The sequence below is a fragment of the Gordonia alkaliphila genome, assembly GCF_023017165.1.
Lineage (GTDB): Bacteria > Actinomycetota > Actinomycetes > Mycobacteriales > Mycobacteriaceae > Gordonia > Gordonia alkaliphila.
The window spans coordinates 3,493,118-3,607,423 of the sequence record NZ_JALKBW010000001.1 but is presented as its reverse complement, the minus strand read 5'-3'; the positions used below and the strand labels follow the sequence as shown (position 1 = coordinate 3,607,423).

At 69.8% G+C, this 114,306-nt stretch carries 108 protein-coding genes, 5 pseudogenes and 1 riboswitch (2 of these 114 only partly in view); of the genes and pseudogenes, 76 read left to right on the top strand and 37 right to left on the bottom strand.

Features of this window, described 5'->3' with window-relative positions:
• Together MUG78_RS16540 and MUG78_RS16535 are read left to right on the top strand one after the other, a co-directional pair.
• Positions 1-134: pseudogene (locus MUG78_RS16540) on the top strand (flavin-containing monooxygenase) (its annotated part extends 1,055 nt beyond the left edge of the window); the annotation flags it as partial.
• 75 nt (positions 135-209) lie between these two features.
• Complete coding sequence (locus MUG78_RS16535; protein WP_246997153.1) at positions 210-476, top strand: DUF2277 domain-containing protein; 267 nt, start codon at positions 210-212, stop codon at positions 474-476.
• A gap of 35 nt (positions 477-511) precedes the next feature.
• Here the strand turns inward: MUG78_RS16535 and MUG78_RS16530 are convergent, their stop codons facing one another.
• The 6 genes and pseudogenes from MUG78_RS16530 to MUG78_RS16505 form a co-directional block, all read right to left on the bottom strand.
• On the bottom strand, positions 512-1,270 hold the full coding sequence (locus MUG78_RS16530; protein ID WP_246996659.1) for a DUF4191 domain-containing protein: 759 nt from the start codon (positions 1,268-1,270) through the stop codon (positions 512-514).
• A gap of 10 nt (positions 1,271-1,280) precedes the next feature.
• On the bottom strand, positions 1,281-2,309 hold the full coding sequence (gene lipA, locus MUG78_RS16525; protein ID WP_372493295.1) for a lipoyl synthase: 1,029 nt from the start codon (positions 2,307-2,309) through the stop codon (positions 1,281-1,283).
• On the bottom strand, positions 2,297-2,965 hold the full coding sequence (gene lipB, locus MUG78_RS16520) for a lipoyl(octanoyl) transferase LipB (RefSeq protein WP_246996656.1): 669 nt from the start codon (positions 2,963-2,965) through the stop codon (positions 2,297-2,299). Before lipB ends, lipA begins: the two co-directional genes overlap by 13 nt.
• Entirely contained in the window at positions 2,958-3,839 is an 882-nt protein-coding gene (locus MUG78_RS16515; RefSeq protein WP_246996654.1) for a TIGR01777 family oxidoreductase, read from the bottom strand. Before MUG78_RS16515 ends, lipB begins: the two co-directional genes overlap by 8 nt.
• Positions 3,840-5,544: pseudogene (gene sucB, locus MUG78_RS16510) on the bottom strand (2-oxoglutarate dehydrogenase, E2 component, dihydrolipoamide succinyltransferase).
• 118 nt (positions 5,545-5,662) lie between these two features.
• A complete protein-coding gene (locus tag MUG78_RS16505) occupies positions 5,663-7,192 on the bottom strand; it encodes a leucyl aminopeptidase (RefSeq protein ID WP_246996652.1) in 1,530 nt (509 codons plus the stop codon).
• 25 nt (positions 7,193-7,217) lie between these two features.
• Between MUG78_RS16505 and gcvT the strand changes: the two genes are divergently transcribed.
• Both gcvT and MUG78_RS16495 read left to right on the top strand, forming a co-directional pair.
• On the top strand, positions 7,218-8,327 hold the full coding sequence (gcvT, locus tag MUG78_RS16500) for a glycine cleavage system aminomethyltransferase GcvT (RefSeq protein ID WP_246996650.1): 1,110 nt from the start codon (positions 7,218-7,220) through the stop codon (positions 8,325-8,327).
• Positions 8,328-8,385: 58 nt separating this feature from the next.
• On the top strand, positions 8,386-9,486 hold the full coding sequence (locus MUG78_RS16495) for a branched-chain amino acid aminotransferase (protein WP_246996648.1): 1,101 nt from the start codon (positions 8,386-8,388) through the stop codon (positions 9,484-9,486).
• A gap of 46 nt (positions 9,487-9,532) precedes the next feature.
• Here the strand turns inward: MUG78_RS16495 and MUG78_RS16490 are convergent, their stop codons facing one another.
• Genes MUG78_RS16490 through MUG78_RS16480 form a run of 4 tightly spaced genes read right to left on the bottom strand, consistent with a single transcriptional unit; the run spans position 9,533 to position 12,505 of the window.
• On the bottom strand, positions 9,533-10,279 hold the full coding sequence (locus MUG78_RS16490; RefSeq protein ID WP_308221385.1) for an adenosylcobinamide-GDP ribazoletransferase: 747 nt from the start codon (positions 10,277-10,279) through the stop codon (positions 9,533-9,535).
• A gap of 7 nt (positions 10,280-10,286) precedes the next feature.
• Positions 10,287-11,462: a nicotinate-nucleotide--dimethylbenzimidazole phosphoribosyltransferase gene (gene cobT / locus MUG78_RS16485; RefSeq protein ID WP_308221384.1), complete on the bottom strand. Its 1,176-nt coding sequence runs from the start codon at positions 11,460-11,462 to the stop codon at positions 10,287-10,289.
• Positions 11,459-11,824 (bottom strand): P-loop NTPase family protein, encoded by a 366-nt coding sequence (locus tag MUG78_RS18370; RefSeq protein WP_308221383.1) that lies wholly within the window; start codon positions 11,822-11,824, stop codon positions 11,459-11,461. The genes cobT and MUG78_RS18370 overlap by 4 nt, the downstream gene beginning before the upstream one ends.
• A gap of 6 nt (positions 11,825-11,830) precedes the next feature.
• Positions 11,831-12,505 (bottom strand): DUF3043 domain-containing protein, encoded by a 675-nt coding sequence (locus tag MUG78_RS16480; RefSeq protein WP_246996646.1) that lies wholly within the window; start codon positions 12,503-12,505, stop codon positions 11,831-11,833.
• 85 nt (positions 12,506-12,590) lie between these two features.
• Between MUG78_RS16480 and MUG78_RS16475 the strand changes: the two genes are divergently transcribed.
• From MUG78_RS16475 to MUG78_RS16465, 3 genes are all read left to right on the top strand, one after another.
• A complete protein-coding gene (locus MUG78_RS16475; RefSeq protein ID WP_246996644.1) occupies positions 12,591-13,724 on the top strand; it encodes a glycerate kinase family protein in 1,134 nt (377 codons plus the stop codon).
• 88 nt (positions 13,725-13,812) lie between these two features.
• On the top strand, positions 13,813-14,163 hold the full coding sequence (locus MUG78_RS16470; RefSeq protein ID WP_246996642.1) for a HesB/IscA family protein: 351 nt from the start codon (positions 13,813-13,815) through the stop codon (positions 14,161-14,163).
• 78 nt (positions 14,164-14,241) lie between these two features.
• Positions 14,242-15,213: a carbohydrate kinase family protein gene (locus tag MUG78_RS16465; protein WP_246996640.1), complete on the top strand. Its 972-nt coding sequence runs from the start codon at positions 14,242-14,244 to the stop codon at positions 15,211-15,213.
• Positions 15,214-15,265: 52 nt separating this feature from the next.
• Here the strand turns inward: MUG78_RS16465 and asnB are convergent, their stop codons facing one another.
• Positions 15,266-17,191, bottom strand: coding sequence for an asparagine synthase (glutamine-hydrolyzing) (asnB, locus tag MUG78_RS16460; protein WP_246996638.1), 1,926 nt, complete (start codon positions 17,189-17,191; stop codon positions 15,266-15,268).
• 266 nt (positions 17,192-17,457) lie between these two features.
• Between asnB and ctaC the strand changes: the two genes are divergently transcribed.
• From ctaC to MUG78_RS16445, 3 genes and pseudogenes are all read left to right on the top strand, one after another.
• A complete protein-coding gene (ctaC, locus tag MUG78_RS16455; RefSeq protein ID WP_246996636.1) occupies positions 17,458-18,636 on the top strand; it encodes an aa3-type cytochrome oxidase subunit II in 1,179 nt (392 codons plus the stop codon).
• Entirely contained in the window at positions 18,633-19,049 is a 417-nt protein-coding gene (gene ctaF / locus MUG78_RS16450) for an aa3-type cytochrome oxidase subunit IV (RefSeq protein WP_246996634.1), read from the top strand. Before ctaC ends, ctaF begins: the two co-directional genes overlap by 4 nt.
• 220 nt (positions 19,050-19,269) lie before the next feature.
• A pseudogene (locus MUG78_RS16445) lies at positions 19,270-19,758 on the top strand (helix-turn-helix domain-containing protein); the annotation flags it as partial.
• Positions 19,759-19,835: 77 nt separating this feature from the next.
• Here MUG78_RS16445 and MUG78_RS16440 read toward each other — a convergent pair.
• Positions 19,836-21,086 (bottom strand): IS256 family transposase, encoded by a 1,251-nt coding sequence (locus MUG78_RS16440; protein WP_246996632.1) that lies wholly within the window; start codon positions 21,084-21,086, stop codon positions 19,836-19,838.
• Between the two features lie 139 nt (positions 21,087-21,225).
• On the opposite strand from MUG78_RS16440, the pseudogene MUG78_RS16435 reads away from it, so the two are divergent.
• Positions 21,226-21,498, top strand: a pseudogene (locus MUG78_RS16435) (ATP-binding protein); the annotation flags it as partial.
• Here the strand turns inward: MUG78_RS16435 and MUG78_RS16430 are convergent.
• The 5 genes from MUG78_RS16430 to ctaE all read right to left on the bottom strand — a co-directional run bounded on the left by MUG78_RS16430 (position 21,482) and on the right by ctaE (position 26,426).
• The gene (locus tag MUG78_RS16430; RefSeq protein ID WP_246996630.1) at positions 21,482-21,937 is read right to left on the bottom strand and encodes a nuclear transport factor 2 family protein; all 456 of its coding nucleotides are present in this window, start codon (positions 21,935-21,937) and stop codon (positions 21,482-21,484) included. The pseudogene MUG78_RS16435 and the gene MUG78_RS16430 overlap by 17 nt on opposite strands.
• Before the next feature lie 117 nt (positions 21,938-22,054).
• On the bottom strand, positions 22,055-23,683 hold the full coding sequence (gene qcrB / locus MUG78_RS16425) for a cytochrome bc1 complex cytochrome b subunit (RefSeq protein ID WP_246996628.1): 1,629 nt from the start codon (positions 23,681-23,683) through the stop codon (positions 22,055-22,057).
• Positions 23,680-24,834 (bottom strand): cytochrome bc1 complex Rieske iron-sulfur subunit, encoded by a 1,155-nt coding sequence (qcrA, locus tag MUG78_RS16420; RefSeq protein WP_246996626.1) that lies wholly within the window; start codon positions 24,832-24,834, stop codon positions 23,680-23,682. Before qcrA ends, qcrB begins: the two co-directional genes overlap by 4 nt.
• Positions 24,831-25,769, bottom strand: coding sequence for a cytochrome bc1 complex diheme cytochrome c subunit (qcrC, locus tag MUG78_RS16415; protein ID WP_246996624.1), 939 nt, complete (start codon positions 25,767-25,769; stop codon positions 24,831-24,833). The genes qcrA and qcrC overlap by 4 nt, the downstream gene beginning before the upstream one ends.
• Positions 25,770-25,817: 48 nt before the next feature.
• On the bottom strand, positions 25,818-26,426 hold the full coding sequence (gene ctaE, locus MUG78_RS16410) for an aa3-type cytochrome oxidase subunit III (protein WP_246996622.1): 609 nt from the start codon (positions 26,424-26,426) through the stop codon (positions 25,818-25,820).
• Positions 26,427-26,655: 229 nt separating this feature from the next.
• On the opposite strand from ctaE, the gene MUG78_RS16405 reads away from it, so the two are divergent.
• On the top strand, positions 26,656-27,081 hold the full coding sequence (locus MUG78_RS16405) for a hypothetical protein (protein ID WP_246996620.1): 426 nt from the start codon (positions 26,656-26,658) through the stop codon (positions 27,079-27,081).
• On the top strand, positions 27,078-28,172 hold the full coding sequence (trpD, locus tag MUG78_RS16400) for an anthranilate phosphoribosyltransferase (protein ID WP_246996618.1): 1,095 nt from the start codon (positions 27,078-27,080) through the stop codon (positions 28,170-28,172). The genes MUG78_RS16405 and trpD overlap by 4 nt, the downstream gene beginning before the upstream one ends.
• Positions 28,173-28,175: 3 nt before the next feature.
• Here the strand turns inward: trpD and MUG78_RS16395 are convergent, their stop codons facing one another.
• Entirely contained in the window at positions 28,176-28,454 is a 279-nt protein-coding gene (locus MUG78_RS16395; RefSeq protein ID WP_246996616.1) for an Lrp/AsnC family transcriptional regulator, read from the bottom strand.
• Positions 28,366-30,069, bottom strand: coding sequence for a DEDD exonuclease domain-containing protein (locus MUG78_RS16390; RefSeq protein WP_246996615.1), 1,704 nt, complete (start codon positions 30,067-30,069; stop codon positions 28,366-28,368). Before MUG78_RS16390 ends, MUG78_RS16395 begins: the two co-directional genes overlap by 89 nt.
• Positions 30,070-30,244: 175 nt before the next feature.
• On the opposite strand from MUG78_RS16390, the gene MUG78_RS16385 reads away from it, so the two are divergent.
• From MUG78_RS16385 to MUG78_RS16365, 5 genes are all read left to right on the top strand, one after another.
• Positions 30,245-30,508, top strand: a complete 264-nt coding sequence (locus MUG78_RS16385; RefSeq protein WP_246996613.1) for a hypothetical protein — start codon at positions 30,245-30,247, stop codon at positions 30,506-30,508.
• A gap of 112 nt (positions 30,509-30,620) precedes the next feature.
• Positions 30,621-30,805: riboswitch (cyclic di-AMP (ydaO/yuaA leader) on the top strand.
• Positions 30,806-30,824: 19 nt separating this feature from the next.
• Complete coding sequence (locus MUG78_RS16380) at positions 30,825-31,403, top strand: C40 family peptidase (protein WP_246996611.1); 579 nt, start codon at positions 30,825-30,827, stop codon at positions 31,401-31,403.
• 88 nt (positions 31,404-31,491) lie between these two features.
• Positions 31,492-32,523 (top strand): C40 family peptidase, encoded by a 1,032-nt coding sequence (locus tag MUG78_RS16375; protein WP_372493273.1) that lies wholly within the window; start codon positions 31,492-31,494, stop codon positions 32,521-32,523.
• 1 nt (position 32,524) lies between these two features.
• Positions 32,525-34,042: a hypothetical protein gene (locus MUG78_RS16370; RefSeq protein ID WP_246996609.1), complete on the top strand. Its 1,518-nt coding sequence runs from the start codon at positions 32,525-32,527 to the stop codon at positions 34,040-34,042.
• Positions 34,042-35,160 (top strand): glycosyltransferase family 4 protein, encoded by a 1,119-nt coding sequence (locus MUG78_RS16365; protein WP_246996607.1) that lies wholly within the window; start codon positions 34,042-34,044, stop codon positions 35,158-35,160. The genes MUG78_RS16370 and MUG78_RS16365 overlap by 1 nt, the downstream gene beginning before the upstream one ends.
• An 87-nt stretch (positions 35,161-35,247) precedes the next feature.
• Here MUG78_RS16365 and MUG78_RS16360 read toward each other — a convergent pair whose 3' ends face one another.
• The gene (locus MUG78_RS16360) at positions 35,248-37,056 is read right to left on the bottom strand and encodes an AMP-dependent synthetase/ligase (protein WP_246996605.1); all 1,809 of its coding nucleotides are present in this window, start codon (positions 37,054-37,056) and stop codon (positions 35,248-35,250) included.
• Between the two features lie 160 nt (positions 37,057-37,216).
• On the opposite strand from MUG78_RS16360, the gene MUG78_RS16355 reads away from it, so the two are divergent.
• The 7 genes from MUG78_RS16355 to MUG78_RS16330 all read left to right on the top strand — a co-directional run bounded on the left by MUG78_RS16355 (position 37,217) and on the right by MUG78_RS16330 (position 41,526).
• The gene (locus tag MUG78_RS16355) at positions 37,217-37,636 is read left to right on the top strand and encodes a hypothetical protein (protein ID WP_246996603.1); all 420 of its coding nucleotides are present in this window, start codon (positions 37,217-37,219) and stop codon (positions 37,634-37,636) included.
• On the top strand, positions 37,629-38,066 hold the full coding sequence (locus tag MUG78_RS16350; protein ID WP_246996601.1) for an SRPBCC family protein: 438 nt from the start codon (positions 37,629-37,631) through the stop codon (positions 38,064-38,066). The genes MUG78_RS16355 and MUG78_RS16350 overlap by 8 nt, the downstream gene beginning before the upstream one ends.
• Positions 38,067-38,089: 23 nt before the next feature.
• The gene (locus MUG78_RS16345; protein WP_308221382.1) at positions 38,090-39,214 is read left to right on the top strand and encodes an ArsA family ATPase; all 1,125 of its coding nucleotides are present in this window, start codon (positions 38,090-38,092) and stop codon (positions 39,212-39,214) included.
• Positions 39,148-39,288, top strand: coding sequence for a hypothetical protein (locus tag MUG78_RS18365; protein ID WP_308221381.1), 141 nt, complete (start codon positions 39,148-39,150; stop codon positions 39,286-39,288). Before MUG78_RS16345 ends, MUG78_RS18365 begins: the two co-directional genes overlap by 67 nt.
• Before the next feature lie 85 nt (positions 39,289-39,373).
• Positions 39,374-39,730 (top strand): hypothetical protein, encoded by a 357-nt coding sequence (locus MUG78_RS16340; RefSeq protein ID WP_246996600.1) that lies wholly within the window; start codon positions 39,374-39,376, stop codon positions 39,728-39,730.
• Positions 39,731-39,743: 13 nt separating this feature from the next.
• Positions 39,744-40,748 carry an ROK family protein gene (locus MUG78_RS16335; RefSeq protein WP_246996597.1) on the top strand — a complete coding sequence of 335 codons (1,005 nt, stop codon included), beginning with the start codon at positions 39,744-39,746 and terminating at the stop codon, positions 40,746-40,748.
• Positions 40,749-40,821: 73 nt separating this feature from the next.
• The gene (locus MUG78_RS16330; RefSeq protein ID WP_246996596.1) at positions 40,822-41,526 is read left to right on the top strand and encodes a lysophospholipid acyltransferase family protein; all 705 of its coding nucleotides are present in this window, start codon (positions 40,822-40,824) and stop codon (positions 41,524-41,526) included.
• 67 nt (positions 41,527-41,593) lie between these two features.
• Here MUG78_RS16330 and MUG78_RS16325 read toward each other — a convergent pair whose 3' ends face one another.
• The gene (locus MUG78_RS16325) at positions 41,594-42,922 is read right to left on the bottom strand and encodes a glycosyltransferase 87 family protein (RefSeq protein ID WP_246996594.1); all 1,329 of its coding nucleotides are present in this window, start codon (positions 42,920-42,922) and stop codon (positions 41,594-41,596) included.
• An 80-nt stretch (positions 42,923-43,002) separates the two neighbouring features.
• Between MUG78_RS16325 and MUG78_RS16320 the strand changes: the two genes are divergently transcribed.
• Together MUG78_RS16320 and MUG78_RS16315 are read left to right on the top strand one after the other, a co-directional pair.
• On the top strand, positions 43,003-43,485 hold the full coding sequence (locus MUG78_RS16320) for a polyadenylate-specific 3'-exoribonuclease AS (RefSeq protein WP_246997147.1): 483 nt from the start codon (positions 43,003-43,005) through the stop codon (positions 43,483-43,485).
• A gap of 61 nt (positions 43,486-43,546) precedes the next feature.
• The gene (locus MUG78_RS16315) at positions 43,547-44,938 is read left to right on the top strand and encodes a class II 3-deoxy-7-phosphoheptulonate synthase (RefSeq protein ID WP_246996592.1); all 1,392 of its coding nucleotides are present in this window, start codon (positions 43,547-43,549) and stop codon (positions 44,936-44,938) included.
• A gap of 26 nt (positions 44,939-44,964) precedes the next feature.
• Here MUG78_RS16315 and MUG78_RS16310 read toward each other — a convergent pair whose 3' ends face one another.
• Positions 44,965-46,233, bottom strand: coding sequence for a protein kinase domain-containing protein (locus tag MUG78_RS16310; RefSeq protein ID WP_246996590.1), 1,269 nt, complete (start codon positions 46,231-46,233; stop codon positions 44,965-44,967).
• A gap of 85 nt (positions 46,234-46,318) precedes the next feature.
• Between MUG78_RS16310 and MUG78_RS16305 the strand changes: the two genes are divergently transcribed.
• Positions 46,319-46,687 carry an Rv2175c family DNA-binding protein gene (locus MUG78_RS16305; protein ID WP_246996588.1) on the top strand — a complete coding sequence of 123 codons (369 nt, stop codon included), beginning with the start codon at positions 46,319-46,321 and terminating at the stop codon, positions 46,685-46,687.
• 14 nt (positions 46,688-46,701) lie between these two features.
• On the opposite strand, the gene MUG78_RS16300 is transcribed toward MUG78_RS16305, so the two are convergent.
• The 5 genes from MUG78_RS16300 to MUG78_RS18170 are packed head-to-tail and all read right to left on the bottom strand — an operon-like array spanning position 46,702 to position 51,741.
• Positions 46,702-47,583: a phytoene/squalene synthase family protein gene (locus MUG78_RS16300; protein ID WP_246996586.1), complete on the bottom strand. Its 882-nt coding sequence runs from the start codon at positions 47,581-47,583 to the stop codon at positions 46,702-46,704.
• Positions 47,576-49,102: a polyprenol phosphomannose-dependent alpha 1,6 mannosyltransferase MptB gene (gene mptB, locus MUG78_RS16295; protein WP_246996584.1), complete on the bottom strand. Its 1,527-nt coding sequence runs from the start codon at positions 49,100-49,102 to the stop codon at positions 47,576-47,578. Before mptB ends, MUG78_RS16300 begins: the two co-directional genes overlap by 8 nt.
• Positions 49,099-50,634 carry a phytoene desaturase family protein gene (gene crtI, locus MUG78_RS16290; RefSeq protein WP_246996582.1) on the bottom strand — a complete coding sequence of 512 codons (1,536 nt, stop codon included), beginning with the start codon at positions 50,632-50,634 and terminating at the stop codon, positions 49,099-49,101. Before crtI ends, mptB begins: the two co-directional genes overlap by 4 nt.
• A gap of 10 nt (positions 50,635-50,644) precedes the next feature.
• Positions 50,645-51,211 (bottom strand): polyprenyl synthetase family protein, encoded by a 567-nt coding sequence (locus MUG78_RS18175; protein ID WP_281499850.1) that lies wholly within the window; start codon positions 51,209-51,211, stop codon positions 50,645-50,647.
• Positions 51,124-51,741 (bottom strand): polyprenyl synthetase family protein, encoded by a 618-nt coding sequence (locus tag MUG78_RS18170; protein WP_308221380.1) that lies wholly within the window; start codon positions 51,739-51,741, stop codon positions 51,124-51,126. Before MUG78_RS18170 ends, MUG78_RS18175 begins: the two co-directional genes overlap by 88 nt.
• 151 nt (positions 51,742-51,892) lie before the next feature.
• Between MUG78_RS18170 and MUG78_RS16280 the strand changes: the two genes are divergently transcribed.
• On the top strand, positions 51,893-52,852 hold the full coding sequence (locus MUG78_RS16280; protein WP_308221379.1) for a methylenetetrahydrofolate reductase: 960 nt from the start codon (positions 51,893-51,895) through the stop codon (positions 52,850-52,852).
• A gap of 27 nt (positions 52,853-52,879) precedes the next feature.
• Here MUG78_RS16280 and MUG78_RS16275 read toward each other — a convergent pair whose 3' ends face one another.
• Together MUG78_RS16275 and MUG78_RS16270 are read right to left on the bottom strand one after the other, a co-directional pair.
• On the bottom strand, positions 52,880-53,731 hold the full coding sequence (locus MUG78_RS16275) for an LppM family (lipo)protein (RefSeq protein WP_246996580.1): 852 nt from the start codon (positions 53,729-53,731) through the stop codon (positions 52,880-52,882).
• A 55-nt stretch (positions 53,732-53,786) separates the two neighbouring features.
• Positions 53,787-54,440, bottom strand: coding sequence for a GNAT family N-acetyltransferase (locus MUG78_RS16270; protein ID WP_246996578.1), 654 nt, complete (start codon positions 54,438-54,440; stop codon positions 53,787-53,789).
• A 265-nt stretch (positions 54,441-54,705) separates the two neighbouring features.
• On the opposite strand from MUG78_RS16270, the gene MUG78_RS16265 reads away from it, so the two are divergent.
• From MUG78_RS16265 to MUG78_RS16165, 21 genes and pseudogenes are all read left to right on the top strand, one after another.
• Positions 54,706-55,161, top strand: coding sequence for an SAV_6107 family HEPN domain-containing protein (locus MUG78_RS16265; RefSeq protein WP_246996576.1), 456 nt, complete (start codon positions 54,706-54,708; stop codon positions 55,159-55,161).
• 113 nt (positions 55,162-55,274) lie between these two features.
• On the top strand, positions 55,275-55,670 hold the full coding sequence (locus MUG78_RS16260; protein WP_246996574.1) for an SCO2097 family morphological protein: 396 nt from the start codon (positions 55,275-55,277) through the stop codon (positions 55,668-55,670).
• Between the two features lie 461 nt (positions 55,671-56,131).
• Positions 56,132-56,569, top strand: coding sequence for a division/cell wall cluster transcriptional repressor MraZ (mraZ, locus tag MUG78_RS16255; protein WP_246996572.1), 438 nt, complete (start codon positions 56,132-56,134; stop codon positions 56,567-56,569).
• Positions 56,570-56,741: 172 nt separating this feature from the next.
• Positions 56,742-57,794 carry a 16S rRNA (cytosine(1402)-N(4))-methyltransferase RsmH gene (gene rsmH / locus MUG78_RS16250; protein ID WP_372493272.1) on the top strand — a complete coding sequence of 351 codons (1,053 nt, stop codon included), beginning with the start codon at positions 56,742-56,744 and terminating at the stop codon, positions 57,792-57,794.
• An 83-nt stretch (positions 57,795-57,877) separates the two neighbouring features.
• Positions 57,878-58,513: a cell division protein FtsL gene (gene ftsL / locus MUG78_RS16245; protein ID WP_246996570.1), complete on the top strand. Its 636-nt coding sequence runs from the start codon at positions 57,878-57,880 to the stop codon at positions 58,511-58,513.
• Between the two features lie 117 nt (positions 58,514-58,630).
• Entirely contained in the window at positions 58,631-60,466 is a 1,836-nt protein-coding gene (locus MUG78_RS16240; RefSeq protein ID WP_246996568.1) for a peptidoglycan D,D-transpeptidase FtsI family protein, read from the top strand.
• Between the two features lie 75 nt (positions 60,467-60,541).
• Entirely contained in the window at positions 60,542-62,653 is a 2,112-nt protein-coding gene (locus tag MUG78_RS16235; RefSeq protein ID WP_246996566.1) for a UDP-N-acetylmuramoyl-L-alanyl-D-glutamate--2,6-diaminopimelate ligase, read from the top strand.
• A 61-nt stretch (positions 62,654-62,714) separates the two neighbouring features.
• A complete protein-coding gene (mraY, locus tag MUG78_RS16230; RefSeq protein WP_246996564.1) occupies positions 62,715-63,797 on the top strand; it encodes a phospho-N-acetylmuramoyl-pentapeptide-transferase in 1,083 nt (360 codons plus the stop codon).
• A gap of 97 nt (positions 63,798-63,894) precedes the next feature.
• Complete coding sequence (gene ftsW / locus MUG78_RS16225; RefSeq protein ID WP_246996562.1) at positions 63,895-65,670, top strand: putative lipid II flippase FtsW; 1,776 nt, start codon at positions 63,895-63,897, stop codon at positions 65,668-65,670.
• Positions 65,667-66,827, top strand: a complete 1,161-nt coding sequence (gene murG, locus MUG78_RS16220) for an undecaprenyldiphospho-muramoylpentapeptide beta-N-acetylglucosaminyltransferase (RefSeq protein ID WP_246996560.1) — start codon at positions 65,667-65,669, stop codon at positions 66,825-66,827. Before ftsW ends, murG begins: the two co-directional genes overlap by 4 nt.
• Positions 66,824-68,292 (top strand): annotated as a pseudogene (gene murC, locus MUG78_RS16215) (UDP-N-acetylmuramate--L-alanine ligase). The gene murG and the pseudogene murC overlap by 4 nt, the downstream one beginning before the upstream one ends.
• The gene (locus MUG78_RS16210; RefSeq protein ID WP_246996558.1) at positions 68,289-69,077 is read left to right on the top strand and encodes a cell division protein FtsQ/DivIB; all 789 of its coding nucleotides are present in this window, start codon (positions 68,289-68,291) and stop codon (positions 69,075-69,077) included. Before murC ends, MUG78_RS16210 begins: the two are co-directional and overlap by 4 nt.
• Before the next feature lie 165 nt (positions 69,078-69,242).
• A complete protein-coding gene (gene ftsZ, locus MUG78_RS16205) occupies positions 69,243-70,412 on the top strand; it encodes a cell division protein FtsZ (RefSeq protein WP_246996556.1) in 1,170 nt (389 codons plus the stop codon).
• Between the two features lie 11 nt (positions 70,413-70,423).
• Positions 70,424-71,152, top strand: a complete 729-nt coding sequence (gene pgeF / locus MUG78_RS16200; protein ID WP_246996554.1) for a peptidoglycan editing factor PgeF — start codon at positions 70,424-70,426, stop codon at positions 71,150-71,152.
• Positions 71,149-71,886 (top strand): YggS family pyridoxal phosphate-dependent enzyme, encoded by a 738-nt coding sequence (locus MUG78_RS16195; RefSeq protein ID WP_246996552.1) that lies wholly within the window; start codon positions 71,149-71,151, stop codon positions 71,884-71,886. Before pgeF ends, MUG78_RS16195 begins: the two co-directional genes overlap by 4 nt.
• Before the next feature lie 65 nt (positions 71,887-71,951).
• Positions 71,952-72,740, top strand: coding sequence for a cell division protein SepF (locus tag MUG78_RS16190; protein WP_246996549.1), 789 nt, complete (start codon positions 71,952-71,954; stop codon positions 72,738-72,740).
• Between the two features lie 58 nt (positions 72,741-72,798).
• The gene (locus MUG78_RS16185) at positions 72,799-73,119 is read left to right on the top strand and encodes a YggT family protein (RefSeq protein ID WP_246996547.1); all 321 of its coding nucleotides are present in this window, start codon (positions 72,799-72,801) and stop codon (positions 73,117-73,119) included.
• A 259-nt stretch (positions 73,120-73,378) separates the two neighbouring features.
• Positions 73,379-74,173: a DivIVA-like cell division protein Wag31 gene (wag31, locus tag MUG78_RS16180; RefSeq protein WP_246996545.1), complete on the top strand. Its 795-nt coding sequence runs from the start codon at positions 73,379-73,381 to the stop codon at positions 74,171-74,173.
• Between the two features lie 48 nt (positions 74,174-74,221).
• The gene (locus MUG78_RS16175; protein ID WP_246996543.1) at positions 74,222-75,085 is read left to right on the top strand and encodes a hypothetical protein; all 864 of its coding nucleotides are present in this window, start codon (positions 74,222-74,224) and stop codon (positions 75,083-75,085) included.
• A gap of 279 nt (positions 75,086-75,364) precedes the next feature.
• Positions 75,365-78,562 carry an isoleucine--tRNA ligase gene (gene ileS / locus MUG78_RS16170; protein ID WP_246996541.1) on the top strand — a complete coding sequence of 1,066 codons (3,198 nt, stop codon included), beginning with the start codon at positions 75,365-75,367 and terminating at the stop codon, positions 78,560-78,562.
• The gene (locus tag MUG78_RS16165) at positions 78,559-79,431 is read left to right on the top strand and encodes a phosphatase PAP2 family protein (RefSeq protein ID WP_246996539.1); all 873 of its coding nucleotides are present in this window, start codon (positions 78,559-78,561) and stop codon (positions 79,429-79,431) included. The genes ileS and MUG78_RS16165 overlap by 4 nt, the downstream gene beginning before the upstream one ends.
• Here the strand turns inward: MUG78_RS16165 and MUG78_RS16160 are convergent.
• Positions 79,320-80,180, bottom strand: a complete 861-nt coding sequence (locus tag MUG78_RS16160; protein ID WP_246996536.1) for an SGNH/GDSL hydrolase family protein — start codon at positions 80,178-80,180, stop codon at positions 79,320-79,322. The two genes, MUG78_RS16165 and MUG78_RS16160, sit on opposite strands and share 112 nt — an antisense overlap.
• 62 nt (positions 80,181-80,242) lie before the next feature.
• On the opposite strand from MUG78_RS16160, the gene MUG78_RS16155 reads away from it, so the two are divergent.
• From MUG78_RS16155 to MUG78_RS16145, 3 genes are read left to right on the top strand one after another with little or no spacing between them, the layout of a single operon-like run.
• Positions 80,243-80,443 (top strand): hypothetical protein, encoded by a 201-nt coding sequence (locus MUG78_RS16155; RefSeq protein ID WP_246996534.1) that lies wholly within the window; start codon positions 80,243-80,245, stop codon positions 80,441-80,443.
• Positions 80,444-80,488: 45 nt separating this feature from the next.
• A complete protein-coding gene (locus tag MUG78_RS16150; RefSeq protein ID WP_372493270.1) occupies positions 80,489-80,737 on the top strand; it encodes a hypothetical protein in 249 nt (82 codons plus the stop codon).
• 60 nt (positions 80,738-80,797) lie between these two features.
• On the top strand, positions 80,798-82,156 hold the full coding sequence (locus MUG78_RS16145; RefSeq protein WP_246997141.1) for a DNA polymerase IV: 1,359 nt from the start codon (positions 80,798-80,800) through the stop codon (positions 82,154-82,156).
• Between the two features lie 10 nt (positions 82,157-82,166).
• Here the strand turns inward: MUG78_RS16145 and MUG78_RS16140 are convergent, their stop codons facing one another.
• Positions 82,167-83,105, bottom strand: coding sequence for an asparaginase (locus tag MUG78_RS16140; RefSeq protein WP_246996530.1), 939 nt, complete (start codon positions 83,103-83,105; stop codon positions 82,167-82,169).
• A 181-nt stretch (positions 83,106-83,286) separates the two neighbouring features.
• Here MUG78_RS16140 and MUG78_RS16135 point away from each other — a divergent pair, with 181 nt between their 5' ends.
• A complete protein-coding gene (locus tag MUG78_RS16135; RefSeq protein WP_246996528.1) occupies positions 83,287-83,871 on the top strand; it encodes a WKL family lipoprotein in 585 nt (194 codons plus the stop codon).
• A gap of 109 nt (positions 83,872-83,980) precedes the next feature.
• Here MUG78_RS16135 and MUG78_RS16130 read toward each other — a convergent pair whose 3' ends face one another.
• Complete coding sequence (locus tag MUG78_RS16130) at positions 83,981-84,940, bottom strand: hypothetical protein (protein WP_246996526.1); 960 nt, start codon at positions 84,938-84,940, stop codon at positions 83,981-83,983.
• A gap of 80 nt (positions 84,941-85,020) precedes the next feature.
• Here MUG78_RS16130 and lspA point away from each other — a divergent pair, with 80 nt between their 5' ends.
• The 6 genes from lspA to ilvA all read left to right on the top strand — a co-directional run bounded on the left by lspA (position 85,021) and on the right by ilvA (position 92,563).
• Positions 85,021-85,626: a signal peptidase II gene (gene lspA, locus MUG78_RS16125; protein ID WP_372493268.1), complete on the top strand. Its 606-nt coding sequence runs from the start codon at positions 85,021-85,023 to the stop codon at positions 85,624-85,626.
• Positions 85,619-86,545, top strand: a complete 927-nt coding sequence (locus MUG78_RS16120; RefSeq protein WP_246996524.1) for an RluA family pseudouridine synthase — start codon at positions 85,619-85,621, stop codon at positions 86,543-86,545. The genes lspA and MUG78_RS16120 overlap by 8 nt, the downstream gene beginning before the upstream one ends.
• Positions 86,546-86,693: 148 nt before the next feature.
• A complete protein-coding gene (gene dnaE, locus MUG78_RS16115) occupies positions 86,694-90,233 on the top strand; it encodes a DNA polymerase III subunit alpha (protein WP_246996522.1) in 3,540 nt (1,179 codons plus the stop codon).
• 30 nt (positions 90,234-90,263) lie between these two features.
• Positions 90,264-90,833, top strand: coding sequence for an IMPACT family protein (locus tag MUG78_RS16110; RefSeq protein ID WP_246996520.1), 570 nt, complete (start codon positions 90,264-90,266; stop codon positions 90,831-90,833).
• A 103-nt stretch (positions 90,834-90,936) separates the two neighbouring features.
• Complete coding sequence (locus tag MUG78_RS16105; RefSeq protein ID WP_246996517.1) at positions 90,937-91,212, top strand: hypothetical protein; 276 nt, start codon at positions 90,937-90,939, stop codon at positions 91,210-91,212.
• On the top strand, positions 91,190-92,563 hold the full coding sequence (ilvA, locus tag MUG78_RS16100; RefSeq protein WP_372493266.1) for a threonine ammonia-lyase IlvA: 1,374 nt from the start codon (positions 91,190-91,192) through the stop codon (positions 92,561-92,563). The genes MUG78_RS16105 and ilvA overlap by 23 nt, the downstream gene beginning before the upstream one ends.
• 40 nt (positions 92,564-92,603) lie before the next feature.
• Here the strand turns inward: ilvA and MUG78_RS16095 are convergent, their stop codons facing one another.
• Positions 92,604-93,317 carry an 8-oxoguanine DNA glycosylase OGG fold protein gene (locus tag MUG78_RS16095; RefSeq protein WP_246996515.1) on the bottom strand — a complete coding sequence of 238 codons (714 nt, stop codon included), beginning with the start codon at positions 93,315-93,317 and terminating at the stop codon, positions 92,604-92,606.
• A gap of 129 nt (positions 93,318-93,446) precedes the next feature.
• Between MUG78_RS16095 and MUG78_RS16090 the strand changes: the two genes are divergently transcribed.
• The 10 genes from MUG78_RS16090 (at position 93,447) to MUG78_RS16045 (ending at position 103,915) form a co-directional block, all read left to right on the top strand.
• Positions 93,447-94,328, top strand: coding sequence for a DnaB-like helicase C-terminal domain-containing protein (locus MUG78_RS16090; RefSeq protein WP_246996513.1), 882 nt, complete (start codon positions 93,447-93,449; stop codon positions 94,326-94,328).
• A 337-nt stretch (positions 94,329-94,665) separates the two neighbouring features.
• A complete protein-coding gene (locus tag MUG78_RS16085; protein ID WP_246997135.1) occupies positions 94,666-95,502 on the top strand; it encodes an MlaE family ABC transporter permease in 837 nt (278 codons plus the stop codon).
• Position 95,503: 1 nt separating this feature from the next.
• Positions 95,504-96,370, top strand: coding sequence for an ABC transporter permease (locus tag MUG78_RS16080; protein WP_246996511.1), 867 nt, complete (start codon positions 95,504-95,506; stop codon positions 96,368-96,370).
• A gap of 6 nt (positions 96,371-96,376) precedes the next feature.
• The gene (locus MUG78_RS16075) at positions 96,377-97,708 is read left to right on the top strand and encodes an MlaD family protein (protein WP_246996509.1); all 1,332 of its coding nucleotides are present in this window, start codon (positions 96,377-96,379) and stop codon (positions 97,706-97,708) included.
• On the top strand, positions 97,705-98,742 hold the full coding sequence (locus MUG78_RS16070) for an MlaD family protein (protein WP_246996507.1): 1,038 nt from the start codon (positions 97,705-97,707) through the stop codon (positions 98,740-98,742). The genes MUG78_RS16075 and MUG78_RS16070 overlap by 4 nt, the downstream gene beginning before the upstream one ends.
• Positions 98,742-99,734 carry an MCE family protein gene (locus MUG78_RS16065; protein WP_246996505.1) on the top strand — a complete coding sequence of 331 codons (993 nt, stop codon included), beginning with the start codon at positions 98,742-98,744 and terminating at the stop codon, positions 99,732-99,734. The genes MUG78_RS16070 and MUG78_RS16065 overlap by 1 nt, the downstream gene beginning before the upstream one ends.
• On the top strand, positions 99,728-100,852 hold the full coding sequence (locus MUG78_RS16060; RefSeq protein ID WP_372493265.1) for an MCE family protein: 1,125 nt from the start codon (positions 99,728-99,730) through the stop codon (positions 100,850-100,852). The genes MUG78_RS16065 and MUG78_RS16060 overlap by 7 nt, the downstream gene beginning before the upstream one ends.
• Entirely contained in the window at positions 100,849-101,955 is a 1,107-nt protein-coding gene (locus MUG78_RS16055; RefSeq protein ID WP_246996502.1) for an MlaD family protein, read from the top strand. The genes MUG78_RS16060 and MUG78_RS16055 overlap by 4 nt, the downstream gene beginning before the upstream one ends.
• Positions 101,955-103,112: an MlaD family protein gene (locus MUG78_RS16050; protein ID WP_246996499.1), complete on the top strand. Its 1,158-nt coding sequence runs from the start codon at positions 101,955-101,957 to the stop codon at positions 103,110-103,112. Before MUG78_RS16055 ends, MUG78_RS16050 begins: the two co-directional genes overlap by 1 nt.
• A gap of 47 nt (positions 103,113-103,159) precedes the next feature.
• Positions 103,160-103,915, top strand: coding sequence for a hypothetical protein (locus MUG78_RS16045; protein WP_246996497.1), 756 nt, complete (start codon positions 103,160-103,162; stop codon positions 103,913-103,915).
• 15 nt (positions 103,916-103,930) lie between these two features.
• Here MUG78_RS16045 and treY read toward each other — a convergent pair whose 3' ends face one another.
• A complete protein-coding gene (gene treY / locus MUG78_RS16040; protein ID WP_246996495.1) occupies positions 103,931-106,270 on the bottom strand; it encodes a malto-oligosyltrehalose synthase in 2,340 nt (779 codons plus the stop codon).
• Entirely contained in the window at positions 106,267-106,842 is a 576-nt protein-coding gene (locus tag MUG78_RS16035) for a helix-turn-helix domain-containing protein (protein ID WP_246996493.1), read from the bottom strand. Before MUG78_RS16035 ends, treY begins: the two co-directional genes overlap by 4 nt.
• Positions 106,843-106,955: 113 nt before the next feature.
• On the opposite strand from MUG78_RS16035, the gene MUG78_RS16030 reads away from it, so the two are divergent.
• Genes MUG78_RS16030 through MUG78_RS16005 form a run of 6 tightly spaced genes read left to right on the top strand, consistent with a single transcriptional unit; the run spans position 106,956 to position 112,066 of the window.
• Positions 106,956-108,260 carry an adenosylmethionine--8-amino-7-oxononanoate transaminase gene (locus MUG78_RS16030; RefSeq protein WP_246996491.1) on the top strand — a complete coding sequence of 435 codons (1,305 nt, stop codon included), beginning with the start codon at positions 106,956-106,958 and terminating at the stop codon, positions 108,258-108,260.
• Positions 108,257-109,405 (top strand): 8-amino-7-oxononanoate synthase, encoded by a 1,149-nt coding sequence (locus MUG78_RS16025; RefSeq protein ID WP_246996489.1) that lies wholly within the window; start codon positions 108,257-108,259, stop codon positions 109,403-109,405. The genes MUG78_RS16030 and MUG78_RS16025 overlap by 4 nt, the downstream gene beginning before the upstream one ends.
• The gene (gene bioD / locus MUG78_RS16020) at positions 109,402-110,118 is read left to right on the top strand and encodes a dethiobiotin synthase (RefSeq protein ID WP_246996487.1); all 717 of its coding nucleotides are present in this window, start codon (positions 109,402-109,404) and stop codon (positions 110,116-110,118) included. The genes MUG78_RS16025 and bioD overlap by 4 nt, the downstream gene beginning before the upstream one ends.
• The gene (bioB, locus tag MUG78_RS16015) at positions 110,115-111,155 is read left to right on the top strand and encodes a biotin synthase BioB (protein ID WP_246996485.1); all 1,041 of its coding nucleotides are present in this window, start codon (positions 110,115-110,117) and stop codon (positions 111,153-111,155) included. Before bioD ends, bioB begins: the two co-directional genes overlap by 4 nt.
• Positions 111,156-111,200: 45 nt before the next feature.
• A complete protein-coding gene (bsaP, locus tag MUG78_RS16010; protein ID WP_246996483.1) occupies positions 111,201-111,437 on the top strand; it encodes a biotin synthase auxiliary protein BsaP in 237 nt (78 codons plus the stop codon).
• Positions 111,434-112,066 carry a DUF2567 domain-containing protein gene (locus tag MUG78_RS16005; protein ID WP_246996481.1) on the top strand — a complete coding sequence of 211 codons (633 nt, stop codon included), beginning with the start codon at positions 111,434-111,436 and terminating at the stop codon, positions 112,064-112,066. Before bsaP ends, MUG78_RS16005 begins: the two co-directional genes overlap by 4 nt.
• A 29-nt stretch (positions 112,067-112,095) precedes the next feature.
• On the opposite strand, the gene MUG78_RS16000 is transcribed toward MUG78_RS16005, so the two are convergent.
• Complete coding sequence (locus MUG78_RS16000) at positions 112,096-113,619, bottom strand: HNH endonuclease signature motif containing protein (RefSeq protein WP_246997133.1); 1,524 nt, start codon at positions 113,617-113,619, stop codon at positions 112,096-112,098.
• Between the two features lie 96 nt (positions 113,620-113,715).
• Positions 113,716-114,306: the 3' portion of an NUDIX hydrolase gene (locus MUG78_RS15995; RefSeq protein WP_246996479.1), read on the bottom strand. The gene runs 111 nt beyond the window's last position; the window shows 591 of its 702 coding nt (coding positions 112-702); the start codon falls outside the window, past its right edge; its stop codon occupies positions 113,716-113,718.

Below are 114,306 nucleotides of genomic sequence, written 5' to 3'. Positions count from 1 at the left end.
CGATCACCGGCCGCGACGGCCGCACCCTCGATCAGGAATGAGTCGACGGCCCCCGCGCCTACCGGATGACGGCGATCCCCGGTTTCCCGAATCTGTTCACCGTGCTGGGTCCCAACTCGCCGACCGGTTCCATCCCGGACCGGAACCGGCGCACTTCCGCGGAGCGCAGCCGCGACCGTCGTCGCCGGATCGGCCGTAAAATCAACGGCATGTGCCGAAACATTCGAACCCTGCATAACTTCGAGCCCCCGGCGACCACCGACGAGGTGCACGCGGCGGCGCTGCAATACGTGCGCAAGGTGGCGGGCACCACCAAACCGTCGCAGGCCAACGTCGCCGCCTTCGACGAGGCGGTGGAAGCGGTGGCCGCGGCGACCCAGCACCTGCTGGATCATCTGGTGACCAGCGCCGCGCCCAAGGACCGCGAGGTGGAGGCCGCAAAGGCCAAGGCCCGCTCGGCCGCCCGCTACGCGTAACGCGTCGTCAGCGGGCCCCGGCCGGGGTCAGTCGCTCAGGCGCCGCCGCGGCGACGGGCGGTGCGGGCGACGTTGCGCATCTTGGCGCCCTGCGGCATCGGACCCTTGGGCATGGCGGGACCGGACGCGCCCTTGCTCTTGAGGGCGGCTAGGCGGCCGTCGAGCGACTCCATGCGCTTGCGGTCGATGTTGCCGGGCAGCTTCTTGATGTGCTTCTCGAGCTTGGCGAGCTTGATCTCACCCTCGCCGTTGCCGACCACGATCTCGTAGATCGGGGTGTTGCCCACCACGCGGGCGGCCTTCTTCTTCTCTTGCGACATCAGCGGGCGCACGCGCGAGGCGGAGCCCTCGGCCACCAGGATGATGCCCGGCTTGCCGATCACGCGGTGCACGGCATCGAGCTGGCTGGTGCCGGCGACGGCCTGCTGCACGCGCCACTGGCCGCGCATGTTGCTCAACGCCCAGCCTGCCGCGCCCGGCTGGCCTTCGGCCTTCTTGAAGACGGTCGCCGACACGCGACGACCGAACAGAATGAACGCCAGGAGCACACCGACGGCGATGCCGAGCGGCAGCATCAGCCAGAGGCCGCCGAAGGCGTACTTGCCGATCAGGGCGAAGACGGTGGTCGACACGGCCACCACGCCGAGCATGAGCGGGATGAGCGCCTTGTCTTCCTTGCGCTGCATGTTGAAGGCCTGCCAGATCTGCTGGCGCTGCTCCTTCGAAGCCGCCTTGCGGGCGGTCTTCGCGGCCTTCTTGGCCTCTTTGCTCGCGGTGTCTTTCGCCTTTGCCATGCTGCCCAGTCTACGGTGCCATGCGCGCCAGGACCGACGAGGCCTCTTGCGCGGTGGTGCCCTCGTCGGCCAGGTGCGCCATGGCCGGGGCCAGTGCGCGGCCGTGGCGGGCCATGGCCTGTGCGTAGAGTCGTCCGGCCCGGTACGAGGAACGCACCAACGGCCCGGCCAGCACGCCGGCGAAGCCGAGTTCGGTGGCGAAGTCGGAGTGCTCGACGAACTCCTCCGGCTTCACCCAGCGCTCCACCGGATGGTGGCGGGGCGTGGGCCGCAGGTACTGGGTGATGGTGACGATGTCGCAGCCGGCCTCATGCAGGTCGCGCAGCGCGTCGCGCACCTCCTCGGGCGTCTCGCCCAGGCCCAGGATCAGGTTCGACTTGGTGACCAGCCCGAAGTCGCGGGCCTGAGTCAGCACGTCGAGCGAGCGCTCGTAGCGGAACGCCGGGCGGATCCGCTTGAAGATGCGCGGCACCGTCTCCAGGTTGTGCGCCAGCACCTCCGGACGGGACTCGAAGACCTCGGCGAGCAGGTCGGGCTTGGCGTGGAAGTCGGGGATCAGATTCTCGACGCCGGTGCCCGGGTTGTACTCGTGGATCTTGCGGACCGTCTCGGCGTACAGCCAGGCGCCCTCGTCGGGCAGGTCGTCGCGGGCGACACCGGTGATCGTCGAGTAGCGCAGACCCATGGCCCGCACCGATTCGGCGACGCGGCGCGGCTCGTCGCGGTCGAGCGCGCTCGGCTTGCCGGTGTCGATCTGGCAGAAGTCGCAGCGCCGGGTGCACTGCTCGCCGCCGATCAGGAAGGTGGCCTCGCGGTCTTCCCAGCACTCGTAGATGTTCGGGCAGCCGGCTTCCTCGCAGACGGTGTTCAAGCCTTCGCTGCGCACCAGGTTCTTGAGCTCGGAGTACTCCGGACCCATCGTCGCGCGAGTCTTGATCCACTTCGGCTTGCGCTCGATGGGAGTCTGCGAGTTGCGCACCTCCAACCGGAGGAGCTTGCGGTCGGCGGGCGAGGCGGGCTGGGCGGTCACTGCACCGATCCTACGCGGTCCAGGCACTCCTGCACGTGCGCGGCGACGGCGTCGAGCGTCTGGGCGACGGTGAGCGCCGTTCCGGTCTCGGCGGCCAACGACGTGACCCCCGCATCCGGGATGCCGCACGGGACGATCGCCGAGAACACCGACAGGTCCGGGTCCACGTTGAGCGCGAAGCCGTGCAGGGTGACGCCGCGCGCCACCCGGATGCCGATCTGCCCGAGTTTGCGTTCACCGGCGTCGTCGATCACCCAGACACCGGATCGGCCCTCGACCCGGCCGGTGGTCAGCCCGCGGTCGGCGCAATAGCCGATCAGCGCCTCCTCGATGCGGCGGACGTAGTCGACCACGTCGAGCGGTTCGGCGAGCTTCACGATCGGATAGCCGACCAGCTGGCCGGGTCCGTGCCAGGTGATGCGGCCGCCGCGGTCGACGTCGATCACGCGGGCGCCGTTCACCGGACGGTCGCTGTCCTCGGTGCGCCGACCCGCGGTGTAGATCGACGGATGCTCGAGGAGCAGGAGCAGGTCGTGGTCCAGTTCGCCGGATGCCCGCTGCTCGGCCAGCTCGTGCTGCATCGCGTAGGCGGCCTCGTAGTCGACGGTGCCGAGCTTGCGGACTTCGAGAGGCGCGCTGCTGGCGCGCAGCAGACGATCAGGCACGGGTGTACTCCAGGGCTGCCGACAGGGTGGGGTGGGCGAAGCCGAAACCGTGCTCGCTCAGCACGGCGGGTTCCACCCGGGACGAGGTGAGGATCAGGTCGCCGACCATCTCGCCGCCGACGGCCTGCGCCAGGCGGGCGGGCACCGGAAGCACGGCCCGCCGACGGACGAGGCGGGCGAGCTCGTCGCTGAAGTCGCCGTACCGCACCGCGTGCGGCGCCGCCAGATTCACCGGTCCGGCGATCTCGGCGGCGTCGAGCAGGTAGGTGATGGCGCGGACCTCGTCGGACAGTGAGATCCACGAGAAGAACTGGTCGCCGTCGCCGATGCGACCGCCGAGCCCGAGCCGGTAGAGCGGCCGCAGACGACCGAGCAGGCCGCCGGACCGGGAGAGCACCGGCGCGGTCCGCAGGTGGACCACGCGCGCATCGACCGCGGGTGCGGTGGCCGCCTCCCAATCGGCGGTGAGTGCCGCCAGGAAGCCGACGCCCACCGGCGCCGCCTCGGTGGCCGCCTCCTCGCCGGTGTCACCGTAGAAACCGGTGGCGCTGGCGCTGAGGAAGACCGGCACCCCGGCCTGCTGCACGGCTTCGGCGAGCACCCCGGTGGGGGTGATGCGCGAATCCCGGAGCTGCTGTTTGAACCAGCCGCTCCAGCGTCGTGAGCCCAGGCCCACGCCGCCGAGGCCGACCACGGCGTCGACCCCGTCGAGCGCACCCGGCGGAACCCCGAAGGTCTCCGGGTCCCACCGGATCTGGCGGTCTCCGGTCACCGGTCCGCGCACCAGGCGCAAGACCTCGTGACCGGAGCCCGTCAGCGACTCGACGAGTGCCGAGCCGATCAGTCCGTGGCTGCCGGCGACGGCGATACGCAACTACAGGCCCAGATCAGCGGCGAATTCGCCGGCCTCCAGGCGCTGACGCACCGTGGTGAGGAAGCGACCGGCGTCGGCACCGTCGATCAGGCGGTGATCGTAGGTCAGCGGCAGGTACGCCATCGACCGGGCCGCGATCGACTCGGTGCCGTCCTCGGCGGTGAGTACCACCGGGCGCTTCACGATGGCACCGGTGCCGAGCATGGCGGCCTGCGGCGGCACCAGGATCGGGGTGTCGAACAGGGCGCCCTGGCTGCCGATGTTGGTGAGGGTGAAGGTGCCGCCGGACAGCTCGTCGGGCTTCAGGTCGCCCGAGCGGGCCCGCGCGGCGATGTCGGCGATCGCGCGTGCCAGACCGGCCAGCGACAGATCGTCGGCGTTGTGGATCACCGGCGACAGCAGACCCTGCGGGGTGTCCACGGCGATACCCAGGTTCACCTGACCGTGGTAGGTGATCTCCTTCTTGGCCTCGTCGATGGAGGCGTTGATGTTCGGATGCACCTTGAGGGCCTCGACCACCGCCTTCGCGAAGAACGGCAGGAAGGTCAGGTTGACCCCCTCGGCGGCGCTGAACGAGGCCTTGGCCTGTGCGCGCAGCGTCGCGATCCGGGTCATGTCGGCCTCGTGGACCTGCGTGAGCTGGGCGCTGGAGGCCAGCGACTCGCGGGTCTTCGCGGCGGTGATCTGGCGGATCCGGTTGATCGGCTGGGTGGTGCCGATCAGTGCCGCCAGGGCCGAGCTGGCCGCGGCGGGCGCGGGAGCCGCCGCGGCGGGAGCCGGTGCGGCCGGAGCAGCGGCCGGGGCCTTGGCGGCCTCGGCGGCGGCGAGCACGTCCTGCTTGCGGATACGGCCGCCGACACCGGTGCCGGTCAGAGCGTTCAGGTCGACGTTGTGCTCCGCGGCGAGCTTGCGCACCAGCGGGGTGACGTACGGGGTGGACTCCAGATCCTTGGGCGCGCTCGCGGCCGGGGCCGGAGCGGCCGCAGCGGGAGCCGGGTGGGCTTCGGTGCGGGCTCGGGTTCCGGTTCCGGTTCGGGAGCGGGCTCGGGCTCAGGGGAGGGCTCCGGTGCGGCCGCGGCGGGTGCCGCAGCCGGTGCGCCGGCCTCGCCGATCACGGCGAGGCGGCCGCCCACCTCGACAACGTCGTCTTCGTTGGCGACGATCTCCAGCAGCACGCCCGCGTACGGCGACGGGATCTCGGTGTCGACCTTGTCGGTGGAGATCTCCAGCAGCGGCTCGTCGAGGGCCACCTCGTCACCGACCTGCTTGAGCCACTGGGTCACGGTGCCTCGGTGACCGACTCGCCGAGCTCCGGCATGGTCACGTCGTTACCGGACGCCGGTGCGGCGGGGGCGGCCGGTGCCGCGGGGCCGCGGCGGACTCCGATGCAGCGGCGGGTGCGGGGCGGCAGCGGGCTCGGGCTCGGGCTCGGCGGCGGGCGTGGGGCCGCCTCGTCGGCGGCTTCGCCGGCCTCGCCGATCAGAGCGAGCTGGCCGCCCACCTCCACGACGTCGTCCTCGTGCGCCACGATCTTGACCAGGACGCCGGCGAAGGGCGACGGGATCTCGGTGTCGACCTTGTCCGTGGAGATCTCCAGCAACGGTTCATCCACCTCGACGGTGTCACCCTCGCTCTTCAGCCATTGGGTGACGGTCCCTTCGGTGACGCTTTCACCCAGTTCGGGCATCTCGACGGAGAAGGCCATTGCGTGTTGCTCCCTAGCTCAAATATGTACGTGTGCCGGTCGACGGTCCTGCCGGATAAACCCTACCCTCATTGCCCCACCGGCTTGAGGGCCCTGGCGAGTTACCTGCGGGTACCTTTCAACCGGCGCTGGCGATGTCTTCCAGGACGGCGACGAGAGTCCGGACCGGGACGCCGGTGCCACCCTTCCCGGTGTACCCGTACGCGCCGCCGGCGTTGAACGCGGGGCCCGCCACGTCGACGTGCGCCCAGCCGATGTCGTCGGCCACGAACTCCTTCAAGAACATGGCGGCCGAGAGCATTCCGCCCCAGCGGTGGTTGGTCACGTTCGCCAGGTCGGCGACCCGCGAGTTCAGGTCGGCGCGCAGCTCGGCGGGCATCGGCATCGGCCAGCCGTGCTCGCCGACCTCCTGGGACAGGCGGGCCACGCGGTCGCGGAACTCGTCGGTGCCCAGGACGCCCGGGGTGCGGGTGCCCAGCGCCACCATTTGCGCACCGGTCAGGGTGGCGGTGTCGATCAGATAGTCCGGCTCGTCCTCGCAGGCGCGCACGATCGCGTCGGCCAGGATCAGGCGGCCCTCGGCGTCGGTGTTGAGGACCTCCACCGTGGTGCCGCCGTACTGGGTGAGGACGTCGCCGGGGCGCTGCGCGGTGCCCGACGGCATGTTCTCGGCCATCGGCACGGTCGCGGTGACCGCGACGTCCAGGCCGAGCTTCGCGGCGGCGACGACGGTGGCGATCACCGCGGCCGCGCCGCCCATGTCCGAGGTCATCTGCTCCATGCCGGCGGCGGGCTTGATGGAGATGCCGCCGGTGTCGAAGGTGACGCCCTTGCCGACCAGCGCGACCTTCTTGGCGGCGCCGGACGGAGCGTAGGTGAGGCGGACCAGACGCGGCGGTCGCGAGCTGCCCTGGCCGACGCCGAGGATGCCGCCGAAGCCGCCGTCGGCGAGCGCCTGCTCGTCGAGGATCTGGACGTCCAGTCCGGCCGCGCTGCCGACCCGCTTGGCGCGGTCGGCGAACTCGCCGGGGTAGAGGTGACTCGGCGGGGTGTTCACGAAGTCGCGGGCGAGCGCGACGGCGTCGGCCACCACGAGGGCGTGTTCCAGCTCGCTCTTGGCCTGCTTGGTCTTCTGCGGCACCAGGAGGGTCACCTCGCTCGGCGGACGACGATCCGAGCGCGACTTACCGGACCGGAAGTCGTCGAAGAGGTAGGCGCCGAGGTAGAAGCCTTCGGCGGCGGCGCTCAGATCGGCGGCACCCAGTGTGGAGGTCACCGGGCCCGCACCGTCGAGGGTGCGGACGGCGTTGCCTGCGGCCTGGCGGATGTTCTCGGCGTCCTCGGCGTCGGCGGCGCTGCCCAGGCCCACCGCCGTCACCAGGCGCACGGGCAGTCCGGCGGGCGCGGGCACGGAGACCACCTGACCGGCCTTGCCGGTGGCGGCGACGGCGCGCAGCGCGGCGGTCAGCGCGTCGGCGGTCTCGTCGTCGAACAGGTCGTCGGTGACGAGCAGTGTGGGCTCGGTCTCGTCGGCGTCGGTATCGGCGGCGATCAGGCCGATCACCAGGACGTCGTCGTTCTTGGTCAGGGCTGTCCCGAGCTCGATGCGCGGGCCACGGTCACGGTCACAGATGTCGTTGCTGCTCACGCCAATCCACTCTACGGTGGTCCGCATGACTGCACTGCTCGCCGGCCCGATTGCCGACCGCCACGCCGCTCTCGGCGCCACCTTCGCCGAGTTCGGCGGCTGGGACATGCCCGTCTCCTATTCCGGTACCGGGGCCGAGCACGCCGCAGTCCGCACGTCGGTGGGTCTGTTCGACGTCAGTCATCTCGGCAAGGCGCTGGTCGCCGGACCGGGCGCCGCCGCACTGATCAACCGGACCCTCACCAACGACCTCACCAAGATCACCCCGGGCAAGGCGCAGTACACGCTGTGCTGCAACGCGGCCGGTGGCGTGATCGACGACCTGATCGCCTACCTGGTCGGCGACGACGAAGTGTTCCTGGTGCCCAACGCGGCCAACACGCCCGCGGTGGTGGCGGCGCTCTCGGCGGCCGCACCGGCCGAGGTGACGGTGACCGATCAGCATCGCGACTACGCGGTCTTCGCCGTGCAGGGCCCGCAGGCGCCGGCCGTGCTCGACGCGCTCGGCCTGCCGTCGGACATGGAGTACATGGCGTTCGCCGACGGCGACCTGGTGCTCGGCGACCAGCGGTACCCGGTGCGCATCTGCCGCAGCGGCTACACCGGTGAACGCGGCTACGAGGTGCTGCCCCGCTGGGACGACGCCGGACCGGTGTGGGATGCGCTGCTGGCCGAGGTGACCGTGCGCGACGGCCTGCCCGCCGGTCTCGGCGCCCGCGACACGCTGCGCACCGAGATGGGGTACGCGCTGCACGGGCACGAGCTGAGCGAGGACATCACGCCCATCCAGGCACGCAGTTCGTGGGCGGTCGGCTGGAACAAACCCGAGTTCTTCGGGCGCGACGCACTGCTCGCCGAGCGCGAAGCCGGTCCCGCCCGCCGCCTGGTGGCGTTGAAGGCCAACGGGCGCGGCGTGCTCCGCGCCGGCTGCACCCTGCACGTGGCGCCGGGCAGCCCGCAGATCGGGGAGTGCACCTCGGGCACGTTCTCGCCGACGCTCAAGGCCGGGATCGGGCTGGCGCTGGTGGACACGTCGGCCGGGCTGTCGGTGGGCGACGAAGTGACCGTGGACGTGCGCGGCCGCGGCGTCGCCGCCACCGTCGTGAACCCGCCGTTCGTGGAGAGCCACGTCTGAGTCACGGCTGAGTCGGCGGGACGAAAACCGCTTGGGGGCCACCGGTATTGTTGACCGCATGACCCTGGAGTTCGTCCACATCGATCACCCCCATCCCGTCTCCGACGGCCGTCGTGCCGAGATCCTGCAGTCGCCGGGCTTCGGTCGGCACTTCACCGATCACATGGTGTCGATCGACTTCGACCGCGAGCGCGGTTGGCATCGGGCGCAGGTCACCCCGTACGGGCCGATCGCTCTGGATCCGGCGGCCATGGTGCTGCACTACGGCCAGGAGATCTTCGAGGGGCTCAAGGCGTACCGGCAGCCGGACGGCACCATCGCCGCGTTCCGGCCGGAAGCCAACGCCGAGCGATTCATCGCCTCCGCGCAGCGGCTGGCGATGCCGCCGCTGCCGGTCGACGACTTCGTCGGCGCACTGCGCGAACTCCTCGCGGTGGATCACCACTGGGTTCCCGCCGCCGGCGGCGAGGAGGCGCTCTATCTGCGTCCGTACATGTTCGCGACCGAAGCCAGCCTCGGGGTGCGTCCGGCGGACGAGTACCGCTTCGTCCTCATCGCCTCGCCGGCCGGCGCCTACTTCTCCGGCGGCGTGAAGCCGGTCAGCGTGTACCTCAGCACCGAGTACGTGCGCGCCTCGCCGGGCGGCACCGGTGCCGCCAAGTTCGGCGGCAACTACGCCGCGTCGCTGCTGGCTCAGGCGCAGGCCGCCGAGCAGGGCTGCGACCAGGTGGTCTGGCTCGACGCCGTGGAGCGCCGCTACATCGAGGAGATGGGCGGCATGAACCTGTTCTTCGTCTTCGGCAGCGGCTCCGATGCCGAGATCGTCACGCCGGAGCTGTCCGGTTCGCTGCTGCCCGGCATCACCCGCGCTTCGCTGCTCACCCTGGCCTCCGACGCCGGCTACCGCGTGAGCGAGCGCAAGATCACCACCGACGAACTGCGCGCGGGCGCGGCCGACGGCAGCATCAGCGAGGTCTTCGCGTGCGGTACCGCCGCCGTCATCACCCCGGTCGGGCGCGTCAAGGGCGTCGCCGACGACTACCAGATCGGCGACGGCACCACCGGCGAGGTGACGCAGGCGCTGCGGGACACCCTGACCGGGCTGCAGCGCGGTACCTTCGCCGACACGCACGGCTGGATGACCACCCTGCACGGATAGTTCTTCGCCGAAGGCCGCGCCCCGAGGCGAACCCGGTGCGCGGCCTTCAGACGAGGACCACGATCAGCGCGAGCGTCGTCGACAGTTCGAGGGTCGCGCCGAGGACGTCCCCGGACACGCCGCCCATGCGACGGGCGCAGTGTCGGGTGAAGACCGCGGCGAACACGGCGGCGACGACCAGCGCGATCACCGGCAGCAGCCATCCGTCGGGCCGGCCGATTCCCACGGCGGCGGCCGCGGCGGCGGCCAGCCACAGCGGAATCGACAGGCGCTGGCTGCCGGCCACCAGCGCACCGAAACCGTCCGCGTTCGCGGCGGGCAGCGCGCGGCGGCATGCGATCGGCACGGTGACGCGGCCGACGAAGATCACGAAGGCGATGGTCCACCACCGCCCGTCGTCGGTGAGGGCGCCGAACGCCAGGGCCTGAATGAGCAGCACGAGGACCAGCGCGGCCGCGCCGAACGGGCCGACGTCGCCGCTGCGCATCACGGCGCGCACCCGGTCGGCGTCGCCGTAGCAGCCCAGGCCGTCGACGGTGTCGGCCAGACCGTCCAGGTGCATGCCGCGGGTGGCGAGCGCACCGAAGGCCACGCACAGCGCGCCGATCAGCGGACTCGGCAGCGACGTGGCGTCGAGGCCGAGGGCGATACCGGCGGTGGCCGCGCCGAGCAGCAGGCCGATCACCGGGAGCGCGGCGATCACCGCGGCCCCCACGCGGGCGTCGGGGGCCGACCGCGGCTGCGGTACCGGCAGCACCGTCATCCAGCTGAGCGCCACGTGCAGTGTGCGCACGGGCGACTCAGGCCTGGTCGGCGACACCGGCTTCGCCGAAGGTGGCCATGTCGATCATGATGTCGACGGCGTCGGCGACCACCGGGAGCGCGGTGACCGCGCCGGAGCCCTCGCCGAGACGCATCGACAGATCCAGGATCGGTTCCAGGCCCAGTTCGGACAAGGCGAAACCGTGGGCCGGCTCGGTGGACCGATGGCCGGCGCACCACCAGGCCACCGCGCCGGGGGCTAGGGCGTTCGCGATCAGCGCCGCCGAGGTCACCACCATCCCGTCGAGGATCACCGGGGTCTTGCGGAGCGCGCTCTGCGCCAGGAAACCGGCCATTGCGGCCAGATCCGGGCCGGCCACCGCGGCCAGCAACGACAGCGGGTCGTGCCGGTGGCGGCGCCCGTGGCGGAGGCCGTCGCGGATCGCCGCCGTCTTGCGGATCCAGCCCGCATCGTCGATCCCGGTGCCGCGCCCGACCACCACGACCGGTTCCTTGCCGGTGACGGTGCCGGTGAGGACGGCGGCCGGGGTGGTGTTGCCGATGCCCATGTCGCCGGCGATCAGCAGGTCGGCACCGGCGTCGACCAACTGGTCGGCCACCGCGCGCCCGGCGGCCACGGCCCTGCGTGCCTCGGCGAGCGTCATGGCCTCGCCGCGGCGCAGGTCGCCGGTGCTGCGACGCACCTTGTAGCGCGCCACGTGCGGATCGGGGTCGTCGGCGTCGACCGACATGTCCAGGACCTGCACCGAGGCGCCGGCCCGGCGGGCGAGCACGTTGATCGCGGCACCGCCTGCGGCGATGTTGGCGACCATCTGGCTGGTCACTTCGGCGGGGAAGGCGGAGACGCCGTCGCGGGCGACGCCGTGATCGCCCGCGAACACCACCACCGCCGGAGCGGTGATCCGACGCGGCGGGCACACCCCCTGGCAGGACGAGATCCAGACGCCGAGGTCTTCCAGTCGCCCCAGGGCGTTCGGCGGTTTGGTCAGGGTCAGCAGACGGGCGCGGGCCGCGTCGGCGACGTCGTCGTCGGGCAGATCGATGACGTCGAAGACCTCGGCGTCGGTCGGATCCAGGGGTGCCGTCGACGCAGGCACCCGGGGAGCAGGCGCCTCCGTCGGCGCGGGTTGCTCGGTCGGCTGGGCTGCCCGGTCGGGGAGGACCGGTGCCGGAACCGGCGCGGCGGGGGTCACCGCGGGGCGGTCGGTGCGACGACCGGTTCGGTCGGGACGAAGACGCGGCCGGCGACGATCAGCTCGACGCCGTCGCAGACGGCGCCGACCGCGAGATTGGCGGCCGCCAGCGACTCGGTGTCGGTGCTCACGATCACCAGGTCGCCGCGGAACCGCGCCACCGCGTCCGGCAGGTCGGCGGCGTCCGCGGACCAGTGGCCGAGGTGGTCGACGAGGGTCGCGGTGTCGGGATCCTCGCGCAGCGCCGTGACCAGGTTCGGTGTCGACTCCAGGACAGCCGACGCACCGTCGGACGTCCGGCGAGGAGTTGTTCGGCGCGCGCGGACGTGCCTGCCGGGCCCGCCCAGGACCAGCGTGCGCATGCGGCGCTAGACCTCGTCGCCGACGGAGACGCGCGGGCGCGGCGCCCGCATCATCCGCAGCTGCATGGCGCGCGTGAACGCGTAGAAGCCCAGGCGCAGGCCGCCGTCGGTGGTCTCCGGGTAGCGCTCGCGCACCCGCTTGTTCACCATGCGGCCCAGGATCACCGAGTCGATGAGCATGAAGACCACGAAGGCCAGCATCAGGAAGTTGATGTAGAAGGCGAAGTCCGGAAGCATCATCGCGACGATCAGCACGATCGCGAACGGCATGAACAGTCCGGCGAAGTTGCGACGCGAGTCGACCAGGTCGCGGGTGTAGGCGCGCACGGGACCGCGGTCGCGGGCGATCATGTACTTCTCGTCGCCGGACATCATCTTCTCGCGCTGCTCGGAACGCGCCTTGTTCCGCTCGGCGCGCAGCTCCTTGCGCTCTTCCTTGCTGAGCGTGGACTTCTCCGCCTTGCGGCGGGCGCGCGCCTCGGCGCGGTTGGTCGGCGGCGGTGCCACCGGACCGGACCGGCGGCCCTGCGCATCGCGGCGCTTCGGGGTGGGCCGACCCTTGCCCGGGGTCGTCGCTCCGGAACGGGCCGGGGTCTCCGGCTCGGCGGTCGCGGCGTCGGCAACGCTCTGCGCGGGGGCTTCGTCGGCGGCATCGGCGCCGGATTTCCAGGGCAACTTCACGCCCACGAGCTTAGGCCATACGCAAACCCGGTCTCGATCGCGATCGCGCCACCAGTGCCCTTCATCGCGACTAGGGTCTGCAGTCATGACTGGCGGGGTGCGGGTGGCGGTGATGCCGGATTCGTTCGGGGGGACCCTCGACGCGGTCCAGGCGGCCGCGGCGATCGGGGCGGGGTGGCATGCCGGCCGACCGGACGACGTGGTGGTCCTGGCCCCGCAGTCCGACGGCGGTCCGGGCTTCATCGACGTGCTGGCCACCGCCTTCGGCGGCGAGGTGCGCACTCAGACGGTCACCGGCCCGCTCGGCGAACCGGTACGTGCCTCGTGGCTGCTGCACGACGGGGTGGCCTACCTCGAGGCGGCGCAGGCTTGCGGACTGCACCTGCTGGAGCAGCCGCCGACCCCGTCCACGGCGGTCGCCGCCACCAGCGCCGGTGTGGGCGATCTCCTCTCGGCAGCCCTGCTGGCCGGCTGTCGCACCATCGTCGTCGGGCTCGGCGGCTCAGCCGTGTCCGATGGCGGTCGCGGTGCGTCCGACCGTCTCGGCGGATGCGCGGCCGCGCGGCGCCTGCTCAGCGACGTCGAGCTGATCGTGGCGACCGACGTGGACAACCCGCTGCTCGGTCCGGCGGGTGCGGTGCCCGTCTTCGGCCCGCAGAAGGGCGCAGACGAGTCGACCGTCGCGCTGCTGGAGAAGCGGATGATCGGGTGGGCGGCGCAACTCGAAGCCGACTGCGGGGTGGCGGTGGCCGACACCCCCGGTGCCGGTGCGGCGGGTGGACTGGGCGCGGTGCTGCTTGCGTGGGGCGGCCGTCGGGTCTCCGGCTCTGAGTTCGTCGCCGAACAGACCGGCCGTCGTGCCAAGATCGCCGCCGCCGACGTGGTCATCACCGGTGAGGGCCGACTGGATTCGCAGACCCTGCGCGGCAAGGTGGTCGCCGTCGTCGCCGCCGAAGCCTATCGTGCGGGGGTGCCGGTGATCGTCCTGGCCGGCCAGTCCACCCTGCCGGTCCAGGTGGTGCCGAACGTGGGCGAGGTGCATTCGCTGGCGCACCACACGGGGTCGATCGAGGAGGCGGTCGCGAACGCCGGACCACGACTGACCGATCTCGCGGCCGAGGTGGCCGCGCGGTGGGATCCGGCGACGGTGGCGACCGTCGAACTCGCCGCCGATCCGGTCGAGGAGAACGCCGAGGAGTCCTCGGCGGTGGGGGAATAGACGCGTACGGAGTACCGTTGTAGCGGAAGGTTCGTCAAAAGTATCGTCGTTCGCGCCATCACTTCGCGCCGTGACAGAGGGAGCACCCATGACCGTCCAGAATGAGACCGCCCAGACGGGCGTGGTCCTGACCGATTCCGCCGCAGCCAAGGCCAAGGCGCTTCTCGACCAGGAGGGCCGCAACGACATGGCTCTGCGCATCGAGGTGCAGCCGGGTGGTTGCGCGGGCCTGCGCTACCAGCTGTTCTTCGACGACCGCACCCTCGACGGCGACGTGGTGACCGACTTCGGCGGCGTGAAGCTGGCCGTGGACCGCATGAGCGTGCCGTACATGCAGGGCGCCACCATCGACTTCGTCGACTCCATCGAGAAGCAGGGCTTCACGATCGACAACCCGAACGCGACCGGCAGCTGCGCCTGCGGCGACTCGTTCAACTGATCTGACCCGCACACCGGCCGCCTCCCCCAACCAGGGGGAGGCGGCCGGTGGCGTCTGCGCGCCGATTATCGTGGACGAATGTTCATTGCTGTCTGCGGGTCGCTGGCGACCGACCATCTGATGAAGTTCCCCGGAAAGTTCTCCGAACAGTTGCTGAGCGACCAGTTGGAGCACATCTCGCTGAGCTTCCTCACCGAGGACCTGCTGGTGCGGCGCGGCGGCGTCGGCGGCAACATCGCTTTCGCCATCGGCGCGCTCGGCGGCACGCCGCTGCTCATCGGAGCGGCCGGCGAAGACTTCGGCGACTACCGCGAATGGCTCACCGACCACGGCGTCGACTGCCGCGGCGTGCGGATCTCGCGCACCCAGCACACCGCCCGGTTCACCTGCACCACCGACGAGACCATGGCGCAGCTGGCCTTCTTCTACCCGGGCGCCATGTCCGAGTCCCGGCACATCGACGTCACCGAGGTCTTCGACGAGACCGGTCGGCCCGACCTGGTCCTGATCGCGCCCGACGACCCCGAAGCGATGGTCCGCCACACCGAGCTGTGCCGCGATCACCGCATCCCGTTCGCCGCCGATCCCTCCCAGCAGTTGGCCCGTCTCGACGGCGACACCATCCGCGGCCTCATCGAGGGCGCCGAGTTCCTGTTCACCAACGAATACGAGTGGGGCCTGCTGCTGCAGAAGACCGGCCTCACCGAAGCGGAAGTGGCCGAGCTGGTCGAGGTCCGCGTCACCACCAAGGGCGGCGCCGGCATCGAGATCGCAGCGACGGGTCAGCCGCCCCTGCAGGTGCCGGTGGTTCCGGTGAACGACCAGAGCGACCCGACGGGTGTGGGCGACGGTTTCCGCGCCGGCTTCCTGACCGGCCTGTCCCGCGGCCTGCGGCACGAGCGTGCCGCGCAGTTGGGCGCGATGGTGGCCACCCTGGTCCTCGAATGCGAGTCCACGCAGGGCTGGCTGTGGAACCGCGAGTCCGCGCTGGAGCGCATCGGCGCCGCCTACGGCGAGGCCGCCGCGGCGGACATCCGCGCGGTGCTGTAACTCGGTTCCGGTGCTCCTCTCCGGGGGAGGGGAGCACCGGGTCGACCGACGGTCAGAGGAGTACCGGGTAGTCCGGCTCGTCGATCTGCGGGTCGACGGAACCGTCGACGAAGATCCCGTACCAGATCATGAAGCACAGCACGGTCCAGATCCGACGGCTGTTGTCGACGGTGCCGGCGCGATGCTCGTCGAGCATCTGCAGCACGAACTGCTTGTCGAAGAGGTGATCGGTGTCCGAGTCGACGATCACCTGTCGAGCCCAGTCGAACATCTCCGGGCCGGCCAGCCAGTGGCGCAGCGGCACCGGGAAGCCCAGCTTGCGGCGATGCAGCACGTGCGGGGGCACGATCTGCTCCAGCGCCTTGCGCAGCGCGTACTTGGTGGTGCCGTTGGCGATCTTCTGGTCGAACGGCAGCCCCTGGGCGACGTCGAACACCTCCTTGTCCAGGAACGGGACGCGGAGTTCGAGCGAGTTGGCCATGGTGATCTTGTCGGCCTTGACCAGGATGTCGCCGCGCAGCCAGGTGAACAGGTCCAGGTGCTGCATGCGGGCCACCGGGTCCATGCCGACGCTCTCGGCGTAGATCGGCGCGGTCACGTCGGTGTGGGTCCACTCCGGGCGGTAGTTGCGCAGGACGCGACGCAGGCGCTCGTCGTCGAAGCTGCGGGCGTTGCCGTAGTAGCGCTCCTCCAAGGTCAGTGATCCGCGGTGCAGCAGGCTCTTGCCGCGGGTGCCCTCCGGGATGCGCTCGGAGAGCCGTCCGGCGGCGCGACGCAGGCGCGGGCCCATCCGGTCGAAGGCCTTCAGCGATAGCGGCTCCTTGTAGATGGTGTAGCCGCCGAACAACTCGTCGGCGCCCTCGCCGGACAGCACCACCTTCACGTGCTTGCGCGCCTCGGCGGCCACGAAGTACAGCGGCACCAGGGCGGGGTCGGCGACCGGATCGTCGAGATACCAGATGATCTTCGGGATCGCCGCGATGTACTCCTCGGGGCTGACCACCTTGATCACGTGGCGCGCGCCGATCGCCTCCGCGGATTCGGCGGCGACGTCGATCTCCGAGTAGCCGGTGCGCTCGAAGCCGGTGGTGAAGGTGATCAGGTCCGGATTGTGGGTGATCGCCAGCGCCGCGATGGCGGTGGAGTCGATGCCGCCGGACAGGAAGGAGCCGACCGTCACATCGGCGCGCATGTGCTTGGCCACCGAGTCGCGCAGCACTTCGGCGATCTCGTCGTAGCGGGCCTGCTCGGCGTCGTGCGCGAAGGGACGGATGGTGAACTTGGGGGTGAAGTAGCGGGAGACCGTCGGCGTGGCGCCCGGCGTCAGGGTCGCGTAGGTGCCCGATTCGAGGCGGCGGATGTCGGCGTGCAGCGATTCGGGTTCGGGCACGTACTGCAGGGCGGTGTAATGCTCGATGGCTCGCGGGTCGAGGGCGTCGGACAGGCCCAGGTTGTCGAGCAGCTCCAGCAGACTCTTCTTCTCGCTGCCGAAGGCGGTGCCGCCGGGCCCGGTGGCCCAGTACAGCGGCTTGATGCCGAACGGATCGCGGGCGAGGAACAGTTTCTTGGTGACGGTGTCCCACACCGCGAAGGCGAACATGCCGCGCAGCTTGCGGACCACGTCGGGACCCCAGTGGTGGAAGCCGACGACGATGGGCTCGCCGTCGCCCTCGGTGCCGAACTCGGCGCCGAACTCCTCCTGCAGCTCCTTGCGGAGCTCCAGGTAGTTGTAGATCTCGCCGTTGAACGCCAGCGCGTACCGCTCCGGCTGCTCGGGCGGACCCCACAGCAGCGGCTGGGGGGAGTGCTCGATGTCGATGATGGAGAGTCGGTTGAAGCCCAGCACCAGGTCGTCGTCGTGCCAGGTGAGCGCATCATCGGGACCGCGGTGCCGCATGCAGCGCGAAGCGCCGGCGATCTGGTCGACGAGCGACGACGCGGAGCCGTCACCGGTGAGCATTCCGAGTAGACCGCACACTGCAGGAGCGTCCCTTCGATCAAAGACGGGTGAATGTCGAGGCCATCGGTACCGCCTGACGACCACCCGACCACTATGCCGCAGACACCTCCGACCGGGCCAACTCTCCGGGGTGCGTCCGGTGTGGTCGACACGACGGGAGACCCAATCGCGAGGGAATCACCGGGTTGGTCTACGCTGCGTAGTACTAGGTGCGAGAATGTCCTCAGCGAGTGCTGCTCGTTGCGGAAGCAACGTACGAAATAGCTCCCTGTCAGCAGGAAGGCGTGAAATTGACTCACGGTGGACGATCGTCGGCCCGGCGCAGCCCAAGTGCGTCGCGCACGGCGAAACGAGTTGCGGCGCTCGGTGCGCTCGCACTCACTGCGCTGTTCGTTACCGGGTGTAGCCCGGAGGAGGCTGTCCGCTTCGGCTGGCCAGCTGGTGTCACCACGGAGAGCAAGAGCCTGCTCACGCTCTGGCAGTGGGCTGTCATCGCAGCTCTCGCCATGGGCGTGCTGGTGTGGGGCCTGATCTTCTGGACCATTACTTTCCATCGTCGTAAGGGCAACAACGACACGGCGCCGCGTCCGGCCGACGAGGAATTCCCTCGTCAGACCGGCTACAACGTGCCGTTGGAACTGGCCTACACGGCCATTCCGTTCGTCCTGATCGCCGTGCTCTTCTACTTCACCGTCGTCACGCAGACGAAGGTGGAGAAGATGGAAGACAACCCGGCCGTCGTCGTCGACGTGACCGCATTCCAGTGGAACTGGCAGTTCGGCTACAACTCGGTCCGCGCGGCCGATGGCCAGCAGCTGATCGACTCGGCGCAGGCCAGGAAGGGCGAGCCGTTCGAGCTGAACGTGCCCGACTACTACGAGCACGAAGGTGAGCGCAAGGCTCTCGGTGGTCCGGCCGGCGGTCGCGACCAGAAGATCCGCGACTACCTCACGTTCAACGACATGGAGGTGCTCGGCACCACGTCGGAGATCCCCATCCTCCTGCTGCCGACCGGCACCCGCGTCGAGTTCAATCTCGCCTCAGCCGACGTCGTGCACTCGTTCTGGGTTCCCGAGTTCCTGTTCAAGCGCGATACGTTCCCGTTCCCGGAGCAGAACCACCAGAACCCGAGGTTCCAGATCAGTGAGATCGAGCGCGAAGGCGCCTTCGTGGGTCGTTGCGCAGAGATGTGCGGTACCTACCACTCGATGATGAACTTCGAAGTTCGTGCCGTCAGCCCCGCTGTGTTCGACGCCTACATCCAGTGGCGCAAGGACAACCCGGCGGCCGGCAACGCCGAAGCACTGACGGCCGTGTGCCAGGAACCGCAGTCCGTGGTCACCGCACCGTTCAACAGCCGTCGCGTGTCGACCACTGACCTGCCCGACAACCTGGGCGACGCCAACAACACGTCGACCATCGGCAAGGGCTGCAAGCCTGCAGAGGGTGTGAATCTTTCATGAAGATCGAAGCACGGATTTTTGAAGCCATTGCGGTCTTCTTCATCGTCGTAGGCATCATCTACACGGTGGCGACGCACTTCTACTACACCGGTGTGGAGTGGGCAGGTGCCTCGTGCCTGTTCTTCTCGGCCGCACTGTCGATCCTGGCCGGCACGTACTTCCGGTTCGTGGCTCGACGGGTCGAGATCCGCCCGGAGGACTACGACGACGCCGAGATCGAAGACGGCGCAGGCGAGCTGGGCTTCTTCAGCCCGCACAGCTTCTGGCCGATCGCGATCGCCGCGGGTGCCGCACTGTTCGCGCTGGGTTTCGCGACCTCGAACTTCTACTTCGCGGTCGGTGCTGCCGTCGTGATCGTCGCGACGGTCGTCGGCCTGGTCCTCGAGTACCACGTGGGCCCGGAGAAGCACTGACTCTCTGAGCCTCGCAATACTGACACCGGCCGCACCTGGACTCCCAGGTGCGGCCGGTTTCTTGCCGCCTCCTCCGTACGGGCCGTAGGGATACGGTGCCAGGGATTCGGTAAAACAACGCTCTCGGTCGGGCAACGGAAGGTGAGAAAAGTGTCAGCGACGCGTGAATCCTGACCCCAGGCGACGGGTGAATGCTGACCCCCCCTCGACACTCGGGAGGGTGATTTCAGTGGAGGATTGGGCCGAGGTTCGGCGGCTTCATAAGGCTGAGGGTGTGTCGATCAAGGCGATCGTGCGTCGGACGGGTCTGGCGCGGAACACGGTGCGGTCGGCGTTGGCCTCGGACGGTCCGCCGAAGTATGCGCGGCCGGCGAAGGGGTCGATCGTGGATGCGGTCGAGCCGCAGATCCGGGAGCAGTTGCGTCTGGATGCGCGAATGCCGGCGACGGTGATCGCTGAACGGATCGGGTGGACGCGGTCGTTGACTGTCCTCAAGGACCGGGTCCGGCAGATCCGTCCGGAGTTCAAGGGTATGACCGAAATCAATAGCGGCTATCTGGAACCGTCGTTCCTGCCGGGCCGGGAGTTCGCCTCACCGGCGGATTTCCATGATCAGCTCCAGTCGTGGCTGCCGAAAGCCAATGCCCGCACGGTGCGATCACTACGCGGTCGGCCGGTCGATGTCCTCGCCGAGGACCGGGCGGCGGTCTTCCATTCGACGCCGATCAGGCGAACCTGGTCAAGTCCCGGGTAGTGGTGTAACCGATTGTGGTCCTTCGTTGGTGGTCAGGCGGGTAGTTGGATCAGTGGGTCGGTGTTCACCTCCGGCGTGTGGTCGGTGTCGGTGACGTTCAGTCGGCAACGGCTGAGCACCTCGAGGCCGAGGTAGCGGCGGCCTTCGGCCCATTCATCTGTCTGCTCGGCGAGCACTGCTCCGATGAGTCGGACGATGGCGTCGCGGTTGGGGAAGATGCCGACGACGTCGGTGCGGCGCCGGATCTCGCGGTTGAGCCGCTCGGTGGGGTTGTTGGACCAGATCTGGCGCCACACATCGTCCGGAAACGCGGTGAACGCCAGCAGGTCTTCACGGGCGTCGCCGAGGTGTTCGGCGACGTCGGGTAGCCGGTCGTCGGTGTATTCGATGAGCCGGTCGAACTGGGCATTGACCGCACTTGCGGTGGGTTGGTCGTAGACGCTGTGCAGCATCGCTTTCACGGCCGGCCACATCGATTTCGGGCACACCGCCATCAGATTCGCGGCGTAGTGGGTGCGGCAGCGCTGCCAGGCGGCGCCGGGCAGCTTCGCGGCGATCGCCTCGACCAATCCGGCATGGGCGTCAGAGGTCACCAGGCGGACTCCGCCGAGGCCGCGGGCGAGCAGGTCGGCGAAGAAGGTGTTCCACGAGGCCTTGGTTTCGCTGGTGGCGACCTGCATGCCGAGCACTTCGCGGTGCCCGTCACCGTTGACGCCGGTGGCCAGCAGCACGACGGCTTTGACGACCTGCTTGTTCTCGCGGACCTTGATCGTGAGCGCATCGGCGGTGACGAACGTGAACGGGCCAGCCTCATCCAAGCGGCGATGCCGGAACGCCGCGACCTGCTCGTCGAGGTCTTCGGCCATGCGTGAGACCTGCGACTTCGACAACGAATCGATGCCAAGAGTTTTCACTAGCTTGTCCATCCGCCGGGTCGAAACCCCGGCCAGGTAGCAGTCCGCCACCACCGTGATCAGTGCGGATTCGGCGCGTTTGCGCCGCTCGAGCAGCCACTCCGGAAAATAGGTGCTCGAGCGCAGCTTGGGCACGGCGACGTCGATCGTGCCCACCCGGGTGTCGAGGGGCCGATGCCGGTAGCCGTTGCGGTGATTGGTGCGCTGGTCTGAGCGCTGACCCCATTCGGCGCCGCACACGGCGTCGGCATCGGCGGACAGCAGGGCGTTGATCATGGTCTGCAGCAGCTCGCGCATCAGATCCGGTGACGCGTCGGCGAGGGCTTGGCTCAGCAGGCCAGCAGGGTCGACAATATGGGGTGCGGTCATCGTGATGACTCCGTTCGAGGATTCTGTGGAAGGTTGACTCGAAGGATCACACGGTGACCGCTTCCGTGCCGACAGCTACACGTTGTCGCTCACGGTCCTGGTCACCGAGTTACACCACTCTATGGGGCACTACTGCGAACACCTGTTCTTCCAACTCGTGGCGCACCGCTATGAGCAGGGCTCGATCCTGATCACGTCGAACATGCCGTTCGGGCGGTGGGGAGAGATCTTCCACGACGACATCGTCGCCGCCGCGATGATCGACCGCCTCGTCCACCACGCCGAGGTACTCGCCCTCAGCGGCGATTCTTACCGCACACGCTCGCGCCGCGAGCGGGAACCGAGCGGCTGCGACGCTTCGAACCGATCCGACGGGCCCGCGGCGCGGACGGGACCTAGGCGGGTGGGGTAGGGGAGTTGACGAACCAGAGGTTCTCTTCGCGGAGACCGCGGCTGCGCCAGCCGTCGGGGGTGCGGACCATCTGATGGTGGTAGTAGCCGCCGCAGAAGCTCAGCTCGGCGAAGCCGGGGAACTGCATGGGGTTGTAGAACTGGGCGTGCACGGTCGCGGTGTCGCCGTCGAGGTCCACCTCGATGTTGGAGACGTAATGCATGGACATCGGCACCACGGACAGGGATTGCTCGAGCCACGCGGCCACCTCGTCCCGAGGGCCGGCGATGCCGAAGGGCGCCGAGGTGTAGTCGATCTGAGCGTCCGGGGTGAAGACCGTGCGGTACAGGTCCCAGTCCCGTGTGTCGACGGCCCGGGCGTAGGTCGCGAGCAGCTGCTGTAGTGCGAGGGTGTCGGCGGTCCGGGCGGGCAGATCGGTGGAATCGGAGGAGTCGATCATGGACTTCATTCTCACCGGTAGGCCGCCAGGACGTGGTCCACTCACCGAAACCAGGGGACCCGACGACGAAGGCCGCCTCGCCAATGGCGAGACGGCCTTCGTGTGGTGCGGTGCGAACTACTCGCTGTCGAGCGGGTTGCCACCCTTGGCCTGCAGATCCTGCAGAGCCTTCTTCTCGGCGGCGTGGCCGGCGTGCTCGGTGGCCACATTGGTCGCCTGCTCGTCGGCGGGGTCGGCCACCAGCAGCGAACCGGTGCCCGGGGCGCCGGCCGAACCCAGCTTGTTCATCCGCTTCGGCAGAGCCGCTCCCTGGTAGGGGAGGGGGATCGGATGACCATGGCTGTCCACCGGGCCGAGCGGCTGGTGGATCTCGATGTACTCGCCGACGGCCTCGCGACGGATGATGCCCGTCTCGATACCGTGTGCCAGCACCTCGCGGTCGCTGCGCTGCAGGGACAGAGCCCAGCGGTAGGTGATGAAGTACACCAGCGGCGGCAGCAGGATCAGACCGATACGACCGATCCAGGTGGTGGCGTTCAGCGAGATGTCGAACTTGAAGGCGATGATGTCGTTGAAGCAGGCCACGGTCAGGATGATGTAGAAGGTCAGAGCCATCGCGCCGACCGCCGTGCGGACCGGGACGTCACGCGGACGCTGCAGCAGGTTGTGCGGCGCCTTGTCCTTGGTCAGTGCCGACTCGATCCACGGGTAAGTGAACAGCAGACCGAAGATCACGCCGATCACCAGGACCACCCAGAAGACGGCGGGGATCGTGTAGTTGCCCAGGTAGAGCTCCCACGCCGGCATGAGTCGAGCGAAGCCGTCCGTCCACATCATGTACATGTCCGGCTGCGAGCCGGCCGATACCTGCGCCGGGTTGTACGGGCCGATGTTCCAGACCGCGTTGATCTGGAAGATACCGGCCATCAGCGCCAGGAAACCGAAGGTGATGGCGAAGAAGGCGCCGCCCTTGGCCGCGAAGACCGGGAGGATTCGGACACCGACGACGTTGTTCTCGGTTCGACCGGGGCCGGGGAACTGCGTGTGCTTCTGGTACCAGACGAGAGCCAGGTGAGCGCCGATCAGGGCCAGGATGATGGCCGGGAAGATCAGCACGTGCAGCACGTACAGGCGGCTGATGATGATGTCGCCCGGGAAGTCGCCGTTGAAGAGGGCGAACTGCAGCCAGGTGCCGATCAGCGGGAGGCTCAGGACGATACCGCTCATGGCGGCGCGGACGCCGGTGCCCGAGAGCAGGTCGTCGGGGAGCGAGTAGCCGAAGAAGCCTTCGAACATCGCCAGCAGCAGCAGGAAGCAACCGATCACCCAGTTGGCTTCACGCGGCTTGCGGAACGCACCGGTGAAGAAGATGCGCATCATGTGGATGATGATCGACGCCGCGAACATCAGGGCTGCCCAGTGGTGGATCTGTCGGACGAATAGACCGCCGCGGACCTCGAAGGAGAGGTCGAGGGTGGTCTCGTACGCGCGGCTCATGGTGACACCGTTGAGCGGCAGGTATGCGCCGTCGTAGGTCACGTGGGCCATCGACGGGTCGAAGAACATGGTGAGGTACACGCCCGAGATCAGCAGGATCACGAAGCTGTACAGCGCCAACTCGCCGAGCAGGAACGACCAGTGGGTCGGGAAGACCTTGTTCACCTGCCGACGGATACCGGCCGCAGCGCGGTATCGAACATCTACTTCACGCGCTTGCGCGCCGACGCGGTCGCCCACGGTGGTCATGACTTACGCTCCCAGAATGCCGGACCGACGGGTTCGATGAAGTCGCCGGCAGCGACCATGTACCCCTGATTGTTCACCGTGATCGGCAGCTGTGCGAGAGCGCGGGCAGCCGGTCCGAAGATGGGCTTGGCGAACTCGAGCGCGTCGAACTGCGACTGGTGGCACGGGCAGAGAATGCGGTTGGTCTGCTGCTCGTACAAGGAGGTCGGGCAACCGAGGTGGCTGCAGACCTTGGTGTAGGCGTAGTAGTCGCCGTAGTTGAAGCTCTCCTGGCGCTGGCGCTTGATCACCTTGGCGGAGTCGGCGGGACGCAGACGGATCAGCATGACCGGGTTACGCACGGCACGCAGGCCCTTGAGGAGCTTGTGGCGGGACTCTTCGCTGTCGCCGTAGCCGTCCGAGACGCGCCACGGGAACACGGTCTCCATGGCGCCCGCGTCGAGATCCTCCGGACGGACCAGGGCCACCTGGTACGGGTTGCCGGTGTCACGACGCAGGAAGACGGTCTCGTTGGGATCGGACGCCGGGTTGTGGATCGGCGACCATCCGGTCTGCCACAGGTCGTCCTTGGGATCGGCCCACGGGTTCTTGATGAAACCGCCGATGGCCGCGACGCCGCCGGCGAGGGCGAGCGAACCGAGACCGAATGCTGCCGAACCCAGGATCATCTTGCGACGGGGGAGGGTCGAGGTCTCCAGCGCGTCGGACATGCCCGCAGCGAAAGTCTTCTGATCGACGAGGTCCGAGGGGCCGTCGTGGCGCTGCTGCACCGAGATCTCGGCGGGGATGAAGCGCTTGGTCAGCTGGATCACGCCGAAGCCGAAGAACAGGATGGACAGACCGAAGGAGACACCGAGCGCGGGGGTGTAGAACGTGTACGCCCAGTACCCGTCCTGCTCCGGCATGGTGAATTCCCACTGGTTCCAGATGAACAGCGCGAAGCCGGCGAGCGCGAGGAGACCGGACAACACGAACCAGATCGCCACGATGCGCTCGGAGCGCTTCTCGGCTTTGGTTCCCGGTACCGGGTTACGCGCTTCGCGGTAGATGATCTCGACGTCGTCGAGATTGCTACCGAGCTTCACCAGTTCGTCGCGGGACATCGCGTTCAGCTGGTCGTCCGAGGGGACGTCTTTAGGAGAGGTACTCAATTTCGGGATCCAATCCACATCGCACCGGCGACGACCGCGCTGATACCGACGACCCACATGACCACGCCTTCCGAGGCGGGGCCGAAGCCGCCGAGGCCGAAGCCACCGATCGGGTTCGAGGTGTCTGCGTAGCGGATGAAGCCGATGATGTCCTTCTTCTCTTCGACCGACAGCTGACGGTTGGAGAACTTGGGCATGTTCTGCGGGCCGGTGAGCATGGCCGTGTAGAGCTGCTGCTCGTTGACGCCCGACAGAGAGGGAGCGAACTTACCGCTCGAGAGGGCGCCGCCACGACCGGTGAAGTTGTGGCAGGAGGCGCAGTTCAGGCGGAACAGCTCGGAGCCGCGACCGAGGTCGTTGCCGCGCAGTTCGCCCATGGCCAAGACCGGCATGCCGTTCTCGTCGCGCTTGACGTCACCGTTCTCGGTGGTCGCGTACATCGTCCGGGGACCGCCGCCCATCGCCTGGATGTAGGCGCCGAGCTGGTCGATCTGGGACTGGGTGAACTTGCTGGTCTTGCGCTTGACCTGTGCCTCGCCGCGGGCGGCGGGCATGCGGCCGGTGGAGACCTGGAAGTACACCGACGCGTCGCCGACACCCAGGAGGGTGGGGCCGCGATCCGGCACGCCCTCGAGGTTGACGCCGTGGCAGGTGACGCAGGAGTTGTCGTACAGCTGCTTGCCTGCGGCCACCAGTTCGGCGGACGTGGGCTCGGCCGTGGCGACCTGGGGCTCGGGGGTCAGCAGTCCGGCGAGCAGGCCGGAAGCGACGAGGCCGAACAACAGGAAGGCGGTCGCGCTCGCACGGCGGCGCAACTTACGACGCGAGCGGCTGGTGCGCGCGTCCTTCGTTGCGGTGCCGGCGGTAGTGACGCGCTCGTTGGAGGCATCGTCGCCGTCGAGCGGCTGCGACGAACTCGGTGGAGATGATCTCATCGGTGTCTCTCTACTAAGCGATTGGACTGTTTCAGCGGCCGCCGAGGGCTACTGCACGAAGTAAATGACCACGAACAGGGCGATCCAGACCACGTCGACGAAGTGCCAGTAGTACGACACGACGATCGCGGCGGTGGCCTGTGCGGGAGTGAATTTGGAAAGTCGAGTTCGAACGAGCAAGACGACGAACGCGAGCAGACCGCCGATCACGTGCAATCCGTGGAAGCCGGTCGCCATGTAGAAGACCGAGCCGTACGACGACGACGAGAGCGTCACGCCCTCGCCGACGAGTGCGAAGTACTCGTATGCCTGGCCGGCGACGAAGAAGGCGCCCATCAGCAAGGTGAGGGTGTACCAGCGGCGAAGTCCGAAGACGTCGCCCTTCTCGGCGGCGAAGACGCCCATCTGGCAGGTGACGGAGCTGAGAATCAGCACGGACGTCACCGGGATGGCAAGCCAAAGATTGAGGTGAGCGGGCTGTTGAGGCCACTCGACGGAATTGGCTCTCGCGACGAAATACATCGCGAACAAGCCGGCAAAAAACATCAACTCGCTCGACAACCACACGATGGTGCCGACGCTGACCATGTTCGGTCGGTTCAGCGAATGCACGCGCGAGGTCATGGCGGTTCCTGGGGTACCCACGGCGCTAGTCACATGAGAAGTATGACGGTTCGTAGTAAGCGATGACCACTCGGGTCCCAAATTGGTCCGAAGTAGTTCTGTCGGTGCAGGTCAGGGCTGTTACGTTGTGGGTTGCTCGGCGTGTCTCGGCGGAATTTCCAGTGGTTGTCCGCTGTTCACGCATGCATGCTCATGATGTCGTGTCCGGCTGAGACGAGCCTGAAGGTGCGCTGGGGAACGCCCGGTGTTTAAGGAGTGGCAGATGGTGCGTAAGTGGTGGAAGAAGTCGCGGGCGCCGAGGGATGTCGAAGCGGAGCTGGTGGGTGCTCGGGTCCTGACGCGATGCGAGGACGAAACCGCCTCGGCATCCTCGGTGTTGGCCGAGGCCGCGATCGGAGGTGTCGACGAACTGTTGCTGCGGCATGTGGCAGTGGTGCCCGGTGACGCGGCGGAGGAGTTCGTCCGCCGGTGCGCCGTCGACGGATACGTGCACGCTCCCGCGTTGTCGTCGGATCCGATCGCCCCGGACGGTGCGGTGGCGGTCGCGGTGGCGCGGTTGCAGAAGATCGACGCGCGCAGCGTGTCCGCCGAACGTGCGTTGCTGAGTTCGATGACGGCACGGTCCGGCGGTGCCTTCGGTGGTTGGGCGGTACTGGCGCCGGCGTCGGTCGCTACTGTGACGGAGTGAGTTCTGAGAATGCCGCTCCCCAGTCCGCACCGTCCTCGCCGGTCGCGTTCACCTGGCCCGCCGTGTTGGGCAAGGTGACCGACGGATTCGATCTGTCCGCAGCAGAAGCCGGTTGGGCGATGCGCGAGATCATGTCCGACGCGGCGACCGGTGCGCAGATCGCGGCCTTCGGCGTCGGCGTCAAGATGAAGGGCGCGGCGGCCGACGAACTGCGCGGCCTGGCCGACACCATGCTGTCCATGGCCAATCGGGTGCAGACCTCGGAGGACGCGTTGGACATCGTCGGCACCGGCGGTGATCGTTCGCACACGGTGAACATCTCGACGATGACGTCGATCGTCGTCGCAGCGGCGGGCGTGCCGGTGATCAAGCATGGCAACCGTGCCGCGTCGTCCAAGAGCGGTGGCGCCGACGTGCTCGAGGCGCTCGGGGTGGCGATCAATCTCGGTCCCGACGCGGTGGAGAAGTGCCTGCGCGAGGTCGGGATCGGATTCTGCTTCGCGCCCGTCTTCCATCCGGCGTTCCGGTTCACCGGCCCGCCGCGCAAGCAGATCGGTATTCCGACGGTCTTCAACGTGCTGGGGCCGCTGACCAATCCGGCGGCACCGCCGGCCGGGCTGATCGGGTGCGCGTTCGCCGACCTCGCACCGACGCTGGCGGAGACCTTCGCCGGACGCGGCAATCGCGTGCTGGTGGTGCGCGGCGACGACGGTCTGGACGAGCTGACCACCACGACGACGTCGTCGGTGTGGCAGGTGTTCGACGGCGAGGTCCGCGAACTGACGGTGGATCCGACCGATCTGGGTATCGAACTGGTGGAGCTGGCCGCGCTGCAGGGTGGCGACGCCCAAGTGAACGCGCAGGTGGCTCGCGACCTGTTCGGCGGAGCGGTGGGACCGGTCCGCGACTCGGTGACTCTGAACGCGGCGGCCGCGCTGGTGGCCTTCGAACAGGATCGCCTCTTCACACAGGCCGAGTTCACCGAGGCGCTGCGTGCGGCGGCGGTTCGGGTGGGTCAGGTGCTGGACTCGGGTGCCGCGGCCGCGCGCCTGGACGCCTGGGCCGCGCTGAGTTCCTCGCTCGCGGAGTAGGCCTCACTCCTCCCCGATGGAGAAGCCGCCTTCCACCTCCGAGCTGGAATAGCTGCGGAAGGCGATGTGTGTCGCGCTGCGCTGGACGCCCGGCAGCCGGTTGATCCGGCCGGTCACCACGTCGGCGATCTGATCGTGATCGCGCACCCGGACCTTGGCGATCAGGTCGACATCGCCAGCGCACGAGTACACCTCAGTGACGCCCGGGATGTCGGCGACGGCCTGTGCGGTCTCCGGGATCTGATGAATGTCGGCTCCGATGAGGACGATGGCGGTGATCATGCTCTGAGCCTAAACGAGAGTCGCGCGCCAGCGTGCGGGCCTCGCGGGCGGCCCGGGTGAACTGTCGACGACGTTCGGCCGCCGCGAGCGGCGAGCTCAGCTCGCCGTCCACGGACACCAGGCGGGTGCCGGGTTCGCCGATCCACTTCGCGATGAGTGCCACTTCTTCCGGCGGGGCGCCGGCGAGGGGGCCGGCCGAGGATTCCGGCGGTGGAATGTGCTGGGCCCCGGCGACCAGGGTCGCCACCACCGGCATCGGCGGCACGTCGCGCGGCGCACACCCCGCTCCGGCGAGACGGCCGTGCCGCACGACGGCGAACTCCCACCCGCCGCCCTCGGCGGGCCGGGCGAGGACGAGCTCGGCCAGGCAGGCGATCGCCGACAGGCGCTGACAGCGGGCCAGCGCGTCGATGGTGGCCGCCAATGCGTCCCGAGCGCGCGCGGCGGTCTCGAAGCGTCGTGCCTCGGCCAGCTCGGCGAGGCGCTGCGTCAAGGCTTCCAGGACGTCGTCGGAGCGGCCCGCGAGCAACTCGCGCAACTGGTCCGGGTTCGCGGCGGCCTCGGTGAGCGACGCGGCGATCTCGGCGGCCACCGCCCGGCCGGACACCGGACCGAAGCAGACCTCGCTCGGAGTGCGACTGACCTTCAACCGCGGGGCCTGCTCGCCGGTGAGAGTGATCCACCAGCCGCGGTGCGGATTGGCCGAGCGTCGATTGAAGGTCGGCTTGTGTGCGGCGATCAAGGTCAGCTCCCGCACGCCGGCCTCGAGGGCGTGGGCGCACTCGATGTGGTCCACCCGCTCGGCGAGACTCACCATCTGCGCCATCCGGGCCCGGGTGTCGGCGCCGGTGAAGTAGCTCCCCACGCGGCGCCGCAGATTCACCGCGGTCCCTATATAGAGGACCTCGTCGTCCGGACCGCGGAACAGATAGACCCCGGGGCGGTCGGGGAGCCCGTCGGCCAGCGACCGCTTGGCGCGCAGCGCGGGCGTGCACCGCGGCAGATAGTCCGTGAGATCGCGATAGGTGCGGACATCCTGATTGCCGACCCGCTCGAGCAGATGGTGGAAGACCTCCACGGTGGCGCGGGCGTCGTCGAGCGCCCGGTGAGTGGGTCGCACCGTGACGTCGAACAGTTCGGCCAGGGCACTGAGCTTGACCGTCGGAGCCTCCTGGCGGGTGAGAATCCGGCGGGCCATCGCGACCGTGCACAACGCCGCCGGAAACGGCCAGGGGAGGTGCTGGCGGGCGGCTGCCCGTTTCAGGAAGCCGACGTCGAATCGGGCGTTGTGCGCGACGAGGACGGCGCCGCGCGCGAATTCGAAGAAGGAGGGCAGCACCTCCTCGATGCGCGGAGCATTGTGCACCATCGCGGACGTGATGCCGGTGAGGGTGACGATCTGCGGCGGAATGCTCCGGCCCGGATCGACGAGAGTGCCGAACTCGCCGAGGATCTCGCCGCCGCGGATCTTGACCGCACCGATCTCGGTGATCGCGTCGTTGTCCGGGCTGCCGCCGGTGGTCTCGAGGTCGACGACGACCAGGGTGAGGTCGGCGAGCGAGGTCGAGGCGAACGCCTCGTCCCCGGGAAGGTCGGCGAAACTCAACTGAACCATGACCGCACATTAGTTCGAGCTTCCGACAAGAATCGCGCGGTCCGCCGGCGGTATCTGTCGGGGGTTCGCTTTACCCTGCAGTCGACGTTGAGCCTTCCGGCGCGACACGACGACCGATTCGGCCGCGAAACTGACAATCTGAGCGGCCCGACAGTGGGATGAGAGGTAGATCACAATGAAGATCGACTGCGCGACCTGTCCGGCCCGGAACCGGGCCTGCGACGGCTGCCTGATGCAGGTGCTGTTCGCACCCCTGGCCAGGGACTATGGTCCCGATGGTGAATGGGAGGCGGCGGATTGGGAGATCGCCGACGCGGTGGATGTGCTGGTCGCCACCGACCTGATCACCGAAACCGCAGGTCGCCACGCGAAATCCGACATCGCCGCAGTTCGCACTGGGTTCTCGGAGGGGAGGCGGGGCTATCTTCGGGCGGTATGAGGGGCCGAGCCGCCGCGTCGAGTGGGCGGATCGGTGGACATCGGGCACACCGGTTTCGTAATCTTTCTGAGACCTACCGAGAAGTTGCCCCCCAACCCGGGGGACGCCGATCGGAAGGACACCGCCTAATCGGCTTCCCGGATGCGTGGAAGACGAATCGGGGACCCACTCTTTTCCGGGGTGCGACCGCAAGGACGCGCGCCGGGTCCGGGGTGAATCGCGGGTGACACCGCGTAGGGCCACGCTCTTCCGGCCCGAATCCGACAGCTAACCCGGTCGGCGGTTAAGGGAGAACCAACCAAGGAGAACCGTTTCCGTGGCGAAACACCGTATCGAAAAGCCCAGTGGCGCCGTGAAGACCGCCAAGACCGCCGTGATCGCTGGATCGATCGCCGTCGGCGCCCTCGCGCTTGCCGCCGGGCCTGCCGATGCAGCGCCGATCTCGATCCCGGGCGTGGGCGACCTCGACCTTCCGGGTGTCGACGACAGCCAGATTCCTCAGCAGTTCAAGCAGGGCGCTCCCCAGGGCGGCGTGCTCAACAGCCAGCCGGCCCGCGCGCAGAAGGCGCTGCGCGCCGCTGAGTCGAAGATCGGTTCTCCGTACTCGTACGGTGCTGCCGGACCGAGCGCCTTCGACTGCTCGGGCCTGGTCTACTGGTCCTACAAGCAGGCAGGCAAGACCGTTCCCCGGGACAGCTACGGCCAGCTCGGCGGCGGCGCTCCGGTGGCCTCGCTCGCGGCTGCCAAGCCCGGCGACGTCCTGATCTTCAACGGCGGCGGCCACGCCGGCATCTACGCGGGCAACGGCATGTTCGTGCACTCGTCGACCTACGGTGTGCCGGTCAAGCGCGACAAGGTCAAGGCCTGGGCGCTGACGGGCATCCGCCGCTACTGAGCGGAGCCGTAAGATTTCACTTTCCCCCCGAACGAGCCGTGTGCCGAGCGCACACGGCTCGTTCTGGTGGTTTGGAGGAGACTTTCTCGTGACTGTTGCACGACGCACCCTTCCGTTCGTCGCGGCCCTGCTGGCGGCGGCGACCTTGGCCACGACGCAGCCCGCCCAGGTGCACGCCGAGCCGACGGGCGGACCGCAGTCGGTACTCGCCCGGTACAAGCAGATGTCGATTCAGGCGGAGAAGTCCGCGGAAGCGATGAACAAGGCGCAGGTCGAGTACGACAAGCAGCGCGGCGTGGTGGTGACCCAGCGCAAAGCCTCGGTGAGCGCGCAACGCCGCCTGGACGCGGCGAACACCACGATGAGCGCGGCGCAGACCAAGCTCGATGCCCTGGCCCGCGCCAGCTATCGCGGTGCGCGCGTTAACCGGCTGTACGCGGTGCTGGTCTCCGACTCGCCGCAGGATCTGCTGAACAACATGTCCGATCTGGAGGTCCTGTCGCGACAGTCGGCGGCGGATCTGAAGTCCATCAAGGGCATCGCGAAGGACGCGTCGAACGCCAAGAAGACCGCCGATCAGGCTGCCGCCGCGGCGTCGACCGCGGTCAAGGATGCCGCCCGCAAGCGCGGCGACCTGCAGGCCAAGCAGGCGGACCTGCAGTTGGAAGCCGTGGCGGTGCGCGCGGTCTACAAGTCGATGACCGGTAAGGAACTGGCCGCGCTGCGCGGTCCCAAATACTCCTTCGACGCGAAGGCCGTGCCCAAGGGCACCTCGCCGGCGACCGTGGCGGTACACGCCGCCCTGAGCCGTGTCGGTGATCCGTACGTCTGGGGCGCCACCGGCCCCGACGAATTCGACTGCTCGGGCCTCATGCTGTGGGCCTACAAGCAGGCGGGCAAGACCATCCCGCGTACCAGCGAAGCGCAGCTGGCCGGCGGCAAGGCCGTCGACCGCAAGGACATCAAGCCCGGTGATCTGATCATCTATTACCCCGACGCCCACCACGTGGGTCTGTACGTGGGCAACGGATACGTGATTCACGCCTCGACCTTCGGCGTTCCGGTGGCCGTGGTGCCGATCGACAAGGCCGGTCCGTACAACAGCGCACGACGGTACTGACTTGACGGGTGTCGGCCGCCGCCTCGTGGCGGCCCCGGTGATTCTCGCCGCCCTCGTCGGAGGCGTCACGGCGTGCGGCAGTGCGGAGCCGACGACGAGCCCGTCGTCGACGACCTCGCTGTACACCACCGCACCGAACGCCTACGAGGAACAGCGGGATGCCGGCGTCACCCGCCTGCTCGATGCGCTGAGCGCAGCCCTGACCTCCGGTGATCGGGCGCAGCTCGACGCGCTCATCGACCCGTTGGCCACCCCGGAGTTCCGGCGCTCGATGGAGACCGCGGTCGCCGACCTCGGTCCGAAACCTGCTCCCACGAGCAGTCGGACCCCGGCCGATTCCGCGGCCCCGTCGACCGGGGCTGGCTCGTCCAGCGAGTCGGCCCCGTCCAGCGAGTCGGCCCCGTCGAAGCCGCCGGCGCCGACGCGCGGGGATCCGCTGGTGCTGCGCACGCTGACGTACCGACTGGCCCCGAACACCGGTGCCGACCGCCTCATCGGCGGTGCGCTCGGCATCGGGCTGAGTGAGGCCGGCAGTACCGACTCCTGGGTCTCGGCCGTCACGCTGAGCTATGCGCTCGGCGGCACGTCGCGGCCCGGCGTGGACGAGCCGGTGATCGAGATCGACCAGATCTTGGCGTTCGCCCGATACGGCGACGACTGGAAGCTCCTCGGCGACGGCGCACTGATCCCCGCTGCCGACATCGATCCGGACGCGCCGACCCGTCCGCCGCAGCTCCCGCCGTGGGCGTTCCCCGGTCTCCGAGTGCTCGACGTGAAGAGCGCGGGCGGGAACTCCGCGGTGCTGTCGTATCCGGGGACCGAACCGACCGTGGCCAAGGTGCGCAAGCAACTCGCGCCGGCGATCGACGGCGTCACCGACTTCTGGGGCGGAGAATGGACCCGCCGCGCCGTGGTCATGGCCACCGGCGCCGACGCGCAGTTCGCCGGGTTCACGCGGACCGAACCGGGCCGCACGTCGGCGGCGGCCGCCGCCACGGTCTACGACGCCGTCGACCGCGGTTCGCGCACCGTGACCGGGCAGCGCGTGGTGCTCTCGCCGGCGGCCGGTCAGCTGTCCGAATCCGGGGTGGCGGTGATCCTGCGGCACGAGCTGTTCCACGTCGCGACCCGGATCGACACCGTCGCGGACGCGCCGATGTGGCTCACCGAGGGGGTGGCCGAGTACGTCGGCCGACGCGGCAGCACGGGCTCGCTCACCGATCTGGCTCCGGACCTGGCGGTGCAGGTCGCCGCCGGAACGCTGCCCGACGAGCTGCCGGCCGACTCCGCCTTCGCGGTCGACTCCGCCGCCGCGCGGGTCGCGTACCAGACCGCATGGTCGTTCGCGGCCTTCGTCGCCGACGAATACGGTGAGGACCGGCTCCGGACGATGTACGCGGCGGTGGCACAGGAAGGCGACGCCGGGAAAGTCACTGCGGCGCTGGAGAAGTCGTTAGGGTCGAGCGAGAAATCGGTGATCGACGAGTGGCAGTCGTGGCTGCGGAGTGAGGTGCGCTGATGCAGCGGACGCTGTTGCTGACCAATGACTTTCCGCCCCGCCCGGGCGGCATCCAGTCCTATCTGGAGAATCTGCTCGCGCACCTGCCGGCCGACGACGTGATCGTCTACGCCCCGCGCTGGAAGGGCTGCGAGGCCTACGACGCCGCCGCGCCGTACCGCATCGTCCGACACCCGGGGACGCTCATGCTGCCGAACCGCAGCGTGGCGCGTCGCGCGGCGGAGCTGGTGCGCGAGAACGACATTCACACGGTCTGGTTCGGGGCCGCCGCCCCGCTGGCGGTCCTCGGACCGGTGCTGCGGAAGGCCGGCGCCCAGCGCATCGTGGCCAGCACGCACGGGCACGAGGTCGGCTGGTCGATGCTGCCCGGCGCCCGCCAGGTGCTCCGCATCATCGGCGAGACCGCCGACGTGATCACCTTCGTCAGCCGGTACACCCGGGGTCGGTTCGCCTCGGCGTTCGGGCCGCGCGGCGCACTGGAGTATCTGCCGTGCGGCGTCGACGTCGATCGATTCGCGCCGAATGCCGCTGCGCGCCAAGAGCTTCGGGATCGCTACGGGCTGGGTGAGGCGCCGGTGGTGCTGTGCCTGTCGCGGCTGGTTCCGCGCAAGGGGCAGGACGTTCTGATCAAGGCCCTGCCGCGCCTGCTCGCGGCGGTCCCGGACGTGCACCTGATGATCGTCGGCGGCGGTCCCTACGGCGACCACCTGAAGGAATTGGCGGACAAGGTCGGCGTCGCCGACCGCGTGACGTTCACCGGCACCGTCCCGCCCGAGGAACTGCCCATGCACCACGCGATGGCCGACGTCTTCGCGATGCCCACTCGCACCCGCGGCGGGGGCCTGGACGTGGAAGGCCTGGGCATCGTCTTCCTGGAGGCCTCGGCGAGCGGGGTGCCGGTGGTGGCCGGCGACTCCGGCGGTGCGCCGGAGACCGTGCGCGACGGCGAGACCGGCATCGTGGTCGACGGCCGACGGATCGACGAGGTGGCCGACGCGATCAGCGCTCTGCTGCTCGATCGTGAGCGGGCCGCGGCCATGGGTGCCGCCGGTCGCCGGTGGATCGTCGACAACTGGCAGTGGCGCCAGCAGGCCGCGCGCCTGCGGCAACTCCTGTAATCGCTGGCCAGCGGCGAAGACCTGCGGATACGAGAACGGGCCCCGACCGAAGTCGGGGCCCGTTCTACGTTCGGACCAGGGGTCAGCTCACTGGTGGTAGATCTTCTCGATCTGACGGCTGAACTTCTCGGCGACCACCTTGCGCTTGACCTTCAGCGTCGGGGTCAGCTCGCCGGTCTCCTCGGTGAAGTCGTCGAGCAGGATGCGGAACTTCTTGATCGCCTCGGCGTGCGAGACCGTCGCGTTGGCCTCGTCGATGGCGGTCTGCAGTTCGGCGTGCAGCTGGTGGTCCTTGACCAGCGCGCGCATGGTGGTGGCGGGATCCTTGCCGTTGCGCTCGAGCCAGCCGGGGACGGCCTCCGGGTCGAGGGTGATCAGCGTCCCGATGAACGGCTGCTGATCGCCGACCACCATGGCCTGCGAGATCAGCGGGTGGGCGCGCATGATGTCCTCCATCGGTGCGGGGGAGACGTTCTTGCCGCCTGCGGTGACGATGATCTCCTTCTTGCGGCCGGTGATCTTGAGGTAGCCGTCCTGGTCCAGGGTGCCCAGGTCACCGGTGTGGAACCAGCCGTCGGAGAGCGACTCGGCGGTGGCATCCGTGTTCTGCCAGTACCCGGCGAAGACCACGGCGCCGTTCAGCAGCACCTCGCCGTCATCGGCGATACGCACGGTGTTGCCCGGGATGGGGCGGCCGACGGTGCCCATCCGGACGTGGCCGGGGGTGTTGACGGTGATGGCCGCGGTGGTCTCGGTGAGGCCGTAGCCCTCGTACACCGGGATACCGACGCCGCGGAAGAAGTGGCCCAGGCGCGCGCCGAGCGGGGCGCCGCCGGAGATCGCCATCTCGCACTGGCCGCCGAGGGCGGCGCGCAGCTTGGCGTAGACCAGACGGTCGTACAGCTTGCGGCGCAGCTCCAGCACGGCGCTCACCGAACCGCTGTCGAGGGCTTTGGAGTGGGCGATGGCGGTGGCGGCGGCCCGGTCGAAGATGGCGCCCTTGATGACGCTGCCGTCGAAGGCCTTCTGGCGAGCCGAGTTGTAGACCTTCTCGAAGACGCGCGGCACCGACAGGATCAGCGACGGGCGGAAGGTCTCGAAGGTGGGCAGCAGGTTCTTGATGTCGGCGGTGTAGCCGACCTCGACGCCTGCTTCGATCGCGACCAGGTTGATCGCGCGGGCCAGGACGTGCGCCATCGGCAGGAACATCAGCAGGCGCTTGCCGTCGCCGAGCTTCTCGCGCATCGTGCTGTCCAGGACGCCGCCGACCTCGCCGAGCAGGTTGGCGTGCGCCAGCATGACGCCCTTGGGGCGGCCGGTGGTGCCGGAGGTGTAGATGAGAGTCGCGGGCGAGTCGGCGCGCAGCGAGCGACGTCGCGCCTCGACCTCGGCGTCGGTCACCGCGGTGCCCGCCGCGGTCAGCTGCTCCACCAGATTCGGGCCCTCGCCCGGATCGATGGTGAACACCATCGTCGCCGACGTGACGTGGGCGACGTCGGCCAGCAGCTGCCGCTTGGCCTCGTTCTCGACGATGATCCCGACGGCCGAGGAGTCCTCCAGGATCCAGTCGATCTGCGGCGCCGACGAGGATTCGTAGATCGGCACGGGGGTGGCCCCGGCGGTCCAGATCGCGAAGTCCAGGAGCGTCCACTCCAGGCGGGTCGACGACAGCAGGGCGACGCGGTCGCCGGAGTTGACGCCGGAGGCGATGAGTCCCTTGGCGAGGGCGAGTACCCGATCGGTGGCCTCCCCGGCGCTGACCGGGCGCCACTGGCCGTTCACCTGGTCCAGGAACACGGTCTTGGCGGGGTTCGCCGCGGCGATGTCGAAGAGAATGTCGGTCGCGTTGCGCTCCGGCGGGGTGACGAACTGCGCGGGCAGGCTGAATTCGGCCATGGACTGGCAACCTTTCGGTTCATGCTCTGACGGCCTGCGACCGACGCCATCAGGACTATTCTCACATCACGGTCACTTTCGGTAAGTCTATCGCCGCTTCGGCGGGCGAGAACCAATGGGCGGCTTTCGTCGCGCGGCCCGGGTGTGTGATGCTAGAAGCGTGACGACCATCCAGGTGGCAGACGAGACCTTTGTGGCGGCTGCGCCGTCCCTGGCCGGTGCGGTGGTCAACGACCGCGCGCGCTGGCGCCGCTGGTTCGGCGATCTGGCACTGGACGTGGTCGAGGACCGCGGGAACGCCGGGGTGCGCTGGCAGGTCGCCGGGCCGATCGAGGGCACCATGGAGATCTGGTGCGAAGAGGTGCTCGACGGCTTCGTGCTGCACTACTACCTGCACGCCGAGCCCACCGCGCCGCTGCCGACCGAACCCGCCGCCGCGCAGTCCGCGGTGGCCGACCTCAACAAGAAGTACCGGGTCGCGGGCAAGGAGATGTCCTTCCAGGTGAAGGACCTCCTGGAGGGCAGCCGGGAGATCGGCGGCCCCGCCGCCGACGACGAAGAGGCGGCGACCCTTGGCTGACCACACGCAACAGGCGATCGTCGTGCGCGCCGACGTCGCCGACATCATGGCGGTCATCGCCGATTTCGCCGCCTACCCGGAGTGGGTGACGGCCGCTCGCGAGGTGACGGTCCTCGAGCACGACGACGCCGGCCGCGCGCGCCGCGTCCGTTTCGAACTCGATGCCGGAGTGCTCACCGACACCTATGTGCTCACCTACGACTGGGCGCCGGACGGCACGTCGGTGTCCTGGCGGCTCGAGTCCAGTGACCTGCAGCGGGATCAGCGCGGCTCCTATGCGCTGGAGCAGCAGGTGCCGGGCTCGACCAAGGTCACGTACACCCTCACCGTCGACCTGCTGATTCCGATGATCAGTCAGCTCAAGCGGCGCGCGGAGAAGGCGATCACCGACGCGGCGCTGCACGATCTCAAGAAGAGGGTCGAAGGCTGATCGATCTGGCTGCCCTCCATCTGGTGCTCGGGCCCGGTGGCTCGGGCATTTCGGCGGCGGCCGCCGCCGGCGCCCTCGGACTCGCCGACGCGCACCGTCCGCAGCGGCGCGGCGGCCCCCTGACCGCGGTCGACGCCGCGCGCACCCTGCTGATCACCGTCGATCCTCGATCGACGCTGCCGCAGCGCCTCGGCGTGTTCCGCGTGGCCGGCGAGCCGGTCGCGGTGACCGGGGAATTGGATCTCCTGCACCTGGATCCGCTGCGGGTGCTGGAACAAGCGTGGACCGACTTCACCGCGGCGCTCGACGCCGCCGGGGTCGGCCGCAAGCTGCTGCCGGTGGTGGGCACCATCGCCGGCATCGATGCGGGGGAGCTGACCGGGCTGCCCGGCGCCCAGGAGTTCCTGCTGCTGCGCGCCGTCCGCGACGCCGCGACCAGCGGCCGCTGGCAGTCGGTGGTGGTGGACCTGTCCGGGGCGGGCGACCCGTATGCGCTGCTGCGGTCGCCGACCGTTCTGGCCGCCGCGATCGATCGACTGTGGCCGCGCAATGTGCGCCTGGCGCAGGCGTCGGAGAAGCCGGCATTGGCACAGGTCGCCGCCGCGGTGGAAAGCATCGACCGCGACTGCCGGGATCTGCGCGAACTGCTCGCCGATCCGACCGGTGCCGCCGTGCACCTGGTGGTGCCCGCGGGCGGGCGCGGACAGTCGACGCTGCCCGATCACCTGGCGCTCACCGAAGTGATGGGCCTGCCGCTGCGCTCGATCCTGGTCAACGCCGGGCCCGGCGCGCTCGACACCGACGCCGTCGCGGCGCAGGCCCGGACCCTGCTCGGCGGCGACGCGGACCGCGCGGTCCCGGTCGGCGTCGTCGCCGCCCACGACGTCGAACCCGTCAAACTGCCGCAGCTGCGTCGACTGGACGTACGCCTGTCGGCTCCGGACGGGCATGCGCGCGGTGCGGCCGCCCCGGTGGTCGAACACGTCGGCGGCGGCGGCCTGGAGGCCCGATATCGACTCCGGTGGCGGCAGACGCTGCCCGCCCGGAGGAATTGGCTCTCGGCCGTTCCGGCGACGATCTATTGGTCACCGTCACCGGGTTCCGTCAGCCCGTGCCGCTGCCGTCGGTGCTGCGGCGCTGCCAGGTGACCGGTGCGGACTTCGACGGCGACGAGCTGATGGTGCACTTCCAGCCGGACCCGGCGCTCTGGCCGCAGCGCTGAGTCCGGCGCCCGAATCGCCGCGCGCCCGGAAGTGTAATCTGAGAGACCCGAACGACCCCTGCCAGCGAAGAAAGAGCGGTATCCGATGACCGACGATGCACCCGGTGCGGGGCAGGCGGCGACGGACCCGGTCAATGCGCTCCTGCTCGGTTTCGCAGCGCAACTGGATCAGTGGGCCGCGCTCATCGGCGGCGGCAGCGCGTCGGGTGTCGGTGCGGCCGACGGCGACGGCGGTTCGCGGCTGACCGAGTTGGTCGGCGAACTCGGCACCCTGGTCGGCGAACTCGGCGATCTCCTCGCGCGCCTGCTGACGGCCTGCATCGCGATCCTGGAAGCGATCGCCGAGATGCTGCGGTCGTCCCCGGCCACCGGGACGGCACCGCCCGCGACGCCGTTCCAGTCGATTCCGGTGCGCATCGGCACTTCGCCGTCGCATTCGTGACAGGCTGACTCGGGTGAGCCGACTCGCCAACGAACTGACCATCGGCATCGACATCGGCGGCACCAGTGTGCGGGCCGCCGTGGTCGACGCCGAGGGCACCATGCTCGATACGCTGCGCGCCGCCACACCGCCGACGGCGACCGCCCTGGAGCACTGCTTGGATCGACTGGTGTCCGAACTCCGCGACCGGTGGACGGTGCGCGCCGTCGGGCTGGCCATCGCGGGGTTCCTGTCGCCGGACCGCCAGACGGTGCGCTTCGCCCCGCACCTGGCCTGGCGCGAGGTCGCGGTGCCCGCGGAGATGACGCGGCGGTGGGGACTGCCCGTCTTCGCCGAACACGACGCGAACTCCGCAGCCGTGGCCGAACTGCACTTCGGCGCCGCCGCACGCGGCCACAACACCCTGGTGCTGGCCTTGGGCACGGGCATCGGCGCGGGCATGCTGATGGGCGGCGAGATCTATCGCGGCAGCTTCGGCGTGGCCCCGGAGTTCGGGCACATCGTAGTGGTGCCGGACGGCCGCCCGTGCGGTTGCGGCAAGCACGGCTGCCTCGAAAGGTATTGCAGCGGAACGGGTCTGGTCGACACCGTCGTCGAACTGCTGGCCCAGTCCGAGCCCGGGCATTCGGTGCTGGCCGCGGAGTCGCAGGCCGATCCGGGGTCGCTGACCGGTCGACGGGTGGCGGCCGCAGCAGCCGAGGGCGACCCGATCGCGGTGGCCGCCTTCGCGAGTCTCGCGCACTGGCTGGGGCAGGGCATGGCGATGATCGCCGACGTCTTCGACCCGGACCTCATCGTCATCGCCGGCGGCCTGGGCGCGGCATCGGGCCTCTACCTCGACGAAGCGCGGGAGCACTACACGACGATGGTCACCGGTGCCGGCCACCGGCAACTGGCGCGCATCCGCCCCACCCAGTTGGGGGAGAGCGCCGGGGTGATCGGCGCGGCGAAGGTGGCCGAACTGGGGCTGGCCGCGCTCGCGGAGGCGACCGCGAACCCCGGCGGGCGCGCGCAGTAATGTAGGCATCCGATACGCCGACACGCCGGAGCCGATGCGTGCGGTCGCCGCGCGAGGGAAGCAGGTCTGCAGCATGTGGTACTACCTCTTCAAGTACATCTTCATGGGGCCCTTGCTCTGGCTGATGGGCCGCCCCAAGGTGGAAGGACTGGAGAACCTCCCGCCGGAGGGCAAAGTCCTGCTGGCGAGCAATCACCTCGCCGTCGTCGACAGCTTCTACCTCCCGCTGATGTCGCCGCGTCGCGTCTTCTTCCTCGCCAAGAGCGAGTACTTCACCGAGCCGGGCCTCAAGGGCCGCTTCAAGAAGTGGTTCTTCAGCACCTCCGGGCAGATCCCGATCGACCGCTCCGGGGCGAGTGCCGCGGCGGGCGCGCTGACCGCGGGCCGTCGCATCCTCGACGACGGCGGGGTGCTCTGCCTGTACCCGGAGGGCACCCGCTCGCCGGACGGCCGCCTGTACAAGGGCAAGACCGGCCTGGCCCGGATGGCGCTGGAGAGCGGCACCCCGGTGGTCCCGGTCGCGATGATCAACACCGACCGCATCAACCCGCCCGGCACCATCCTGCCGCGGCCGACCCGCATCACGATCAAGTTCGGCACCCCGCTGGACTTCTCCCGCTACGAGGGCATGGCCGGCAACCGCTTCATCGAGCGCGCCGTGACCGACGAGATCATGTACGCGCTCATGCGTCTGAGCGGCCAGCAGTACGTGGACGTGTACGCGGCCACCCTGAAGAACCAGCCGACCGCGCCGAAGGTCGACGGCGCCGCGGCCTGAGCTCCACCGTTCGAGCTCGGCGACAAGACATCCACGGGCCCGGGCCCTCGCGTTGCGAGGCCCGGGCTCAGCGGTTCGCGAGGTGCTGCGCCAGGGAGAGTCCCTCGTCGTACCTCCGAAAAGGCTTGCGCCACAGCAGAAGTAGGAAGCCGAGGGTCCAGAACAGGTAGGAGTTGCCGACCAGGTGCTGCCACCAGTTCCAGGCGGCGGTGTCGGCCGGCATCAGCTGGAACGGACCGATCGCGAAGATCGGGATGCCGACGATGCCGAGGCCGCCGTAGAGGCGGGCCGTCCAGGGCGACCCCGGGACCGAGGCGATCACGAAGCACGCCAGGACCGCGGGCAGCGCCCACGCCCAGTGGTGCGCCCAGGTGGTCGGCGCCACCAGCAGGCCCCACAGGCCGACGATGCAGGCGGCGAGGAGCGCGTTCACGTCGTCCCGATGACTGGCGCCGCGCGCGAACGCGGCCACCGGGCGCGTGCGGTACAGCGCGAAACCGGCCAGGACGGTGACCGCCAGCGCGGAGATCACCCAGAGCGCCGGGGCCACCGGATTCTCCGGGCCCACCAGGCGCAGCCAGGCGCCGTTCAGGTTCTGGTTGATCGGACCCTCCGGAACGCCGATGCGACCGGTGTGGAAGAGCGTGTGCGTCCAGTACCTGTACGAGTCCGACGGCAGCCACGCGGCGCCGATCAGCGCGGCTACCACGAACGTGCCGATGCCGACGAACACCGCCCGCCACTTGGCCGCCGCGGCGAACACGCCGAGGAAGACCAGCGGGGTCAGCTTGATCGCCGACGCCAGGCCGACGAGCGCTCCGCGGAACTTCCGATCCGGCACGCGCGGCCGGTGACCGAGGACGAACAGATCGGTCACGATCAGCACCAGCAGGATCAGGTTGATCTGGCCGTAGCCGAGGGTCATGCCGAACGGGTTGCACCACACCGCGATCGCGCTGATCCACAGCGCCAGCAGCGGCCGGTTGGTCGCCGACCCCACGTGCAGCATGCGCAGGAAGATCACCGTGACATAGACCAGGCAGAGCACGCTGATCACCGAGATCGCGATGCCGCCCACGTCGAGCGAGAGGGCGCCCAGCGGGGTGAAGACGAGCGCGGCGAACGGCGGATAGGTGAAGGGGAGCCAGATGCCGTCGGCGGTGAACGGCATGGAGCCGTCCGCGTAGAGGCTGATGCCCTGGTGCCACAGCTGTCCGCCGAGCCGATAGACGTCCAGGTCGAAGCGCGTGCGGGTGCCGAAACTGGAGGTGCCGGGCACGCCGACGATCTGCAGCGTCGACGACGCGACGAAGACCAGTCCGGCCAGTGCCCAGGACAGCGCCCCCGGACGCCAACGGCGCAACCGGGTCGCCGTCGTTCGTGCCTGCGGGGACATGGGGTCTAAGTTACTCGGCGGACCGCCGCGATCCACTCACAGTACGGGTCCGCGCGGCCGGTGGGGGATAATCGATGCTCGTGCGCTATTTCTACGACTGCGAATTCATCGAAGACGGCACCACCATCGAGTTGGTGTCGATCGGCGTCGTCGCCGAGGACGGCCGCGAGTTCTACGCGGTCTCCACCGAATTCGATCCGGGCAAGGCGGGCCCGTGGGTGCGCGCCAACGTGCTCGACAAGCTGCCGTCGCCGGCCGACAAGGCCTGGCGCAGCAGGCGTCGCATCCGCGAGGACTTCCTCGACTTCGTGACGGCCGGTCCCGGCGACGTGGAGCTGTGGGCGTGGATCGGCGCCTACGACCACGTGGTGCTGTGTCAGCTGTGGGGCGCGATGCCCGACCTGCCCCGCGAACTGCCTCGGTTCACCCGCGAACTGCGTCAGCACTGGGAGGCCGTCGGCAGCCCGCCGCTGCCGGCCACGGGCAAGGACGCGCACAGCGCCCTGGCCGATGCGCGCCACAACCTGAAACGCTGGCAGGCGATCGAGGCCCTGGCCGGGTAGCGCGTCCACCGGGTAGGGAGCCGGTGACCGCGCGGCGCGATCCTCGGATACCCTGGGACACGTGGTGAACTGGACCGTAGACGTGCCCATCGACGAACTGCCCGAACTGCCCCCGCTGCCGGGGAAACTGCAGGCCGAGTTCGAAGACATGCTCGCGCGCCCCGCGCTGCAGCAGCCGAGCTGGCCGGCCGACGAGGCCCGCAAGATGCGCACGGTGCTCGAGAGCGTACCGCCGATCTGCATGCCGTCGGAAGTGGAGAGCCTGCACGACCAGCTCGCCGAGGTCGCACTCGGCCGCGCCTTCCTGCTGCAGGGCGGCGACTGCGCGGAGACCTTCGCCGCGAACACCGAGCCGCACATCAAGGCCAACATCCGCACCCTGCTGCAGATGGCCGTCGTCCTCACCTACGGTGCCAGCCTGCCGGTGGTCAAGGTGGCGCGCATCGCGGGGCAGTACGCCAAGCCCCGGTCGTCGGACACCGACTCGCTGGGTCTGCTGAGCTACCGCGGCGACATGGTGAACGCGCTCGACCCGCACGCCGAGTCCCGGGTCCACGACCCGTCGCGTCTGGTCCGTGCCTACGCCAACGCGGCCGCCGCGATGAACCTCGTGCGCGCGCTCACCGGCTCCGAGGCCCGACTGGCCCGCGTGCACGACTGGAACCGCGAATTCGTCGCCGTCTCCCCGGCCGGGGCCCGCTACGAGGCCCTCGCCGCCGAGATCGACCGCGGCCTGCGCTTCATGGACGCCTGCGGCGTCACCGACTCCAGCCTGGAGTCGGCGTCCATCTTCGCCTCGCACGAAGCACTCGTGATGGATTACGAGCGCGCCATGCTGCGCCTGGCCGACGACCCGAACGGCGGCGACCCGGTCCTGTACGACCTGTCGGCGCACTTCCTGTGGATCGGTGAGCGCACCCGGCAGCTCGACGGTGCCCACGTGGCGCTCGCGAAGCTGATCGCCAACCCGATCGGCATGAAGATCGGCCCCACCACCACGCCCGAGCAGGCCGTCGAGTACGTGAAGCTGCTCGACCCGGACAAGCGCCCCGGCCGCCTGACCCTGGTCTCGCGGATGGGCAACGACAAGGTGCGCGACGTCCTGCCCGCCATCGTCTCCGCCGTCGAGGCCACCGGGCACAAGGTGATCTGGCAGTGCGACCCGATGCACGGCAACACGCACAGCACGTCGAACGGTTTCAAGACCCGCCACTTCGATCGGGTGATCGACGAGGTCCAGGGCTTCTTCGAGGTGCACCGCGCCCTCGGCACCCACCCGGGTGGCATTCACATCGAGCTGACCGGCGAAGACGTCACCGAGTGCCTCGGCGGCGCGCAGGACATCTCCGATCTGGATCTGGACCGGCGCTACGAGACGGCCTGCGATCCGCGCCTGAACACCCAGCAGTCGCTGGAGCTGGCATTCCTCGTCGCGGAGATGCTGCGCGGCTGATCTCAGGGCGATCCGGCGTCAGGGCGTCAGGGCCTGGCCTGCGGCCCATCCGGCCAGGGCCAGCCCGGCGCCGACCAGCAGCACCAGCACCAGCCAGACCAGTGCGCCCCACGCGCTCCCGGTCTGCGGGTCGCGGGTGACGTCGACGTCGACGGCCGCGCGGTCCGCCGGACGGAAGGCGCGCGGCTGGTCCGCATAGTCCTCGGGGTGGTAGCCCCGCGGGTCGTAGTTGTCCGGACCGTAATCGTCTGGGTCGTATTCGTTTGCGTCGTATCCGTCGGGGTCGTATTCATTTGCGTGGTATCCGGGCGGCCGACCCGTGTCCCGGATGCGGGAGCGGGAGGGGCGGGTGCGGGGAGCCGGGGCCGGCCGGGCCGGTGCCACCGGCCGGGCGATGGCGGACGTGACGCGCGCGGAGGCCTGGTAGGCGCGGGGACGGTGAACGGCGGCAGCCCGAGGTCGTCGACGGCGTCGAGCAGGGCGTGCTGCATCGCGAACCCGTCGGGGTAGCGCAGCGCCGGGTCGCGCTCGGTGGCGCGCAGGATGATCTCGTCGATCTCCGGCGGCACGCCGCCGACCACGTCGCCGGGCGCCGGCACGTCGTAGCTCAGGCGCTGATAGGCGAGAGCCAGCGGCGTCGCCCCCTGGAACGGCTGCTGGCCGGTGAGCAGTTCGAAGAACATCACGCCCGCCGAGTAGACGTCGCTGCGGGCGTCGATGTCGGTGGAGCTCACCTGCTCCGGCGACAGATAGGCGGCGGTACCGAGGATCACGCTGGCCGAGGTGACGCCCGCCTCCGACACCGCGCGCACCAGACCGAAGTCGGCGACCTTCACGTCGCCGGTGTCGGAGATCAGGATGTTCTCCGGCTTCACGTCGCGGTGCACCAGTCCGGCGCGGTGGGCGGTGCCGAGCCCGCCGAGCGTCGGTATCCCGATGGCCGCCACCGCGTGCGGCGGCATCGGTCCGCGTTCGCGCAGCAGTTCGCGCAGGCTGCCGCCGCGGACCAGTTCCATCACGAGGTAGGCGACGTCGTCGTCGATGCTCTGGTCGTAGACGGCGACCAGTCCCGGATGGCTCAGGCCGGCCACGGCGCGCGCCTCGAACTCGAAGCGGCGCAGGAACTGCGGGTCGCCCACGTAGCGGGCGTCCATCACCTTGATCGCGATGCGTCGTCCCAGCCGCAGATCGGTGCCGACGTAGACCGCGGACATCCCGCCCCGCGCGAGGGTGGCGTCGATCCGGTATCGGCGTTCCAGGACGCGGCCCAGCAGCGGGTCTGACGGGGAGCTCACGGAAGGTGAATCTACCGTGCGCGCGGCGCCGAATCGGTGAGCCGAGGCCGCGCTCGGGTGTCGCGAGCAGGTAAAGTCACCTTCCGTGAGTTCCCTTCCGCTGTCCATCGGCATCCTTCCCGACGACGTCGAGGTGCTCGACCTCGACGAAGCGGCCGACCGCCTGCGCATCTCGCCGAACCGGGTGCGGACGCTGATCCGCGACCACAACCTGCTGGCCGCCTCCCGCGACGGCGTCCCGGTGATTCCGGCGCTGTTCTTCGGTGACGACGGCGGCTTGGCGAAGCACTTCGAGGGCCTGGTGACGATGCTGCTCGACGGCGGCTACACGCGCGATGAGGCGATGGCCTGGATGTTCACCGTGTACGAGGACCTCGACATGCATCCCGCGCAGGCCCTGCACACGCATTCGGCGCGCGAAGTGATCCGCCGCGCGCAGGCTCAAGCCTTCTAGCTCCCCCAGGCTTTCTAGCTCCCCAGCAGGGCGCGGCCGGCGTGGCGTAGTCGTCGACCGGTCGGCACCACGGCGCGCCGGGACAGGACGTCGTACCCGGAGCCTTCGATCTCGGTGAGGATGTCGCCGTACGAGCGAGCCGCGGCGGCGATGGCCGGGCGGGTTCGTGTCGGCAACGCGGCGACCGCGGGGGCGGTGCGCCGGTACTGATCCCGATTGATGGCGATCAAGTGTGCCAGTGCGCGGCACAGCGGGCCGTCGGGAACGCCCCGTCGCCGCGCAGCGCGCAGGGAGTCCTCGTCGACGCCGAACGCGGCGAGTTCGTCGGCGGGCAGATAGATCCGGTCGCGGTCGAGATCCTCGGCCACGTCGCGCAGGAAATTGGTCAGCTGAAACGCCTCGCCGAGCAGGGCGGCACCGGCCGCGACCTCGGTGTAGTCGCCTCGGTCGCGTTCGACGCCGAGGATCGGCAGCATCTGCAGGCCGATCACCGCGGCCGACCCGTAGGTGTACTCCGCCAGCGCGGTCATGGTGGCGTAGCGGTTGCGGAACTCGGGTGCGCCCGGCAGGTCCATCCGCATCGAGTGCAGGAAGGCGTCGAAGGTGGCCGGGTCGATGTCGAACGCGGCGACCGTGTCGGCGAGCGCGGCCAGCAGCGGGTCGCGAGCCCGCCCGTCCAGGGCCGCGGCGAGACCGTCGGCGAGCGCATCCAGCGCCGCCGTCGCCGCTGTCGGCTCGCGATCGCCGTCGACGATGTCGTCCGCGATCCGGGCGAAGGCGTAGAGCGCGAATACGCCGCGCCGGCGGTGCGCGGGAAGCAGGCCCGAGGCCAGGTAATAGGTGCGGCCGGCGCGCGCGGTGATGGTGCGGGCCTGCGCGTAGCCGGTCTCAATCATGCCGGTCGGCAGTATCTCGGGCGGCAGTATCTCGGGCGGCGGGGACGGCGAACGCCCATCGGCGCGCCCGGCCCAGGCGCAGCGGATCGGGGCGGCCGAGCGCGAGCGCGGCCAGCACTGCGAGTGCGATGGCCAGCAGCGATTCGATCGGCTTGTAGAACAGGATCGAGTCGTCGGGCTGGAACACGATGAAGAAGTAGACGCTGACGCCGACGACCACCTGGCGGACCCCGAGCGGCAGCGGGAAGGCCGCCGCGAACACGAGGGCCCACACGTAGTACCACGGCAGGGTCGACGGCTCGAGGAGCAGCAGCGCGAGCATCGCCCACCCGGCGCCGGCCATGGCGCTGCGCGCATCGGTGCGGAACCGCCACCACAGCCACACCAGCAGCACGGCGAGCACGGCCTGGCCCACGGCCCGCGTCACCGGCAGCACCTCCTGCAGGTTCCACACCTGCCACGGGGCGGCCACGTAGGTCACCACGTGGCCCACCAGCGTCGGAATGGTGAACGGATTGATGATGCGCGAGGCCCAGGAGAGACCGTTGATCCAGCCCACGCCCAGCCCGAGAAGCAGGGTGAACATACCGAAGACCGCGACCGGTACCAGCGCGGTGGCGGCGAAGACACCGACCCGATCGCGACCGGTCACCGCGCGGCGCCTGCGCACCTGGTCCAGCCAGATCCAGAATACGAACGGGATCGCGATGGCGGCGGTGATCTTGATCGACGCCGCGCAGCCCAGCAGGAGCAGGCCGAGCACCGGGCGGCCGGTGACGGCGACCGCGATGCCCGCGGCGAGGAAGCCCATCATCAGCAGTTCCAGGTGTGGTCCGCCCACCAGGTGCGCCAGCAGCATCGGATTGAGCAGGATCAGCCACAGGGCGGCGGGCGGCGCCGCGCCGAAGCGTGCGGCGATCTTCGGCAGCGCCCAGACGCTGAGCACCAGGCCGACGAGCAGCACCAGTCGCATCAGGAAGACGCCCAGCCACACGTTGTCGCCGGAGACGCCGACCACGCCGCGGGCCAGCAGGAGGAAGGCCGGGCTGTACGGGGAGGTGGTGGGCGCCCAGATCTGCGCCATCGAGTCGACGATGGGGCCGGGATAGTGCGCCGGACCGTCGTAGTAGGGGTTGAAGCCGGCCGCCAGCACACGCGCCTGCCCGAGGTACGCGTAGACGTCGCGGCTGAACACCGGGATGGCGAAGAGCAGCGGCGCGGTCCAGGAGTAGACGGTCAGCCGGGTGCTGCGCAGATCCCAGCCGCCCTCGTCGGCGGCCATCGCGCGCCCGATACGCACCCAGGCGATCACCATGAGAGCGGCGCCGCCCCAGAACACCAGCCACGACAGGGTCTTGCCGTGGCCGTAACTCATCGGCGCGAGACCGAGGTCGGCCAGGGTGGCGTCGTTGCGGGGGATGTCGGCCAGACCGTAGGTGCCGATGCTCAGCAGCACCGCACCGAGGAAGCCGAGCGCGGCATCCGGGTGCGTGCGCACCCAGCGCCGGAGTGCGGTCACCGCGCCGACCTCGGCAGGGACCCCGCCGTCGCCAGCGCCTCGGCCAGTCGCGCGGTGACCCGGTCGGCGGCGAGTCCGCCGGAGACGAGCACCGGCGGGATGCCCACGCCGGGCACCGTGGCGCTGCCGGCCAGGAACAGGTTGTCCAGGCCCGGCCAGGTGTTCCGGGTGCGCAGCGGGCCGGTCTGCGTCGCGGTGTGCGCGGCCGAGAACGGTGTGCCCGCGGGGAGCCCGGACCGCTGCCAGGACTTCGGATGGTCGATGCGGAGCACCTGCAGTCGGTCCAGCCCGCGGTAGCCGCGCGCAGAGAGTGTGGCGAGCACCTCGGCCGCGTAGGGCTCGGCGATCGCGTCCCAGTCCAGGGGTGCGCTGTCCAGGTTCGGGGTCGGCGCGAGCACCGACACCGACTCCAGTCCGTCGGCGACGAACGTGGCCGGGTCGCTGACGGCGCTGCGGGTGAGCAGGAACGAACCGTCGCTCATCGGCGCGCCGGGGCGTCCGGTGAGCTCGGCGAAGGTCTGCGACCAGGCCGCACCGAAATCCAGGGTGTGGTGGCCGGCCGACCAGTCGTCGGTGACGCCGACCGGCAGCAGCCCGTGCACCACGAGTGCGCTCGGCGAGTACCGGAGCTTGCGGCGGGGGCGGCGGCCGACCAGCGCGGCGACGGTGTCGCGTTCGGCGGTGGCGATCACGGCGTCCGCGGGCAGCGTGTCGCCGTCGACGACGACGCCGGTCACCCGCCCGCCGTCGTGCACGATCGCGGTGGCGCGGGACCCGTAGGCGATCGCGGTGTCGGCGTCGACGAGGGCGTCGGCCATCACCGCGCCCACCCGACCCATGCCGCCGACCGGCGCGGACAGGCCGCGGCCGATGTCCATGTCGGCGATGATCGCGTAGATGGCCCGCGCCCGGTGCGGCGGTACGCCCGCGTACAGGGCCTGGAAGGTGAAGGCGCGCTGGACGCGTTCGTCGTCCACGAAGCGGGCAACGGCGCCGGTCAGGCCGCCGAGGGTGTGCAGCTTGACGAGTTCGGTTGCCGCCCTGCGGGTTTGGCGTCCGGTGAGGTCGCGGAGGCCGCCGTAGTTGCGGTCGATGAAGACGTCGAACTCGGCGTCGTACACCTGGCGGAGCCATCGGAGGAGATCACCGGTGCCGCGGGCCGCCCGCGGGCCGAAGGCCTCGGCCACCGCGTCCGGGATGCCTGCGGCGTCGTGCGGCAGCGCCAGCGCCGAGCCGTCGGCGTAGTTCATCACGTACCCGGGATCCACCGGCCGCAGCGCCAGGCGGTCCAGGACCTCGGCCGGGGTCAGTCCGAGCTCGGTCAGCGGGTCGACGATCAGCTCGGGCATCGTGAGAATCGTTGCGCCGGTGTCGAATCGGTGTCCGTCGAGGGTCTCGGTGCGGACCAGGCCGCCCGGGGTGTCGGCAGCTTCGACGACGGTCACCGCGCAGCCGCGGCCGCGCAGCCGGGCCGCGGCCGCCAGACCGGACAGGCCCGCGCCGATGACGACGACATGGGGTGGGGCGGCCATCAGTACTGCCTCACTTCTGCCGGTGCGCGATGCGGTGGGCGAGGGCGGTGAGGTCCTCGCGCGCGCGGTCCGACGTGGCGAGCGCATCGATCTCGCCGAGCGCGGTCTGCAGGTGCGCGTCGATCTGACCCTCCACCGAGGCCAGGGCGCCGGAATCGATGAGAATACTGCGCGCCGTGACCAATTCGTCCGCCGACAGGGGGCGGCCCAGGAGTCCGCGCAGGGTGTCGGCGGTGGTCGCATCGGAGTCGGCGAGCGCCTGCGCCACCAGCACGGTCCGCTTGCCGGTCACCAGGTCGTCGCCGGACGGCTTGCCGGTCTGCTCGGGATCGCCGAAGACGCCGAGCAGATCGTCGCGCAGTTGGAAGGCGAGGCCGAGATCGGAGCCGATGCGCCACAGCGACGCGGAGAGTGCGGCGGAGCCGCCGCCGAGGGCGGCACCGATCTGCAGGGGCCGGGCCACCGTGTAGGCGGCGGTCTTGTACTTCATCACCCGGTAGGCGGCGTCGACCGTTTCGTCGGCCGACGCTTCGTTGGTGATGTCCAGGAGCTGTCCGCCGAGGACCTCGGTGCGCATCCGGGCCCAGAGGGTGCCCGCCGCGGGCGGCAGGGAGTGGGGCGGTCTCGTCCTCGGTGTTCGGGCGGTGGGGCCAGGCCGTGCACCAGGTCGTCGGCCCAGGCCAGGGCCAGGTCGCCGAGCAGGATGGCCACCGACGCGCCGTGGTGCGCGCTGTCGCCGGACCAGCGCTGATCGCGGTGCAGCGCGGAGAACCGCCGGTGCACCGTGGGCCGGCCGCGGCGGGTGTCGCTCCGATCGAGGATGTCGTCGTGCACCAGTGCGCACGCCTGGATCAGTTCGATCGCGCCGCCCACCCGTAGCGCGAGTGCCTCGGTGGCCGCGGCCTCCGGCCCGGTCGCCGCGCACTGCCATCCGGCGTGCACGAAGAGCGGGCGCAGACGCTTGCCGCCGGTGAGGACGAACTCCGCCAAGGCCGCACCGGCCTCGGCCACCACCGGAGAGATCTCGTCGAGGGACGGGGCCGTCGCGGCCACGAAGTCCCGCAGGATGTTCTCGACGGCGCCGGGTACCTGCTGCTGGCTCAACACGCGGGTAAGCCTACCGGGGCGGGGATGCGTCGTCGGCCACCGCCGGGCGGCGGTAGCCCAGTTGTCCGCCGCGGTCAAGGGGGTCGGCGTCGGTGCGTAAAACTCGTGCGTGGAATCGGTGGGTACGGCGGGGATCCGTACTATCGGCAGGGTGAGTGTCCTTCCCGTGGAGCCCCTTGGGCAGTCGTCTGTCATCGAACGGCTCGCCGCGCCGCACAGCGGCCCGGTACCGTTCTCCGTCGAGTTCTTCCCGCCCCGTTCGGCGGACGAAGAGGCCCGACTCTGGCACGCCGTACGGGTTTTCGAACGCATGGGACCGGCTTTCGTGTCCCTGACCTACGGGGCGGGCGGGTCCACCCGCGACCGCACCGTGCGCATCGCCGGGGAACTGGCGACCACCACCACCCTGACCACCGTGGCGCACCTGACCGCCGTCAACCACAGCATCGACGAATTGCGCGGCCTTGTCGGCGCCTACGCCGACAAGGGCATCACCAACCTGCTGGCGCTGCGCGGCGACCCGCCGGGTGACCCGCTCGGCGAGTGGGTCAAGCACCCCGACGGGGTGGAGTACGCCAGCGAACTGGTGGAGCTGATCGGCACCCTCGGCGACTTCCAGGTCGGCGTCGCGTCGTTCCCGGAAGGGCATCACCGTGCCCCCGATCTGGCGGCCGACACCGCCAACCTGGTGCGCAAGCTGCGGGCCGGCGCCGAATACTCGATCTCGCAGATCTTCTTCGATACCGACGACTTCCTGCGCCTGCGCGATCGCGTGGTGGCCGCGGACCCGGAACAGGGCGCCAAGCCGCTGATCCCGGGCCTCATGCCGATCACCTCGCTGCAGAGCGTGCGCCGGATGGTGGAGCTGTCCGGCAGCGTGCTGCCCGCGCCGGTGGCTGAGCGTCTGGCCGCAGCGGCCGGCGACGGTCCGGAGGAGAACCGGGCGGCCGTCCGCGCCGTCGGCATCGATCTGTGCACCGAGATGTCCGAGCAGCTGATCGCCGAGGGCGTGCCGTGTCTGCACTTCTGCAGCCTGAACTTCGCGCGCGCCACCAGTGAGGTCCTCGACCGTCTGGGCGTGGACACCCGCGGAGCCCTCGCTCCGGCCTGACGGCCCGGCCGCGCCTGACCGTCGAGGTCAGGACGCGGGCGTGGCGTCTTCGGGGGCCTTCACCTCGGCGTCCGCGACGCTCTCGGTGTGCACGGCGTCCGCGTCCTTCGTGGTCGACGACGTACGCGCGGCGTCCGAGTAGCGCGGCGTCCGGTCGCGGAAGCGATAGGCCGTGGCCGCGACCACTCCGACGATCGCCAGGCACACGATCACCAGGAACCAGGTCCAGCTGGGCAGCGCGGCGGTCGCCGGGTCGGCGTACTCGACGTCGGCGTTGAACTCCGCGGTCTGGCCCGGCACCGGGGTCCAGGTGACCGAGGTGTCACCGGCCCGCGTGCCGTTGGTGGCCACCACCGGGCCGGCGAACTCGACGGTGATCGACACGTAGTACAGGGCGGGCGCCAGCTCGGTGAGCGCGGCGGCGCCCCGCATCCGGACGATGTCGCCGCTGCGCGTGGCACTCAGGTCGATCGTCGCGCCCGAGTCCAGGGCGCTGGAGATGATGTCGCCCAGCTGCGAGAACTGGCCCGCGGTGAGATTGGTGTAGGTCAACCGCGAGCCGACCTTGCCGACCGGCGAGGACGCCTGCTCGTTGTCCTCCTGACCTTCGGGTTTCTGCTGTTCCCGATCCTTCTCGCTGAACTCGTTCGGGAACGAGCCCACATGGACGGAGCCGGCCAGCGAGGCGGGGACGTCGAACTTCGGTACCGAGGGCCCGGTCTCGGGGTTGGCCGCCACGATCACGACGCCGGAGAACTGGTCGCCGACGGTCTCCGACCGGGTCATGCAGCTGCTGAGCAGGCCGGTCAGCGCGAGCAGGACGACGCAGAGCGCCGCCGGAGACCGGTGGACGGTCCGGGAGCGGGGGAGAGAAGGCACGGTGTCATCGTGCCAGAGGCCGACGGCGATGCCGGGCAGGCGGTCCTCGGAATGTTCAGCCGAACCCGGGCGCGGGCGGCGTCGGCAGCGGCAGGGGGCGGCCGAGGAACGCGAACGGCCGCGGATCGCCGGCGAAGGTGAAATCGCGCAGGACGTCCTGGAATCCGAAGCGTCGGTACAGCGACCAGGCGCGATTGCGCTCATCGGGCACCTCGGGCGTGGAGAGCAGCACCCGCGACTCCGGCCGGCCGGTCAGCAGTGCGGTCAGCAGTGCCGCGCCGATCCCGCGGCCCTGCGCCGACGGGTGCACGTGCAGTTCGGTGAGTTCGAAGTAGTCGGAGACCAGATCCTGGACCTGGGCCGCGGTCAGTCCCCGGCGGCCCAGGCCGGCGCGGAGTTGCCGGTTCCACCACTGATCGGCCGCGCCGGTGTAGCCGTAAGCCACCCCGACCAGGGCCTCGTGCCCGGTGGTCCAGGGGGCGGAGACGCGGCGTCGGGCGTTCGTCGGGCGCCGCAGCTCCATCGGGGAGAGTTGAGCGAGGGCGCCGATCGCCGTCCAGCCGGGACGTCCGAGGTGTTCTCGCCACAGGCTGATGCGGCCCTGTTCGGTGCCGCGGGGATACCGCATCGCGGTCACGTAGGTGTGCACCGCCGGATCCAGCCAGGCCTGGGCGTCGTCGGCGGGGAGTGCGATCAATCGGATCGACATCGGTGTCCCCACTCGCGTCCCTCTCGGCTGTCTGTTCGGTCTCGTCGGAGACATTATCTTTACTTGCCTTGCGGGCCCGGCGCGGGATAGCCTGAGAATATCGAACAGAAGTTCGATGAACGGAAGCGGCGGTTCGACGGGGAAGACGTCGAACCGCCGCTTCCGTGTTCGGTCCCGCCCTCGGGAGCGGTGATGGAGCCGGCTTCGGCGGAGCGGAAATGTCCGAGGCTCATGAGACGTTCTCTTCAACGAAGGAGGCGGCCCCATGGCACCGAACAGTCCCGATCCCCGCGTGGTGCATCGCAGTCGCGATCTGCTCGACCGCGCCGAAGTGTTGTTCGACGGCGCGACCGCCGTGCACGACGACGGCGCCGAACGCTTCCGGCAGTTCTATCTGGCGGCCATCCGTGCGGCCGGTGCGGTGTTGGCCGTGCACGAGCCGCTCGGTCCGGTGCGTCGCCGCCGGAACGCCCGAGACGCCTGGAGCCGGATCAAGGCGGTGGCGCCGGAGTACGCCGATCTCGCCGAATACTTCAGCGGACTGTCCACGATGCGTGCGCGCGTGGAGGCCGGTCTGGTGTCGCGGGTCGACGACACGCTGTGTGCTCGGGTGGAGCGTCGCGCGGCCGAGTTCCTCGACGCGGCCGACGCCAACCTGTTGGCCTATGAGCAGGGCCGACTGCCCGGGGCTGCGTCCGCGGAACGGATGGTGGGCGCGTGATGCGTGCAGCGCGGAAGAAAAGTGGTCGTTTATCGATTCTGCTTCTATCATGGGTGGGAAGCAGGCGTCGACGCCCGTCGTTTACGTTGCTCGGACAGTGAGGGAGGAGAGCGGTGCCGCTTTCGGAACATGAGCAGCGGATGCTCGACGAGATTGAGAGCGCGCTGTACGCCGAGGACCCGAAGTTCGTCTCGAGTGTCAGCAAGCAGCGTGTCGGCCGCCCCGGTGCGCGCCGCCAATGGCAGGCCGCGTTGCTGTTCATCGTGGGCTTGGCGCTGCTGGTCGGCGGCCTCATGGTCGACGTGCAGATCGGTGAGCTGAAGATTCTCAGCCTGGTCGGCTTCTTCGTGATGTTCGCCGGTGGTCTGCTGCTGGTGCTCAGTCCGCGCGGTGGGTCGGCGTCGGCGGGCTCGGCCAAGCGCGGGTCGAAGAATTCCACCGGCAAGGGCTCCCTGAGTTCCCGCATGGAGGACCGTTTCAATCGGCGCTTCGACCGCGGCGACCACTAGACATTCCTGCGCGGCCATCTGCCGCCGCTGACTCCCAGACGGGGGCCGCAACCTCTCCAGGTTGCGGCCCCCGTTTTCTGCATTCCCGGGCCGGTCCGCTGCGGTGCGACCGGCCGGTGCTCCCTCCGCGCTGCGGGCCGTCGGCCACGGATCCACCCTGATTCACCACCGATCCCCACCGCGCCCCACCCGGTCACCCGCTTCCCCACCCTGGCCCTCTGCTTGTCCACCAGCCACTTCAGTGCTGTTTCAGCGCATCTCGTGCCCGCCTTACGGCAAGGGCGCGCGGCGTGTTTCAGAAAACAACCCCTCGAGAATCTGCGGTTGACCTGCAGTGATAAGCGAGTGTGGTGGAGGAGTGGGGTGTAGGTGGTGGATTGTGGTGCAAAGTGGGGTAATGTGGTGCACATCGACCGGAGAGCTCAGGTTCTCCCGCTGATACCGGGGTAGGAGGTGGCGACGTGCCTGGCTTCGTCGGGACCTACACCCCAAAGCTGGACGACAAGGGACGGCTCACGCTGCCGGCCAAGTTTCGGAACGCGCTGTCAGGAGGGGTTGTGGTCACACAGGGTCTCGATCACAGCTTGTCGGTGTATCCCGCCGAGGAGTTCGACGTCACCGCCGCGAAAGCGAACGAGGCGTCGCGCAACAATCCGGAAGCGCGTGCCTACGTCCGGCTGATGTTGGCCGGGGCCGACGAGCAGACGCTCGACGGTCAGGGCCGGGTCAACCTGTCCGCGGGACTGCGTCAGTGGGCACGGTTGCAGAAGGACTGCGTGGTCACCGGCCAGTACGACCACCTGGAGATCTGGGACGCCGCTCGGTGGGCGGAGTACCAGGCCATGCACGAGGAGGCCTTCGCGGCCGGCGGTTCCGCCGCTTTGGACGCGATCGTCTAGACGACAAGTGAAGAACTGGACTGCTGCGGTGAGGCGAGGCCTCGGCCCGGCCGACCCTGACGTACTTCCCCAACGTCAGGTGCGACTCGGGCGGGGACCCCGCCTCACCGCAGTTCCGCTTCTTCGACAGGGCCGCTCGACGACATCGTCGGCAGGAATTCCGCCACGGGGAATGCCATCAGCAGGAAGCAGGGGAGAGGTGATCGGTGTGTCCGAATCGACGTCGTCCGAGCACGGGCACGTGCCGGTCTTGGCGGATCGGATGTTCGAGCTCCTCCGTCCCGCCCTGACGCGCGGCGACGCCGACGGGTCCGGGGCGGTGCTGATCGACGGCACCCTCGGCGCCGGCGGCCACACCGAACTGTTCCTGACCCGGCTGCCCGGCCTCACGGTGCACGGGATCGACCGCGACGAACACGCTCTCGAGATCGCGACGCAGCGGCTGGCGCCGTTCGGCGAGCGCATGCACTTCCACCATGCCCGGTACGACGAGATCGCCGATGTGGCCGCTACGGCCGGGCTCACCGAGGTCGACGGCATTCTGCTGGATCTCGGGGTCTCGTCGATGCAACTCGATCAGGCCGAGCGGGGCTTCGCCTACGCCGTCGACGCGCCGCTGGACATGCGGATGAACGACGACGACGAGCTCACCGCCGCCGACATCCTCAACACCTACGATCACGGCGCGCTGGCGCGCGTCTTGAGCGAGTACGGCGAGGAGCGGTTCGCCGGAAAGATCGCCTCCGCGGTCCTGCGGGCGCGCGAGCAGGAGCCGTTCACCACCAGTGGACGGCTGGTGGAGTTGCTGTACGCCACCATTCCCGCCGCCACCCGGCGTACCGGGGGCCACCCGGCCAAGCGCACCTTCCAGGCGCTGCGCATCGAGGTGAACCGGGAATTGGATTCGCTCCGCGCCGTGGTCCCCGCGTCGCTGGAGCTGCTCGCGGTGGGCGGTCGGCTGGCCGTCATGAGCTACCAGTCGCTGGAGGACCGGATCGTGAAGCGGGACTTCGCGCAGGCGGTCCGCAACACCACCCCGGCGGGCCTGCCCATAGATCTGCCCGGCACCGCCGCGAAGTTCGCGCTGATCACCCGCGGTGCCGAACAGGCCAACGAACAGGAACGACAAGAGAACCCCCGCAGCGCCCCGGTCCGGGTGCGTGCGATCGAACGTATCGGGGCCGCCGTCGACGGCGATCTCGCAGGTGAAGGGAACCGACGATGACTCTCCTCGACGACCGTCGGTCCGCGCGCCGCGCCGCCGTAACCCGTCCGTCCGCACCCCGGACCTCCACGCCTCGGACATCCGTGTCTCGCGGGGCGGCCTCCGCAGCGCGGTCGGGCGCGTCCCGGTCGGCGGCCGCCGAGTCCGCGGCTGGTCGTCGGCGTCCGCCGCGGCGCGAGGAGATCCTCGCGCCGAAGAAAGCGTCGGGCGTTCTCACCGGACTGTCCGACATGCCGTTCATCGTGCCGATCGTCGTGCTGGTGATCGGTGCGCTCGGTCTGACGCTGTACCTGTCGACCAAGGCGGCGCAGGACTCGTACCAGTTGTCGTCGCTCCGTCAGGAGAACCAGGCGCTGGTGGACAAGCGGGACAACCTCAAGCGCACCGCCGACTCCGGCGATTCGGCGCCGGAGCTCGCCGACAAGGCGGCCAAGCTGGGCATGGTGCCCGGGATCGGCGCCCACCTGGTGGTGGGTCCGGATGGCAAGGCTCGCCTGCGCGGCGAGCTCAAGCCGGCCGACGGCAACCGCCCCGGTTCGCTGAACCCGAAGCCGGATCCGGTCAAGCAGATCGACGCCAGCAAGGTGGACGACTCCGGCGGTCTCGGCGGCAACCCCGCCCCCAGCGAGCAGGCCCCGAGCGAGCAGGCCCCGACGGCCAGTGCGCCGCCCCGAGCGGTCAGGCCCCGAACACCGCGCCCGCCCCGCCGAGCACTGTGACTCCGCCGAACACCGCGACCCCGCAGGCGCCCGCGCCGAACGTTCTGCCCCGCAGTGCCGCCACGCCGAACCGCAATACCGCCGCCGATCGTTGACCCGGGAGAGGATGCAGCCATCATGACCAATCCTCGAACCCCGGCCGCTCCCGGTGGGAGCAGTGCCGGACGGCGTTTTCTGATCCGGTCGCGCGTGCTGATCGCGCTCGCCGCGGTGATCGCGATGGCGGTGGCCGGTCGGCTGGTGTGGATCAACGTCATCGATGCGGGCGACCTGGCGGCGCAGGCCGCGCAGCAGCGCGAGGACGTCATCACGCTGTACGCCAAGCGCGGCGCGATCCTGGATCGCAACGGCCGGCCGCTGGCCTACACCGGTGAGGCGCGGTCGCTGACCTTCCTGCCGCGCGCGGTCCGCAAGGCGATCGACGCCGAGCACGAGAAGAACGATCAGCTGCCCGACGCGAACACGCGGCTCAAGGAGATCGCCGAGGGCGTGTCGCTGCAGTTGGGTGGCTCGATCTCCACCGAGGACCTGCTCGCCAAGGTGACCTCCGACGACGACTTCGTCTACCTGGCCCGCTCGGTGAGCCCGGAGACGGCGAACCGGATCACCGCGGACTTCCCCGAGGTGGGGGCCGACCCGCAGTCGGTGCGCGTCTATCCGGGCGGCTCGCTGGCCGCGAACGTGATCGGCGACGTCAACTTCGACGGCAACGGACACATCGGCCTGGAGTCGTCGCTGGATCCGATCCTGGCCGGCATGAACGGCACCGAGACCGTGGACCGCGGTGCCGACGGCGCGATCATTCCCGGCAGCAAGCGGAACGTGCACCCGGCGATCGACGGCCAGACCGTCACCCTCACCTTGGATTCGGATATCCAGTGGTTCGTGCAGGCACAGGTCAACGAGGCCAAGAAGAAGTCGGGCGCGAACAACGCGTCGGCCGTCGTGCTCGATGCGCGCACCGGCGAGGTCTTGGCGATGGCCAACGACAACACGTTCAATCCGTCCCTTCCCGTGGAGGAGCAACGCGACGCGGATCTGGGCAATCGCTCGGTGACCTCGCCGTTCGAGCCGGGCTCGGTGAACAAGCTGGTGGTGGCCTCGGCGGCGATCGAGTACGGGCTCACCAATCCGAACGCGGTGTACCGGGTGCCCGGTTCCATCGACATGGCCGGCATCACGGTGAAGGACGCGTGGGACCACGGCGTGGCGCCGTACACCACCACCGGGATCTTCGGTAAGTCGTCGAACGTCGGCACGCTGATGTTGGCGCAGAAGGTGGGCGAGAAGCGGTTCGCCGACATGCTGACCGCCTTCGGCCTGGGCCAGCGCACCGAGGTGGGGCTGCCCGCCGAGAGCGGCGGCGAAGTCCCCGCGCTGAGCCAGTGGTCCGGCGGTTCGTTCGCGAACCTGCCGATCGGGCAGGGTCTGTCGATGACGCTGCTGCAGATGACCGCGATGTACCAGGCCATCGCCAACGACGGTGTGCGCATCCCGCCGCGCATTCTGGCGCCGCTCGACGGTGAGCGCAGTGCCGGTTTCACCGAACCCGAACCGGTGCGCGTGGTGAGCCCGGAGACGGCCCGCACCGTCCGCGAGATGTTCCGGTCGGTGATGCAGGACGACCCGATGGGCGTGCAGTCGGGCACCGGAGCCAAGGGTGCGATCGAGGGCTACCAGACGTCCGGCAAGACCGGCACCGCGCAGCAGGTGGACCCGAAGTGCAACTGCTACTCGAAGTCGAGCTACAACATCACCTTCGCCGGGATCACGCCCGCCGATGATCCGCGCTTCGTGATCGGCATCATGCTCGACAACCCGGTGCGCAGCTCGGACGGCAGTGGCGGTCAGTCGGCGGCGCCGCTGTTCTCCACCATCGGGACCTGGCTGCTGCAGCACGAGAAGGTGCCGTTCTCGGCTACCCAGACTCCGCGGTTGAAGCTGGAAGCATAGGCTCGACCGCAGCGGTTCGATGGTCGTCGACGACCGAGCGGGGGAGAACCGAGCTGGCAGAGAGGTACGAGAACTGTGGCGGAGAAGATACAGCACCCACCGGTGCGGCCGGAGCATCCCGTCGGGGCCGATCTGACGGCGCTGGCCACACTGTCCGGGGCCCGGGTGATCGGTGACGATCGCACCGTCGTCGGCGCGACGCTGCGCGCGCAGCACGCCGCGCCCGGGGAATTGTTCGCCGCGCTGCCCGGCGCCCGCGTGCACGGCGCCCGCTTCGCGGCCGAGGCGGTCGCGGCCGGTGCGGTCGCGGTGCTCACCGACGACGAGGGGCTGCGGCTGCTGCAGGCCGATCCGGCCACCGCGGACGTGTCGGTGCTGCTGCACCCGGAGCCCCGGTCGATCCTGGGTGTCGTGTCCGCGCGGATCTACGGCGACCCGTCGCAGCAGTTGACGCTCATCGGGATCACCGGCACCTCGGGCAAGACCACCACCGCGTATCTCACCGAGGCGGCGCTGCGGGCCGGCGGACACGTCGTCGGCCTCATCGGGACCGTCGAGATCCGGATCGACGGCACTCCGGTGCCCAGTTCGTTGACCACGCCGGAAGCCCCCGACCTGCAGCGGATGTTCGCAGTGATGCGCGAGCGCGGCGTCGACGCGGTGGTCATGGAGGTGTCCAGCCACGCGCTGTCGTTGGGGCGGGTCGACGGCGCCTGCTTCGCGGTGGGCGGCTTCACCAATCTCTCGCAGGACCACCTGGACTTCCATCACACGATGGAGGAGTACTTCAGCGCGAAGGCGCGCCTGTTCGACGGGGCCGCCCCCGATCATGCCGCCGCGGCGGTGATCTGCGTGGACGACGAGTGGGGCGAGCGGATGGCCGAGGTCGCGCGAGCCGGCGCCGAACGGGTGGCCACGGTGTCGGTGTCCGGCGCGGCCGACTGGTCGATCGTCGGGCAGGTGGAGGCCGATGGCGGTCGTCAGACGGTGGCGGTCCGGGACGCGACCGGGGCCGAGCACGTGATGGCGGTGCCGCTGCCGGGGGCGTACAACGTGGCCAACGCGATGCTCGCGGTCGGTCTGGCGACGACGGCCGGGGTGCCGACCGCAACGGCGATCGCCGGCCTCGACCACGTGCGCGTGCCCGGCCGGGTGGAGCAGGTGGACCGTGGCCAGGACTTCCTCGCGGTGGTCGACTACGCCCATAAGCCGGCAGCGGTGGAGGCGGTGCTGGCCACCCTCTCCGCCCAGATCCTTTCCGCCCAGATCCGTTCCGCACAGACGCGCGGCGCGCTCGCCGTGGTGCTCGGCGCCGGCGGCGACCGCGACACCGAGAAGCGGCCGCTGATGGGTGCGGCGGCGGCGCGCGGCGCCGACCTGGTGATCATCACCGACGACAATCCGCGCAGCGAGGACCCGGCGACGATCCGCGCCGCGGTCCGCGCCGGTGCCGAGGCGGTGCCGGCCGGGGAGCGGCGGGCGACGGAGATCCGCGAGTACGGCGACCGGGCCGCGGCGATCGCCGCGGCGGTCGCGTGGGCCGGACCCGGTGACGTGGTGCTGGTGGCCGGGAAGGGCCACGAGAGCGGCCAGGAGATCGCCGGGCAGGTGCATCCCTTCGACGATCGCCTCGTGCTCGCCGCGGCGTTGGAGGCGCGCGCGGCGGCGGCGGAGGCCGAACCCCTCACCGTCTACGTGGCGCCCGCGGGTGCCACGATCGAGCAGGCGGGCCGCCTGCTGCGGCTCATGGTGACCGACGCCGTGGATGCCGGGGTGGGCAGTGCGCACCGCCCGGACGCGGACGTCACGCGGGGTCGTCGTACCTGGGCCTTCTTCGGCGACCTCGCCGAGGCGGGCGCGGACGAGAACGCGCGCTGCGTGGCGCACGATCTGATCGGGCGCCGCGCGGTACGCCTGGCCGTCGACCAGACGGTGGCGGTGGGCGACACGCGCGCCGTGCGCGCGCTGTACCAGGGTGCGATCCAGGAGGGGTCGTGGGGCGACGAGGCCGGTTTCCATCTCACCCTGGACGAGGTGCTCGCGCAGCAGCGCGCCGACGTCGGCACGTCCGCAGCACCGCGGGCGGGCGACATGGTGTTGATCGCCGGCGGCACGGATCTCGCGGAGGCTCTGGTGGCCGCGTGGCGGGACGAGGCCGGACTCGCGGTGCAGGTGCACACTCCATGACCGGTAGGGTCTTCACTCGGTCGACCGACACGGCGGCCGTAGACGACGAAGGATTCATCCAGTGACTCAGATCCTGATCGCGGGGGCGATCGCACTCGCGGTGGCGATTCTGCTGACGCCGGTGCTGATCCGGGAGTTCTCCCGGCGTCGGTGGGGCCAGGAGATCCGGCAGGACGGACCGGCCAGCCACCAGGCGAAGGCGGGTACGCCGTCGATGGGCGGCGTCGCGATTCTGATCGCGATCTGGGCCGGTTACCTGGGCTCCTACATCTTCAGTTGGGTCCGCGGCGACGGCGGCCCGACGGCCTCGGGGCTGCTGGTGCTGGGCCTGGCCACCGGCCTGGGGCTGGTCGGCTTCCTCGACGACTTCATCAAGCTCGCCAAGAAGCGCAACCTGGGCCTGAACAAGACCCAGAAGTCGGTCGCGCAGCTGATCGTCGCCGTGGTCTTCGGCATCCTGCTGCTGCAGTTCCGCAACGATCAGGGCCGCACGCCCGCCAACGATCACCTGTCCTACGTGCGCGACATCGAGGCCATCACCTTCACCGGCGTCGGCTTCGTCATCTTCTGCTGGCTGGTGGTCTCGGCCTGGTCGAACGCGGTGAACTTCACCGACGGGCTCGACGGCCTGGCCGCCGGTTCCACCGCGATGGTGATGGGCACCTACGTGCTGATCACCATGTGGCAGGACCAGCACTCCTGCGACAACGTGGTAGGCGACCTCAAGGCCGCCTCCTGCTATCAGGTGCGCGATCCGCACGACCTGGCGATCGTGGCGATGGTCGCGGCCGCCGCGTGTCTGGGCTTCCTCTGGTGGAACGCGGCACCGGCCAAGATCTTCATGGGCGACACCGGTTCGCTGGCACTGGGCGGCATCGTCGCCGGTCTGTCCATGACCACGCACACCGAACTGCTGATGGTGGTCATCGGTGCCCTGTTCGTCGCCGAGATCGTCACCGTGATGATCCAGATCGCGGCCTTCCGGACCACCGGCAAGCGGCCGTTCCGCATGGCGCCGTTCCATCATCACTTCGAGTTGGGCGGCTGGGATCAGACCACGGTGATCATCCGTTTCTGGTTGCTCGCCGCCATCTCCTGTGCGTTGGGTCTGGGACTGTTCTACGGAGAATGGGTCGCCGGCTGACGGTGCCGACGCCGCGCGGCCACCGATTGCGGATCGGTTCGCGCGACACGCCCCATAGGTCCCAGCAGTCACAGCCTTCACAGGGGACGATGGTCCGGTGACTGTTCCTCCTCGCACTGCGCGGCGCGTCAAGCGCGAGTCGTCGGAAACGACGCCGGTCGATGCGCCAGACCCGGCCCAGGTGGACGACGACGCCGAGGCGCAGCCGGATGCCGAGGTCGACACCGATTCCACGGCCGTGGGCCGAACGAAGACCTCCGCGGGGGCGAAGGCCGCCGAGAAGGCCGCGGAGAATACCGCGGACTCGTCGAATCCGGCTCTCGCGTTGACGCTGGGGCGACCGTCCATCGACGTGCGCGCCTGGCTGTCCACCGCGCGCGAAGGCGTGCGCACGCTCATGGCGCGCCCGCTCACTTCATTCCACCTGGTGGTCTCACTGTCGCTGGTGTTGACGGTGTGCGGCCTGATCATGGTGCAGTCGGCGTCGTCGGTCGAAGGCTACGCCGAGAATCAATCGTCGTACGGCGCCTTCGCCACGCAGGCCGGCTTCGCCGTGCTCGGCTGGATCGCCTTCTACACGGTGCTGCACCTGCCGTTCCGCTTCTTCCGGCGCTTCGCCGCGCTCGGCATGGTCGTGAGCCTCGCGCTGCTGGTGCTGGTGCTGGTGCCCAGCCTGGGCGTCAAGGTCGACGGCGCGCGTCGCTGGTTCGAGGTCGGCGGCGTCTCCATCCAGCCGTCCGAACTCGCGAAGTTGGCGCTGTGCATCTGGGGCGCCCACGTCCTGGCGTCGCGGCGGACCACGGGTGCCGGGACCAAGGAACTGCTGGTGCCGTTGCTGCCGGTGGCTTTCATCATGTGCGTCCTCATCATCGCCGAGCCGAACCTGTCGACCACGGTCATCGTGCTGGTGATCACCGGTGCGCTGCTGTGGTTCGGCGGGCTGTCGGCCTCGGTCTTCGCCGGGTTCGTCGGTTTCGTCGTCGTGAGCGCGGCGATCGCGGCGCTGAGCGCGGATTACCGTGCCGCGCGCGTGTTCAGCTTCCTCGGCTCCAACGACGATCCGCTGGGCGGCGGCTACCAGGCGTTGCAGGCGACCTACGCGCTGGCCAACGGCGGCATCTTCGGCGTCGGCCTGGGACAGAGCACCGCCAAGTGGAGCTACCTGCCCAACGCGCACAACGACTTCATCTTCGCCATCCTGGTGGAGGAGACCGGTCTGGTCGGCGGCATGATCGTCGTCGGCCTGTTCCTGCTGCTCGGTTGGGTCGGCATGCGGATCGCGCGACGCTCGGCCGATCCCTTCCTGCGGCTGCTGACGGCCACCATCACGGTGCTGATCACCACGCAGATGTTCATCAACGTCGGCTACGTGGTGGGCCTGCTTCCGGTGACCGGTATCCAGTTGCCGCTCATGTCGCAGGGCGGTACGTCGATGTTGACCATGCTCACCATGCTCGGCCTGCTCGCCAGCGCGGCCCGTCATGAGCCGGACGCGGTGGCGGCCCTGTCCGGTAGCAAGTCGCACGGTCTGTCCCGGCTGCTGCACCTGCCGCCGCCTGCGCCCTACCGGCAGCGGCTGGTGGATCAGGTGCAGGATCGTCTGGATCGACGACGCAGCGCCGGGCGGGCGCCCGAGCCCCGCGGGAATCGTCGGCAGGGACCGAGTCAGCGCGTGCGCCCGGGGCCCGGCGATCGGGTGCGCTCGGCACCGCGGGAGCGGGTCCGGCCGATGAGGTCGGCCGCGCAGCACTCGGACGAGATCCACTATCCTCCAAGGCAGGCGAGCAACCGGGTTCGAACCGATCCGCGCCGGTACGCCCCGCGCTATCCGGCAGCCGACTCGCCGCGTCGAACGGAGTACAGGCAGCGGTGAGCAGTAATTCTCAGTCGGCCCGAAGCGGTCTTTCCGTGGTGGTCGCCGGCGGCGGCACCGCGGGACACATCGAGCCGGCGCTGGCCGTCGCCGATGCCGTGCGACGGCTGGATCCGTCGGCCCGCGTCACCGCCCTGGGTACGTCCAAGGGGTTGGAGACGGAGCTGGTGCCCGCGCGCGGCTATCCGCTCGAGCTGATTCCGCCGGCCCCGCTGCCGCGCAAGCCCGGCAAGGACCTGCTGGCGACGCCCTACCGCCTCAACCGCGCGGTCGCGGCCACCCGCAAGGTGCTGCGCGCGGTGGACGCCGACGTGGTGATCGGTTTCGGCGGCTACGTGGCGTTGCCCGCGTATTTCGCCGCCCGTGGCCGCCTGGCCGCCGGTCGTCGCGTGCCGATCCTCATTCACGAAGCCAACGCGAGCGCCGGCATCGCCAACAAGGTCGGCGCGCGCCTGGCCGATCGCGTTCTCGCCGCGGTGCCCGACTGCGGCATCCCCGGGGCCGAGGTGGTCGGCATGCCGGTGCGCGCCACCATCGCCGACCTGGATCGCGCCGGGACGCGCGCCGCGGCCCGTGAATTCTTCGGGCTCGACCCGGAGGCGCCGACCCTGCTGGTCTTCGGCGGTTCGCAGGGCGCCCAGCAGATCAACGCGGCGGTCGCCGGGGCGGCCGAAGCGCTCGGCGCCGCCGGTATCGGCGTGCTGCACGCGCACGGCAAGAACAACACCGTGGACCCGGTCTCGCCGACCGGTGCGCCCGCCTACGTGCCGCTGCCGTACGTCGATCGCATGGACCTGGCCTACGCCGCGGCCGATCTTGTGATCTGCCGCTCCGGCGCGATGACCGTCGCCGAGGTGACCGCGGCCGCTCTGCCTGCGATCTACGTGCCGCTGCCGCACGGCAACGGCGAACAACGACTCAACGCCCTCCCGGTGGTCGAGGCGGGCGCCGCTGTGCTCGTCGACGACGCCGACATGACCGCCGACTACGTGGCCCGCGAGGTCCCCGCGCTGCTCGGCGACCCGGATCGGCTCGCCGCGATGGCCGCCGCCGGAGCGCAGACCGGTCACCGCGATGCCGCCGAGACCGTGGCTGCGGCCGCGCTGGCCGCGGCGGCCCGGTTCCGGGCCGCCCAGGACCAGGGGGCACGACGATGACCGCCCTCGACACCGATCTGCCGTCGGCCCTGCACCGCGTGCACATGGTCGGCATCGGCGGTGCCGGGATGTCTGGGCTGGCCCGCATCCTGCTGTCCCGCGGCGGCCAGGTGTCCGGCTCCGACGCCCGCGAGAGCCGGGGTGTGGTGGCCCTGCGCGCCCGCGGCGCGCACGTGAACATCGGGCACGACGGTGCTGCGCTCGACCTGCTCGAGGGCGGCCCGACGGTGGTGGTGACCACGCATGCCGCGATCCCGCAGGACAATCCCGAACTGGTGGAGGCCCGCCGCCGCGGCATTCCGGTGCTGTACCGACCGCAGCTGCTGGCCGAGCTGATGGAGGGGCACCGGACGCTGCTGATCAGCGGCACGCACGGCAAGACGTCGACCACGTCGATGGCGGTGGTGGCACTGCAGCACAGCGGTGCCGATCCGTCGTTCGCGATCGGCGGCGAACTGAACGAATCGGGCACCAACGCGCACCACGGCAGCGGCGAGGTCTTCGTCGCCGAGGCCGACGAGAGCGACGGCTCGCTGCTGCAGTACCGCCCCGACGTGGTGGTGGTGACCAACATCGAGGCCGATCACCTGGATTTCTTCGGCTCCGAAGCCGCCTACGTGCAGGTGTTCGACGACTTCGCGGCGCTGATCCGCCCGGGCGGCACGCTCGTGGTGTGCCTCGACGATCCGGGTGCGGCCGCGCTGGCCGGCCGGTGTGCCGAGCAACTCGCGCAGGCGGGCGTGTGGGTGATCGGCTACGGCACCGGCAGCCACCGCGACCTGGCGCCGTCGGTGCCGCTGACCGGCCGCCTGATCGAGCGTTCCGCGCGCGGTACCGGCAGTAGCGTGCGGCTGGAGCTGGGCGCGCCCCTCGTGGCGGAGGCCGCGGAGGTCGGCATGACCGTGACGCTGCCCGGCGAACACATGGCGCTCAACGCGATCGCCGCGCTGCTGGGTGCATTGGCCGTCGCCCCGCACCTCGACCCGGCCGTGGTGATCGAGGGATCGACGGTTTCGGCGGCGTCCACCGCCGCTTCGAGAATCGCGGCACCGCCGCCGGAGTGCGCGTGTACGACGACTACGCCCACCATCCGACCGAGGTGCGCGCCGTGCTGACCGCGGCCCGCGGAGTGGTCGAGGAGACCGGTGGCCGCGTGCTCGCCGTGTTCCAGCCGCACCTGTATTCGCGCACCGAGGAGTTCGCGGCGCAGTTCGCGCAGGCGCTGAGCCTGGCCGACGAGGTGATCGTCGCCGACGTCTACGGAGCGCGCGAGGAGCCGCGGCCGGGCGTCACCGGCCGTCTCATCTCCGACGCCGTGACCGTGCCCGCCGTCTTCGTCGACGCGGTGAGCGACCTGCCTGCCGCGGTGTCGGCGCGGGCGCGCGTCGGCGACCTGGTGCTGACCATCGGTGCGGGCGACATCACCATGCAGGCCCCGTTCATTCTGGCGGCCCTGGATTCGTGAGCGAGCGCAGACTCGAGACCCCGGCGTCGCGGCGCCGGGGGACCGTCGACAGCGAGCAGCTGGAACTGCGGCGGGTCGGTCGACGGCGGCTGTGGCGACTGCTCGGTGCGACCGCCGCAGTGGCGGTGGTGGCCGGGCTGGTGGCGGTGGCCTACTTCTCGCCGCTGATGTCGGTGCGCGAGGTGACCGTGTCCGGAAGCGGAACGGTGCCGACCGCGGAGGTGCTCGCGGTGGCGGAGGTGCCCGTCGGGCGCCCGCTGCTGCAGGTGGACACCTCGATCATCGCCGAGCGCATCGCACGGATCCCGGGGATTGCGAGCGCACGGGTGGACCGCAGCTATCCGTCGACCATCGCGATCGACGTCGTGGAGCGGCGCCCGCTGATGCTGATCGAGTCGGCCGACGGCAAGGTCGGCGTGATGGATGATCTCGGCGTGGTCTACCTCGAGTTCGATTCGGCGGAGGCGATGGGCACCGCGGCCGCCGGCACGGCGGTCTACCGGGACCTTCCGGTGCTGGAGGTGTCGCGACCGGGCCCGCAGGACCCGACCACGGTGGCGGCGGTGAAGATGGTGTCCGGCCTGCCGGACTGGTTGCGCCGTCAGGTGCAGTCGGTCTCGGCGTCGTCGCCCGCCGACCTCACCCTGCACCTGACCAAGGATCGCACCGTGGTGTGGGGGAACGCCGAGCGCGGGGAGGACAAGGCCGAAGCCCTCAAGCACGTGCTGAAACTGCCCGCCAAGACGTTCAACGTGTCCAGCCCGGACTATCCCGCGGTGAGCTGACGCGGCCCACGGACCGGGTGGAAAAAGAAAAACTCTCCCGACACGCGGCGCGCCTCCTGGCACGCGGCCGACGAGGTCAATACGGTCTCTTTTCAGACCGGTACTTGACATAACTATAACCCTTTGGTTGAGCTTTAGGGTTTGATTCAGAGCAGGAAGGCAATCATGACGCCACCTCATAACTACCTCGCCGTCATCAAGGTCGTCGGCATCGGCGGTGGCGGCGTGAATGCTGTCAACCGCATGATCGAACAGGGCCTCAAGGGTGTCGAGTTCATCGCGATCAACACCGATGCGCAGGCATTGTTGATCAGCGATGCCGACGTCAAGCTCGACATCGGCCGCGAATCGACCCGCGGCCTGGGCGCCGGCGCGAATCCCGAGGTCGGCCGCAAGGCCGCCGAGGACGCGCGCGACGAGATCGAGGATCTGCTGCAGGGCGCCGACATGGTCTTCGTGACCGCGGGCGAGGGCGGCGGCACCGGCACCGGCGGTGCGCCGGTGGTGGCCGCGATCGCGCGCAAACTCGGCGCACTGACCGTCGGTGTGGTGACCCGCCCGTTCTCCTTCGAGGGCAAGCGCCGCGGCAACCAGGCCGACGAGGGCATCGCAGCGCTCCGCGAGTCGTGCGACACCCTGATCGTGATCCCGAACGACCGGCTGCTGCAGCTCGGCGATTCGCAGGTCAGCCTGATGGACGCCTTCCGCAGCGCCGACGAGGTGCTGCTCAACGGTGTGCAGGGCATCACCGACCTGATCACCACCCCGGGCCTGATCAACGTCGACTTCGCCGACGTCAAGGGCGTGATGAGCGACGCCGGCAGTGCGCTGATGGGTATCGGTGCCGCGCGCGGTGAAGACCGGGCGCGCAAGGCCGCCGAGATCGCCATCAACTCGCCGCTGCTGGAAGCATCGATGGAAGGCGCGCGCGGCGTGCTGCTGTCCATCGCCGGTGGCTCCGACCTGGGCCTGTTCGAGATCAACAACGCGGCGACCCAGGTACAGGAGGCCGCGCACGAGGACGCGAACATCATCTTCGGCACCGTGATCGACGACAACCTCGGCGACGAGGTCCGCGTCACGGTGATCGCGGCGGGCTTCGACGGCGGTGCACCGCGCAAGCGCGTGGAGAACCCGGCCGCTACGACGGCCGCCAAGGCGCCCGGCACCGTGGAGTCGGCGCAGTCCGGCCAGGTCTCGACGCCGCCGGCAGGCGACCCCCTGTTCGGCAGCAAGCCGGTCGCCGGGGGCGATCCGTTCGCGCAGACTCCGCCGCGTCGCAACACGGTCCGGTTGGACGACGACGAGGTCGACGTCCCCGACTTCATGAAGTGACGGGCTCGCCGGTGACCGCACCTCGGGTGCGGCGCGTGGTGACCACGCGCGCCGGTGGCGTGTCCCGCGCCCCGTACGATTCGTTCAACCTCGGCGACCACGTGGGCGACGACCCGGCTGCGGTCGCCGCCAACCGCGAGCGGTTGGCCCGGGAGATCGGGTTGGCGCCCGATCACGTGGTGTGGATGGAGCAGATCCACGGCCGCACCGTGACGGTGGTCGACGGTCCGGTGACCGAGCCGGTTCCGGTGACCGACGCCCTCGTTACCCGCACGCCGGGCCTGGCGCTGGCCGTGCTCACCGCCGACTGCGTCCCGCTGCTGCTCAGCGACGACGAGGCCGGGGTGATCGCGGCGGTGCACGCCGGTCGGGTGGGTGCCCGCATCGGGATCGTGCCGGAGGTGCTCGCCACCATGACCGAACTCGGCGCGCGGCCCGAGCGGATCGGCGTGCTGCTGGGGCCGGCGGCCTCCGGCGCCCGCTACGAGGTGCCCGCGGAGATGGCGCGCGACGTGGAGAAGCATCTGCCCGGCAGCGCCTGCCGTACCGCGAAGGGCACCGCGGGTCTGGACCTGCGGGCCGGCATCGACCGGCAGCTGCGGGCCGCCGGAGTCACCTCGATCGCGCTGGACGAGCGCTGCACCATCGGCGATCCGAGTCTGTTCAGTCATCGCCGCGGGGCGCCCACCGGACGCATCGCCTCGGTGATCTGGATGGACCCGACGGGATCCACGCCGTGAGTGTCGACTCACGACGCGCCGAACTGGCGGCCTCGCTGGCCGCGGCGCGCGAGCGGGTGGCGCGCGCCGAGCTCGCGGTCGGCCGCGAGCCGGGCAGCGCCCGCCTGATGGTGGTGACCAAGTTCTTCCCGGCCGCCGATCTCGCCTGCCTGGTGGAGCTGGGCGCCACCGAGTTCGGCGAATCCCGCGAACCCGAGGCGGGACGCAAGGTGGCGCAGGTGCGCGCCGAGCTGCCGGACGCCGTCTTCGACGTCGACATGATCGGTTCGGCCCAGCGCAAGAAGGCCAAGACGGTGGCGCGTTGGGCGCGGCGTGTGCAGTCGGTGGATTCGCCGGAACTGGCCCAGGCGCTGGCCGTCGCCGCCGAACGGTCTCTCGACGCGGGCGAGCGGACCGCGCCTCTGGGGGTGCTGCTGCAGGTCAGCCTGGACGGCGATCCCGCCCGCGGGGGAGTGCCGGTAGACGAGTTGGGGCGGTTGGCCGAGCAGGTCGTCGCCCGCGACGGTGCGTTGAGCCTGGACGGTCTGATGGTGATCGCGCCGCTGCACGGCGAGGTGCGCGAGCACCTGGCGCACGCGCAGACGATCGCCGAAGGCTTTCGCCGCGACTACCCGCAGGCGCGCGAACTGTCGTCGGGCATGTCCGGTGACCTGGAGACCGCGATCGAGTACGGATCGACGTGTGTGCGTGTCGGAACCGCGATCATGGGCGCTCGCCCGATAATCTCTCCGTAATCAGCATTCACATCAGTCACAGCAGAACCACCCCGATCATTCATTCAGCAGTGGAAGGCAAGTCGATGACGACGATGCAGAAGTTCAAGGCATATTTCGGCATGGTGCCCCCGAGCGAGTACGAAGACGACTACCTCGCCGACCCTGCCGGTGGTCGGATGGACTCGGTGGACGGCCACCGTGGCGCGCCGCGCCGCGAGGACCCCGCGATGAGCTCGCGTGAGCGCCTGTACATGGAGCGCTACCGCGCCGCTGACGAGCGCCCGGAGCCGCATTACAGCGACGACTCCTACCGCAACGACTCGTACCGGGATGACTCCTTCCGGGATGACTCCTTCCGGGACGACGAGCCCTACGCGGTGGAGTACGCCGAGGTCGCTTACGGGCAGCGCGGCGACGATCGCGTCTACGCCGAGCGCGCGGTGCACGTGGAACTCGATCGCGGCCCGGCGCCGGTTCGCGGCCGGCTCGAGCCGCTCGCGCGCAGCGGCGCCGCACCGGTCCGCAGCGTCGGCGCGGTGCGCGGCGCCAATGCCCTCGCGCCCGAAACGCGTGCCGAGGTGGTCGCCGAGAGTGCGAGTCGGATCACCACCCTGCGACCGGCCGACTACTCGGAGGCGCGCACCATCGGTGAGCGTTTCCGCGGTGGCAGCCCGGTGATCATGGACCTGGTGGACATGAACAACGAGGACGCCAAGCGCATGGTCGACTTCGCTGCGGGCCTGGTCTTCGCGCTGCGCGGGTCGTTCGACAAGGTGGCCACCAAGGTCTTCCTGCTGTCGCCCGCGGGTGTCGAGGTGACCCCGGAGGATCGTCGCCGCCTCGCCGAGACCGGTTTCCACAGCCAGAGCTGAGAGGACGCACACCGAAGGCGCCGGAGGAATCCGGCGCCTTTCGTGGCACTGTAGACACGTGGGTATTTTCCTCTGGATCCTCTACCTGATCCTCTTTCTGTACTGGGTGCTGCTGCTGGGTCGGCTGGTGGCCGAGTTCGTCCAGTCGCTGGCCCGCCGCTGGCGGCCCCGCGGCGTCGCCGTGATCGTGATGGAAGTGATCTACACCGTCACCGATCCGCCGCTGAAGGCGATCCGCCGCGTGCTCAAGCCGATCGACCTGGGAGCCGTGCGACTCGATTTGTCATTGTTCCTGGTGTTGATCGTGGTGACGATCGGGATGCGGGTCTCGCAGGGGTTCGCGCAGGAACTGGCCCCGGTGGCGCTCGGCGTCATCTGAGATAACCACTGCTCAGGGCGCCGGATCGGCAGTCGTCGCGGCGCGGCAGCGCATTGCGAAGGAACGCGGAGATGCCCGTTTCTGATTGCGAAAGCGCAGCATCTCGAGACGCAAACTTGGTCCAGATGTGACAAGATGGCACGCTAGTTACACAGTGCTACTGGTATTAATAGAACTGCGACCCGACTTGCCGTCGGTGACCGACACCTGAACCAGAGTGCTTCCACGGACACGCTCGAAGACTAAAGGGGATACCGAAATGCGGCTGACACCAGCTGACGTGCACAATGTCGCTTTCAGCAAACCGCCGATCGGTAAGCGCGGTTACAACGAAGACGAGGTGGACCAGTTCCTCGACTTCGTCGAAGCAGAACTTGCTCGGCTGATCGACGAGAACGCGAACCTGACCCAGCGCAACGCCGACCTCGAGGCGGACCTGCAGGCAGCACGGGCCGGCGGAGGCGGCGGCGACCACACCCAGGTCTTCGCGGCGGCCACCGAGGTGGTCGAGGTTCCGGCCCCGGCGCCCGTTGCTCCGCCCGCACCCCCGGTGCCCGCGGCGAGCTTGGACGAGGACGCCAGCATGCGCGCGGCCCGAGTCCTGGCGCTCGCGCAGGACACCGCCGACCGCGTCACCGGCAGCGCCCGCGGCGAAGCCGAGTCGATGGTCGCCGACGCCCGCGCTCGTAGCGAAAGCATGGTCGGCGAGGCGCAGGCCACCGCCGAGGCCACCCTGACCGACTCGCGTCAGCGCGCCGAGGCGCTGCTGGCCGACGCCCAGACCCGCGCCGAGACCCAGGTCCGTCAGGCGCAGGAGCGCGCCGACTTCCTGCAGCGCGATGCGGAGCAGAAGCACTCGGAGATCATGTCCACCATCAACCAGCAGCGCACGGTGCTGGAAGGACGGATCGAGCAGCTCAAGACGTTCGAGCGCGAGTACCGCACCCGTCTCAAGACCTACCTGGAATCGCAGCTCGAAGAGCTGCAGCAGCGCGGCAGTGCCGCACCGGTGGAGCAGGGCTACGGGCCCGAGAACGGCTACCCCCAGGGCTGATTCGGCCATGGGGGAGGTGTGTCATTTCGATGAGATGAGGGGCCGGCGATGCTGACCTTGGCACTGTTGGCGACACTGGTCGGCTTCGGCCTGCTGGTGGTCGCGCTGATCACGGCGAACTTTTGGCTGGCGGTGGCCTGCATCATCGTCTGCGTGGTCGGTCTGATCGTTCTGCTCGTCGACATCCTCCGGGCCGGTCGCGGCGGCGGATCCGATGACGAGCCGCTGTTCACCATCCGCGATCGCGAGAGCGGGCGGTCGGCGCCGTTGCACGACGGGCCCGACGAAGCACCGGCTGCCGAGCAGTCGGCCGCTGTCGTCGCGCCGGTGCCGGCGGAGGCTCCGGACGCCCCGGTCGACGACTCGGTGAGCGGACTGGGTTCGCTCGTCGCAACCGATCCGGTGCCGCACGTCGACGTGGTCGACGCGGGTGCGCCCGATTCGGGTGCACTCGACCTGGCCGAGCCGGATGCCCCGCACGACCTGGACGCGGCGCAGTCCGACGAGCCGGTCACCGGCGACGCCAACGACTACATCAAGTCGGTGACGGGCACCTTCCCGAGCCAGTCGGGTGCGTGGCCGGTGTCCGCCGAACCGGTGCCCGCCGACACGGCGGACTCCGGTCCGATCCCGGCCGTCGACGCCGGTCCCGACACCGGACCCATCCGGTCGCTGTCGCCGTACGTGGGTCGACGTCGCCGCGGCCTGGCGCCGGAGGGCGGACCCGCCGACGGCGATCCCGCTGCGGACGCGAGCGGCCCGGCCGACGAGGTCGCGCCCGATCAGAATGCGCCCGAGTCTGATGATGCGCCCGAGTCGGAGGCGCCCGCAGCGCAGCCGGAGCGGACCTTCGTGGTGCACGACAACACCGGGCCGTTGCCCAAGATCACGTTCGTCGGCGACGACGAGTAGACTGAGCGTTCCACAGCGTTGATCCGGCCATCACCGGGGAGCTCCCGGAAGAACCGGCGTCGACCCCGTTCGCGGTGACGGCGCCCCAGTAGAACCGGGCGGGTGCGGCCCGATATCGCCGCACGAGTGTCCTGCTCCGGCAGGGGAACTCGCTGAGCGGCACCGCGATGCGCGGTGCAAGCGGGGTGGTACCGCGCGGCTCGTCGAACCCGACGATCGCGTCCCCGTGCACGGGCAGTCCGACGGCGACGTCGTTCTGCAGGCACGAGGAGACGCCGCATGACCGACACGCCACTCGACGACGCCCCCGAGGGCGGCCGCGTGTATCCGATCGTCGACCTCACCGGAGGCAAGGGCCCCGGTGCACCGTCGTTCCCGGCGGTGGAAGAACGCGTCCTGGACTATTGGGACCGCGACGAGACGTTCGCCGCGTCGATCGCCAACCGCGCCGACGCGCCCGAGTTCGTCTTCTACGACGGCCCGCCCTTCGCCAACGGCCTGCCGCACTACGGCCACCTGCTGACCGGCTACGTGAAAGACATCGTGCCGCGCTACCAGACCATGCGCGGCAAGAAGGTGGAGCGCCGCTTCGGCTGGGACACACACGGACTGCCCGCCGAGCTCGAAGCCGAGCGCCAGCTGGGGATCACCGACAAGTCGGAGATCGAAGTGATGGGCGTGGACAAGTTCAACGAGTACTGCCGCGATTCGGTGCTGCGGTACACCGGCGAATGGCGCACCTACGTGACCCGTCAGGCGCGCTGGGTGGACTTCGACAACGACTACAAGACCCTGGACCTGGACTTCATGGAGTCGGTCATGTGGGCCTTCCAACGCCTCAACGACAAGGGCCTGATCTACCAGGGCTACCGCGTGCTCCCGTACTCCTGGTACGAGCAGACGCCGCTGAGCAACCAGGAGGCCAAGCTCGACGACGCCTACCGGATGCGCCAGGACCCGGCCCTCACGGTCACCATGCCGCTGCAGGTGCCGGCCGACGCGCCGCTGGCCGCGCTGAACGGCGTGAACGCCCTCATCTGGACGACGACGCCGTGGACCCTGCCGTCGAACCTCGCGATCGCGGTGCACCCGGACACCGAGTACGTGCACGTGAAGACCGCCGACGGCGACGAGTACCTGCTCGCCGCGGCGCTGGTCGGTGCGTACGCGCGGGAACTGGGGGAGACCGAGACCGTCGCGACCTACCGCGGCAGCGAACTGGCCGGGCTGGGCTACGCGCCGCCGTTCGACTACTTCGTCGGACACCCGAACGCGCACCGCATCCTCACCGCCGACTACGTGACCACCGAGAGCGGCACCGGTGTGGTCCACCTGGCGCCCGCCTTCGGTGAGGAGGACATGGACGTCGCCTCGGCGCACGGTATCGAGGTGGTGCAGCCGCTGGATCCGGGCGGCCGGTTCACCGACCTCGTGCCCGACTACGTCGGCCAGATGGTCTTCGACGCCAACCCGAACATCATCAAGGACCTCAAGGCGGCCGGCCGCGTGCTGCGGCACGAGACCATCGAGCACTCCTACCCGCACTCGTGGCGGTCCGGTCAGCCGCTGATCTACATGGCGGTGCCGTCGTGGTTCGTGAATGTGCAGAAGATCAAGGACCGCATGCTCGAGCTCAACCAGGAGATCACCTGGTCGCCGTCGCACATCCGCGACGGCCAGTTCGGCAAGTGGCTGGCCGGCGCCAAGGACTGGAACATCAGCCGCAACCGCTACTGGGGCGCACCGATCCCGGTGTGGATGTCCGACGATCCGAACCACCCGCGGACCGACGTCTACGGGAGCCTCGACGAGCTCGAACGCGACTTCGGGGTGCGGCCCACCGACCTGCACCGTCCGGGGATCGACGAGCTGACCCGCCCCAACCCGGACGATCCGACCGGGCAGTCTACCATGCGGCGCGTGCCCGAGGTGCTCGACTGCTGGTTCGAGTCGGGTTCGATGCCGTTCGCGCAGGTGCACTATCCGTTCGAGAACGTCGACTGGTTCGACGGCGGCCACGGCGAGATCGCCCACAACCCGGGCGACTTCATCGTCGAGTACAACGGCCAGACTCGCGGCTGGTTCTACAACCTGCACGTGCTGGCCACCGCGCTGTTCGATCGGCCGGCGTTCAAAACCGTTGCGGCGCACGGCATCGTGCTCGGCGACGACGGCGCCAAGATGAGCAAGTCCAAGCGCAACTACCCGGACGTCAACGAGGTCTTCGACCGCGACGGCTCCGACGCGATGCGCTGGTTCCTGATGGCCAGCCCCATCCTGCGCGGCGGCAACCTGGTGGTCACCGAACGCGGCATCCGGGAAGGCGTGCGGCAGGCGCTGCTGCCGATGTGGAACGCGTACAGCTTCCTGCAGCTGTACGCGGAGCGTCCGGCCGTGTGGCGCACCGATTCGGAGAACGTCCTCGACCGGTACATCCTGGCCAAGCTCGCGGTGACCCGCGATGAGATCACCGATGCGCTCGACGTCTACGACATCGCCGGTGCGTGCGACTCGTTCCGCGGTTTCTGCGACTCGCTCACGAACTGGTACGTGCGCCGTTCGCGGGCGCGCTTCTGGGCCGGTCAGGATGCGGAGCCGGACGCCTTCGACACCCTGTACACGGTGCTCGAGGTGGCCGGTCGACTGGCGGCGCCGCTGCTGCCGCTGGCCACCGAGGCGATGTGGCGCGGGCTGACCGGGGAGCGGTCTGTGCACCTCACCGACTGGCCGACCGCCGACGAGCTGCCCGCCGATCCGGAGCTCGTGGCCGCCATGGACACCGTGCAGTCGGTGTGCTCGGTGGCCTCCAGTGTGCGCAAGGCCAACAACCTCCGCGTGCGGCTGCCGCTGCCCAAGCTGACCATCGCCGCGCCGAGCGCGGTGGATCTGACGCCGTACGCCGGGCTGATCGCCGACGAGATGAACGTCAAGGACGTCGCACTGAGCACCGACGTCGACGCGCACGGCCGCATCGAGGTAGCGGTCAACGCCCGCGCCGCCGGTCCGCGCATCGGCAAGGACGTGCAGCGCGTGATCAAGGCTGTGAAGTCCGGGAACTGGGAGCTGCGTACCGACGCGGAGACCGGCGAGGACGTGGTGGTGGCCGACGGCATCGAACTGCGCGGCGAGGAGTTCACCCGCAAGCTCGTCGCGGTGGCGCCGGAGTCGACCGGTGAACTGCCCGGCGGCGGCGGACTGGTGGTGCTCGACACCGCGGTGACGCCGGAACTCGAGGCCGAGGGCTGGGCCAAGGACCGGATCCGCGAACTGCAGGATGCGCGCCGCAACCTGGGCCTGGACATCTCCGACCGCATCAGCGTGCGCTTCGTGGTGCCCGCCGAGGCGGCGGCGACGGCGCAGACGCACGCGGACCTGATCGCCGGGGAGATCCTGGCGACGTCGTTCGTGGTCGACTCGGGTGCCCCCGGCGCCATCGAACTGCACGACGGCGTGACCGTCGACATCGAGAAGGCGTGACGGCGCGCCGAGCGGGCCTGCGGTGGGCGCTGCTCGCCCTGGCCTCGCTCGGCGTACTGATCGGCGTCTACGTCGCGGCGGTGCGCACCTACACCGGGCAGCGGGTGGAGAACGCCGCGCTGCGCGGTGCGCTGCAGGTCAATTCCGAGGAGGTGACCGCCGCCGACGACGTGCTCGCCACCGTCACGGTGACCTCGTTGGCGATCGCGGTGGCGGTGCTGGCGGTGATCGGCTGGGTGCGCGGCGGCCTGCTCCTGGCCTGCACGGCGGTGGCCGTCGTCGGTGCGGCGACGGTCGCGACCGAGCTGCTCAAGCGGGTGATCCTGCCCCGACCGCTCCTCGTGGACGCCCCGGAGTACTTGCACCACAACAGCTTTCCCAGCGGCCACACGACGGTCGCGATGGCCGTGGCGTGCGCCACGCTGCTGGTGGTGTCGTGGCGCTGGCGCACCCCGGCCATGATTCTCGTGCTCGCCTGGACGGTGGGCGTGGGCGCCTACACGGTGGTGGCGCGGTGGCACCGGCTGTCGGACACGGTGGGCGCCGACGCGATCGCCGTGCTGATGGCGTCGCTCGGCGCCCTGGTGCTGCTGCGCAGCGGGCTGGTGCGGCCGGTGCCGGCCGACTCGTACGCTCGGGTGCGCACCGTCATCGTGGTGCTGGCGACCCTGTACGCGGTGGGGATGGGCGTTGCCGGGGTGTTCCTCGGCGTCGTCGGGGCCGGGCAGGATCCGGGGTCGACCGCGGACTACAACCTCTACCTGGCCGCGCAGTCGTTGGCGTCGGTCGGTTCGGTGCTGGCCGTGCTGGCGTTCTGGGCGAGCTGGCACCGGCTCGAAACGGCTTCCACCGCAACGGGTTCGGGGTAGCGCGGGGTCAGGTCGTCGCCGGACGAGACGCCGCGGAGGCGGCGACCGATCCACGGCGCGAGGAACCGTCGGGCCCAGTCCAGATCGGCGCTGCGCGCCTGCGCGGTGGTGAGCTCCGGGGTCGGCGGCAGCGACGTCGGCGTCAGGTCGTGGTCGACGCCCAGCGCGTCGAGCACGGCGATCGCCATGCGCTGGTGGCCGACCGCGGACATGTGCATGCGGTCGAAGTCCCACAGGCGTCGGTCATCGAAGTCCCGGATCCGCCAGTAGTCCACGAGGACGGCGCCGCGCGTGTCGGCGATCTGCCGCATCCCCTCGGCGAGGATGGCGAACCGGCCGCGCAGCGTGCCGAAGACCGGGGCGCCGCCGGGGTCGTGCGGGGTGAAGATGGCGACCGTCGCGCCGGTCGCGACCAGCTGGGCGATGGCGTCGTCGTAGTAGGCGAGCAGCTCGTCCAGGTCGACGGTGGGGCGCAGGATGTCGTTGCCGCCCGCGTGCACGGTCACCAGGTCCGGCGTCATCGTCAGGGCCGGGGCCAACTGCTCGTCGATCACGGCCTTCAGCTTGCGGCCGCGGATCGCCAGGTTGGCGTACTCCAGGCCGGGCTCGCCGGCCGCACGGGATGCTGCGTCGAGCGCTGCGGCGACGCGGTCGGCCCAGCCGCGCACCGCGCCGGGAAGTTCGGGAGCATGGTCGCCGACGCCCTCGGTGAACGAGTCGCCCAGCGCCACATATCGGGAGAAAGTCACCGACCCAGGCTACGCGCGGGCTCGGCCGGACCGGGCTTCGCGCAGGTCGTAGGGTAGGAGGCATGACCGACGACCTGGACCGATTGCAGCGCTGGATCGATTCCGGCGGGCTGTTTCAGGTGATCGGCCGCCGCGGCGCGCAGTTCACGGTGGCGCTGTGCACGTGCGACGGCGGCGCGCAGATGGATCGGGTGATCACCGATGATCCGCGGCTGCCGCAGTGGCGCGCGGACCACGTCGACTCAGAACTGGAAACGCGCTAGCGTCGCCCGGAGCTGCCCACCCGGATGGATCGAGGAGTCAATGCCGTGGTGCGCTGGCTGGCCGATCGCGGAATCAGTCTGGCCGGGGCGGAGTCGCTCACCGTGCGCGGTCGTCGCACCGGTGCGCCGCACCGCGTGCCGGTCAATCCGCTGGCCTCGACGGCCGGATGGGGCTGGGAAGTGGGGCGCCTGCTGCCCGGCGCACTGACCGTCGACGCCGACGCCGAGACGCTGCGCAGGCATTCGGCGCTGCTGCCGGTCTTCGAGATCCAGGCCGTCACCGGCGCCGATTAGCATGGGGCCGTGACCACCGGGGGCGAGGAGACGAGTGCGCGCTGGGTGCTGCACATCGACATGGACGCCTTCTTCGCCTCGGTGGAGGAACTGACCCGGCCCACGCTGCGGGGACGCCCGGTGCTGGTCGGCGGCGCCGGCGGACGCGGGGTGGTGGCCGGGGCGTCGTACGCGGCACGCGCCTACGGGGCGTCGTCGGCGATGCCCATGCACCAGGCGCGGCGGCTGGTGGGTTCGTCGGCGGTGATTGTGCCGCCCCGCGGCTCGGTCTACCGGGTGGTCAGCGGGCGCGTCTTCGACATCATCCGCCGGTTCGCCCCGGTGATCGAGACGCTGTCGTTCGACGAGGCCTTCGCCGAACCCGCCGAACTGGCCGGCGCCACCGTCGACGACGCGCACCACTTCGCGGTGCGCCTGCGCACGGCGATCCGCGACGAGGTGGGACTGCCGGCGTCCGTCGGTTTCGGCTCGGGCAAACAGATCGCCAAGATCGCCTCCGGGCAGGCCAAACCGGACGGGATCGCGGTGATCGCGCCGAGCGGCGAACTGCAGTTCCTGCAGGCGCTGCCGGTCCGCAAGCTGTGGGGCATCGGCCCCGTCTCCGGCGACCGCCTGGCCCGCATCGGGGTGGAGACCATCGGTGATCTCGCGGCCCTGTCGAGCACCGAGGTGACGTCCGTCCTCGGCGGCACCGTCGGTCCGGCGCTGCACCGGCTGGCGCAGGGCATCGACAACCGCCCGGTGGCAGAGCGCGCCGTCGCCAAACAGATCAGTGCCGAATCGACCTTCGCCACCGACATCATCGATCTGGCCGGGCTGCGTGCGGCGGTCAGCGGTGCGGCCGCGGACGCGCACCGTCGACTGCGCCAAGACGGGCGTCGCGCCCGCACCGTGGTGGTGAAGCTGCGGCGCGCGGACATGTCGATCCTCACGCGCTCGCACACCATGCCCGCCGCCAGCGTCGATCTGGACGTGCTGACGGCCGCGGCGCAGCGTGTGGTGCTCGACCCGCGGGAGATCGGACCGATCCGACTGGTGGGGGTGGGCTACGCGGGACTGACCGAGGCCGAGCAGTACTCGCTGTTCCCCGATCTCGACGAGTACACCCCGGACGGCAGCAGCGAGCCCGAAGGGCAACTGGCGCACGATGATTCGGCGCAGGGTGCGAGCGACGACTCCGCGCCGGCGGAAGCCGATCCGACGGTCGCCGCGGCGGGGCGGCAGTGGCCGACCGGCGCCGACGTCGCGCACCCCGACTTCGGCCACGGCTGGGTGCAGGGCGGCGGACACGGCTTCGTCACCGTGCGGTTCGAGACGCGGGCCAGCGGACCCGGACGCGCCCACACCTTCCGGCTGCCCGAACCGAAGCTGGTCCGGGCCGACCCGCTGGACAGTCTCGCCTGGGACGACGAGGAATGAGGTCGGCCGATCAGGCGGGGCCGGAGGCGGCGAAGAAGTCGGCGATCTCCGTGCGAGAGGCACCCGTGGTCAGCAAGGCGATCAACGCCATGCGCACCTGAGGGGCGCGCAACCAGGGCGAGATGATGGCCCCGGCGCGCGCCAGGTCCACGCCGCCGCCACCGCCGCCGTAGGTGGCTTCCACTTCGCCGTAGGGCACGCGCGTGGACACCACCACCGGCACATTGCGGCGGGTGGCCAGCGCCACCTCCGCGGTGATGTCCGGGTGGGTGTTCCCCGAACCGGTGGCCGAGAGCACGATGCCCGCGGCCCGCTGCGCGACGGCCGCGGCGAGAAGGCCGGGGGACACGCCGGGATACAGCGCCAGCAGATCCACCCGCGCGGGCACGCCGCCGGGAATGGTGTCGGCCACCAGCGGACGCGGCAGATCGTCGTGCACGGTGTCGAAGGCCTCGAGCCCGGTGGTGGAGACCTTGAAGACGCCGCGCGCAGGCAGAACGCGGCCGCCGAGCGCCACCTGCACGCCGTTACCGCGGTTGTTCGGGTCGGCGGCCAGCGTGACCGCCGCGGCGATGTTCGCCGGACCGTCGGCGAGCGGATGGTCGGCCGGGAACTGGGCGCCGGTGAAGATCACCGGGCGGGGATCGGCGGCGAAGCAGTCGACCAGGAAGGCGGTCTCCTCGAGCGTGTCGGTGCCGTGGGTCACGACGACGCCGTCGACGTCGTCCTCGGCGAGCGAATCGGCGATGGCGACGGCCACCGCGAGCTGGTCGCGTACCAGCATGGCCGACGAATCCAGCGTCATCAGGTCCACCGGTCGGACGACGATCTCGCCGAGCTCGGCGGGGATCAGGTCTGCGCCGGTCAGCACGGGTACGGCGCCGTCGTCGGTGGTGCGGGAAGCGGCGGTGCCGCCGGTGGTGATCATCACAACTTGGCGTGGCGTCATGGCCTGATTCTCGCACTTCCGGCACGCACATGCGCGCTGGTCACCGCACGGGCGTGTGGCTGGAGTGACCAGACGTGCCCAGCAGAACCTGTGAAGCGGACACAGGTTTGTTTGGCATAGTGGTTTCAGCTCGGAACCCATCCGAACCGCCGAGCAGATTCCTACCTGGAGGTTTGATTCGGTGAAGTATCGCAAGTTCTTGGTCGTCGGCGCCGTCGCCGGCATGCTGAGCGTGACGGCCGCCTGCGGCAGCGACGACAGCAACCTGCCGCCCGTGCCGACCGCACAGGCGACGACCACATCCGCCGCCGCCGGCGGCGAAGACGCCGACCTGGTGGCACAGCTGTCGAACCCGAAGAAGCGTCCCACCGTCGACGCGCTGAACGAGATGCTGGAGATGGCACTCGATCCGGACGTGCCCGCCGCGGACAAGGTGGACCTCGTCGAGGGTGCCGAGGCCGACCCGAAGCTGTTCGATCAGCTCGTGAAGGTGGCCAAGGAGAATCCCGACGTCACCTACGAGATCAAGAACCCGGTCATCGGCAACGGCCCCAAGCGCGCCAGCGTCAAGGTCGAGGTGACGCTTCCGGACAACCCGCCGACCATGATCGACGCCGCGATCGTCTACGACAACGGCCGCTGGAAGCTCTCCAAGAGCACGGTCTGCCCGCTGCTGGAAGCCGGTGACGTGAAGAGCCCGCTGTGCACCGATGCCGGCGCGTCCAAGTCCAAGAGCGCCAAGAGCACGAGCAAGTCCGCCAACTGAGGCCCGACTTGCCCGAGGCTTGAACGGCGCAGACTGTAGAAACGGTGCGCGCCCGCTGAATTCAGCGGGCGCGCACCGTTTTTCGTCTGCAGGGCTCGTGTCTGGCCGGTCAGTCGGTCCGATTCCAGCGGAGCGTGAGTGAAGTCTGCTGGATGATCGGCCGATTCGGATCGGCGCCGACCAGCTCGCGGGCACCCGTCATCTCCAGCTGCGCCGACGTCGGCAGCAGGCGCGTCAGGTCCACCGTCACGGTGCCGGTGCCGGTGTTGGCGTAGCGCGTCAGGTCCAGGGTCGACGCCGAACCGGGGATCCGGAAGACCGTCGACGTCGGGGTCTCGTCGACCGCGATGTCAACGGTCAGCACGTCACCCTCCCACTTGGTGAGGGTCGCGACGATCTCCTGGGTCACCGTGGTCGCGGCGGTGACGGTGCGTTCGGTCCGCCACCGCGCGCCCACGCCGATCGGCTCGGTCGGCAGGGGAAGCGCGTAGGTGAATGCGCTGACCAGCGACTGCTCGATGGCGCGATTCGCCGGCTGGTCGGCGTTCGCCGGTGGGAACAGGCGCAGCGACACCGGGCTGAGGCCGTCGGCGTAGGTGGCGCCGCCATCAGCGCCGTCGAACGTGGCCAGCGCCGGGTTCAGCGGCTCGTCGGGCGAGGTGATCGCGCCGAGGGTGAACTCGAGGTTCTTCGGATCGGTGCAGCCGGCGCGGGCGGTCAGCGGCGTCGACAGTTCCTCGGTGGTGGTGGTCGGCGCCTCGCCCTGGTTGCCGATCACGCTGGTCTCACTCGACTTGGTGTCGAGCGTGACGCGCTGCGGGGTCTCGGTGGTCGGGGCCGACGTCGGCACCCGCAGTTCGCCGGTGCCCGGCTCGAGCAGTGCGACGTGGGCGGGCGGCAACTCGATCGGTCGAAGATCGGCGGCCTGCGCGCTGGAGGTCGGGTCGCAGCCCCGGTTGGGGTCCGCGCCCGACGACTCGTCGGAGGAGCAGCCGGTCAGGGCCATGGCGGCGGCCACCGACAGCGGCAGCAGGCCGGCCGCGGCGCGGGAGAATCGAGGGGCTGGCACGTCGTCCACCCTAGGCCAGCGGCCGTCGGCGGCCGCGCCCCGGTGCGGCGTCCGCCGCGCGCTCATGGACAATTGGGGGCATGGACGACGCTGCGCCCGGCCCCGACACCGAGAACGAGGCCACCCCGGACCGGGCCACCTCCCGTCGGCTCCTGATGTACCTCGCCGTCATCGCGGTGGCGGCCTACCTGCTCGACCTGCTCACCAAGACGCTGGCGGTGCACTATCTGGACCCCGCCGACCCGGTGGAGATCATCGGTGACTTCGTCACGCTGTCGCTGCTGCGGAACAGCGGTGCGGCGTTCTCGATGGCCACCGGTTACACCTGGGTGCTGACCATCGTCGCGCTGCTCGTGGTGGCGGTGATCATCCGGTTCAGCAGCCGCCTCGGTTCGCTCGGCTGGGCCGTCGGGCTCGGTCTGGTGCTGGGCGGGGCGCTGGGCAATCTCACCGACCGCATCTTCCGCGCGCCCGGACCGCTGCGCGGGCACGTCGTCGACTTCTTCTCGGTGGGGCAGTGGCCGGTGTTCAACGTGGCCGACTCCGCGGTGGTCTGCGGCGCGATCCTGCTGGTGGTGCTGACCCTGCTGGGCTACGACTACGACGGACAGCGGACCGGGTGGGCCGCCCGCAACGATCGGGCTGCCGCAGACGGGACCCGCGAGGAAGGCGACAGCGATGCGTGAATCACGAGCGATGCCCGTGCCCGACGGGCTCGACGGCATGCGGGTCGACGCGGGCATCGCACGCGTCCTCGGCCTGTCCCGGACGGTCGCCGCGGGGCTGGCCGACGCCGGTGACATCACCGTCGACGGCGCCGCGGTGCCCAAATCGCATAAGCTCGCCGCCGGTACCTGGCTGGACGTGACGCTGCCGGCCGTCGCCGAACCGCTGCGCGTGGAGCCGACACCGGTGGAGGACCTCACCGTCCTGTACCACGACTCGGACATCATCGTCGTCGACAAGCCGCCGGGCGTCGCGGCGCATCCGTCGCAGGGCTGGACCGGCCCCACCGTGGTCGGCGCGCTGGCGGCCGCGGGCTTCCGGATCTCCACCTCGGGCGCCGCGGAACGGCAGGGCATCGTGTCCCGCCTCGACGTCGGCACCTCGGGCGTGATGGTGGTGGCCGCCTCCGAGCACGGTTACACCGTGCTCAAGCGGGCCTTCAAGCAGCGCACCGTCGACAAGGTCTATCACGCGGTGGTGCAGGGCCATCTGGATCCGCCCGAGGGCACCATCGATGCGCCCATCGGACGGCACCCGGGCTCGGACTGGCGGTTCGCGGTGACCGCGCGCGGCAAGGAATCGGTGACCCACTACGAGACCCTGGAGATGTTCGCGGCGGCCAGCCTGCTCGACATCGACCTCGAGACCGGGCGCACCCACCAGATCCGCGTGCACTTCTCGGCCCTGCACCACCCGTGCGTGGGCGATCCGACGTACGGGGCCGACCCGAAGCTCGCCGCGCGCCTCGGCCTGGACCGGCAGTGGCTGCACGCGCGGACGCTCGCCTTCGCGCACCCCGCGGACGGTCGTCGGGTGGAGTTCACCGCGCCCTATCCGGCGGACCTCAGCCACGCGCTGGAGGTCCTGCGGGACGCCTGAGTTCCGGCGAACACCGGGGTCGACGGCGACGTCGTACCTCATGCGTCACACCCAGGCGAGCCGAATCCTATCTGTCGGCCTCGGCGCCTAGAGTGGAGGCGTTCCACGGGCCGTCGAGGCCGCCGCAAGAGCAAAGGGGTCGAAAGTCGTGTCCGGTTCGTTTGTTCACCTGCACAATCACACCGAGTACTCGATGCTCGACGGTGCGGCCAAGGTGTCGCCCCTGTTCGCGGAGGCGCAGCGGCTCGGGATGAGTGCGATCGGCATGACCGACCACGGCAACATGTTCGGTGCCAGCGAGTTCTACAACACCGCGCGCAAGCACGACATCAAGCCGATCATCGGCATCGAGGCGTATATCGCTCCCGAGTCGCGGCTCAACACCAAGCGCGTGCTGTGGGGCAGTCGGGAGCAGAAGAGCGACGACGTCGCCGGTTCCGGCGCGTACACCCACATGACGATGGTGGCCGAGAACGCGGAGGGCCTGCGGAACCTGTTCCGGCTGTCGTCGCGGGCCTCGATCGAGGGTCAGCTCGGCAAGTGGGCGCGCATGGACGCGGAGATCATCGCCGAGCACTCCGCCGGCATCATCGCCACCACCGGCTGCCCGTCCGGTGAGGTGCAGACCCGCCTGCGTCTGGGCCAGGAGGCGGAGGCGCTGGAGGCCGCCGCGAAGTGGCAGGACATCTTCGGCAAGGAGAACTTCTACCTCGAGCTCATGGAGCACGGGCTGGAGATCGAGCGTCGCGTGCGCGACGGCCTGCTCGACATCGGTCGCAAGCTCGGCATTCCGCCGCTGGTGACCAACGACTGCCACTACGTGACCCGCGATCACGCCGCGGCCCACGAGGCGCTGCTGTGCGTGCAGACCGGCAAGACCCTCTCCGACCCGACCCGCTTCAAGTTCGACGGCGACGGCTACTACCTGAAGTCGGCCGACGAGATGCGCGCGCTTTGGGACGACGTGGTGCCCGGCGCCTGCGACAACAGCGTCGAGATCGGCGAGCGCGTGCAGTCGTACGCCGACGTGTTCACCCACCGCGACCGGATGCCGATCTTCCCGGTGCCCGAGGGCCACACCCAGGAGTCGTGGCTGGCGCGCGAGGTGGAAGTGGGACTGGGCCGCCGCTTCGAGGGCGGCACCGTGCCGACCGAATACTCCGAGCGGGCCCGCTACGAGCTCGACGTGATCAATCAGATGGGCTTCCCGGCCTACTTCCTGGTGGTCGGCGACCTGATCGCGCATGCGCTCGAGGTCGGCATCCGCGTCGGCCCCGGTCGTGGTTCGGCTGCCGGTTCGCTGGTCGCGTGGGCGCTGGGCATCACCAACATCGACCCCATTCCGTACGGCCTGCTGTTCGAGCGCTTCCTCAACCCCGAGCGCGTGTCGATGCCCGATATCGACATCGACTTCGACGACCGTCGCCGCGGCGAAATGGTGCGGTACGCCTCCGACAAGTGGGGCACCGACAAGGTCGCGCAGGTCATCACCTTCGGCACCATTAAGACCAAGGCGGCGCTCAAGGACTCCGCGCGCGTGCAGTTCGGTCAGCCCGGCTTCGCGATCGCCGACCGCATCGCCAAGGCGCTGCCGCCGCCCGTCGCGGCCAAGGACATCACCGTCGCCGGCATCACCGACCCGTCCAACGAGCGGTACGCGGAGGCGGCCGAGGTCCGCACCCTGCTTGAGACCGATCCGGACGTCCGGACGATCTACAACACCGCACTCGGCCTGGAAGGCCTGATCCGCAACGCGGGCGTCCACGCGTGCGCGGTGATCATGTCGTCCGAGCCGCTCACCGATGCCATCCCGGTGTGGAAACGCGCCCAGGACGGCGCGATCATCACCGGCTGGGACTACCCGTCGTGCGAGGACATCGGCCTGCTGAAGATGGACTTCCTCGGGTTGCGGAACCTGACGGTCATCGGCGATGCGCTCGACAACATCAAGAACAACCGCGGCGTCGACGTCGACCTCGACAAGCTGCCGATGGACGACGCCGCCACCTACGAGCTGCTGGCGCGCGGTGACACGCTCGGCGTGTTCCAGCTCGACGGCGGCGGTATGCGCGAACTGCTGAAGATGATGCAGCCGACCGGCTTCGAGGACATCGTCGCCGTGCTCGCGCTGTATCGCCCGGGTCCCATGGACGTCGGCGCGCACCACGCGTACGCGCGCCGTAAGAACGGCCTGGAGGAGATCAAGCCGATCCACCCGGAGCTGGAGGAACCGCTCAAGGAGATCCTCGCCGAGACCTTCGGCCTGATCGTGTATCAGGAGCAGATCATGGCGATCGCGCGGAAGGTGGCCGGGTACAGCCTCGGCGAAGCCGACCTGCTGCGTCGTGCCATGGGCAAGAAGAAGAAGGAGATCCTCGACGAGGCCTACGGCGGCTTCGCGGCGGGCATGCAGAAGAACGGCTTCTCGCAGCCGGCGATCACCGCGCTGTGGGACACGGTGCTGCCGTTCGCCGGCTACGCGTTCAACAAGTCGCACGCCGCCGGCTACGGCCTGGTCTCGTTCTGGACCGCCTACCTCAAGGCCAACTACCCGGCCGAGTACATGGCCGGTCTGCTCACCTCGGTGGGCGACGACAAGGACAAGTCGGCGATCTACCTGGCCGACTGCCGGCAGATGGGCATCACCGTGCTGCCGCCGGACGTCAACGCCTCGCGCGCCGACTTCGCCGCCGTCGGCGAGGACATCCGCTTCGGTCTGGCCGCGATCCGCAACGTCGGCGCCGGCGTGGTGGCCTCGATCATCGCCTCCCGCGAGGAGAAGGGCGCGTTCGCCAGTTTCTCCGACTATCTCGGCAAGATCGATGTGACGGCCTGCAACAAGAAGGTCACCGAATCGCTGATCAAGGCCGGTGCCTTCGACTCGCTGGAACATCCGCGCAAGGGTCTGTTCCTGGTGCACGCCGACGCCGTCGACTCGGTGGTGGGCACCAAGAAGGCCGAGGCCATCGGCCAGTTCGATCTGTTCGGCGACATGGGCGGCGGCGACGAATCCATCGCCGAGGTCTTCGCGGTGAAAGTGCCGGACGAGGAATGGGAGTCCAAGCACAAGCTCGCCCTCGAACGGGACATGCTGGGCCTGTACGTCTCCGGCCACCCGCTGGCCGGCGTCGAACACGCCCTCGCGGCGCAGGCCGACACCTCCATCGCGTCGCTGCTGCAAGAGCAGGTGGGCGACGGCGCCCAGATCACCATCGGCGGCATCATCTCCTCGGTGAACCGACGCGTGAACAAGAAGGGCGAGCCGTGGGCGGTGGTCACCGTCGAGGACATGGTCGGTGGCGTGGAAGTGATGTTCTTCCCGCGCGCCTACCTCGCCTTCGGTATGGACCTCGTGGTCGACAACATCGTGTTGGTCAAGGCGCGCACCAATAAGCGCGACGACTCGCTGATGATCAGCGCCAACGATCTGGCGGTGCCGGATCTGTCGGCGGTGGGCACCACCAAGCCGCTGAATCTGACCCTGACCGCGCGCGCGTGCACCCCCGCTCGGGTGTCGGCACTCAAGCAGGTGCTGATCCGGCATCCGGGAACGTCGGACGTGCACGTGACGCTGGTAAGCGAACGCAAGCAGACCCAGCTGCGGCTCACCGACGCGCTGCGCGTGACGCAGTCGTCGGCCCTGATGGGCGACCTCAAGGCGTTGCTGGGACCGAGCTGCCTGAGCTGATCGAGTTCCTGAGCTGACGGGGTTGCGGCCGTGCTGATCCTGGAGTCGACCGGGCCGGTGGTGGTCGAGACGGTCATCAAGAAGTCGCGGTTCATCGCGACCGCGGTCGGCATCTCGGCGCCGGAGGAGTTCGCGGACTTTCACGCCGAGATCGTCGCGGGTGCGCCCGGCGCGCGGCACGTGTGCTGGGCGTACACGCTCGGGTCCGGGCCGCACCTGGTGGCGCGCTCGTCCGACGACGGAGAGCCCGGCGGCACCGCCGGACCGCCGATCCTCGCCGCCCTGCAGTCGCGGCAGGTGGCGAATGCGGCGATCACGGTGGTGCGCTACTTCGGCGGTGTGAAACTCGGGGCCGGCGGTCTCATCCGGGCGTACGGCGGCAGCGCCAACGCCGTGCTCGACGCCACACTGCTGCGGGCGGCGATCGCGACCGCCGTGCTGACCATCGAGGCCCGCTCGACGACGCCGGCCGACTCGAGGGCGCCCTGCATGCGCTCGGTACCGTCCGCGCGGTCGACTACGCGCCGAGCGGCGTCCGTTTCGTGCTCGAGGTGCCCGCGGACGACGAAGCGCTGGTCGGGGACCGGGTGCTGTCGTTGACGTCGGGGGCCGCGACCGTCGTCGACGTCGCGCATCTGTTGGCCTAGACGGGCAGTTTCGGTGAGCCGAAACATTTGTTGCGACCTGCGCTATCATGGGATCCATGACCACCGTTGAACAGCTGACCGGTACGGGTGAACACGCCGGACGGGGCGTGGCCGCGACCGTGGCGGTGTTCGGCGTCGATTGGCCGGCTTACAAGCTGCACGCGCTGGTCGCCGGAGTGCTCGTCGTGGCCCTGGTGTTCGCGTTCGGTGGCACCGGAATCCTGGCCGGATGGCTCGCGGCGGGAGTCGCCGCGGTCGTCTGGTGGGGCGGGCGTGTCGTGCTGCGCCCGCGGTGGGACGATAGTGGGCGTGACCACCACGCCCGCAGCTGACCACACCGTCGTCGCCGGACTGAACCCGGCCAGCATCGACGCCGCCGCCGAGCGGTTGGACGGCGTCGTCGTCCGGACTCCGTTGGAGCCGTGCCCGCGCCTGTCCGAAGCCACCGGCGCGCAGATTCACCTCAAGCGCGAGGATCTGCAGGCCGTGCGGTCGTACAAGATTCGCGGCGCCTACAACGTGATGGCGCAGCTGACCCCCGCCGAGCTGGCCGCAGGTGTGGTGGCGGCGAGCGCCGGCAACCACGCGCAGGGCGTCGCCTTCGCGTGCGCCACCATGGGGGTCAAGGGCCGAATCTACGTCCCGACCACCACTCCGAAGCAGAAGCGTGACCGCATCTCCTGGCACGGCAAGGAATTCGTCGAACTGATCGCCGTCGGCGACACCTACGACGCCGCCGCGGCCGCCGCGCAGGCCGACGTGCTGCGTACCGGCTCGACGTGGATCCACGCCTTCGACGATCCGCGCACCGCCTCCGGGCAGGGCACCATCGGCAAGGAGTTCGTCGAGCAGCTCGGCGACGCGCCCGACGTGGTGGTGCTGCCGGTCGGCGGCGGCGGCTGCCTGGCCGGGATCGTCACCTACCTGCGTGCGGCGTGCCCCGCAGCGGCGATCGTCGGTGTCGAGCCGTCCGGCGCACTGTCGTTGGCGGCCGCCCTGGTGACCGGCGAGCCGCACACCCTCGACGAGATCGATCCGTTCGTCGACGGCGCCGCGGTCAAGCGCATCGGCGCGCTCGGGCATCGCGTCCTCGCCGACGCCGGGGCCCGCGTGGCGGAGCACCCGACGCTCGCGGCCCTCACCGACACCCCGGCGGTGCCGGTGATCGCCGCCGACGCCGTCGACCTGGCGCCCGGCAGCGTCACCATCACGCACGTCGACGAGGGCGCCATCTGCTCGACGATGCTCGAGCTGTACCAGAACGAAGGCATCATCGCCGAGCCCGCGGGCGCCCTCGCGGCCACGGCGCTCGCCGAACTCGACCTGCCCGCCGACGCGAAGGTCGTCGCGCTGGTCTCCGGCGGCAACAACGACGTCTCGCGGTACGGCGAGATCATCGAGCGCTCGCTGGTGCACCGCGGCCTCAAGCACTACTTCCTGGTGAACTTCCCGCAGGAACCCGGCGCGCTGCGCCGTTTCCTCGACGAGGTCCTCGGCCCGGACGACGACATCACCCTCTTCGAGTACCTCAAGCGGAACAACCGGGAGATCGGCACCGCGCTGGTCGGCGTCGAACTCGGCAGCCGCGCCGGCTTCGACGGCCTCCTCGACCGGATGGCGCGCTCGCGACTGGACGTCGAACGCCTGGAACCGGGCTCTGCGGCGTACAAGTACCTCACCTGACCGTGGTGCGCCGACGAGGTGGTCTCCTCGTGGTCGAGGGCTATGCGTTGCGCGCCAACTCGAAGATCGCAGTCTCCACCTGTGCGGGAGTTCGGCCGAACGGTGCTCCCCAATCCCGCAGCAACTCGAGGTAGCGCGTGTAGTCCGGGGTCCGATAGGGGGTCAGAATCAACCCGGCGTTCTCCGGATCCGCGAGCCACTGCTGCACCAACGAATCCAGGATGGGCGCCGCTTCCGGGGATTCGATGCCGGTGTGCGCTGACGCGAAGTAGAGCCACTTGGTGAAGAACGCGGGGCCGAGTTGCTTGATGTGGCCTTCGTTCGTGAGGTAGCGGAATCCTTCGACAGGTCCAGACGTGCTGTCGTCCCCACTCGAGGTGACCTTGGCGGCCGCGATTCGAAGTCGGTCGACGACGTCCTCACGGACGGGGGCGGTAGCGGCACCCTGTTGGAGTCCGGTCAGCATCCAACGGACCCGGGTCGGACCGTATCCGCTGGTCCCGTACCCCCACACCATCGCAGCCACGAATGCGGGAAGTACTCGGCCGTCGGCGAGTTCGCTGTGCACCGCCTGCCGAATCGTCTCGCGGTCGACCCTGTCGGGCAAGCGCTCGAGGAGATCGACGACGTCGGACCTGTCGTGAAACTTGCCCCGCCATTTGTTCAGTTTCCACGGAAAGGCTCGCTGCTGAATCGGTGGAGCACTCAGCAGTTCGGCGAGCACGTCCGGCACGTTCGGTTGGTTGGCTACCACTAGCGCTCCTCGGCTCGAGTCCCCGTAACACCGGTTCCGGACAAGAAGCGGCTGTGCACGGCGACACAGCGGCGCTGTCGTACCCCCGTGACATAGTACTCGCACGGCGGGGTGACGAGAGGTGGCGCGGTGGAACGTGCGGTTGAAGGCGCGGTGGAGGTCCTGATCGAGGCGGGGCTGATCACCGGCGAGGAGGACGTGATGCCGGCGGGCGACGACCTGATCCGGACCGGGCTCGCCGAGATCGACGACGCGCTCGGCGGTGGACTCCGCCGGGGTTCGCTGACGGTCATCGCCGGCCACGGGGGAGCCGGGGCGGCGATGCTGGCCCGCCAGATCGCGGGTCACGCGGCCGCCGAGCAGGGCCTGACTGCGGGGTATCTGGCGGTGGGCTCGCGCGCGGCCGATGTGCAGCGCGAGGCGATCGCCGGTCAGACCGGCGTGCGTGTCACCGAGATCCACCACGACACCGCTGCCGAGCGGAGGGCCGCGGTGGAGCGGGTGTTCGACGGAAGGCTGACGATTCGGCAGACGGACGTCCGTACCCGTGAGGCCGTCCTCGAACGGGCCATCCACAGCCTGCAAGTCGACGAGGACGACCTCCTGGTGATCGACTGCCTCAACCTGATCGGCGTCGTCGACGACGACTGGCGCTTCCCGCTGAGTCCGCCGCTGGCCTCGGACGAGATGGCGGACCTGCTCCGCCACCTGCGGGTGCTCGCGCTGGACGCGGACCGGGTGATCATCGTGGTGGCCGACCTGCCGATCATGGGAACAGGCGAATACCCCAATTCGGCGGACCATTCGATGGCGCACCGCGCCGCGCTCGGTCCGGCGGCGCAGCTCGCGGACTCGCTCCTGCTGCTCTACCGCCCCGACCTGTGGGACGCGAACGACCCGCGATCGGGCGAGACCGACGTCGTCGTCGCGCGCGGTCCGCACCGCCATGTGCCGACCACGGTGACCTTCGCGCACCAGCTACACCTCGCGCGCTTCGTCTCCTTCCGCTAGACCCGCGCGGCAGACCTGTTTCCGCGTGTCGCGACGCCCTCCGCGTGTCGCTGACCGAGCTCGCGGTTGCGACCCGGGAAAGGGGTCGCGACGTGCGGAAACAGGCCGTGGACCAGCGCCCACGCCGACAAACGAGCGCTTAGTAATACAGGGAAGGTAGGCGGACCGAGGACCGTCTATTTCACAGTGCATCTGAAACGTGATCGTGCACACATCTTTCCGTCTGATCTATGTATATTGCTACCCACGAGTCAGTTACGGGGTGGACGGCACGCGTGCGGTCACGACGATGGGTGAAGGCGGGGGAGTGGCCACAGATACGGTCGGCGCGGGTGAGATGCCAGCGCACTCTCGGCGCGGATGGTCCGACACCGGCTTCGGCAAGTGGTGGCGCGAACACATCACCAAGTCGTTCGAGACCTTCGGCCGCCAGTTGGCGATGTTCGTCGAAGTATTCAAGGTTCTGGTCACCGACCTGGCCAAGGGGCGCTTTCCGTTCGCCGAGTTCGTCCGCCAGTGCGGATTCATGGCGTCGACGTCGGTCTTCCCGACACTGCTGGTCGCGATCCCCATCGGGGTGATCGTCTCCATCCAGGTGTCCAACATCGCCGGGCAGATCGGTGCCACGTCGTTCGCCGGCGCCGCGACCGGCCTCGGCGTGATCCGCCAGGGCGCGCCCCTGGTCACCGCGTTGATCATGGCGGGCGCGATCGGCTCGGCGATCGCCGCCGACCTCGGCTCCCGCACCATCCGCGACGAGATCGACGCCATGAAGGTGATGGGCGTCAATCCCATCGAACGCCTCATCTCCCCGCGCCTGCTCGCCACCATGGTGGTCAGCTTCCTGCTCTGCGGCTTCGTCTGCTTCGTCGGCTTCATCACCGGCTACCTGTTCAACGTGTACTTCCAGGGCGGCACACCGGGCAGTTACACGGGCACGTTCGCGTCCTTCGCCGGCACCTCCGACCTGGTCTTCGCGTTGGTGAAAGCCGTGATCTTCGGCGCCATCGTGGCGGTGGTGGCCTGCGACCGCGGCCTCACCACCAGCGGCGGCCCCGCCGGTGTGGCCAACTCGGTGAACGCGGCGGTGGTCAACTCGGTGATCCTGCTCTTCACGGTGAATGTGGTGCTGACGCAGCTCTTCGCCCTCGTGGTCCCGGCGAAGGTGGTGTGACATGACCGCTTCGCGGTATACCGCGCCGGTCCTGCGGCCGCTCGTCGGTCTCAAGAAGCTGTGGACCGTCCCGCGCGACGGCCTGGTCTCTATGGGCCACCTGATCACCTTCCTGGTCAAGTCCATCGGGCTGGCGCCGATCACCTTCCGGCACTACCAGAAAGAGGTCTGGCGGCTGCTGTCCGATGTGGCGTGGGGCAACGGCGCCATCGTCGTCGGCGGCGGCACCGTCGGCGTCATGGTGATCCTGGGCATCATGGGCGGCGCCACGGTCGGCATCGAGGGTTACACCGCGCTGAACCTGCTGGGCATGGAACCGATCACCGGCGCACTGTCGGCGTTCGCGACGACCCGCGAGATCGCCCCGCTGCTGGCGGCGACCGCGTTCACCGCGCAGTCCGGCTGTCGGTTCACCGCGCAGCTCGGATCGATGCGGATCAGCGAGGAGATCGACGCGCTCGAGGCGATCGCGATCCGGCCGCTGCCGTACCTGGTGACCACCCGCATGGCGGCCGCCGTGATGTCGATCGTCCCGCTGTACGCGATCGCGCTGGCCGCGAACTACATCGCCGCGCAGGTGATGTTCCAGGTGCAGAGCGGCCAGGGCGTCGGCACCTACCTGCACTACTTCCAGCAGTTCATGCTGTCCACGGACGTGCTGTTCTCCTTCTTGAAGGTGATCGTGTTCGTGCTGCTGACCACGTTCATCCAGTGCTACTACGGCTACTTCGCCTCGGGCGGTCCGGAAGGTGTCGGCGTGGCCGCCGGCCACGCGATCCGCCTGGCGATCATCACGATCGTCTTCGCCAACCTGATCATGACGCTGGTGTTCTGGGGCACCACGTCGGGCATCAAGATTTCGGGGTAACTGACCATGGTTCGAGTGGATACCGGAGGCCGCGACCCGTCGGTCGGCCAGTACCTGTGGCGGGGCGTCGCCTTTCTGGCGGTGTGCATCGTGGTGCTCGCGCTGCTGGTCATGCGGTACCAGGGCACCTTCGACAGCCGGACCGACGTGGTCGCGGAGATGACCGACGTGGGCGACGGCCTGATCCCCGGCGCCGACGTCCGGTACAACGGCTTCATCGTCGGCGCGGTCGCCAGCGTCGAGGCCGTCCGCACGGTCCACGACGGTGCGGCGGGGCCGCTCAAGCGCGTCAACATCGAACTCCTGCCAAAGCAGGCCGAGGGCATTCCCACCAACACCACCGCGCGCACGGTTCCGGCGAACCTGTTCGGCGTGAACTCGGTGGAGCTGATCCAGCCGGCCGATCCGTCGTCGTCGCATCTGACGAGCGGTGCGACGATCCCCGCCGACACCAGTGCCGACACCATCCGTTTGCAGGACGCGCAGAACGATCTGCGCGACCTGCTCAAGGCGGTGCCGCCGGAGGACCTGGGCATGGTGCTCGGCAACATCGCCGACGCACTGCGCGGCGGCGGCGCGACCTTCAAGACCTTCCTGCCGGTGCTCGACGGCTACTTCCGCGAGCTCAACGCCCAGTTCCCGGCGGGTGCGCCGTCGGGCTTCGACAATTACAACGCCGCGCTCGGCGGGCTGGCGAAGTCGACGCCGGAACTGCTCGACGCACTGGGCCGCAGCGTGGTCCCGGCCATGACGATCGCGGAGAATCAGCGGAACCTGACGGCGCTGCTGTCGGCCGGGCAGGGTCTGCTCGACCAGACGCAGACGATGTTCGCCAAGAACGGCGACGGCGGTATCCGGCTCGTCGGCGACCTGAACACCACCATCGGCGCCCTCATGCTGCAGCCCGACGCCATGCCGCAGGCCGTGCGCGAACTGTACGTGCTCGCCGGCCGGGTCCTCGGCGTGTTCACCGGCACCAACGGCAAGGTGCAGCTGAACCTCGGTATCAGCTTCAGCCCGTTCGAACGTTACGGCCGCCAGAACTGCCCGGTGTACGACGGTGGGCCGTACGGCCAGCTCCGCGGCCCCGGCTGCATCGGCCCGGGCACCGGCACCGGCCCCACCATGTCCGGTCCGCTGATGATCTACCCGGAGGAGGGCCTGCAGCGGCGCACGGTGTCCGGCAAGGTCACCACCGCCCACGATGAGAAGACCATCGCGGCGGCACTGGGCCGCAAGCCCACCGCGGCCGAATCGCTGATGCTCGGACCGCTGGTCTCCGGCGTCACGCCCGTTCCGGGGCCGTCCGCAACCGCACCGCAGGGAGGAGCCAAGTGAGCCAGCCGTCGGCCAGCATTCGTAAACCGCTCATCGGTTTCACCGCGTTCGCGCTCGCAGCGCTGTTCATGACCTACCTGATCTGGTCGACCCTGGAGCGGACCCTCGACGGTCCGACCGGCGATTACTCCACCGTCTTCCACGACGCGTCCGGCCTCGCCGTCGGCGACGACGTGCGCATGGCCGGTGTCCGCGTGGGTCGTGTCGAATCGATCGACTTGGAGAACGGGCAGGCCCGCGTCGGCTTCGACGTCCTCACCGACCAGAGGATCTACGACAACACGCAGGCTGCGATCCGCTACCAGAACCTCATCGGTCAGCGGTACGTGGCGCTGAGTCTGGTCGGCGACGCCCCCGGCGCGCCGCTCGGGAAGGGCAGCGCGCTCAAGCAGGACGGCGTCGACTCGTTCGATGTGACCCGCCTGCTCGCCGGCTTCCAGCCGGTCTTCGACACCCTGACCCCGGAGCAGGTCAACGGCCTCACCATGAGCCTGATCAACACCTTCCAGGAGGGCGATCAGATCTCGCTGAGCAACACGCTCACCCAGATCGGCCAGGTGGCCGACGACATGGCCGACCGCGACGAGATGCTCGGCGCCATCATCACCAACCTGTCGGTGGTGATGCGCGAACTGGCCTCGCAAGGCGACCAGGTGCAGCAGCTGATCGACAACACCGCCCAGCTCGTGGAGGGCCTCAACGGGAACTCCGCAGCCTTCGGCAAGTCGGTGCAGCTCATCGGCCGCACGGCGCAAGGCCTCGGCACGGTGATCGGCGACAGCCAGGCCTCCTTGGAGACGGCAGGCACCGCCGCGCGCAACGCCACCAGCAAGCTGATCGCGATCGGCCCCACCCTGGACCGCGGCGCCAAGGTGCTGCCCGAGTTCCTCGTCCACTTCCCGATGGTGATGAGCCAGGGAGCCTACTTGAACATCTACGCCTGCGAACTGGACATCTCCATCGGCAACGTCTTCCTTCCGCCCGGCCTGCTCCGGCAGATCGGCGGCACCCAGCATTCGGTGGTGTGCCGCTGATGAGGAAGAAACTGCGTCACTCCTGGGGCGAACGTCGCCTGCTCTGGTACGGCCTGATCGGCTCGGTGACCATCATCGCGCTGCTCGTGGCCATCGTCGGGTTCAGCGAACTCGGCATCGGCAAGACCACCTACACCGCGAACTTCACCAACGCCGGCGGGATCCGTCCCGGCGACAAGGTGCGGGTGGCCGGCATCGACAAGGGTGAGGTGACCGGCACCGCACTCGCCGGCGACCACGTCGAGGTGACCTTCCGGGTCGATGACGACGTGCAGATCACCGACAACGGCGTCGCGACCATCAAACTGTCGACGCTCCTCGGCCAGCGGTTCGTCGAGGTCGACATGGGCAACGGCGCCGGGCCCGCTCCGGACGGCGTGGTCCCGAACACCGAGGTGCCCTACGACCTGCAGAAGACGCTGGAGGCGGGGGTCCCGATCCTGGAGGGGATCGACGACGCGCAGCTCGCGGCCAGCCTCCGCGGCCTCAACAAGCAACTCGACGGCGTCCCGGCGATCGCCGAACCGACGCTGGACGCGTTGACCCGGATGTCCGACGTGATCAACAACCGGACCGACCAGATCAATCAGCTCATCAAGGACACCGAGACGGTCACCGACCAGGTGGCCGGGAGCCAGCACGAACTGTCGATCATCGTCGGACAGGGTGCGCAGCTGGCGGGCAAGATCACCGCGCGCGAGGCGTTGGTGACGCGGCTGCTCGACGGCCTCGCCGATCTCACGGCGCAGGCCGAACTGCTCGCCGACGCCAACCAGGGCCAGTTCGCGCCGTTGATGGCGAACTTGACGACCATCTCGCAGGGCCTGGAGAAGAACCGCGACAACCTGCGGAACATGCTCGACATCCTGCCGGTGACGGCGCGGTCGATCAGCAACCTCACCGGTGACGGGCCGTACGCCAACGGCTACCTGCCGTGGGGCATCTTCCCGGACAACTGGCTGTGCAAGGCGCGGGTGGTGGACGGATGTTGAGGGGGAACAAGCGCGTGACGGGCTTCAAACGCACGCCGGCCTTGGCGGCGGCGGCATTGGCGGCGGTGGGCGGGCTCACGTTGAGCGCCTGCTCGCTGGTCCCGACCGGCCTGCAGACGGCCGTGGGCGCGGCGCAGACCTACACGGCCTACTTCGACAGCGCGGCCGGCCTGTACGAGGGCAACGACGTCGCGGTGCTCGGCATGCCGGTCGGTCGCGTCGTCTCCCTCCACCCGGAGGGCACGCGCGTCAAGGTGGAGCTGGCGGTCGACAGCGACATCGCGATCCCCAAGGATGCGACCGCCGCGATCGTCAACACGTCGATCGTCACCACCCGGCACATCGAGCTGACCCCGGTGTACACCGGCGGGGAGAAGCTGGCGGCCGGCGGCACCGTGGCGAACACCGCGTCGCCGGTGGAGATCGGCACGCTGTTCGACTCGATCGACGCGCTGGTGGAGAACCTCAAGGGCGAGCCCGGCGGGGAACAGCCGATCGCCGACCTCGTCGACATCGCGTCCGGCGTGGCCGACGGCAACGGCGAACGGCTGCGGGAGGCGCTGGCCGCGCTGGAGAAGGCGGGCAAGCTCGGCGCGAACAACGCCGACGGCATCGGGCAGATCCTGCGCAACATCAGCGAGCTGACCAGCACGCTGACCGCGAACTACCCCAAGATGCTGGCGCTGTCGGACTCGGTGACCACGGTGTCGGAGATGCTCGGCGAACAGAGCGTCGGCCTGCAGGCCACCCTCGACAATGTAAACGCGGCCCTGCAGAACACGGCCGAATTCCTGGAGGGCAACGCGGGGAACGTGTCGTCGTCGATGACCGGGCTGGCGTCGTTGGCGTCGAACCTGTCGGACTACTCGCGGCAACTCGTCGACACCATCGACATGGGGCCGCTGCTGTTCCAGAACCTCGCGAACTCCATCTCCGCCGAGCAGGGCGCGTGGCGCGCGCAGGTGCTCCTGGACAAGTCGCTCATCGACAACGAACTGCTGTCCCGCTTCTGCGAGGCGATCAACCTGCAGAAGAACGGTTGCCGCACCGGCCAGCTCGGCGACTTCGGTCCGGACCTGGGCATCTACTCGGGCCTGCTGGAGTTGAGCAAGAAATGACCTCGATGAAGAAGATCGCGATGGGTGCGGTCTCGTTGGCCACCGTCGTCAGCCTCACCGCCTGCGGCGCGGTACCCGGCATCACCGTCGAACAGATTCCGCTGCCCGCACCGGGTTCGCTGGGCGACACCATCGAACTCAAGGCCGTCTTCGACAACGCCCTCAACCTGCCCGCGCAGGCCAAGGTGCGGTTGGGCGGCACCGACGTGGGCGTGGTCTCCGACATCGTCGCCAAGGACTACCGCGCGGTGGTCACCATGAAGGTCTCGACCAGCTCGTCGATCCCGGTCGGCACCGGTGCCGAACTGCGGCAGGCGACGCCGCTCGGCGACGTCTTCGTCGCACTGAACCCGCCGGTCGACCCGACCGGGGGCACGATGACGAACGGTGAGACCCTGACCGGTCCGACGTCGGCCGCCGCCACGGTGGAGGATCTGCTCATCAGCATGACCGCGCAGGTGGACTCCGGCTCGGTCGGCGCGCTGCAGCAGATCTTCACCGAACTGTCGACGGCCCTGTCCGGTGACACCAAGTACATCGAGCTGCAGGGCGCGATCAACGGTTTCACCACCGCGATCAGCCGGTTCAACGCGAACTCGGCGGAGGTCGACACGGCGATGGCCACCACGCGTACCCTCACCGCCGACCTGGCGGCGGGCCGCAACCAGATCGCCGCCGCGGTGAACAAGCTGCCGCCGGCGATCAACGCGATCAATGGTGAACTCGGCCTCATCCTGGACACGCTCAACAAGTCCAACGTGGTGACCGGGGCGACCACCGACTTCCTCAACCAGCGGCAGGACGACCTGATCAGCCTGTTCACCCACCTCAGCACGGCCGCCGTCGCTCTCGAGAAGACGGCCCCGCAACTGGGGCCGCTGATGCAGCGTCTGTTCGAGCTGAACCCGAAGTGGCAGAACTCGACGCCGGGCAGCGCCGCCACGGTGGCGACCAAGCTGTACTGGCTCACCCCGGGCGTCGGCTTCGACGCGGCGTCGCGGTTCCCCGAGCTCCAGGATCTGCAGGGCGGTCTGGAAAGTCTGCAGCAGACGCTGGCCGTCGTGCTGGCGCGGCTCAACGGAACGAACGGGGCGCCGAACTGATGATGGCCTTCCTGCGGAAACACTCCATGCTGCTGGGCAACCTCGCCCTCGCCCTGGTGATGGTGCTGGCGCTGGCCTACCTGGCCTTCGTCTCGCTGAGCTGGCGGCCCTGGCAGGGCCGCTACGAGGTGACGGTGAAGTTCCCGATCTCCGGCGGCCTGCAGAACACCTCGAAGGTGACGCTGCGCGGCGTCGAGATCGGCGACGTCGAAGACATTCAGGTGACGCCCCGCACGGTGAACGTACGACTCAGCCTGAACGACGACTACCGGATCAATCGGAACGCCACGTTCTCGGCGTTGGGCCTGTCGGCCGCCGGCGAGCAGTACGTCGACATCGTCCCGACCACCGACGACGGACCGTTCCTGAGCGACGGTGCCGTCATCGAGACCGCCCAGACCGACGTGACCGCACCCTTCTCCGGCGTGCTCGAATCGAGCCTGGACCTGATCGCGCAGATCGACACCGACAAGCTGTCGTCGGCGCTCGGCGAACTCACCATCGCGCTGAACGACGACCAGCCGAACCAGCTGCGTTCGATCTTCTCCTCCGGCGGCGTGATCTTCGCGCAGCTGTACAAGGTGATGCCGCAGACCACGGCGTTGATTCAGAACGTCGGCACCATCATGGAGACCACCGCCGACGTGCAGCCGGACTTCGGCCGCCTGGTCGACGGGCTCGGCTCGGTGATCGACGCTGCGGTCGAGGCCGATGCCGAACTGCGCACGCTGATGGGCACCGGATCGAGCCGACTGGTCAGTCTGACCGGATCCCTGGACACCATCACCGACCCGATCACCGACGTGCTGGCGCAGTTCATCGACGTCGCCCAGCAGGGCGCGCTGCGGGCGCCGACGCTCGCGGTGCTGTTCCCATCGATCCGGGACGGCTCGGTGCAGTCGCAGAAGATGTTCCACCACGGCGCATGGTGGGCCATGGCGTCGATCTATCCGCGTCCGTACTGCGACTACCAGGTGACGCCCACGCGCCCCACCAAGATTATGGAGGCATCGGTGCCGACCAACCTGTACTGCGTCACCGATGATCCGAACCAGCAGCGACGTGGATCGATCAACGCCCCGCGGCCGAAGGGGGACGACACCGCCAACCCGCCGCCCGGCTACGATCCGAACAGTCGTACGGTGCCGCTGAATTGAGCGCGCCCGCCACCGCAAGCAGTGATCAACGAGATGATGAAGGACGTATGAGCTCGGATTCCCCGGCAGAAGATGCCTCGGACGTGACCACGGACGCTCCCGCGAAAGACAGCGGCACTAAAGACAGCGGCACTAAGGACGGCGGCACCAAGGACAGCGGGGTGGCGGCCAAGGCGGCCCGGCGCGCCGAGTCGGCGGCCCCGGCCGCGTCCGGCGGTCGTGAGTTCACGATCTCCGCGCGCGCCCTCCGGGCCGCCGGTCTGGCCCTGGTCGCGGTGGCCGCGGTCGTCGCGATCGCGGTGCTGTCGTGGCAGGTGACGGCCAAGTCGCGCACGCTCAGCGCCTTCGACGACTCGAAGTCGGCGGCGTCGTCGTTCGTCACCACCTACTTCGAATCGATGATGGCCGCGGGGACCACTCCGGAGAAGATCAAGGCGGTGGTGGTGCCGCTGACCACCGGCGAGGCGCGCGAGCGGGTCGAGGCCGATGCCGGCAGCACCGTGCAGTTCTTCGACGAGGGCAAGTTCTCCAACTTGAAGGTGGAGGTCAATTCGGCGACGGTGGAGTCGTTCACCGACACGTCGGCGACCACCGTGGTCGCGGCCACGCTGACCGGGACCAGCCCGACGCTGCCGGCCGGCGGGCAGCAGGTGGTGCTGCTGCAGCTGGATCTGACCAAGCAGGACGGCAAGTGGCTGGTCGGCCGGATGATCGTGCAGCCCGGCATCAGCGAGTCCTCGGGCCAGCCGGCGCCCGCGCCAGCACCCGCACCCGCACCTCAGGAAGGTCAGCCCGCGGGCTGATCGGGTCGGGCCGCCTCAGCGGACGCGTTCGAGGATGGCCACCGGCCGGTCCTCCAGGAGCACGTCGGCGCGGACCGCACCGGAGTGTTCGCACCCGCTGCGCACGTCGCGCCAGGTTCCGCCGGGCAGATCGACGACGGCATGGGTGCGGTCGGCGCCGGGCGCGAAGGTCTGCAGTAGCCGAGTGGCCACCACCACCACGGAGGGATCGGCCTCGCCTGCGCTGCGGCTGAAGGCGAGCACGTGCCGGGCGCGTCGCCCCCGGACCACCACGTCGCGGTAGTCGCCGTCGCCCCCGAATGCCGCGCGGTGACGGCGTCGTACGGCGAGCGCGTCGATGATCAGACGGGCCTTGGGGTGCTCGAGGTCGCGGGAGTAGTCCACCGGTCGACGATTGTCCGGGTCGGTCAGCGCATCGTCCCACCACTGAGCGCCCTGGTAGAGGTCGCCGACGCCGGGCCCCAGCAGGGCGATGGCGGTGCGGGAGAGCGACTCGGCGCGGCCGGTGGCGGCGATCAACGCCACGAAATCGCCGATCACCGCGGCCGCCGGACCGGTCAGCAGCCCGGTCAGCCAGTCCTGCGTCTGCTGCTCGGCCTCCGGATTCGGTGCGGACCACGACGAGATGACGGCCGCCTCCCGCATCGCTGTGGCCGCGTAGGCGGTCAACCGCCCGTGCAGGTCGGCATCGGGCAGGCCCGCTTCCGGCCACATGCCGACGAGGTTCTGCAGCAGCAGGTACGCCGTGCGCGGGTGCGGCGGCGGGTAGTCGGCCCAGATCTGCCGGACCAGCATGTTCCAGCGCTGCGGCACCTGGGCGATCACCGCGATGCGGGCACGGACGTCGCCGCTGCGCTTGGTGTCGTGGGTGGTGGTGGCGGTCAGCGCGCGCGGCCAGGTGCGGGCCCGCCGCTGATTCTGTTCGTGGAAGGCGGACCGGCTGATCGTCGGATGCCGCGGACTGGCGCCGAGTTCCTGCGTGGAGACCAGGCGTGCGGTGCGGTGGAAGCCGACCTTCTCGATCGCGGTGGCCGTGACAGCCGCACTGAGCTCGCTGACCCGGAAGACGGCCTCGGGAAAGTCCTCGGGGTGCGTGAACGCGGTGGCCAACGCGTCGAACCCGGCGTCGGCCGACGGCAGCCCGGCGCGTGCCTCCTCGATGGCGGCGAGCACGCGGGGCCGCAGGTGCGGGTAGTCGGCGCGACTGACGTCGATCGTGACGGCGAAGGCGGCCACCGCCTGCTCCACCACGTAGTCCGGTACCGACGGTGCGGCGAGGGCCACCGCCGCGCTGGCCATGCGCAGGCGCGTGGGAAAGCGGCTGCGCAGGGTCTCGTCGCGCAGTTGCCGGGCCTCCGCGCGGAGATGATCGCCGTCGCCGTGCTGGCCGGTGACCCAGAGGTAGATCTCGTCGAGCTCGATGATGCCCTGCGGCGCGGTGAACACGGCTTCGATCCGTTGCAGCTGGTCGTAGCCGGTGGTGCCGTCGACCGGCAGCTCCGGGTCGAGGTCCTCGCCGATCGCGAGGGCCTTCTCCACGTACAGCAGACGGTCCGGGCCGATCAGGTCGCGGAGCCGCCGGAGATAGCCTCGCGGATCGCGGAGCCCGTCGAGGTGGTCCACGCGCAGCCCGTCGATCAGGTCCTCGTTCGCCAGGTAGCGCAGCCAGCCGTGGGTGGCTTCGAAGACTTCGGGCACCTCGGGGCGCAGGGCGGCGAGCTCGCCGATGTCGAGGAAGCGGCGGTAGCTCAGGAGGCTGTAGGTGGACGGCACCAGCCGGTAGTGCTGGCGTGCGAGGACCTCGAGCGGGTCGTCGTCGGGTTCGGCGGAACCGGGTGTGGTGGGGAGTACCCACTCGTGGAGGCGCAGGTTGGCGTCCTCGTCGACGGTGACGTCCGCGAGGTCGCTCTCGCTCCCGAGGTAGGGCAGCAGGATCACGTCGTCCCGGCCCTCGTGGGTCACCGGCAGGATGTCGAAGTAGTCGAGGAACGGCGAGCCGAGGCCGTGCCGCAGCACGTCGGCCCACCAGGCGTTCTGAGTGGGAACGCCGATCCCGACGTGGTTCGGCACGATGTCGACGAGGAGGCCGATGCCGACGGCGCGGGCGTGCGCGCGCAGCAGGCGGAACCCGTCGAGGCCGCCGAGCTCGGGGGAGATCTGCGTGGGCGGCGTCCAGTCGTAGCCGTGGGTGGAGCCGGGCATCGCGCGCAGGATCGGCGACAGGTACAGGTGCGAGATGCCCAGCTCCACGAGCTGATCGAGGATCCCGACCACTTCGGCGAACGCGAAGTCCGGCGTGAGCTGCACCCGGTAGGTGGCGATCGGCTCGTACAGGTCGCCGTCCGGCGCGCTCACGGGGCGGCCGCTGGCGTGTCGACGGGCCGGACGGCGCGCGCGCCGGTGAGGATCACGGCGAGGGCCTGGGCGAACTCGTCGTCGAAGTCGCGCTGCGACGGACCGGTGGCGCCGAGGCGCTCCATCTGCGCGCGGGTCTGCTCCTCGATCGTCAGGCCGACGATCAGCTGACAGAGGGCGGTCGCGACGCCGCGGGCCGCCGTCGCCGGCAGACCGCCGCGGGCGGCGCGGTTGGCGAGGCGACCGGCGAGGTCGTCGGTCGCCAGGCCCGAGGCCCACGCGGAGGACACCACTTCGGCGCTGTCGGGCACGGCGAGCAGGGCGGTGCGCAGGTTGTGCGCCGCGGCCGCCAGGGCGTCGTCCCAGGCGAGAGCGTCGTCGTCGTGCACGTCGGCCAGCAGATCGTCGGCCAGTGCCGCCAGCATCGTCTGCTTGTCGGCGAAATGCCAGTACAACGCGTTGGGGCGGACGCCCACTTCGGTGGCCAGTCGCCGCATGGTCAGGTCCGCCAGGCTGTGCTGGGCGAGGATGCCGCGTGCGGCATCGAGGATGTCGCCTCGCGTGGTGCTCACATGGCTCACCTTATCGGTGCGGCACCTCCTGTACAGCGTTCAGGGCCTCCTGTACGGTGTCCAGTAATTCTGCCGACCGCCCCGGTCGGCCCGCGGTCAGAGGAGGCCCGAACGTGCAGACCCACGAGATCGTCGCCGCCGATGCGGCGCACGTGTGGCACCCGTACGGCGGCTTCCCCGCGACCACCGTGCCGCGCGTCGTGTCCTCGTGCGCCGGTGTCCGTCTGCGGCTGAGCGACGGCGTCGAGCTGATCGACGGCATGAGTTCGTGGTGGGCCGCGGTGCACGGATACGCGCACCCGGTGCTCGACGCCGCGGTGCAGCGGCAGCTCGGGTCGATGTCGCACGTGATGTTCGGCGGGCTGACGCACGAACCGGCCGCGGCCCTGGCGACCGCGCTCGTCGAGCTCACGCCCGCGCCGCTGACCAAGGTCTTCTTCGCCGATTCCGGATCGGTGTCGGTGGAGGTCGCGATCAAGATGGCGATCCAGTACCAGCGCAGCCGGGGACTGCCGGGCAAGAAGCGCCTGCTCACCTGGCGCGGCGGCTATCACGGTGACACCTTCGCCCCGATGAGCGTGTGCGACCCGGACGGCGGCATGCACGCGATGTGGCGCGGGGTGCTGGCCGAGCAGCTGTTCGTAGACGCGCCGCCGAGCGAGTACGACGCCGGCTACGCCGCCATGCTGGATCGCGTGTTGGCGCGCCATGCGGACGAGCTCGCCGCCGTCATCGTCGAACCGGTGGTGCAGGGCGCCGGCGGCATGCGGTTCCACTCGCCCCGGCTGATCGCCGAGCTGCGTCGGGCGTGCGACGCCCACGACGTACTCCTGATCTGCGACGAGATCGCCACCGGCTTCGGCCGGACCGGCGAGCTCTTCGCCGTCGATCACGCCGGGATCAGCCCGGACATCCTGTGCGTCGGCAAGGCGCTCACCGGCGGGTATCTCACGCTGGCCGCGACGCTGACCACTGCCGAGATCGCCGAGACGATCAGCGCGGGGGAGGCCGGCGGCCTGGCGCACGGGCCCACCTTCATGGCGAACCCGCTGGCCTGCGCGGTGGCCTGCGCGTCGCTGGGCCTGCTGGCCGACGGCGCGTGGCGTTCGCAGGTGGCGATGATCGGGGAACGACTGGCCGCCGGACTGGCGCACATCGCCGGTGCGCCCGGTATTGCGCAGGTGCGGACCCTCGGCGCGATCGGCGTGATCGAACTCGACGACGACGTCGACATGGTCGCCGCGACCGACGCCGCCGTGGCGCGCGGCGTGTGGCTGCGGCCGTTCCGGAATCTGATCTACGCGATGCCGCCCTACCTCTGCACGGCCGACGAGATCGACGCGATCGTCGACGGCATGATCGCCGCGGCCCGGGCGAGCATCGCCGCCCGCACGGACGTGCTGGCGGTGAGCGCATGACCGTCGTGCACGCCGATCCGCTGAGCTGGCTCACCGACGAGGCCGCCGCCATCGCCGCCGCCGGGCTGCACCGGCAGCCGGTGGCCCGCACGGCGACCGGCACCGAGATCAACCTGGCCTCCAACGACTACCTGGGGCTGTCCCGCCATCCCGCGGTGATCGCCGCCGCGCAGGATGCGGTGGCGACGTGGGGCGCCGGGTCCACCTCGTCACGTCTGGTCGTCGGCACCACCCAAGCGCACCTGGACTTCGAGGACGACCTCGCCGACTTCCTCGGAACCCCTGCGGCACTGGTGTTCTCGTCGGGCTACCTGGCCAACCTCGGTGCGGTCACCGCGCTGGCCGGTCGCGGCGATCTGATCGTCAGCGACACCGGCGCGCACGCCTCGCTGATCGACGGGTGCCGTTTGTCGCGGGCCCGCGTCGTGGTGGTGGAGCGCGGCGACGTCGACGCGGTCCGTCGTGCTCTCGCCGGTCGCGCCGAGCAGCGCGCGCTGGTGGTGACCGACTCCATCTACAGCATCGACGGCGAAGTCGCGCCGATCGCCGAGTTGTACAGCGCCGCAAACGATCTCGGCGCCACGCTGCTGGTCGACGAGGCCCACGCGGTGGGTGTCCGCGGACCGGGCGGCCGCGGCGTGGTGGCCGAGTGCGGCCTGTCCGGAGCGCCGGGCCTGGTGGTGACCGGCGTCGCCTCCAAATCCCTTGGCGCGCAAGGCGGTTTCGTCGCCGGCAGCACTACGCTGCGCGCGCACCTGATCGATCGCGCCCGCAGCTTCATCTTCGACACCGGTCTCAATCCGGCGGCCGTCGCCGGGGCGCACGCCGCACTCGGGGTCCTTCGCGCCGATCCGCAGCTGCCGCAGATCCTGCGCGGCTCCGTGCAGTCGTTCGCCGACGCCGTCGGGGCCCAGGCGCCGCAGTCCGCGGTGGTCTCGTTGATCGTCGGCGATCCGGTCGCCGCCGTGACGGCCGCCGCGTACTGCCGCGCCGAGGGCATTCTCGTCGGCTGCTTCCGCCCGCCGTCGGTGCCCGCGGGCACCTCCCGGCTGCGGGTCACAATCCGCGCCGATCTGGCCCCCGCGACGTTGCTGTCGGTGGCCGCCGTGGTGGACCGGGCCCTGGGTTCGGTGGGCGTCCGATGACGCAGATCCTGGTAGTCACCGGCACCTCCACCGATGTGGGCAAGACGATCGCGGTGGCCGCCCTGGCCGCGGCGGCCCGGGCCGACGGGTTGCGCGTGGCGGTCTGCAAACCCGCGCAGACCGGCGTGCGGCCGCACGATCCGGGCGATCTGACGGTGGTCACCGACCTGGTCGGCGCCCTGCCGACCGCCGAAGTGGCGCGGTACCGGCAGCCGCTCGCGCCGGAGACGGCGGCGCGCCGGGCCGGCGCACCGTTCCTGACGCTCGACGCGATCTGCGCGGCCGTGCAGCGGTTGGCCGTGGACGCCGATCTGGTCCTGGTCGAGGGGGCAGGCGGCGTCCTGGTGCGCCTCGCGCCGGACCTCACGCTGCTCGACGTCGCCGTCGCGCTCGATGCGCCGGCGGTCGTGGTGACCGACCCCGGACTGGGCACGCTCAATCACACCGAGCTCACCGTCGACGCGCTGCGCGCGGCCGGAGTCGCAGTGGCCGGTCTGATCCTCGGCGCCTGGCCGGACGCGCCCGATCTGGCGATGACCTGCAACCGCGACGATCTGCCCCGGCTCACCGGGGCGCCCGTGGTCGCCGCCGTCCCGGCCGGGATGGGCGCGGCCGCACCCCAGCACTTCCAGGCGGCAGCGCCGACCTGGTTCACCGGCCCACCGCTCTGGGCGGCACCCGCCCGTCCCGACTTCACCAAGGAGAACGCATGACCATCACCACCGCCTCCCCGTCGATCGACGACACCGCCGCCGATCGGGACATCCTCGACGTCGCGCGCACCCAGGTGCTCGACGAGGGCGTCGGGCTGAACTACGACCAGCTCCTGCAGGTGCTGAATCTGGACGAGGAGCGGCTCCCCGAACTGCTGCAGCTGGCCCACGACGTGCGCCTGCGCCACTGCGGTCCGGAGGTGGAGGTGGAGGGCATCATCTCGCTGAAGACCGGTGGCTGCCCGGAGGACTGCCACTTCTGCAGCCAGTCCGGCCTGTTCGCCTCACCGGTGCGCAGCGCGTGGATCGACATTCCGTCGCTGGTCGAAGCCGCCAAGCAGACCGCCAAGAGCGGCGCCACCGAGTTCTGCATCGTGGCCGCCGTCCGCGGACCGGACAAGCGTCTGATGACGCAGGTGGCCGCCGGTATCGAAGCCATCCGCAACGAGGTGGACATCCAGATAGCCTGCAGCCTCGGCATGCTGACCCAGGAGCAGGTCGACGAGCTCGCCGCGATGGGTGTGCACCGCTACAACCACAACCTCGAGACCGCGCGCAGCCACTTCCCGAACGTCGTCACCACGCACACCTACGACGAGCGGTGGAGCACCCTGCGCATGGTCCGCGAGGCCGGGATGGAGGTGTGCTGCGGCGGCATCCTCGGCATGGGGGAGACGGTGGAGCAGCGTGCCGAGTTCGCCGCCGAGCTGGCCGTGCTCGACCCCGACGAGGTGCCGCTGAACTTCCTCAACCCCCGCCCGGGCACCCCGTTCGGCGACCTCGACGTGCTGCCCGCCGCTGAAGCGCTCAAGGCCGTCGCCGCCTTCCGCCTCGCGTTGCCGCGCACCATCCTGCGTTTCGCCGGCGGCCGCGAGATCACGCTCGGCGACCTGGGCGCCAAGCAGGGCATGCTCGGCGGCATCAACGCGGTGATCGTCGGCAACTACCTGACCACGCTCGGTCGGCCGGCCGAGGCCGATCTGGATCTGCTCGACGATCTGAGCATGCCCATCAAGGCCCTCAACGACACCCTCTGAGCAGGGCCCCCTGTAGCGTCGAGGACGCGAATCGAAGGAGAACCGATGATCACGGTGCCCGGACCGCTGGCCCAGCCCCTGCGCTACGGCGTCTACACCGGACGCGAACTCGAACTCCAGTCCCCGGATGCGGTGCCGACGGCGGCGCGGATGGGTCTGGAGCCGCCCCGTTACTGCGGCCAGTGCGGTCGGCGGATGGTGGTGCAGGTGGTTCCGGACGGTTGGACGGCGCGCTGCTCCCGGCACGGGAGCGTGGACTCGGCGGAACTGGAACAGCGATGACGGCTCTGGCGTCGCCGCGGGTGCGGCCGCTGCTGGTGGCCGTGGTGCTGCTGGTGCTCGGTGCGCTGCTCGGCGTTCTGTGGGCCTCCGTGATCCCGTACGCCGAGCTCACGGTGACCGACACGACCGCCGGGATGCCGCCGTCGGAATCGGCGCTGCTGTTCAGCGGTCCGGCGATCTTCGCGCTCATGGCCTTCGCGTTCGGTGCGGTGTGCGGGCTCGCGGTGTGGTTCGTGCTGCGCCCGGCGCGCGGCGTGAGTGGACTGCTGTTCGCGGTCGGTCTGGCGTTGGTGGCGTCGGGCATCGCGATCCAGGTGGGCGGGGCCGTCGCCGATGCGCGCGCCGGCGACATCGACCCGCACACGCCGGGCACCTACCAGCTGGTCGACAGTCTGTGGCTGACCGGCGCGGGCTGGAACGCGCTGTCGGCGCCGTGGCTGCTGCTGATCTGCGCGCCGGGCGTCGCGGCGCTGGTGTACTTCGTCTGCGCTGCCGGCTCCAGCGACAACGCCTGGCTGCCCAAGGGGCAGTCGTCCGACGGGATCGACGGGGCCGACGGCTTTCCCGAACCCGCCCCGGACATGCCGCAGCCGCCCGCCGACTGGAGCTATCCGGGGGCGCGCGCCTAGTACCGCACTAGCGGGTATCGCCGTGCGGTTCACTCCCGCCGGTGAAAGTCGACGACGATCGGCGGTCGATGAATCCGCACGTCGCAGGACAGGAGACGCTCCACCACGGAGCCGTGGTCACGGCGTCGGCGTAGGGGCGGGGGATCGGGCAGGAGTGCGGGCCGGATCAGCAGCTCCGGGTGATGGAGTGGATTGACCCGCCACGGCGCGTCGCGGCCGGCCGGTCGCCAGGCGACGCGGCCCGCATCGGGCCCGTCGGCCAGGATCGTCGACTCCCACTGACCCGGGGAGTGGCCCTCCCGCCGATTGTGCGGACCGCAGGCCGCGCCGAGATGGTCGACGTCGGTGGGGCCGCCGTGCTGCCACGCGGGCAGGTGATGCGCCTCGGTCTGTGCGAACGGTCGGCGGCAGCCGGGCATGGTGCAGCCGCGGTCGCGGCCGAACAGCGCCAGCCGCTGTGCCAGGGTGGCCAGCCGTCGGCCGCGTCCCAGGTAGAGGATCGCCGCGGAATGGTCGGCGAACACCTCCAGCCACGGGGTGGCGTCGGCAGCGAGGTCGACCAGGTCGGCGACCGGCACTCGCGATCCGGTGGCGGTGACCGCGGTGCCCGCGCGGGCGGCGAGTTCGGCCTCGGTGGTGGTGATCACCAACTGGGCGGGAATCCGATCGGGGCGGCCCAGGGCGCCGTGGCCGAGGAGGTAGTCGCACATCGCCAGCAGCGCGTCGTGATTGCGCTGGGCGGGCAGTCGGTCGTCGCGCCCGGCGGCCGCTTCCAGGTCTGCCGGATCGAGGTCGGGCCGGTCGGCGGCACCGTGCGGGGAGTCCGGGTCGGCGGGATTGTTCATGCCCGGTGCGGCCCACACGGTGAGGATCACTTCGAGTTTGGCCCGCAGCTCCGGGGTCAGCAGGGCGCGGACCTTGCTCATCAGTCGGCGGTCCTGCGGGCGCAGGGTGAATCCGCGCTGACGGCGCCGATCGGCGTCGTCGGTGAGGTGACCGTCGGGGTCGAGGTGGGCCAGGATCCGGTTGCCGAGCATGGGCAGATCGTCGGGCGCCACGTTGCGGGCGGCGTCGGTCAGTATCTGCTCGGCGCGATCGCGATCGGTCTGCCCGACGGCCGCGGGGATCTGGGCCATGATGTGCACGATCGCGTCGACGTGCCGGGCGTCGATGGCGCCCTCGGCCACGGCCTGGGCGCACAGCGGTAGGCGCGGCGGGAGGAGTTCGCCCTGCAGGTTGCGGTAGCGGCCGATCTCGTGGGCGACGGTGCGTCGGCGCGCGGCCTCGGCGCGGCCGAGTCGCAGGCCGGTCGCGAGCAACTGCGGCACGGTCAGGTAGCCGGCGAGCTGATCGAGGTTGCGGTCACTCGCTTCGATGAGCAGGCGCGCGGAGACACTATCGGCCTTGCGGCGGCTGGTCTCCCAGCGGTTGAGCACGTCGAGCATCTCGTGGTCGGTCTCGCGGCTGAGGCCGACCACGGCGAGTCGTTCGGTGGCGGCGTCGATCAGGTCGGCGAGTTCGGCGGCGGTTTCCGGCAGCACTACCTGCATCATCACCTCCCTACGGGAACGTGCGTTCGACTTCTAACTCCAAGTTACGCCCACTCCGGTGTGGATGCAACACTTTTTCGAACGAATTTTCGATGAGTTTTACGGGGGTGGTTTCAGGGCCGCGAACTCGTCGGTGACCACCAGCGAATCGTCGGCGAACGAGTACAGGGCGGGCGGGCGGCCGCCGCTGCGCCCGGTGCGTCCGACGGTGCCGGTGGCGATCACCACGCCGCGTCGGGACAGGACGCGCAGCAGGTTGGTGGCGTCGACGTGGTAGCCGAGTGCGGCGCCGTAGATCTCGGAGAGCTCGGACATCGCGAACCGCCCGGGTGCCAGGGCGAAGGCGAGGTTCGTGTACGACAGTTTCCCGGCGATCCGGCCGCGGGCCAGGTCGACCACCTCGGCGTGGTCGTAGGCGAGGTCGGGGAGTTCGTCGACGTCGAACCACCGCGCGGCGCCCGGGTTCTCGGCATCGACGGTCGCCGGCTCGACGGGGACGTCCCGGGGGACCAGTCCGAGATAGGTCGCGGCGATGGTGCGGACGTCCGGAATGCGGTCGGGGTCGGACAGCATGGACAGCTGCTCCAGGTGGGCGACGCGCGTGAGGCCGCACTGTGCGCCGAGGTGTCGGCGCGCGGCGGCCGCGAGGGTTTCGCGTGCGCCGACGTCGCCGCCGGGGAGTGACCACGG

Bases quoted from the DNA above. Each gene is read 5' to 3' on its own strand.
- MUG78_RS16535 (WP_246997153.1), top strand. From the start codon at position 210: ATGTGCCGAAACATTCGAACCCTGCATAACTTCGAGCCCCCGGCGACC.
- MUG78_RS16530 (WP_246996659.1), bottom strand. From the start codon at position 1,270: ATGGCAAAGGCGAAAGACACCGCGAGCAAAGAGGCCAAGAAGGCCGCG.
- gcvT (WP_246996650.1), top strand. From the start codon at position 7,218: ATGACTGCACTGCTCGCCGGCCCGATTGCCGACCGCCACGCCGCTCTC.
- MUG78_RS16495 (WP_246996648.1), top strand. From the start codon at position 8,386: ATGACCCTGGAGTTCGTCCACATCGATCACCCCCATCCCGTCTCCGAC.
- MUG78_RS18370 (WP_308221383.1), bottom strand. From the start codon at position 11,824: ATGCGCACGCTGGTCCTGGGCGGGCCCGGCAGGCACGTCCGCGCGCGC.
- MUG78_RS16475 (WP_246996644.1), top strand. From the start codon at position 12,591: ATGACTGGCGGGGTGCGGGTGGCGGTGATGCCGGATTCGTTCGGGGGG.
- MUG78_RS16470 (WP_246996642.1), top strand. From the start codon at position 13,813: ATGACCGTCCAGAATGAGACCGCCCAGACGGGCGTGGTCCTGACCGAT.
- MUG78_RS16465 (WP_246996640.1), top strand. From the start codon at position 14,242: ATGTTCATTGCTGTCTGCGGGTCGCTGGCGACCGACCATCTGATGAAG.
- ctaF (WP_246996634.1), top strand. From the start codon at position 18,633: ATGAAGATCGAAGCACGGATTTTTGAAGCCATTGCGGTCTTCTTCATC.
- MUG78_RS16440 (WP_246996632.1), bottom strand. From the start codon at position 21,086: ATGACCGCACCCCATATTGTCGACCCTGCTGGCCTGCTGAGCCAAGCC.
- MUG78_RS16430 (WP_246996630.1), bottom strand. From the start codon at position 21,937: ATGATCGACTCCTCCGATTCCACCGATCTGCCCGCCCGGACCGCCGAC.
- qcrB (WP_246996628.1), bottom strand. From the start codon at position 23,683: ATGACCACCGTGGGCGACCGCGTCGGCGCGCAAGCGCGTGAAGTAGAT.
- qcrC (WP_246996624.1), bottom strand. From the start codon at position 25,769: ATGAGATCATCTCCACCGAGTTCGTCGCAGCCGCTCGACGGCGACGAT.
- MUG78_RS16405 (WP_246996620.1), top strand. From the start codon at position 26,656: ATGGTGCGTAAGTGGTGGAAGAAGTCGCGGGCGCCGAGGGATGTCGAA.
- MUG78_RS16395 (WP_246996616.1), bottom strand. From the start codon at position 28,454: ATGATCACCGCCATCGTCCTCATCGGAGCCGACATTCATCAGATCCCG.
- MUG78_RS16390 (WP_246996615.1), bottom strand. From the start codon at position 30,069: ATGGTTCAGTTGAGTTTCGCCGACCTTCCCGGGGACGAGGCGTTCGCC.
- MUG78_RS16385 (WP_246996613.1), top strand. From the start codon at position 30,245: ATGAAGATCGACTGCGCGACCTGTCCGGCCCGGAACCGGGCCTGCGAC.
- MUG78_RS16365 (WP_246996607.1), top strand. From the start codon at position 34,042: ATGCAGCGGACGCTGTTGCTGACCAATGACTTTCCGCCCCGCCCGGGC.
- MUG78_RS16360 (WP_246996605.1), bottom strand. From the start codon at position 37,056: ATGGCCGAATTCAGCCTGCCCGCGCAGTTCGTCACCCCGCCGGAGCGC.
- MUG78_RS16340 (WP_246996600.1), top strand. From the start codon at position 39,374: ATGACCGACGATGCACCCGGTGCGGGGCAGGCGGCGACGGACCCGGTC.
- MUG78_RS16330 (WP_246996596.1), top strand. From the start codon at position 40,822: ATGTGGTACTACCTCTTCAAGTACATCTTCATGGGGCCCTTGCTCTGG.
- MUG78_RS16325 (WP_246996594.1), bottom strand. From the start codon at position 42,922: ATGTCCCCGCAGGCACGAACGACGGCGACCCGGTTGCGCCGTTGGCGT.
- MUG78_RS16300 (WP_246996586.1), bottom strand. From the start codon at position 47,583: ATGATTGAGACCGGCTACGCGCAGGCCCGCACCATCACCGCGCGCGCC.
- crtI (WP_246996582.1), bottom strand. From the start codon at position 50,634: ATGGCCGCCCCACCCCATGTCGTCGTCATCGGCGCGGGCCTGTCCGGT.
- MUG78_RS18175 (WP_281499850.1), bottom strand. From the start codon at position 51,211: ATGCGCACCGAGGTCCTCGGCGGACAGCTCCTGGACATCACCAACGAA.
- MUG78_RS16270 (WP_246996578.1), bottom strand. From the start codon at position 54,440: ATGTCGATCCGATTGATCGCACTCCCCGCCGACGACGCCCAGGCCTGG.
- MUG78_RS16265 (WP_246996576.1), top strand. From the start codon at position 54,706: ATGGCACCGAACAGTCCCGATCCCCGCGTGGTGCATCGCAGTCGCGAT.
- rsmH (WP_372493272.1), top strand. From the start codon at position 56,742: ATGCCATCAGCAGGAAGCAGGGGAGAGGTGATCGGTGTGTCCGAATCG.
- MUG78_RS16240 (WP_246996568.1), top strand. From the start codon at position 58,631: ATGACCAATCCTCGAACCCCGGCCGCTCCCGGTGGGAGCAGTGCCGGA.
- ftsZ (WP_246996556.1), top strand. From the start codon at position 69,243: ATGACGCCACCTCATAACTACCTCGCCGTCATCAAGGTCGTCGGCATC.
- MUG78_RS16190 (WP_246996549.1), top strand. From the start codon at position 71,952: ATGACGACGATGCAGAAGTTCAAGGCATATTTCGGCATGGTGCCCCCG.
- wag31 (WP_246996545.1), top strand. From the start codon at position 73,379: ATGCGGCTGACACCAGCTGACGTGCACAATGTCGCTTTCAGCAAACCG.
- MUG78_RS16175 (WP_246996543.1), top strand. From the start codon at position 74,222: ATGCTGACCTTGGCACTGTTGGCGACACTGGTCGGCTTCGGCCTGCTG.
- ileS (WP_246996541.1), top strand. From the start codon at position 75,365: ATGACCGACACGCCACTCGACGACGCCCCCGAGGGCGGCCGCGTGTAT.
- MUG78_RS16155 (WP_246996534.1), top strand. From the start codon at position 80,243: ATGACCGACGACCTGGACCGATTGCAGCGCTGGATCGATTCCGGCGGG.
- MUG78_RS16145 (WP_246997141.1), top strand. From the start codon at position 80,798: ATGGACGCCTTCTTCGCCTCGGTGGAGGAACTGACCCGGCCCACGCTG.
- MUG78_RS16140 (WP_246996530.1), bottom strand. From the start codon at position 83,105: ATGACGCCACGCCAAGTTGTGATGATCACCACCGGCGGCACCGCCGCT.
- lspA (WP_372493268.1), top strand. From the start codon at position 85,021: ATGGACGACGCTGCGCCCGGCCCCGACACCGAGAACGAGGCCACCCCG.
- MUG78_RS16120 (WP_246996524.1), top strand. From the start codon at position 85,619: ATGCGTGAATCACGAGCGATGCCCGTGCCCGACGGGCTCGACGGCATG.
- MUG78_RS16105 (WP_246996517.1), top strand. From the start codon at position 90,937: ATGACCACCGTTGAACAGCTGACCGGTACGGGTGAACACGCCGGACGG.
- MUG78_RS16085 (WP_246997135.1), top strand. From the start codon at position 94,666: ATGCCAGCGCACTCTCGGCGCGGATGGTCCGACACCGGCTTCGGCAAG.
- MUG78_RS16080 (WP_246996511.1), top strand. From the start codon at position 95,504: ATGACCGCTTCGCGGTATACCGCGCCGGTCCTGCGGCCGCTCGTCGGT.
- MUG78_RS16075 (WP_246996509.1), top strand. From the start codon at position 96,377: ATGGTTCGAGTGGATACCGGAGGCCGCGACCCGTCGGTCGGCCAGTAC.
- MUG78_RS16065 (WP_246996505.1), top strand. From the start codon at position 98,742: ATGAGGAAGAAACTGCGTCACTCCTGGGGCGAACGTCGCCTGCTCTGG.
- MUG78_RS16060 (WP_372493265.1), top strand. From the start codon at position 99,728: ATGTTGAGGGGGAACAAGCGCGTGACGGGCTTCAAACGCACGCCGGCC.
- MUG78_RS16055 (WP_246996502.1), top strand. From the start codon at position 100,849: ATGACCTCGATGAAGAAGATCGCGATGGGTGCGGTCTCGTTGGCCACC.
- MUG78_RS16050 (WP_246996499.1), top strand. From the start codon at position 101,955: ATGATGGCCTTCCTGCGGAAACACTCCATGCTGCTGGGCAACCTCGCC.
- MUG78_RS16045 (WP_246996497.1), top strand. From the start codon at position 103,160: ATGAGCTCGGATTCCCCGGCAGAAGATGCCTCGGACGTGACCACGGAC.
- MUG78_RS16025 (WP_246996489.1), top strand. From the start codon at position 108,257: ATGACCGTCGTGCACGCCGATCCGCTGAGCTGGCTCACCGACGAGGCC.
- bioD (WP_246996487.1), top strand. From the start codon at position 109,402: ATGACGCAGATCCTGGTAGTCACCGGCACCTCCACCGATGTGGGCAAG.
- bioB (WP_246996485.1), top strand. From the start codon at position 110,115: ATGACCATCACCACCGCCTCCCCGTCGATCGACGACACCGCCGCCGAT.
- bsaP (WP_246996483.1), top strand. From the start codon at position 111,201: ATGATCACGGTGCCCGGACCGCTGGCCCAGCCCCTGCGCTACGGCGTC.
- MUG78_RS16005 (WP_246996481.1), top strand. From the start codon at position 111,434: ATGACGGCTCTGGCGTCGCCGCGGGTGCGGCCGCTGCTGGTGGCCGTG.
- MUG78_RS16000 (WP_246997133.1), bottom strand. From the start codon at position 113,619: ATGATGCAGGTAGTGCTGCCGGAAACCGCCGCCGAACTCGCCGACCTG.